The organism is Tundrisphaera macrotermitis (assembly GCF_051175315.1).
Taxonomy (GTDB): domain Bacteria; phylum Planctomycetota; class Planctomycetia; order Isosphaerales; family Isosphaeraceae; genus Tundrisphaera.
Map to the genome: position 1 here is coordinate 1205098 of NZ_CP195100.1, position 114572 is coordinate 1319669.

99 protein-coding genes and 4 tRNA genes (2 of these 103 only partly in view) are annotated in these 114572 nt (G+C 66.6%); 41 read left to right on the forward strand and 62 right to left on the reverse strand.

Annotation, left to right across the window (positions count from 1 at the left end):
• The 7 genes from TA3x_RS05165 to TA3x_RS05195 all read left to right on the forward strand — a co-directional run.
• Positions 1-132, forward strand: partial view of an MFS transporter gene (locus TA3x_RS05165; protein WP_435019039.1) — the final stretch only. Its footprint begins 1434 nt before the window's first position; only the last 132 of its 1566 coding nucleotides appear in the window; its start codon lies off the left edge, out of view; it ends in the stop codon at positions 130-132.
• Positions 133-232: 100 nt separating this feature from the next.
• On the forward strand, positions 233-727 hold the full coding sequence (locus TA3x_RS05170) for an EVE domain-containing protein (RefSeq protein ID WP_435019040.1): 495 nt from the start codon (positions 233-235) through the stop codon (positions 725-727).
• A gap of 7 nt (positions 728-734) precedes the next feature.
• A complete protein-coding gene (locus TA3x_RS05175) occupies positions 735-1118 on the forward strand; it encodes a VOC family protein (protein ID WP_435019041.1) in 384 nt (127 codons plus the stop codon).
• A 221-nt stretch (positions 1119-1339) separates the two neighbouring features.
• On the forward strand, positions 1340-1915 hold the full coding sequence (locus TA3x_RS05180; protein ID WP_435019042.1) for an RNA polymerase sigma factor: 576 nt from the start codon (positions 1340-1342) through the stop codon (positions 1913-1915).
• A gap of 4 nt (positions 1916-1919) precedes the next feature.
• Positions 1920-2822: a hypothetical protein gene (locus tag TA3x_RS05185; RefSeq protein ID WP_435019043.1), complete on the forward strand. Its 903-nt coding sequence runs from the start codon at positions 1920-1922 to the stop codon at positions 2820-2822.
• Positions 2823-3038: 216 nt separating this feature from the next.
• Positions 3039-4616 carry a TolC family protein gene (locus TA3x_RS05190; protein ID WP_435019044.1) on the forward strand — a complete coding sequence of 526 codons (1578 nt, stop codon included), beginning with the start codon at positions 3039-3041 and terminating at the stop codon, positions 4614-4616.
• A gap of 91 nt (positions 4617-4707) precedes the next feature.
• Positions 4708-6492, forward strand: a complete 1785-nt coding sequence (locus TA3x_RS05195) for a sigma-70 family RNA polymerase sigma factor (RefSeq protein ID WP_435019045.1) — start codon at positions 4708-4710, stop codon at positions 6490-6492.
• Between the two features lie 45 nt (positions 6493-6537).
• Here the strand turns inward: TA3x_RS05195 and TA3x_RS05200 are convergent, their stop codons facing one another.
• Entirely contained in the window at positions 6538-7524 is a 987-nt protein-coding gene (locus TA3x_RS05200) for a thioredoxin family protein (RefSeq protein ID WP_435019046.1), read from the reverse strand.
• 372 nt (positions 7525-7896) lie between these two features.
• Between TA3x_RS05200 and TA3x_RS05205 the strand changes: the two genes are divergently transcribed.
• The gene (locus tag TA3x_RS05205; RefSeq protein ID WP_435019047.1) at positions 7897-9459 is read left to right on the forward strand and encodes an efflux RND transporter periplasmic adaptor subunit; all 1563 of its coding nucleotides are present in this window, start codon (positions 7897-7899) and stop codon (positions 9457-9459) included.
• A gap of 54 nt (positions 9460-9513) precedes the next feature.
• Positions 9514-12720 carry an efflux RND transporter permease subunit gene (locus TA3x_RS05210; protein ID WP_435019048.1) on the forward strand — a complete coding sequence of 1069 codons (3207 nt, stop codon included), beginning with the start codon at positions 9514-9516 and terminating at the stop codon, positions 12718-12720.
• A 108-nt stretch (positions 12721-12828) separates the two neighbouring features.
• On the opposite strand, the gene TA3x_RS05215 is transcribed toward TA3x_RS05210, so the two are convergent.
• From TA3x_RS05215 to TA3x_RS05225, 3 genes are all read right to left on the reverse strand, one after another.
• Positions 12829-13446 (reverse strand): hypothetical protein, encoded by a 618-nt coding sequence (locus TA3x_RS05215; RefSeq protein WP_435019049.1) that lies wholly within the window; start codon positions 13444-13446, stop codon positions 12829-12831.
• 49 nt (positions 13447-13495) lie between these two features.
• Positions 13496-14557, reverse strand: a complete 1062-nt coding sequence (floA, locus tag TA3x_RS05220; protein ID WP_435019050.1) for a flotillin-like protein FloA — start codon at positions 14555-14557, stop codon at positions 13496-13498.
• Positions 14558-14630: 73 nt separating this feature from the next.
• Positions 14631-15158, reverse strand: a complete 528-nt coding sequence (locus tag TA3x_RS05225; RefSeq protein WP_435019051.1) for an NfeD family protein — start codon at positions 15156-15158, stop codon at positions 14631-14633.
• A gap of 326 nt (positions 15159-15484) precedes the next feature.
• On the opposite strand from TA3x_RS05225, the gene TA3x_RS05230 reads away from it, so the two are divergent.
• Positions 15485-15718 carry a hypothetical protein gene (locus TA3x_RS05230; protein ID WP_435019052.1) on the forward strand — a complete coding sequence of 78 codons (234 nt, stop codon included), beginning with the start codon at positions 15485-15487 and terminating at the stop codon, positions 15716-15718.
• Positions 15719-15759: 41 nt separating this feature from the next.
• On the opposite strand, the gene TA3x_RS05235 is transcribed toward TA3x_RS05230, so the two are convergent.
• Positions 15760-17961 carry an NfeD family protein gene (locus tag TA3x_RS05235; protein ID WP_435019053.1) on the reverse strand — a complete coding sequence of 734 codons (2202 nt, stop codon included), beginning with the start codon at positions 17959-17961 and terminating at the stop codon, positions 15760-15762.
• Positions 17962-18269: 308 nt separating this feature from the next.
• On the opposite strand from TA3x_RS05235, the gene dps reads away from it, so the two are divergent.
• Positions 18270-18782: a DNA starvation/stationary phase protection protein Dps gene (dps, locus tag TA3x_RS05240; RefSeq protein ID WP_435019054.1), complete on the forward strand. Its 513-nt coding sequence runs from the start codon at positions 18270-18272 to the stop codon at positions 18780-18782.
• 51 nt (positions 18783-18833) lie between these two features.
• On the opposite strand, the gene TA3x_RS05245 is transcribed toward dps, so the two are convergent.
• Positions 18834-20492, reverse strand: a complete 1659-nt coding sequence (locus TA3x_RS05245; RefSeq protein WP_435019055.1) for an ABC1 kinase family protein — start codon at positions 20490-20492, stop codon at positions 18834-18836.
• 223 nt (positions 20493-20715) lie between these two features.
• On the opposite strand from TA3x_RS05245, the gene TA3x_RS05250 reads away from it, so the two are divergent.
• Entirely contained in the window at positions 20716-21039 is a 324-nt protein-coding gene (locus TA3x_RS05250) for a hypothetical protein (protein ID WP_435019056.1), read from the forward strand.
• A gap of 80 nt (positions 21040-21119) precedes the next feature.
• Here the strand turns inward: TA3x_RS05250 and TA3x_RS05255 are convergent, their stop codons facing one another.
• Positions 21120-22073, reverse strand: coding sequence for an aldo/keto reductase (locus TA3x_RS05255; RefSeq protein ID WP_435019057.1), 954 nt, complete (start codon positions 22071-22073; stop codon positions 21120-21122).
• Between the two features lie 162 nt (positions 22074-22235).
• Between TA3x_RS05255 and TA3x_RS05260 the strand changes: the two genes are divergently transcribed.
• Both TA3x_RS05260 and TA3x_RS05265 read left to right on the forward strand, forming a co-directional pair.
• Complete coding sequence (locus TA3x_RS05260; protein WP_435019058.1) at positions 22236-22760, forward strand: RNA polymerase sigma factor; 525 nt, start codon at positions 22236-22238, stop codon at positions 22758-22760.
• A gap of 29 nt (positions 22761-22789) precedes the next feature.
• Positions 22790-24370 carry a LolA family protein gene (locus tag TA3x_RS05265; protein WP_435019059.1) on the forward strand — a complete coding sequence of 527 codons (1581 nt, stop codon included), beginning with the start codon at positions 22790-22792 and terminating at the stop codon, positions 24368-24370.
• Here the strand turns inward: TA3x_RS05265 and TA3x_RS05270 are convergent.
• The 6 genes from TA3x_RS05270 to TA3x_RS05295 all read right to left on the reverse strand — a co-directional run bounded on the left by TA3x_RS05270 (position 24325) and on the right by TA3x_RS05295 (position 28783).
• Positions 24325-24714 (reverse strand): hypothetical protein, encoded by a 390-nt coding sequence (locus TA3x_RS05270; RefSeq protein WP_435019060.1) that lies wholly within the window; start codon positions 24712-24714, stop codon positions 24325-24327. The genes TA3x_RS05265 and TA3x_RS05270 overlap by 46 nt on opposite strands.
• Before the next feature lie 3 nt (positions 24715-24717).
• Positions 24718-25923: a C45 family autoproteolytic acyltransferase/hydolase gene (locus TA3x_RS05275; protein WP_435019061.1), complete on the reverse strand. Its 1206-nt coding sequence runs from the start codon at positions 25921-25923 to the stop codon at positions 24718-24720.
• An 87-nt stretch (positions 25924-26010) separates the two neighbouring features.
• A complete protein-coding gene (locus TA3x_RS05280) occupies positions 26011-27135 on the reverse strand; it encodes an alpha/beta hydrolase family protein (protein WP_435019062.1) in 1125 nt (374 codons plus the stop codon).
• 171 nt (positions 27136-27306) lie between these two features.
• Positions 27307-27378, reverse strand: a tRNA-Met gene (locus TA3x_RS05285).
• A gap of 143 nt (positions 27379-27521) precedes the next feature.
• Positions 27522-27593: transfer RNA gene (locus TA3x_RS05290), tRNA-Met, on the reverse strand.
• Between the two features lie 77 nt (positions 27594-27670).
• Positions 27671-28783 (reverse strand): DNA topoisomerase IB, encoded by a 1113-nt coding sequence (locus tag TA3x_RS05295; RefSeq protein ID WP_435019063.1) that lies wholly within the window; start codon positions 28781-28783, stop codon positions 27671-27673.
• Between the two features lie 205 nt (positions 28784-28988).
• Between TA3x_RS05295 and TA3x_RS05300 the strand changes: the two genes are divergently transcribed.
• The 4 genes from TA3x_RS05300 to TA3x_RS05315 all read left to right on the forward strand — a co-directional run bounded on the left by TA3x_RS05300 (position 28989) and on the right by TA3x_RS05315 (position 33945).
• A complete protein-coding gene (locus TA3x_RS05300; protein WP_435019064.1) occupies positions 28989-30035 on the forward strand; it encodes a hypothetical protein in 1047 nt (348 codons plus the stop codon).
• Between the two features lie 54 nt (positions 30036-30089).
• Positions 30090-31379 (forward strand): alpha/beta fold hydrolase, encoded by a 1290-nt coding sequence (locus TA3x_RS05305; protein WP_435019065.1) that lies wholly within the window; start codon positions 30090-30092, stop codon positions 31377-31379.
• 137 nt (positions 31380-31516) lie between these two features.
• Positions 31517-33481 (forward strand): acetate--CoA ligase, encoded by a 1965-nt coding sequence (gene acs / locus TA3x_RS05310; RefSeq protein WP_435019066.1) that lies wholly within the window; start codon positions 31517-31519, stop codon positions 33479-33481.
• A gap of 26 nt (positions 33482-33507) precedes the next feature.
• Entirely contained in the window at positions 33508-33945 is a 438-nt protein-coding gene (locus TA3x_RS05315) for an SMI1/KNR4 family protein (protein ID WP_435019067.1), read from the forward strand.
• 117 nt (positions 33946-34062) lie between these two features.
• Here the strand turns inward: TA3x_RS05315 and rpmB are convergent, their stop codons facing one another.
• Both rpmB and rpmF read right to left on the reverse strand, forming a co-directional pair.
• The gene (rpmB, locus tag TA3x_RS05320) at positions 34063-34383 is read right to left on the reverse strand and encodes a 50S ribosomal protein L28 (protein WP_435019068.1); all 321 of its coding nucleotides are present in this window, start codon (positions 34381-34383) and stop codon (positions 34063-34065) included.
• A gap of 64 nt (positions 34384-34447) precedes the next feature.
• On the reverse strand, positions 34448-34654 hold the full coding sequence (gene rpmF / locus TA3x_RS05325; RefSeq protein WP_435019069.1) for a 50S ribosomal protein L32: 207 nt from the start codon (positions 34652-34654) through the stop codon (positions 34448-34450).
• A gap of 242 nt (positions 34655-34896) precedes the next feature.
• Between rpmF and proC the strand changes: the two genes are divergently transcribed.
• The 4 genes from proC to guaA all read left to right on the forward strand — a co-directional run bounded on the left by proC (position 34897) and on the right by guaA (position 38702).
• On the forward strand, positions 34897-35757 hold the full coding sequence (gene proC, locus TA3x_RS05330; protein WP_435019070.1) for a pyrroline-5-carboxylate reductase: 861 nt from the start codon (positions 34897-34899) through the stop codon (positions 35755-35757).
• The gene (locus TA3x_RS05335; protein WP_435019071.1) at positions 35754-36398 is read left to right on the forward strand and encodes a metallophosphoesterase family protein; all 645 of its coding nucleotides are present in this window, start codon (positions 35754-35756) and stop codon (positions 36396-36398) included. Before proC ends, TA3x_RS05335 begins: the two co-directional genes overlap by 4 nt.
• A gap of 44 nt (positions 36399-36442) precedes the next feature.
• The gene (locus tag TA3x_RS05340; RefSeq protein ID WP_435019072.1) at positions 36443-37021 is read left to right on the forward strand and encodes a hypothetical protein; all 579 of its coding nucleotides are present in this window, start codon (positions 36443-36445) and stop codon (positions 37019-37021) included.
• Positions 37022-37139: 118 nt separating this feature from the next.
• Positions 37140-38702, forward strand: coding sequence for a glutamine-hydrolyzing GMP synthase (gene guaA, locus TA3x_RS05345; protein ID WP_435019073.1), 1563 nt, complete (start codon positions 37140-37142; stop codon positions 38700-38702).
• 21 nt (positions 38703-38723) lie between these two features.
• Here the strand turns inward: guaA and TA3x_RS05350 are convergent, their stop codons facing one another.
• The gene (locus TA3x_RS05350; RefSeq protein ID WP_435019074.1) at positions 38724-39896 is read right to left on the reverse strand and encodes a hypothetical protein; all 1173 of its coding nucleotides are present in this window, start codon (positions 39894-39896) and stop codon (positions 38724-38726) included.
• Positions 39896-40819: a TIGR00730 family Rossman fold protein gene (locus TA3x_RS05355; RefSeq protein ID WP_435019075.1), complete on the reverse strand. Its 924-nt coding sequence runs from the start codon at positions 40817-40819 to the stop codon at positions 39896-39898. The genes TA3x_RS05350 and TA3x_RS05355 overlap by 1 nt, the downstream gene beginning before the upstream one ends.
• A 253-nt stretch (positions 40820-41072) precedes the next feature.
• On the opposite strand from TA3x_RS05355, the gene hemE reads away from it, so the two are divergent.
• The 4 genes from hemE (at position 41073) to TA3x_RS05375 (ending at position 45516) form a co-directional block, all read left to right on the forward strand.
• A complete protein-coding gene (gene hemE / locus TA3x_RS05360; RefSeq protein WP_435019076.1) occupies positions 41073-42134 on the forward strand; it encodes a uroporphyrinogen decarboxylase in 1062 nt (353 codons plus the stop codon).
• Positions 42135-42228: 94 nt separating this feature from the next.
• A complete protein-coding gene (locus TA3x_RS05365; RefSeq protein WP_435019077.1) occupies positions 42229-43266 on the forward strand; it encodes a DUF1559 domain-containing protein in 1038 nt (345 codons plus the stop codon).
• Positions 43267-43693: 427 nt separating this feature from the next.
• On the forward strand, positions 43694-45154 hold the full coding sequence (hemG, locus tag TA3x_RS05370; protein WP_435019078.1) for a protoporphyrinogen oxidase: 1461 nt from the start codon (positions 43694-43696) through the stop codon (positions 45152-45154).
• Positions 45155-45192: 38 nt separating this feature from the next.
• A complete protein-coding gene (locus TA3x_RS05375; RefSeq protein WP_435019079.1) occupies positions 45193-45516 on the forward strand; it encodes a hypothetical protein in 324 nt (107 codons plus the stop codon).
• A gap of 2 nt (positions 45517-45518) precedes the next feature.
• Here the strand turns inward: TA3x_RS05375 and TA3x_RS05380 are convergent, their stop codons facing one another.
• The 3 genes from TA3x_RS05380 to TA3x_RS05390 form a co-directional block, all read right to left on the reverse strand.
• Positions 45519-45737: a hypothetical protein gene (locus TA3x_RS05380; protein ID WP_435019080.1), complete on the reverse strand. Its 219-nt coding sequence runs from the start codon at positions 45735-45737 to the stop codon at positions 45519-45521.
• Positions 45728-46516, reverse strand: coding sequence for a M50 family metallopeptidase (locus tag TA3x_RS05385; protein ID WP_435019081.1), 789 nt, complete (start codon positions 46514-46516; stop codon positions 45728-45730). The genes TA3x_RS05380 and TA3x_RS05385 overlap by 10 nt, the downstream gene beginning before the upstream one ends.
• A 104-nt stretch (positions 46517-46620) precedes the next feature.
• Complete coding sequence (locus tag TA3x_RS05390; RefSeq protein ID WP_435019082.1) at positions 46621-47868, reverse strand: M24 family metallopeptidase; 1248 nt, start codon at positions 47866-47868, stop codon at positions 46621-46623.
• Between the two features lie 304 nt (positions 47869-48172).
• Between TA3x_RS05390 and TA3x_RS05395 the strand changes: the two genes are divergently transcribed.
• On the forward strand, positions 48173-48580 hold the full coding sequence (locus TA3x_RS05395; protein WP_435019083.1) for a response regulator: 408 nt from the start codon (positions 48173-48175) through the stop codon (positions 48578-48580).
• A gap of 7 nt (positions 48581-48587) precedes the next feature.
• On the opposite strand, the gene TA3x_RS05400 is transcribed toward TA3x_RS05395, so the two are convergent.
• Both TA3x_RS05400 and dxr read right to left on the reverse strand, forming a co-directional pair.
• A complete protein-coding gene (locus TA3x_RS05400) occupies positions 48588-50648 on the reverse strand; it encodes a site-2 protease family protein (RefSeq protein ID WP_435022297.1) in 2061 nt (686 codons plus the stop codon).
• Positions 50642-51808, reverse strand: coding sequence for a 1-deoxy-D-xylulose-5-phosphate reductoisomerase (gene dxr / locus TA3x_RS05405; protein ID WP_435019084.1), 1167 nt, complete (start codon positions 51806-51808; stop codon positions 50642-50644). Before dxr ends, TA3x_RS05400 begins: the two co-directional genes overlap by 7 nt.
• Before the next feature lie 478 nt (positions 51809-52286).
• On the opposite strand from dxr, the gene TA3x_RS05410 reads away from it, so the two are divergent.
• Positions 52287-52655 (forward strand): hypothetical protein, encoded by a 369-nt coding sequence (locus TA3x_RS05410; protein ID WP_435019085.1) that lies wholly within the window; start codon positions 52287-52289, stop codon positions 52653-52655.
• A gap of 257 nt (positions 52656-52912) precedes the next feature.
• On the opposite strand, the gene TA3x_RS05415 is transcribed toward TA3x_RS05410, so the two are convergent.
• The 17 genes from TA3x_RS05415 to TA3x_RS05495 form a co-directional block, all read right to left on the reverse strand.
• The gene (locus tag TA3x_RS05415; protein WP_435019086.1) at positions 52913-55840 is read right to left on the reverse strand and encodes a beta strand repeat-containing protein; all 2928 of its coding nucleotides are present in this window, start codon (positions 55838-55840) and stop codon (positions 52913-52915) included.
• A gap of 268 nt (positions 55841-56108) precedes the next feature.
• Complete coding sequence (locus TA3x_RS05420; RefSeq protein ID WP_435019087.1) at positions 56109-58241, reverse strand: DPP IV N-terminal domain-containing protein; 2133 nt, start codon at positions 58239-58241, stop codon at positions 56109-56111.
• A 40-nt stretch (positions 58242-58281) separates the two neighbouring features.
• Positions 58282-59712, reverse strand: coding sequence for a hypothetical protein (locus TA3x_RS05425; protein ID WP_435019088.1), 1431 nt, complete (start codon positions 59710-59712; stop codon positions 58282-58284).
• Between the two features lie 235 nt (positions 59713-59947).
• Positions 59948-61123, reverse strand: coding sequence for a ScyD/ScyE family protein (locus TA3x_RS05430; protein ID WP_435019089.1), 1176 nt, complete (start codon positions 61121-61123; stop codon positions 59948-59950).
• A gap of 370 nt (positions 61124-61493) precedes the next feature.
• Positions 61494-62783, reverse strand: coding sequence for a polysaccharide pyruvyl transferase family protein (locus TA3x_RS05435; RefSeq protein WP_435019090.1), 1290 nt, complete (start codon positions 62781-62783; stop codon positions 61494-61496).
• Positions 62784-63375: 592 nt separating this feature from the next.
• Entirely contained in the window at positions 63376-63558 is a 183-nt protein-coding gene (locus tag TA3x_RS05440; RefSeq protein ID WP_435019091.1) for a helix-turn-helix domain-containing protein, read from the reverse strand.
• Positions 63559-63590: 32 nt separating this feature from the next.
• Positions 63591-64043 carry a hypothetical protein gene (locus TA3x_RS05445; protein WP_435019092.1) on the reverse strand — a complete coding sequence of 151 codons (453 nt, stop codon included), beginning with the start codon at positions 64041-64043 and terminating at the stop codon, positions 63591-63593.
• Positions 64044-64081: 38 nt separating this feature from the next.
• Positions 64082-64492, reverse strand: a complete 411-nt coding sequence (locus TA3x_RS05450) for a pentapeptide repeat-containing protein (protein WP_435019093.1) — start codon at positions 64490-64492, stop codon at positions 64082-64084.
• An 11-nt stretch (positions 64493-64503) separates the two neighbouring features.
• A complete protein-coding gene (locus TA3x_RS05455) occupies positions 64504-65448 on the reverse strand; it encodes a hypothetical protein (protein WP_435019094.1) in 945 nt (314 codons plus the stop codon).
• A 47-nt stretch (positions 65449-65495) separates the two neighbouring features.
• Entirely contained in the window at positions 65496-65708 is a 213-nt protein-coding gene (locus TA3x_RS05460; RefSeq protein ID WP_435019095.1) for a hypothetical protein, read from the reverse strand.
• On the reverse strand, positions 65705-66121 hold the full coding sequence (locus tag TA3x_RS05465; protein WP_435019096.1) for a hypothetical protein: 417 nt from the start codon (positions 66119-66121) through the stop codon (positions 65705-65707). Before TA3x_RS05465 ends, TA3x_RS05460 begins: the two co-directional genes overlap by 4 nt.
• Before the next feature lie 106 nt (positions 66122-66227).
• A complete protein-coding gene (locus TA3x_RS05470) occupies positions 66228-67082 on the reverse strand; it encodes a hypothetical protein (protein WP_435019097.1) in 855 nt (284 codons plus the stop codon).
• The gene (locus TA3x_RS05475; RefSeq protein WP_435019098.1) at positions 67082-68674 is read right to left on the reverse strand and encodes a hypothetical protein; all 1593 of its coding nucleotides are present in this window, start codon (positions 68672-68674) and stop codon (positions 67082-67084) included. The genes TA3x_RS05470 and TA3x_RS05475 overlap by 1 nt, the downstream gene beginning before the upstream one ends.
• Positions 68675-68750: 76 nt before the next feature.
• On the reverse strand, positions 68751-69236 hold the full coding sequence (locus tag TA3x_RS05480) for a hypothetical protein (RefSeq protein ID WP_435019099.1): 486 nt from the start codon (positions 69234-69236) through the stop codon (positions 68751-68753).
• A 29-nt stretch (positions 69237-69265) separates the two neighbouring features.
• Positions 69266-69820: a hypothetical protein gene (locus TA3x_RS05485; RefSeq protein ID WP_435019100.1), complete on the reverse strand. Its 555-nt coding sequence runs from the start codon at positions 69818-69820 to the stop codon at positions 69266-69268.
• Positions 69817-71307: a hypothetical protein gene (locus TA3x_RS05490; RefSeq protein WP_435019101.1), complete on the reverse strand. Its 1491-nt coding sequence runs from the start codon at positions 71305-71307 to the stop codon at positions 69817-69819. The genes TA3x_RS05485 and TA3x_RS05490 overlap by 4 nt, the downstream gene beginning before the upstream one ends.
• Positions 71308-71453: 146 nt before the next feature.
• Positions 71454-72335 carry a hypothetical protein gene (locus TA3x_RS05495; protein ID WP_435019102.1) on the reverse strand — a complete coding sequence of 294 codons (882 nt, stop codon included), beginning with the start codon at positions 72333-72335 and terminating at the stop codon, positions 71454-71456.
• A 112-nt stretch (positions 72336-72447) separates the two neighbouring features.
• On the opposite strand from TA3x_RS05495, the gene TA3x_RS05500 reads away from it, so the two are divergent.
• Positions 72448-73296, forward strand: coding sequence for an IS5 family transposase (locus tag TA3x_RS05500; protein WP_435022289.1), 849 nt, complete (start codon positions 72448-72450; stop codon positions 73294-73296).
• 158 nt (positions 73297-73454) lie between these two features.
• Positions 73455-74228 carry a hypothetical protein gene (locus TA3x_RS05505; protein ID WP_435019103.1) on the forward strand — a complete coding sequence of 258 codons (774 nt, stop codon included), beginning with the start codon at positions 73455-73457 and terminating at the stop codon, positions 74226-74228.
• Between the two features lie 724 nt (positions 74229-74952).
• Here the strand turns inward: TA3x_RS05505 and TA3x_RS05510 are convergent.
• Genes TA3x_RS05510 through TA3x_RS05520 form a run of 3 tightly spaced genes read right to left on the reverse strand, consistent with a single transcriptional unit; the run spans position 74953 to position 77992 of the window.
• On the reverse strand, positions 74953-75954 hold the full coding sequence (locus tag TA3x_RS05510; RefSeq protein ID WP_435019104.1) for a DNA polymerase beta superfamily protein: 1002 nt from the start codon (positions 75952-75954) through the stop codon (positions 74953-74955).
• Positions 75951-77072, reverse strand: a complete 1122-nt coding sequence (locus TA3x_RS05515) for a T4 RnlA family RNA ligase (RefSeq protein WP_435019105.1) — start codon at positions 77070-77072, stop codon at positions 75951-75953. Before TA3x_RS05515 ends, TA3x_RS05510 begins: the two co-directional genes overlap by 4 nt.
• Positions 77069-77992, reverse strand: coding sequence for an AAA family ATPase (locus tag TA3x_RS05520; protein ID WP_435019106.1), 924 nt, complete (start codon positions 77990-77992; stop codon positions 77069-77071). Before TA3x_RS05520 ends, TA3x_RS05515 begins: the two co-directional genes overlap by 4 nt.
• Before the next feature lie 212 nt (positions 77993-78204).
• Here TA3x_RS05520 and TA3x_RS05525 point away from each other — a divergent pair, with 212 nt between their 5' ends.
• The 3 genes from TA3x_RS05525 to TA3x_RS05535 all read left to right on the forward strand — a co-directional run bounded on the left by TA3x_RS05525 (position 78205) and on the right by TA3x_RS05535 (position 80644).
• Positions 78205-78672 carry a hypothetical protein gene (locus TA3x_RS05525; protein ID WP_435019107.1) on the forward strand — a complete coding sequence of 156 codons (468 nt, stop codon included), beginning with the start codon at positions 78205-78207 and terminating at the stop codon, positions 78670-78672.
• A 637-nt stretch (positions 78673-79309) separates the two neighbouring features.
• Positions 79310-79705, forward strand: a complete 396-nt coding sequence (locus TA3x_RS05530; protein ID WP_435019108.1) for a hypothetical protein — start codon at positions 79310-79312, stop codon at positions 79703-79705.
• A 678-nt stretch (positions 79706-80383) separates the two neighbouring features.
• On the forward strand, positions 80384-80644 hold the full coding sequence (locus TA3x_RS05535) for a hypothetical protein (protein WP_435019109.1): 261 nt from the start codon (positions 80384-80386) through the stop codon (positions 80642-80644).
• Positions 80645-80709: 65 nt separating this feature from the next.
• On the opposite strand, the gene TA3x_RS05540 is transcribed toward TA3x_RS05535, so the two are convergent.
• Both TA3x_RS05540 and TA3x_RS05545 read right to left on the reverse strand, forming a co-directional pair.
• Positions 80710-81093: a hypothetical protein gene (locus tag TA3x_RS05540; protein WP_435019110.1), complete on the reverse strand. Its 384-nt coding sequence runs from the start codon at positions 81091-81093 to the stop codon at positions 80710-80712.
• A gap of 75 nt (positions 81094-81168) precedes the next feature.
• Positions 81169-85974, reverse strand: coding sequence for a hypothetical protein (locus TA3x_RS05545; RefSeq protein ID WP_435019111.1), 4806 nt, complete (start codon positions 85972-85974; stop codon positions 81169-81171).
• A 58-nt stretch (positions 85975-86032) separates the two neighbouring features.
• Between TA3x_RS05545 and TA3x_RS05550 the strand changes: the two genes are divergently transcribed.
• Positions 86033-86494: a hypothetical protein gene (locus TA3x_RS05550; protein ID WP_435019112.1), complete on the forward strand. Its 462-nt coding sequence runs from the start codon at positions 86033-86035 to the stop codon at positions 86492-86494.
• Here the strand turns inward: TA3x_RS05550 and TA3x_RS05555 are convergent.
• The 4 genes from TA3x_RS05555 to TA3x_RS05570 form a co-directional block, all read right to left on the reverse strand.
• A tRNA-Met gene (locus tag TA3x_RS05555) sits at positions 86495-86570 on the reverse strand.
• An 80-nt stretch (positions 86571-86650) separates the two neighbouring features.
• A complete protein-coding gene (locus tag TA3x_RS05560) occupies positions 86651-86860 on the reverse strand; it encodes a hypothetical protein (protein WP_435019113.1) in 210 nt (69 codons plus the stop codon).
• 15 nt (positions 86861-86875) lie between these two features.
• On the reverse strand, positions 86876-87904 hold the full coding sequence (locus tag TA3x_RS05565) for a tyrosine-type recombinase/integrase (protein ID WP_435019114.1): 1029 nt from the start codon (positions 87902-87904) through the stop codon (positions 86876-86878).
• Positions 87905-87968: 64 nt separating this feature from the next.
• Positions 87969-88043 (reverse strand) — tRNA-Pro (locus TA3x_RS05570).
• Between the two features lie 95 nt (positions 88044-88138).
• Here TA3x_RS05570 and pyrF point away from each other — a divergent pair.
• Positions 88139-89074, forward strand: coding sequence for an orotidine-5'-phosphate decarboxylase (gene pyrF / locus TA3x_RS05575; protein WP_435022299.1), 936 nt, complete (start codon positions 88139-88141; stop codon positions 89072-89074).
• Positions 89075-89092: 18 nt separating this feature from the next.
• Here the strand turns inward: pyrF and TA3x_RS05580 are convergent, their stop codons facing one another.
• The 7 genes from TA3x_RS05580 to TA3x_RS05610 all read right to left on the reverse strand — a co-directional run bounded on the left by TA3x_RS05580 (position 89093) and on the right by TA3x_RS05610 (position 97107).
• On the reverse strand, positions 89093-90238 hold the full coding sequence (locus TA3x_RS05580; RefSeq protein WP_435019115.1) for a glucose-6-phosphate dehydrogenase assembly protein OpcA: 1146 nt from the start codon (positions 90236-90238) through the stop codon (positions 89093-89095).
• Positions 90239-90295: 57 nt separating this feature from the next.
• Entirely contained in the window at positions 90296-91849 is a 1554-nt protein-coding gene (zwf, locus tag TA3x_RS05585; RefSeq protein ID WP_435019116.1) for a glucose-6-phosphate dehydrogenase, read from the reverse strand.
• A 113-nt stretch (positions 91850-91962) separates the two neighbouring features.
• Complete coding sequence (locus TA3x_RS05590; RefSeq protein ID WP_435019118.1) at positions 91963-93195, reverse strand: acyltransferase family protein; 1233 nt, start codon at positions 93193-93195, stop codon at positions 91963-91965.
• Positions 93196-93331: 136 nt separating this feature from the next.
• Positions 93332-93961 (reverse strand): hypothetical protein, encoded by a 630-nt coding sequence (locus TA3x_RS05595; protein WP_435019120.1) that lies wholly within the window; start codon positions 93959-93961, stop codon positions 93332-93334.
• Positions 93961-95166 carry a ferritin-like domain-containing protein gene (locus TA3x_RS05600; protein WP_435019122.1) on the reverse strand — a complete coding sequence of 402 codons (1206 nt, stop codon included), beginning with the start codon at positions 95164-95166 and terminating at the stop codon, positions 93961-93963. The genes TA3x_RS05595 and TA3x_RS05600 overlap by 1 nt, the downstream gene beginning before the upstream one ends.
• Before the next feature lie 805 nt (positions 95167-95971).
• Positions 95972-96586, reverse strand: a complete 615-nt coding sequence (gene wrbA, locus TA3x_RS05605) for an NAD(P)H:quinone oxidoreductase (protein ID WP_435019123.1) — start codon at positions 96584-96586, stop codon at positions 95972-95974.
• A gap of 38 nt (positions 96587-96624) precedes the next feature.
• Positions 96625-97107, reverse strand: coding sequence for a DoxX family protein (locus tag TA3x_RS05610; RefSeq protein WP_435019124.1), 483 nt, complete (start codon positions 97105-97107; stop codon positions 96625-96627).
• A 127-nt stretch (positions 97108-97234) separates the two neighbouring features.
• Between TA3x_RS05610 and TA3x_RS05615 the strand changes: the two genes are divergently transcribed.
• A complete protein-coding gene (locus tag TA3x_RS05615; protein WP_435019126.1) occupies positions 97235-97627 on the forward strand; it encodes a winged helix-turn-helix transcriptional regulator in 393 nt (130 codons plus the stop codon).
• On the opposite strand, the gene TA3x_RS05620 is transcribed toward TA3x_RS05615, so the two are convergent.
• Positions 97624-97932, reverse strand: coding sequence for a hypothetical protein (locus tag TA3x_RS05620; protein WP_435019128.1), 309 nt, complete (start codon positions 97930-97932; stop codon positions 97624-97626). The two genes, TA3x_RS05615 and TA3x_RS05620, sit on opposite strands and share 4 nt — an antisense overlap.
• Positions 97933-98454: 522 nt before the next feature.
• Between TA3x_RS05620 and TA3x_RS05625 the strand changes: the two genes are divergently transcribed.
• Complete coding sequence (locus TA3x_RS05625) at positions 98455-99861, forward strand: transposase (protein WP_435019130.1); 1407 nt, start codon at positions 98455-98457, stop codon at positions 99859-99861.
• Positions 99862-99879: 18 nt separating this feature from the next.
• Here TA3x_RS05625 and TA3x_RS05630 read toward each other — a convergent pair whose 3' ends face one another.
• From TA3x_RS05630 to TA3x_RS05645, 4 genes are all read right to left on the reverse strand, one after another.
• Complete coding sequence (locus TA3x_RS05630) at positions 99880-102885, reverse strand: hypothetical protein (RefSeq protein WP_435019132.1); 3006 nt, start codon at positions 102883-102885, stop codon at positions 99880-99882.
• A 138-nt stretch (positions 102886-103023) separates the two neighbouring features.
• Positions 103024-103584 (reverse strand): hypothetical protein, encoded by a 561-nt coding sequence (locus TA3x_RS05635; protein ID WP_435019134.1) that lies wholly within the window; start codon positions 103582-103584, stop codon positions 103024-103026.
• A 4-nt stretch (positions 103585-103588) separates the two neighbouring features.
• Complete coding sequence (locus TA3x_RS05640; protein ID WP_435019136.1) at positions 103589-104464, reverse strand: hypothetical protein; 876 nt, start codon at positions 104462-104464, stop codon at positions 103589-103591.
• 227 nt (positions 104465-104691) lie between these two features.
• Entirely contained in the window at positions 104692-104955 is a 264-nt protein-coding gene (locus tag TA3x_RS05645; protein WP_435019138.1) for a hypothetical protein, read from the reverse strand.
• A 182-nt stretch (positions 104956-105137) separates the two neighbouring features.
• Between TA3x_RS05645 and TA3x_RS05650 the strand changes: the two genes are divergently transcribed.
• The 4 genes from TA3x_RS05650 (at position 105138) to pckA (ending at position 112574) form a co-directional block, all read left to right on the forward strand.
• Positions 105138-106904 carry an NADH-ubiquinone oxidoreductase-F iron-sulfur binding region domain-containing protein gene (locus tag TA3x_RS05650; protein ID WP_435019140.1) on the forward strand — a complete coding sequence of 589 codons (1767 nt, stop codon included), beginning with the start codon at positions 105138-105140 and terminating at the stop codon, positions 106902-106904.
• A 51-nt stretch (positions 106905-106955) separates the two neighbouring features.
• Positions 106956-108416, forward strand: a complete 1461-nt coding sequence (locus tag TA3x_RS05655) for an arylsulfatase B (RefSeq protein ID WP_435019141.1) — start codon at positions 106956-106958, stop codon at positions 108414-108416.
• A gap of 140 nt (positions 108417-108556) precedes the next feature.
• Positions 108557-110833 (forward strand): cyclic nucleotide-binding domain-containing protein, encoded by a 2277-nt coding sequence (locus tag TA3x_RS05660; protein WP_435019143.1) that lies wholly within the window; start codon positions 108557-108559, stop codon positions 110831-110833.
• Between the two features lie 127 nt (positions 110834-110960).
• Entirely contained in the window at positions 110961-112574 is a 1614-nt protein-coding gene (pckA, locus tag TA3x_RS05665; RefSeq protein WP_435019145.1) for a phosphoenolpyruvate carboxykinase (ATP), read from the forward strand.
• A 19-nt stretch (positions 112575-112593) separates the two neighbouring features.
• On the opposite strand, the gene TA3x_RS05670 is transcribed toward pckA, so the two are convergent.
• Entirely contained in the window at positions 112594-113385 is a 792-nt protein-coding gene (locus TA3x_RS05670) for an SAM hydrolase/SAM-dependent halogenase family protein (protein ID WP_435019147.1), read from the reverse strand.
• Positions 113386-113473: 88 nt separating this feature from the next.
• Positions 113474-114572, reverse strand: the 3' portion of a protein-coding gene (locus tag TA3x_RS05675) for a PP2C family protein-serine/threonine phosphatase (RefSeq protein ID WP_435019149.1). 203 nt of this gene lie beyond the right edge of the window; only the last 1099 of its 1302 coding nucleotides appear in the window; its start codon lies beyond the right edge, outside the window; the stop codon is at positions 113474-113476.

Genomic DNA, 114572 nt, shown 5'->3' on the forward strand with positions numbered 1-114572 from the left:
GTCCTGCTCCAGATGTTCGCCCTGGCCGTGGTCGCCGTGTTCCTCGCCACCCGGCTGGCCCCCGGCCGCGCCACGACCCGCGTCGACGACGCCCCGGCCGAATCCCTCTCGCTGGCCGCCATCGAGCATTGAGGCCCGGGCCAGGATCCGGGTCCGGGTTGACGCCGCGGCCTCCGCGCGGAATCATCGCCGGGCGTCGCAAACCATCCCCGGGGCCGAGGCGATCCGGATCATGGCCTTCTGGCTGTTCAAGTCGGAGCCCGACTGCTTCTCGTTCGCCGATCTGGAGGCCGCCCCCGACCGGACCACGGGCTGGGACGGCATCCGCAACTACCAGGCGAGGAACTTCCTCCGCGACGACGTGAAGGTCGGCGACGGGGTGCTGTACTACCACTCCAACGCCAACCCGCCGGCCATCGCGGGGATCGCCGAGGTGGTCGTCGAGGGTCATCCGGACCCGACCGCCTTCGACCCCGAGGCCGACCACCCCGACCCCAAGAGCCGGATCGAGGACCCGACCTGGTTCCAGGTCTCGATCCGGGCCGTCCGCCCGATCGACCCGCCCCTGGCCCTGCCCCGGCTCCGCGAGGTCGCGGCGCTGGCCGGCATGGAGCTGCTCCGCAAGGGCTCGCGGCTCTCGATCCAGCCGGTCCGGCCCGAGGAATGGGACACCGTCCTCGCCTTGGCCGGAATCCCCTCCGAATCCGTCCCCATCCTCCGAGGCTGATCCGCCCATGGCCAAGATCGAGCATTTCGCGCTGTTCGCCGCCGACCCCGGGGCCCTGAAGGATTTCTACGTCGCCGCGCTCGGCCTGCGGGTCGCCGTGGACAACAGCGGGGCCACGCCCCCGGGCTATTTCCTCGCCGACGACCACGGCATGGCCCTGGAGATCATCGGCCGGCCGGCCGGGGTCCCGGGCGCGGATACCCGCTACATCTGCCACGTCGCCTTCGTGGTCGAGGATTTCGCCCCGGCCAAGGCGGCCCTGGAAAAGGTCGGCATGGTGTTCGAAACCGACAGCGTCGTCGACAACGCGACCATGACCACCGCCTTCTTCCGCGACCCCGAGGGGAATCGGGTCCAGATCGTCCGCCGGCCCGCCCCCCTGCTGGGCTGATCGACGCGGGGACGGATCGGCGACTTCTTGACGGGGCCGACGCGGGGCTTAGACTGGATGGCAGATCATCCCCACGCCGGCGAGTCGGCGTTGTTCGCGAGAATCGGCCCAATATTTTGGAATCTTCCACGAACCCTCGCACCCGGGCCGGCGTAAGCATGATGAAGCCGCTCGGATCGGACGTCGCGGAAGGCCCGGCGAGACCCTCGGACGAGGATCTCATGACCAGGTACCGGGATTCGGCCGATCCGAATGACTTCAACGAGCTGGTCCGCCGCTACGAACGCGAACTCTACCGCTACCTGGCCCGCTATCTCGGCAACCCCGCCCTGGCCGAGGACGTGTTCCAGAACACGTTCCTGCAGGTCCACCTCAAGCGGGGCCTGTACGAAGATGGCCGGCCCGTCCGACCCTGGCTCTACTCGATCGCGACCCATCAGGCCGTGGACACGTTGCGAAAGGTGGGCCGTCACCCGACGGTCAGCCTGGACCGCCGTGCCTCCTCGTCGGGCGAGTCGGACGCCGGGGCCCTGGTCGACCTCCTGGTCGGCGACGACGCGGCGCCCCTGGCCGAGTTGCAGGAGAAGGAGCGGAAGGAATGGGTCGCCCGGAGCGTCGATCGCCTGCCCGACACGTTGCGACAAACGCTGGTCCTGGCCTACTTCCAGGACCTGAAGTATCGCGAGATCGCCGAGATCCTGAATATCCCCGTCGGCACGGTCAAGTCACGCCTCCACGCCGCCCTGGCCAAGCTCCAGGAGATGGCGGGGTCGGCGCGGCGGGATGAGAATGAGTGATCCGATGAACCCCACCAATCAGCTCGACTACGCCCTGGGACGCATCGAGGGTCCCGATGGCCCCGAGGCCGAGGCGGAGATCGCCGGCGACCCCGACCTGGCCGCCCGACTTGAACGCCTCGGCGCGTCGCTCCGGCTCCTGCTCGACGACGGGCGGGACTTCGAACCTCCGTCAGATCTGGTCGGTCGGACCCTGAATCTTGTCGCCGAACGCCAGGCCCGCCGGGTGATCCTCGACTTCGTCCCGGCACGCATCCCCTTTCGTTGGACCGACGTCGCCGTCGCGGCCGGTATCCTGCTGGCCGGGGTGCTGACCCTGCTGCCGGCGGTCCGCCAGACCCGCGAGAAGATGAGCCAGGCCGGGTGCGGATTCAACCTCCAGCAGCTCGGCCTCGGCCTTTCCAACTACGCGATCCGGCACAACACCTACCCCGACGTCCGTTCCAAGGGGCCCGGCACGCCGGTCGGCCATTACGCGCTGGAACTGGTCAATGAGGACCTGCTCCGCGATCCCGACTCGCTCCGCTGCCCGTGCAGTGCCCGCCCCAGGACGGGGGGCACGCGGCCCGAGCCGGGCCTGATGGACTATGCCTACCACGTCGGCTATCGCCAGCCCTCGGGCCAGACCGGGCCGGTCTCGCCGCGATGCCCCTCGACGGTCCCCCTGCTGGCCGACAAGCCGAACCTCGACGCGGCCCTCCACGTCCTCGACGGCAACAGCCCGAACCATCGGGGCCGCGGCCAGAATGTCCTGTTCGCCGACATGCATGTCGAGTTCTTCCCGACGCGGAGGATCAGCCCGCTCGACGAGGACCTGTTCCTGAACCAGGAGCACCGCCCCGCCCCCGGGCTCTACCCCAACGACTCCACCCTGGTCTCGCCCAACGCCCCGGCCCCGGCCGAATAGGCTACGGCCCCCAGATTCTGGCCCTGCCAAACGATCTCCGTCCCGAACCCTCCCCGGTTCGATGGCGGGGATTTTTCCGTTTGCTCCGGTCCTCCGGCCCACCCGTCATCCTCCTTACGATCGGCCGTCCGGGCCGTGACGTCCACGGGCCGATGAAGGAGGGTGGGAGGCGGCGGAAGGATGTCCGCGCCAGAGGCCAGGACGGGGCGATCGACGATGAACACGCGACGAATCCTGCCGGGCGTGGCCCTCGGGCTGGCCGCGATGCTGGCCGGCCGCCGGGCCGAGGCCCAGTCCCCGACGATCCCGGAGGAGTCCCCCTTGCCGGGGGCGAATGGCTCCACGCTGGGCCGGACGCCGGGCTCGGGGTCATCGGCGGGCAACCTGCCCGGCGAGCAGCAGATCCTCGGCGGGCGGGCGGGCACCTCCACGCCCCGGGTCCCGACCGCGATCTCGACGCCGGGCGCCGGCCCGCAGGCGCCGGAGGGAACCTCCCCGACGATCCCGACCGTCCCGGCGCTCTCGGAAGTCCCGCTCTACGGGACCCTGGCGCTCCCGTCGGCCGCCGACGAGGGGCCGGAGAACGGCCTGACTTATGACCAGGCGCTCGACCGGATGCTCGGGCTCAACCTGGAGCTGACGGCGCGTCGGTTCGAGATCCCGCTGGCCCAGGCCGACATCCTCACGGCCAGCCTCCGCGCCAACCCGATCTTCTACGCCGATGCCCAGCTCGTCCCCTACGGCAACTACACCAAGGAACGTCCCGGCGGGCAGACCCAGTACGACGTGAACATCTCCTACCCGCTGGACGTGACCCACAAACGTCGGGCACGCACCGAGCAGGCGACCGCGGCGAAGCGGGTGGTCGAGGCCCAGTATCAGGATGCGGTGCGGATCCAGATCGCCAACCTCAGCACCGCCTACCTGGCCGCGCTGGAGGCCCGCGAGACCGTCCGGTATGCCGAGGCCGGGGTCCGAGGCCTGGAAGGGATCGTCGCGGCGACCCGCGAGCTGGCCGCGCAGGGCAAGGTCCGCACCAACGCCGACGTCGCCCGGCTGGAGGCCCAGCGTGCGGCCGCCGAACTGGGCGTGAATGACGCCCTGGATGGCTATCGGCGGGCCCGGGTGGCTCTCGCCGGCTACCTGGCCATGTCCCCCGCCGAGGCCGAGGGCCTGGAGCTGCGCGCCTCGCTCCGGGATCCCGCCCCACCCCCTCCGTCGGTCGAGCAGCTCACCGACATGGCCCTGCGATGCCGGCCCGACGTCGTGGCGTTCCGGCTGGGCGTCGCCTCCGCCGGGGCCGGGCTGAAGTTGCAGAAGGCCAACCGGCTCAACGACATCTACGTCCTGTATCAGCCCTACACCTACCAGAACAACGCCCCGATCAACGCCAAGAGCCCGACCTCGTGGGCGTTGGGCGTGACCGTCCCCCTGCCGATCTACAATCGCAACCAGGGGAACATCGAGCGGGCGAAGATCAACATCGACCAGACCCGCGTCCAGCTCGCGGCCGTCGAGTCCCAGGCCGTGATCGACGTCCGCCAGGCCGAGCGCGAGTATGCCCGGACCCGCGACGCCCTGGAACGCCTGGAGCGGAACGTCCTGCCCCCCTACCAGAAGGCGATGGAAGACACCCGCACGCTCTACGAGTCGGGCGAGGCCGACGTCACCGCCTACCTGACGATCCAGCGTGAGTACAACGATCAGGTCCGGCTCTATCGCGACACCGCCGTGCGACACCGCCGCGCCATGCTCGGGCTGAACACCGCCGTCGGCACGCGGATCATGCCCTGAGTTGCAGCCGGCCACGGATTTTCCGAAATCGTTGGAATCGGCCGGACGTTCTCCTGCACTATGGGTCGTGGCCCATCAGGAGACATGGCTCATGGCAGAAGGTCCAGCGGGCGTCGAAGTCCATCGGGGGATGGCGACGCTGTTCGCGGCGGGGATGGTCGGCGACCTCTCCGACGCACAGCTCGTGTCACGCTATCTGGGCGGTCGCGACGAGTCCGCGCGGGCGGCGTTCGCGGCCCTGGTGGATCGCCACGGGCCGATGGTCCTGCGGGCCTGCCGCCAGGCGCTGCGCGGGAATGCGCACGACGCGCAGGATGCCTTCCAGGCCACGTTCCTGATCCTGGCCCGCAAGGCTGGGTCCGTCCGCCACCGCGAATCGGTGGCCGGCTGGCTCCACGGCGTCGCGCTCCGGGTCGCCGCCCGTGCCCGATCGGCCGCCGATCGACGACGCCTTCGCGAACGCTCCGCGGCCTCGCGGATCGAGGCCAACCCTGCGCCTTCCGAGCCCGTCCCGGAACTACACGAGGAACTGGCCCGGCTCCCGGCGCGGTTCCGGGAGCCGATCGTCCTCTGCTACCTCGAAGGACTCAGCACCGAGGCGGCGGCCCTCCGGCTCGGCTGCCCCCGGGGGACGATCCTATCCCGCCTGTCGCGGGGGCGGGATCGGCTCAGGCAACGCCTCGCCCGGCGGGGCCTCGACCCCTCCGTCGTCGCGGTCGCCGCCTCGCGGATCCCGGACGCGGCGTTGCCCGCGCGGATCATCGAGGCGACCGCCCGGCTGTCGATCGGCTTCGCCCGGGGGCGGGCCGTCGATCTATCGCTCGTCTCAGGATCGTCACTCACACTCGCCCAGGGGATGCTCCACGCCATGAACCTCACCAAGCTCTTCTTCCTCGCCGCGGCTACCCTGGCGGGTGCCGTCACCCTGCAGGGGACGAGGTCGCTCGCCTTCCAGGACGGACGGACCGAGGCCGGGCCGGCCGGTCAATCGAAGGGCGATGCCGAGGCGGCCAGGCCGCTTGATGATCAACCCACGGCCCCCGGGCCCGCGAAGCTCGACCCGCCGCGCTTGCCGGCCGAGGATGTTTTGCCCCAACAGATCGTGAAGCTCCAGGCCGAACTCGCCGAGTCCAACCGCAACCAGGCCGCGATGCTCGAAGAACTCCGCGCCCTGCGTGCCCAGATGCAGAAGCTTGAGGAGGCCGGTCGGTCGGCGCCGGCGCGATCGGCTCCGCCCCGGCCCGGGGCCAATGGTCGGGAATTCATGATGATGGGAGGCATCGGCGGCGGGATGGCCCGGGGGCGGGGAGGCCGAGGCTTCGGCGGCGGCAACCCCGACGGATCCGACACGCCGATCTACACGCGGATCGGCAACGGGTCGAGGATCGTCGTGACCTCGGCGAAGGAGGGGAAGGCGATCCTCTACAATGCCGAGACCGGCGAGCGCCACGCGCTGGAGGTCGCCGACGAGAAGGATGGGGCGGCCGTCGAGGTCATCCCGGTGGTCGGGCCGGGCCTCGTCGCCTTGCAGGTCGCCGGCCCGAAGATCCGACGGATCGCCGCGGCCCTGCCGGACGATGGCGGATGGTATGTCCAGGATCTTCGCGAGCCGCTCGACGGCACCGCCGCCCCGATCGTCGGGCCGGGGATCGCCGCCTATAGCATCGGCTCCCGCGTCTATGCGTTCAGCGCGAAGGCGAAGCGATGGGACGTGGCCGAGCTCGCCGAGGGGTCGATGGCCGTCCCGATCGTCGGGCCGGGCTCGGTCACGCTGACGGAACCCGGGCACGTCTGGACGCTCGACGGCGAGTCCGGCAAGTGGTCCCACCTCGATTTGAACGCGATCCTCAAGGGTCCGGCACCGGCCCGCCCGTGAGGCGAGGGACGCCGACCGGCCCGGCCGGTCGGCGTCCCATTTCGATCAACGGCGAAGCACGGCGTCGGAGACGAGCAGGGCCTCCAGGTGCTTCGGGGCCGGCAGGGCCGCGACGCGGGCGACCGAGGCGGTCGAGAACCGGGAGGGCCGGCCCTGCGTAGCCTGGGCGCGGGCCAGGCAGTCGGGGCAGGCCTCGCGTTTGGCGACGTCGACGTAGGCGTAGCGTTCCGGATCCTTGACGAAGCGGTCGCGGCCGGCGCCGTCCTTGAACAGGAACAGGTGGCCGGCATACACCACGCCCCAGCGGGGGTCGCCGGGCAGGAAGTCGCCGCCGTCCACCTGGCTGACCGGGCAGCGACCGTCATTCACCGGGGCGAACGCGTCCGGGCGGCGGAGGAACTCGGCGCGGAGCTGCGGCGAGGCGAATCGGAAGGTCCGGCCGGAATGCTCGACGGTCAGGTCGGCGCGGCCCGGGACCAGCTTCCTGTCGTGGAGCAGCGTGACCGGGCAGAAGCCGGCCAGGCCGACCGCGTCATCTTTCAGGCCGCCGGCGCCGGGGCGTTGACCGGCCTGGCCGGGCAGGCGACCTTCGCGGTCGAGCGCTGCGGCCAGGAAGCCGGTGAATGCCTCGGGGTCGGAGTACCCCTCGAACTTCTCGACCACTTCCCCGTTGGGGCGGACGATCACCGTGGCGGGCAGCGACGACAGGCCGAGCGTCATCGCCAGGGCCTCGTGCTCGTCGGAGCGGAGCTTGATCGGCACGAATCGGTCGCGGGACTCGGCGATCACCGGGGCGTGGACGAAGGTGGCCCGGTCCATCCGCCGGCAGTTGATGCACCAGGGGCCGGTGAACTGGATCCAGAGCAGGAGGTCGCGCGTGCGGGCCTCGGCCTGGGCCTGGCCGAGGTCGGTGCGCCAGGCGATCTTGCGGGCCTCATCGGCGGCACGCGCCGGGCCGGGTCCGAGCGATCCGAACGCCAGCAGGAACGCGAGGCCGACGACGCGACGCGACCGGGGCGGGCGGTTTGTCATGGCGTGGTCTCCGAGATTCGGCGGCAGGGATGGGAGCGAGTGGGCTCGGGACTGAGGATTCGGAAATCAGGGCTCCATCCCTGGGGCGACCGGACGCCTGGGCGACCGTGCCAGACCATCGGCGGGTGCGGGCTCGGGGTTCGTTCCTTATCCATCGGCCCGGGGCCGCCCGGGCTTGAGCGATTCGGCCCGGCCGGCGTCTTTTCCACCGGCGTCCGCGCGGACGGATCGTCATTGCTTTCGCCGGGCCGGAATCCTATGGTTAGATTCGACGACCATCGTCGGCCCGGGATCGTGCGTGGGCGACACGCCGGCTCGCCGCCCGGCCGCCTCCGAGATGCCCCGGGATCGGCCCCACCGGGGCCTCGAACCATGAACTCGCATCGCCTCGCATCGACCCGTCCCGCCGCCTCGCGACGGGGTCCGCTCCTCCTGGCGATGATCGCCCTGGCCCTCCCCGCCGGCTGCCGCAAGGCCGGGCCACCGCCCACGCCGCCGCCCCCGGTGGTCGGCGTCGTCGAGGCGAAGCGGATGGACGTGCCGGTGGAGGCGACCACCACCGGCACCACGCGTGCGCTCGAGGAGGTCGCCATCCGGGCCCGGGTCCGGGGCTTCCTCACCGAGAAGCACTTCGACGAAGGGTCGATGGTCACCAAGGGGCAACTCCTGCTGGTGATCGACGAGGTCCCCTACCAGATCGCCCTCCAGTCGGCCAAGGCCCGCCTGGCGGAGGCCGAGGCGGCGCTCACCAAGGCCGAGCAGTCCAAGAACCGCGAGGTCACCTCCGCCCAGGTCGCGCTGGACACCGCCCTGCTCTTCCTGGCCCAGGTCGAGGAACGCCGGAGCCGGACCTTGCTGTCCCGGAACGCCGGCACCCGCGAGGACCTCGACAAGACCGAGGCCGACCGCAAGAAGGCCGAGGCCCAGGTCGAGGCGGATCGCGCCCAGGCCGAGCAGGCCAAGGCCGACTACGACGTGGGGATCCTCTCGGCCCGGGCCCAGATCGACGCCGCAAAGGCGGCCGTCCACGATGCCGAGGTCAACCTCAGCTATTGCCGGATGACCGCCCCCATCGAAGGCCGGATCGGCGAGGCCAAGGTCAAGGTCGGCAACCTCGTCGGGCCCGAGTCCTCGGCCGGCGGCAACCTCACCGAACTCTGCTCGATCCAGCAGCTCGACCCCATGGGCATCGACATCCGGGTCAGCTCCCGCTACCTGGAGCGGGCCACCCAGATCAGCAAGGTGGGGATGGACATCGAGGTGACCCGGCCGGGCATCGACGGGGAGGTCGTGGTCCCGGAGAAGGCCCGGCCCTTCTTCATCGACAACATCATCGACCAGACGACCTCGACCTTCCTGGTCCGCGCCAAGCTGGACAACCCCCGACTCGACCTCCTGCCCGGCGAATACGTCAAGCTCCGGATGGTCGTCGACCAGCTCAAGGACGTGGTGGTCGTGCCGGAGATCGCGGTGCGCGAGGGGGACGCCGGGCCGACCGTCTTCTTCGTCGACAAGGAGGGCAAGGCGGCCATCCAGTCGGTCGAGGCCGGCCAGGCCTTCCAGGGGCTGCGGGTCGTCTCCAAGGGTCTGGAGCCCGGCACACCGGTGATCGTCCAGGGGATCCAGCTCATCCGGCCCGGCGCCCCAGTCAAGGCCGAGCCCGCCGTCCTGCCCCGGCCGATCGCCTCGCCGGCCCCGCTCAGCCCGCCCGGAGCGGCCCCGGCCCAGGGTGCCGCGACGAAGGACGTCCCCAAGTCGGCCGCGCCCGGCAAGGCGGCCGCCAGCCCGGACGCCACAGGCGCCATCCGGCCCGCCGAGGAGTCAACCCCCGGCGTGCGGCCCGGAGGCCCGCGGTCGGCGATCCCGGCACCCGCCGACGCGACCCGCCCCGCCGACGCGCCCGGGGATCGTCCGGACGCCTCGCCCAAACACTGAGTCGCGTCGAGACGCCCGTCCCTTCCCTTCCACCCCGTCGCGGCGCCCTCCCCCATGGTTCGATTCTTCATCAAGCGGCCGATCTTCGCCACCGTCCTGGCGATCCTGATGGTCCTGATCGGCGGCATCTGCGCGTTCCTGCTGCCGATCGCCCAGTACCCGCAGATCGCGCCGCCGCAGGTCCAGATCACCACGACCTACACCGGGGCCGACGCCCTGACGGTGGCCGAGACCGCCACCACGCCGATCGAGCAGCAGATCAACGGCACCAAGGGGATGATCTACTTCTCCTCGGACAGCACGTCCAACGGCGTGGCCAACATCGTCGCCACGTTCGAGGTCGGCTACTCGCAGGACATCGCCGCCGTCGACATCCAGAACAAGGTGCAGACCGCCACGCCGCAGCTCCCGCCCGAGGTCAAGCAATACGGCGTGTCGATCAAGAAGACCTCCACCGACATGGTGTGCGTGGTCAACCTGATCTCGCCCGACGGCCGGTTCGACGCCAACTTCCTGGACAACTACGGCCAGATCTACGTGGCCGATACGCTCAAGCGGATCACCGGCGTCAGCGACATCAACGTGTTCGGCCGCAAGTACGCCATGAGGATCTGGACCGACCCCCGGCGGATGGCCGAGATGAGGATCTCGCCGACCGAGGTGATCACGGCGGTGCAGCAGGAGAACCTCCAGGCCGCCGCCGGAAAGATCGGCGGGATGCCGGTGCCCGAGGGGCAGGCGTTCGAGTATCCGATCACGGTCAAGGGGCGGCTCTCCAAGGTCGCCGAGTTCGAGGAGATCATCGTCCGCCGCAACGACGACGGCTCGTTCGTCCGGCTCCGCGACGTGGCCCGGGTCGAGCTGTCTTCGGAGAACTTCGAGACCGCCGGCTTCCTGGACGGCAAGCCCGCCGGCGCCATCCCGGTCTACCAGTACTCCGACGCCAACGCGCTGGACATCGTCGAGCGGGTGGTCCAGGAGATGGACCGGCTGGCCAAGAATTTCCCGCCCGGGCTGAAGTATGAGATCGCCTACAACACGACCAAGTACGTGGACGAGAATATCAGCGAGGTCGAGCACACGCTGATCGAGGCGTTCATCCTGGTCATGATCGTGGTGTTCGTCTTCCTCCAGGGGTGGCGGGCCACGATTATCCCGATGATGGCCATTCCGGTCTCCCTGATCGCAACGTTCGCCCTGATGGCGGCGTTCGGCTTCTCGCTGAACTCGCTCACCCTGTGCGGGCTGGTGCTGGCCATCGGCCTCGTCGTGGACGACGCGATCATCGTCGTGGAGAACGTGGAGAAGTTCCTGGAGCGGGGCTACAAGCCCCTGGCCGCCACCCGCGCCGCGATGGCCGAGATCACCACGCCGATCGTCACGATCACGCTGGTGCTGGCCGCCGTGTTCGTCCCGGTGGCGTTCATCCCGGGGCTGACCGGCCGGCTCTACAACCAGTTCGCCATGACGATCGTCTTCTCGTTCCTGTTCTCGGCGCTCAACTCGCTGACGTTCAGCCCGGCGATGTCGCGGCTGTTCCTCCGCCCCAAGCACGGCGAGACGAAGTTCTTCCTCTTCCGCTGGTTCAACCGGGGGATGCGGTACCTGGAGAACTCGTACGACGAGATCCTCGAATTCACGGCCCACCACTGGTGGACGATCATCATCCCGTCGCTCTGCCTGCTGGCGTTCACCGGCTGGATGATCATGGAGCGGCCCAAGGCGTTCATCCCGACCGAGGACCAGGGCTATTTGATCTGCGCGATCCAGACGCCCGACGGCACCAGCCGCGAGGTGACCTCCAAGGTCGTCCACCGCGCCGAGGAGATCGCCCGCAAGCTGGAGGGGGTGGAGCATACCGTCACGCTCGACGGCCTGAACCTGCTGAGCTCCACCAACCAGACCAACTCGGGCGTGGTCTTCACCCCGCTCAAGCCGTGGGAGGAACGCTCGGAGCCCCACCTCCGCGCCCCGGCGCTGGCCGCGAAGCTCCAGGGCCAGCTCTCCGCCGCGATCCGCGACGCGGTGGTCCTGGTTCTCCAGCCGCCGCCGATCCGCGGCCTCAGCTCCACCGGCGGGTTCGAGATGATGATCCAGGACCGCGAGGGCAAGGGCGTCCAGGCGCTCCAGCGTGTGGTCGACCAGTTCCAGGCCGAGGCCCGCAAGCGTCCCGAGTTGGCCGGCGTCTTCTCGACCTTCTCGGCCCGGGTGCCCCAGCTCAAGTTCGACCTGGACCGGGTCAAGGCCCGTCGCCTGGACGTCCCGGTCTCCGACGTCTTCGCGACCCTGCAGACCAGCCTGGGGTCGTATTACATCAACGACTTCAACCTCTACGGCAAGGTCTGGAAGGTCCTGATCCAGGCCGAGGGGGCCGTCCGCCGGACCCCCGACGACATCTCCAACCTCACCGTGCTGAACCGCAAGGGGGACAAGGTCCCGTTCAGCTCGCTGGGCGAGGTGAAATACAGCCTGGGGCCGATCGACGTCCCGCACTACAACCTCTACGCCGCCGCCAAGATCAACGGCGGGCCGTCCCCCGGCTCCAGCTCGGGCCAGGCGCTGGCCGCGATGGAGGACGTGGCGGCCAAGGTGCTGCCCGAGGGGTTCGGCTTCGAGTGGACCGGCACCACCTTCCAGGAGCAGAAGACCGGGAACCTGGCGACCTACATCTTCGCCCTCTCGGTCGTCTGCGTCTTCCTGTTCATGGCGGCCCTCTATGAGAGCTGGATCCGCCCCACCGTCATCATCCTGACGGTGCCCCTGGCCATGTTCGGCGCGATCGTCGGCCTCTGGCTGTTCAACCTGCCGCTGGACATCTTCGGCCAGATCGGCCTGGTCATGCTGATCGGCCTGGAGACCAAGAACGCCATCCTCATCGTGGAATTCGGCGTCGAATTACGCGAAAAGGGGATGAGCATCATCGACTCGGCCAAGGAGGCATCGCGCCAGAGGCTGCGGCCGATCCTCATGACTTCCTTCGCCTTCGTCATGGGCGTCCTGCCGATGGCCCGCGCCACCGGCGCCGGGGCCTACAGCCGGAACTCGCTGGGCATCGTGATCGCCTTCGGCATCGGGGTCAGCACGATCCTGGGCCGGTTCGTGATCCCGATCTACTATGTGCTCGGCGAACGCCTGATCGACTGGTACACACGCAACCACGTCGAGGAGGACGAGGACGAGGTGCCGCCCGGCGAGACAGGCCACGCCGGTCATGGGTCACCCAAGCCCGCCCCGACCGCAATGATCGCCCCGGACCACTGACGGCCGCGACGCGGATCGGCCCCGTCGTCGCGCGGGCCGATCGGGCGGCGGGCAGGACGGGCGGGGGCGGCGGGGGCGAACGCCCGCCGCCCCCGGATTCTCCCGCGATCAGATCCGCCGGTCGCCGCGAGGGCGGAGGGCGACCGGGGGCCGGAGCATCTCGCTCATCAGGAACGCCTCGCGCAGGCGGGCCGGGTCGGCCATCATGGCGGCCAGCTTCGAGGCCGAGACCAGGCCCGGGGCCATCGAAGATGGCGGGGTAGGCCGGCTCGCCACCGACGTCAGGCTCCGGTCGTCCATCGCCAGCGGCTGGATGTCGACCGCGGTCGCGAGTTGCTGGTTGACGTTCTGATTGACCCCGCTCACGAGCGGCGTGGTCGAGGTGCCTTCGAGCTTGCGGGGGCCGGACGCGGACGGCTTGACCCTCGCCGTGCGCCGCGTCCCGCCCGACTGGCCCTGACGACGGCGCGGAGGTGTGGCGGTCTCCGACGAGAGGATCACGATGTCATCCTCGCGGCCGAGCGTCATCCGGCCCGGGGCGGACTCGCCCGGGGGCGCCCCCCACCGCAGGGTCGGCTCGCCCGGCCTGTTCGGCCGGGACCGCTCGGGCATCGGCCGCCGCGCCGGGGTCGGCTTCGTTTCCCGATTCAGCAGCGAGGTAATGGCCCAGATCGCCAGGAAGCTGAACGGGACCAGGTACTGGATCAGCCCTTCGAGATTTCTCATGGACGACCTCCCCGGGTCCTGGGATCGGGAGATAGGCGGAGGACGCCGGTCACGAGGCGACCTGGTCGCGTCGGGTGTTGTTGGTGCCGGCGATCGTGGACCTCATCTCGGTATCGGCCTGGACGTTGCGGAGCTGGTAGTATTCGTTGACCCCGAGGTTCCCCTTGCGGAACGCATCGGCGATGGCCAGCGGCACCTCGGCCTCGGCCAGGATCACCTTGGCGCGATTCTCCTGGACCGAGGCGATCATCTCCTGCTCCATGGCCACGGCGAACGCCCGGCGTTCCTCGGCCTTGGCGCGGGCCACGCGGGTGTCGGCCTCGGCCTGGGCCGCCTGGAGGTTGGCGCCGATGTTGTCGCCCACGTCGATGTCGGCGATGTCGATGGACAGGATCTCGAAGGCGGTCCCGGCGTCCAAACCCTTCTCCAGCACCCGCTTGCTGATCGAGTCCGGGTTCTCCAGCACCTGCTTGTGCGAGGCGGCCGAGCCGATGGTGGTGACGATGCCCTCGCCCACGCGGGCGATGATCGTCTCCTCGGTGGCTCCGCCGACCAGGCGGTCGATGTTGGTGCGGACCGTCACGCGGGCCTTGGCCTTGAGCTGGATGCCGTCCTTGGCCACGGCGTCCACGGTCTGCCGCCCCTTGGTTGGGTCGGGGCAGTCGATCACCTTCGGGTTGACGCTGGTCTGCACCGCGTCCAGCACGTTCCGCCCGGCCAGGTCGATCGCGGCGGCCCTCTTGTAGGACAGGGGGATGTCGGCGCGGTTGGCGGCGATCAGGGCGCGGACCACGTTGGGCACGTTGCCGCCGGCCAGGTAGTGGGCCTCCAGGCTCCGGGTGGTCAGGCCGTCCTTCTCGCTCAGCCCGGCCTGGATGGCCATGATCTTGGATCGGACGATGATGTTCGGGTTCACCTTCCGCAGCGACATGCCCACCAGGTCGATCAGGCCGACCCGGGCCTCGGAGAACTTGGCCTGGATCCAGAGATTGAAGTACTTGGCCACCAGCACGATCAGCAGGAGCAACACCAGCACGATCACGGCGATGATCACCATGACCAGGAGCTGGGTGCTCGAAGTCTGGGCCTGGGCGAAGAGCGCGGGCATCATCGGGTCGGTTCCTCAAGGTGGACGACGGCCGGGCCGTCGGGGAGCGTCAGTGGGAGCGGGGCCCGGGCCCGGGCTAGGCCCGATCGTCCTCGGTTTCGGACAGGCCCAGGGCCTCTTCCGGGGCCGACCGGACGACCAGCCGGCCCGACCGCGCCTGCACGGCCAGGACCAGGGCCCCGCTGGGGATCAGACCTTCTTCGGAGACCCCGTCCAGTCGCCGGCCCTCAAAATCGACCATGCCCGACGGCCGGAGCGGCGTCAGGGCCCGGCCGAATTGGCCGATCAGGTGATCGAGCCTCGGCCCTTCGTGGGAGACGTCCAGGTCGTCGGCGTCGGGCGGGCGGAGGAACGCCCGCTTGGCCATCGGCGTCCGGGGCAGCAGGTGCAGCCCCAGCGCGAAGGCCGCCGGGACCAGGAGGACTTCCGCCAGCAGGAAGAAGAGCCCGGCCGTCATCGACTCGGTGAAGCCCAGCACCAGGCTCACGATCAGCAAGGCCGCGGCCACCACGCCGATCACCCCGCCCGTGGGCAGGAAGACCTCCGCGACCAGCAACGCCAGGCCGATCGTCAGCGTGATCAACGGCCAGATCAGTTGACTCATGGGGGAAGCGGACTCGTCGGGCCTCGCTCATCCGGTCGCGCCTCATCGCCGCGCCGGCCACCCATCAAGTGTATGCCAACCCACCCCCCCGACGCCAACCATCTCGCCGATCCGCCCCGTTTTTCGCCGGGGTCGAGCCCGGGAAGTGAGCACAACCGGATTCGCGTACGTCGATCTCGAACGCCGCCGGGCGATCAACCCCCGGCCCGCCGAGGTCCTCCACGATCTCCTGGGCAGCGGGGCCCGGTTCTGGGAAGATGGCGCGCGGCCCTCGGTCGGCCCCTCGCGAGGGACGAAGTTCCAGGACCTCACCGGGAGAATCTCCCATGCACCGAGAACCCCTGACCGTGCCCGGCCCGCCCTGCGAATGCTGGGATCGCGACGACCCCGACCCCCAGGGCCCTTGCGGCAAACCCTCGGTCGCCCGCTGGTACTGCGGGGTTGCGCCGAGGTCGGAGGGGGAGACGGCCGACCCCGTAGATCTGATCCCCTGGGCGGCCCTTGTGTGCGAGAAGCACGATCGGGAAATGCAGGCCGAAGCCCAACGGATGAGGGGCTGAAGTCGCGAAACCGGCGAAGGGGCCGATCGCCCGGCCGGGGCTCAGGCCATCGGCCGGACGATCACGCGGGTGCCCTGGACGTCGATGACCTCGACCAGCACGTCGCGTTCGAGGTAGAGGCCGTTGGCGGAGACTTCCACCAGCAGGTTGCCGAACCGGGCCTTGCCGGTGGGGCGGAGGACCGTGGTGGTCCGCCCGGTCTCGCCCATCAGGAAGGCGAACGACTCATAGCCGGAGTCTTCCGAGGGCTTGGCGTAGGGGTCGGACAGGCCCGATCCGTCGGCCATCTCGGGCTTGAGGATCATCCGGTTGAAGACCGGGATCGACGGGATATACCGCCCCACCAGGGCAATCCCGGAACCGACGCCGACCATCACGCCGAGGAACTGGAGCAGGGTCCCGGCCATCTGGCGGTACTCATACTCCTGGGTCGGCCAGACGAAGGTATGGCTCGCCATCACGATGCTGACCACGATCAAAACGAACCCACTGAGGCCGAACACCCCGAAGCCCGGGAACACGAACAACTCTAACCCCAGGCAGACCATCCCGACCAAAAATAGGAGGATCTCCAACTGGTCGGCGGTGCCGCTGAGGTAGCGGCTCCAGAAGAACAGGAGGAACGCCAGCGCCGACGTGATGGCCGGCAGTCCGACGCCCGGCATCTTGATCTCCAGGACCATCATGAAGATGCCCACGAACAGGAGCACCCAGCCCACGAACGGGTCGTTCAGGGTCGCCACCAGGCCGTCGACCCAGGTCGGGCCGTCGACGCGGATGGTCTTGCCCTTCAGGCCGAACAGGGCCTTGAACCCTTCGACGTCGGCCACTTCCTGGCCGATCCCCAGGCTCCCCGCCTCGGAGGAGGTGACCGTGAGGATCTGCCCGGCCTCCTTGACGGTCGAGGTGTTGACGAACCGTTCGGGTTCGAGCCGGGCCTGTTCGCTGGTCACCCAGGTGGGGGCCCCGGTCTTCGTGTCGGTGGCGTGGAGCAGGGCCAGCGCGGGGTCCACCATCGCGTGGGCGACGGCGGCGGGGTGCCCCTTCTGCTGGGCGAGGTCGGCGAACCGGCGGCCGAGGCTGGTGATCTGCTCGGGTTCGAGTTCGACGGGGCGGCTCCGCCCGCCGGGCAGGACCATGCGGACGTCGCCGATCTGGCCGCCCCTGCGGAGGACGATCTCATCGCAGGCCAGGGCGATGATCGCCGACATGCCCAGCGCCCGGTCATCGATGAAGGCGACCGTCTTCATGTCCTTGATGCCGGCGATCAGCCCGGCGATGTTGTCGGCCGGGGCCAGCAGGCCGCCCGGGCTGTTGATCTGGAAGAAGACGAGGTTGACCCCCTCGCGGCGGGCCTGGTCGACACGTCGGCGGAGGTAGGACTCCTTGCCCGAGTCGATCCGCCCCTCGATCTCGATCCAGACCGGCTTGGCCTCGGAAAGCAGGGTCGGGTCGTCGGCCAGCCCCTTGGAGGCGATCCGGTAGACGTTGGCGATCGCGGCCCGGTCTTCGGCGATCAGCCGGGACAGCCCTTCGTCGCGGGCCCGCTTGGCCGGCATCACCCCGCGCTGGCCCCCGTCCCAGGCGGGCCGGACGTCGCCGGGGCCGGCCTGGTGTTCCTTGAGGAACGTCGGGAGGTTCTCGGCCAAGACGTAGTGGATCTGGCGGTCGGCCGTCCGGACGGCCTTGAGATCGGCGTCGCGGTCGAGCATGCCGGCGAGCAGGTCCGGGTCGCGGACCTTGCGGCGGGCCAGGGTGCGGAGGAACTCGCGGTATTCGTTGTGGACCGGCTCCCCCTCCGGGGTGATCGGCCCGATCGAGGCGTTGGGCCCCATCACGATCTCGTCGCACGCCAGGGCCGCCAGGCAGGCATAGCCCTTGAGCGGCTCGGGGACGTAGGCGACGGCCGACCGGGCGCCAGCCAGACCGGTCGAGAGGAAGTTTGCCAGTTCCAGCGAGGTGCCGAACCCGCTGGTGCCGGGCGCCGAGCGGCCCGGGCGGATCTCGAAGACCAGGATCGGCTCGGCCCCCTCGCGTGCCGAGCGGGCGATCAGCTGCTTGGTCTGGGCCTTGAGCCGGTCCAGCGTGTCGCTGTCGATCGGCTCCTCGATCGTAAAGAACTGGCCCGGGACGGTGCCGCCCGCGGGCGGAGGGGCCTGGGCCGCGGCCCCGCGGGGGGCGAATCCGGCGACGAGCGTGATCAGCAGGGGGGCAAGGAGGTGGGCACGCGACGATCCGGTCATAGCGGGTGGACTCCCTCCATCGATCTGCCAGGCCCCCGCCGAGGCGGGCATCCCGGCCGCGTCTCCGACCGGGCGGACGGGACGGATCCGAAGGGGTGGATCGGTCGGGCCGAATCTCCCCGGCGCCTTCCCGTGTGGGTCGATTATAAGACGCCCGGAAACCTCCGTCAAACGCCCGACGCCGGCCGGCGCAGGCCATTTGCATTTGACGAAGCCACCTCCGGCACGAAAGATGAAAGCGATCTCCGCCGATGAAGCGCACGCGATGGGTCGCGGGCCTCGCACGAACGCCACCCAGGAGCCCTCGAATGGCCACCCAGCAAAAGACCGCCGAGCAGCAGTTCCCGACCCACATCGACATCGCCGCCGACAAGCGGACGGCCCTGGTCGAGATGCTCAACCAGCACCTGGCCGACTCCTTCGACCTGGCCAGCCAGGTCAAGCAGGCCCACTGGAACGTCAAGGGCAAGGACTTCTACCAGCTCCACCTCCTGTTCGACGTGATCGCCGGCGAGGTCTTCGAGTTCGTCGACCTGATCGCCGAGCGTGCCACGACCCTGGGCGGCTACGCCACCGGCACCGTCCGGATGGCCGCCGAACACTCGGCGCTGCCCGAATATCCCACCGCGGCCATCAACGGGATGGACCACGTGAAGGCCCTGGTCGACCGCTTCGGCCTCTACGCCGGCCGGATCCGCCAGGCGATCGACGACGCCGACGAGATCGGCGACCCGACCACCGCCGACCTCTACACCCAGATCTCGCGCAAGGTCGACGAGCGGCTCTGGTTCCTGGAAGCCCACATCCAGTCGAACGGCTGAGCCACCGCGGCGATGCGGCCCCGGCCACCGGCCGCCCCGCATCGCCGTGACTCATTGCACCTTGCGGAAGATGCTCAGCGTGAGCGCCACGCCCAGCACCATCGCGATGGTGTAGCCGGCATAGCCCAGGGTGTTGATGGCCCCGGACCCCGTCCGCACGATCAGCGACGAGGCGATGATCAGCCCGGCGATCACGATGCCCGCCGTCAGGGTGTGGCTGGCCCGGGTGAGCTGGCGGACCAGTTGCTCGAAGTGCTGGAGGTCGAACTTCACGGTCAGTTCGCCGCGGCGGATCGACTCCAGCGATTGCCCCAGCGCGTCGGGCAGGAGCGTGGCGATCCGTTGGATATCCTCCAGGGTCCGGCCGGTCCGGGCCAGGAGCCGTCGCGGGTGGAACCGCCGCGCGGTCAGCTCCCGGAACAGGGGGCGGATCTGGGCCGCGATGTCGAAGTGGGGGTCGAGCGTCCGGCCGACGCCCTCGATCGTCACCAGGGCCCGGATCAGGAGGATCAGGTCGGGCGGGATCTTGAGGTGGTGGGCCCGGATGAACGTGACCAGCTCGCGCAGGAGGACGCCGAGGTCGATCGCGTCCAGGGTCAGGTCGCTGTAGGTCGCCACCAGCTCCGACACGTCCCGGCGCAGGGCCCGGGGGGCGACGTGCTCGTTGCGGATCTCCAGCGCCTCCAATGCCCGCAGGACCTTGTCCGTGTCCTCCGAGGTCAGGCCGATCAGGAGGTCGACGATCTGCTCGCGGGTCGCCGCGTCGATCCGGCCGAACATCCCGTAGTCGAGCGGGACGATCACCCCGCCCGGCTGGACCCGGAGGTTGCCGGGGTGGGGGTCGGCGTGGAAGAAGCCGAACCGGAAGATCTGACGCAGGAGGATCTTCGCCCCCCGGATTGCGACGGTGGGTGGGTCGATCCCCAGCCGACGCAGGCCGTCCAGGTCGTCGACCCCGACGCCGCCGATCAGCTCCATCGCCAGGACGCGGGATGTGCAATACTCCCGGAACACCAGGGGGATGTGGGCGAACGGCTCGCGGGCGAACTGGCCCCGGCACCGCTCCATGGTCCTCCGCTCGACGGCCAGGTCCAGCTCCCGCTTCAGGGTCCGCTCGAACTCCTTCACCTGCTCGACCGGGGAATAGGCGGCCAGCGAGGGCATCCGCCGTTCCGCCAGCGCGGCCAGGTTCTTGAGGATATCCAGGTCGGCCTGGACCACCTTGTCGATCCCCGGACGGCGGATTTTCAGGGCGACGACCTGGCCGTCGTGGAGCGTGGCCCGGTGGACCTGCGAGATCGACGCCGACGCCAGGGGCTCGGGGTCGATCGCGGCGAAGACCTCAGCCGCCGGGCGGCCGAACTCCTCCAGGAGGATCGCCTCGACCTCCTCGAACGGGAACGGCTTGACGTTGTCGCGGAGCTGGGTCAGCTCGGCGGTGTAGGCCTCGGGCAGGAGATCGTGGCGGGTGCTGAGGATCTGGCCGAGCTTGACGAAGGTCGGCCCGAGGTCCTCGCAGATCATCCGCAGCCGCGCCGGGCGGTCGCGGGTCGGGGCTTCCTCGCCCAGCGCGGCCTTCTCGATCGGCCGGATCAGCCCTTCCAGGTGGAGGGCGACCACGATGTCGTGGTAGCCGTATCGGACCAGGGTCGCCAGGATCTGACGGTAGCGGGGCAGGTCTCGGAGGTGGCCGACGGTTTCGCGAAGCAACGGGACGCGGCCCCCGACCGGAATGGGATCGACGCTTTCCAACTTCTTCGAGCCGCCCAGCTTATACCGCCGAAACGCCCTCCCACAAGGGCACATGTCGCAGTGGTGATGCGAGGTTTCGCATCGACACGCGGCCGGCCGCCCTTGCGAGTCCGATCAGGATGCGATACAGTGATCCCCGTAATCGGTTCGAGGGAATGAAGTTGTGAGCGGGGAACACGCCATGACCATCGGGGAACAGGTGAGCGTTCGCACGCTCGATACGGCCGACGACCTGGACGAAACCCGGCTGGAGGCCATCGGATTCGTCTTCCACGGGAACTTCCCCGAGCCGGGCTCAAAGAAGGCCCCCAAGGCCGGCACCAACCTGCTCCACTTCGCCCGCTGCGCCAAGCTGGAGAAGGCCGGCGAGACCGAGTCCAAGATCTGGTTCCGCACCATCGGCACCGCCAAGCAGCACCTCGACGACAAGGTCGGCGCCGCTCGCTGGAAGTGGTGCAAGATCTGCGAACGCGAGATCACCCAGAAGATCATCAACGAACGTTGAACCCACCGCCGCCCCGGCGCGATGGCGAGGCCCCGGTCCCATCCTTCGGATCGGGGTCGCTGCATGCGCCGGGGTGCCGATCAGGCCGGGCCGCCGGCCCGATCCAGCGTGGCCAGGGATTCGGCGTCCAGTTCGAGCCGGGTGGCCGCGATCAGGTCGTCGAGTTGTTCGAGGCTGGTGGCGCTGGCGATCGGGGCGGTGATGCTCGGCCGGGCGATCAGCCAGGCGAGGGCGACGCGGGCCGGGGTCGAATCCAGCCGTGCCGCAACCCCATCCAGCGCCGCGAGGATCCCCATCCCGCGGGGATTCAAATACTTGGCGGCCCCCTTGCCGCGCGGGCTCTTGCCCAGGTCGGCCTCCGAACGGTACTTGCCGGTGAGGAAACCGGCGGCCAGCGAGTAATACGGGATCACGCCGAGGTCATTCTCGACGCAGACCGCTTCCAGCTCGTCCTCGAACAGGGCCCTCTCGGCCAGGTTGTAATGCGGCTGGAGGCACTGGTAGGCGGGCAGGTTGCTGGCCTTCGCTGCGTCGAGGGCCTGCCGGAGACGGGCGGCGGTGAAGTTTGAAGCCCCGATGGCGCGGACCTTCCCCTGGCGGATCAGGTCGGCATAGGCGCCCAGGGTCTCCTCGATCGGGGTCGACTCGTCGTCCTTGTGCGACTGGTAGAGGTCGATGTGATCGACCTGGAGCCGGCGGAGCGAATCCTCGACGGCCTTCATGATGTGCTCGCGGCCCAGCCCCTGGGCGTCCGGGCCCATCTCCATGCCGACCTTGGTGGCGATCACCACCCGGTCGCGCTTGCCGCTTTGCCGGAACCACTTGCCGATGATCGCCTCGGACTCGCCCCCCTGGTTGCCGGGCGCCCACCGGGAATAGACGTCGGCCGTATCGATGAAGTCGAACCCGGCATCGACGAAGGCGTCGAGGATCCGGAACGAGGTCGCCTCGTCGATCGTCCAGCCGAACACGTTCCCGCCCAGCATCAGGGGGGCCACCTGCAGCCCGCTCCCGCCGATCTTGCGCCTGGTCACGATCTCGACTCCTGATCCTCGGGATGCATCGTCTTCCACTCCAGGTTAGGTAGGCACCCCGAGCGAGGCAAGTCGGCCGGCCCGGCGAAATCCGGCCGCAAACCGGGGCCGGATCGCCTCTCCTTGGTGTGTGGGCCGGATGACGGGATCGGGGAGACGGCGATGACGACCGACGCGGAACTCGTTCGGGCGGTGCTGGACGGGGACCGCGATGCCTTCGCCCAACTGGCCACACGCCACCAGCGGCTGGCCTGGGCCACGGCCTGGCGCGTCCTGCGCGACGACCATGCGGCCTCGGACGCGGCCCAGGAGGCGCTCTTCCAGGCCTATCGCGGCCTGTCGGGCCTCCGCGATCCTTCCCAGTTCGGCGCCTGGCTGGCCCGGATCGCCCGCCGCGAGGCGGTCCGGGTCGGCAGGCGGCGAATGCCCGACTCGATGCCGAACGGCGATGGCCCACCGCAGCCCGAAGCCCGAAGTGTGTTCGACGATCGGGACGCAGGCCTGCTCGAAGCGGTCGGGCGGCTCAAGGAGCATGAACGGGTTGTGGTCGTCATGCACTACCTCGAAGGCCGGCCGGTCGCCGAGGTCGCCCTGACGCTCGGCCGGCCCGTGGGCACGATCACGAAGCGCCTATCCCGGGCCGTCCGGAACCTGCGCGAACGCCTGGGCGTCAAGGACCCGAGTTGAACCTCCACCCATCGGAGAAAGGAACGACCATGTGTCCCGATGAACTCGAAACGGAACTGGCCCGGCTCCGGGAACGTTGGCCGGTCGGTTCGATCGTCGATCCGGTGATGGAGCGAATCCGGGCCGAGCCGGCCCGGTCCCGGCCGCTCTGGTGGCGCCGTCGCGTCGTGGCCGCGCTCGCCGGGTCGGGCCTTCTGGCCGCCTCGGTCCTGGCCTGGATGATCGTCTCGACCACGCCCCGATCCGTCCGGGCGGCGGTCCAGGATGGGCTGGGCCGCGCGGCCTCCGCCCACCTGACCATCCTGGCCCACGACGAACAGGGACGGCCGTCCCGGTCGGACGTCTGGTATCGCCGGGGCGAGGGCATGCGTGCAAAAGGCCCGGGCCGGGTCCTGGTCGAAGACGGCCGATACGAGTGGACCTGGGATCCGGAGGTCGCCGAAGCCGACCGGGTCGTCTTCCGGCAGCCGAACACGTCGCCGTTCGTCAACGAGATCGGCAGGCTCCTCGATCTTGACGGCCTTCCCTCCGGCTGGGTTCGGCGCAGCGGCCCAGAGCATGACGCGGTGATCTCGGGAGTCGCCTGCCGGCGCTTCATCGTCGTCCCGCCGGATGGGGAGGACGGGTCTCCGGGGCCAAGCCGCACCCGGGTAATTTATTTCAAGGACGGAACCGGCCGGATCCGCCGGATCGAGATCCAGCAGAAAAGCGATGAGGCTTGGAAATCTGACCGTGAGATCACGATCGCCTACGATGAGCCGGTGGCTCGCGAGCAGGTTGAGGCGCGACTGCCGGAGGGCGTGCGGGTCGTCGATCGCAACCGGATTTTCGAGGAACGATACCCGCTGGATCGCGCCCTCTCCCGCGTCGAGGTCGGAGGGCTGATCCTGGCCGTCCACGACCTCCGGCCGATGGCGGGTCGCGAAGGCTTCTTCGTCGTCTCCTCGGTCCGGGGGACCGCCGAGCACGTGCGCCGGTTCCCGCCGCATCGCCGGATGATCAACACCGAGGCCAGCGTTTTGGAGGTCGCGTCCCAACCGGTGACCAACAGGATGTTGAGCGGGACGTATGACCTGATCGGCCTGGCCTCGGCGGCCCGCGAAGGGGTCGAGTATGCCTGGTGGATGATCGTGCCTCGCCGGCACTTCCGGGTCGAGGATGGCCGCAAGGTGTTTGTTCCCGAGCTGGGCTGGGTCCCGTCCCCGGGCGAACCCGGTCGTTTGGATGACTTCGAGGGCCAAGCTCGCATCCCCCTAAGGGCGACCTATGACGATCCCGCCCATCGCGGCCCGGACGGTCTGCCGCAGCAGGTCGAGCGATGGGCGACCACCCCGCTGCCGCCCGACGCCCGCCCCCTGTCCCTGGAGGAGGCGGCCACCCGGACCCGGGCCGACCTGCGGGTGATGCGGCACGCGGGCACTTCCGCGATGCTCGGGGTCGCGCCCGATGCTCGGGCTTTCCCGGGCCAGGGGCGGCCCCTGTCGGGCTTCGATCCCGATGCCACCACCGACGCCGACTATGCCGCCGCGGTCCGCCGGGGCCTCGAAGACATGCGGGCCCAGGATCAACTCGGCGATCCGGCGCCTTTCCCCGAGGAGGGGCCGCGCTGAGCGGCGGGTCGGCGCGTGACCAGGATCAGGGCGGCGATCCCTAGCGAGGGGACCACGCAGAACAGGGCGAAGGCCGCCCAGGCCCGCCAGTCGCTCCAGCGGGCGCGCTCGACCCAGACCACGGCCGCCCAGGAGGCGGTCAGTACGAAGTCGAGCATGGCGAGGTCGAAGACGCGATCGGTCCGGAGCAGCTCCCAGAGCCGGGGGCTGTCCAGGCCGATCGTGCGGTGGATCTCCCAGAGGAGCCAGCCCCCGACCGGCACGGCGATGGCCAGGATGGCCCAGGCCGTGGCCGGGTGTTCGCTCAGCCGGGGAGGAGCCGGGGCTTCGGCTTCGGTCGGCATCGGTCAGTCGGCCGCTTGGGCCGCCTCGGGCATCGGGAGGGCCGGGGCGGAGGGGTCGGCCGAGTGGCGGAGGAGTTCGTCGAGCCGGAAGGCGTGGTAGGGCTGGTTCGCGGCCGGCTCGCCGTCGGACGAGGCGTTGGCCACCCAGAACCGGGTGGTCGAGGTCTCGAACAGGACGCTGTGGAGGTTCGACTTCATCGCCACCGGGCGATCCATGAGCGAGCGAGCCGTCTCGGCGGTGAAGGTGCCGTGGCCGGCCTTCACCCGCTTGGCCAGCTCCTCGTAGCGGGTGCCGATCGACAGGAGGACCGAGTCGGGCACGGCGTGGGGCAGCCGGGGCTCGGCCTCGCCCATCTTCACCACCGTGAAGGCATTCCACGAGGCTTCGAGGCCGACCGCCTGCTTCGTTTCGCCGTCGGCCACGACGTAGAAGTACTGGCAGGTGCGGGGCTTGTCGCGGAACAGGGCCACCGCCGCGTCGAGGTCGCGGGCCTCCTCCAAAGCCATCCTGACCAGCAGGGCCATCGGCACGCCGTCCCAGTGGCCGAGGCCGCCGCCGCCCATCTCGCCGATCGAGATCCGCTCGGCGTTCATCCCGGTCACGCTGCCGATGAACCCGGCATAGGTCACGTTGACGAACGGGACCTTCCCCTCGGGCTCGGCCACGACCAGCACGGCGTGGTCCTGGAGCTTCCAGTCGCAGCCATAATCGAGGATCCGCCCGTGGTACATCGCCCCGTCGCGGGTGGCGGAGTTGGCCAGGGCGAACCCGGAGCAGTGGAACATCTCGGGGATGAAGTTGGCCGCGACGATCTCATCCAGGGCCACGCCCGAGCCTTCGGCGATCCCGGTCATCTCCTCGTAGAATCGCGCCGGGACGTGCTTCCGCTGCATCTCGGAGATCGAGAGGATCAGCCGCTTGGGGTCGAGCTTGACCTTGAGGCCCAGGACCTCGGGACTGGGGAACTGCTTGGCCTTCACGTCGAACAGGTAGCGGACCTGCGCGGTGATGTCGTCCCTGAGCAACGTCCCATGCTGGAGGCCCATCGCCCGGGGCGATCCCTTGAGGTGCAGGACCTTGTAGCCGTCCACCTCCTCCAGATATCCATCGCCGCAACGGGCAATCGTCCGGGTCTCGGCCCGGGAGGGGGCGGCGAGCGCCAGGAGGAGGGAAAGCGTTGCCAGCAGGCGCAGGGTCGATCGGGCCATCGGTCGGTTCTCCTGGTCGGGCCAAGGTCGTCCGGGGATAGTCTACCGTCGATCGGCGTCGGATCCGGGATTTTGTGGGATCTCGGATCACAAGCCCTGGCCGGGGGCCGAGTTCCCCCCGGGCGGGGTCGGCTTGAGCCAGGCGGTGAACCAGTCGAGGATGGCGCGATGCTGCTCGGGGGTCACGACGTGGCCGACCTTCGGGGCGACCATGATCTTGAGCCGGTCGTCGGCCCCGGCCGCATGGAACGCCTCCCGGGCCGAGGCAAAGGCAATTTCGGCCCCCTCGATCGGGCAGTTCGGGTCGTTCTCGCCGTTGACGATCAGGAGCGGCCGGCCGGCGAACAGGCGGACCAGGCTTGGCCCGTCGTAGACGTCGAGGATGCCGGGCAGGATCTTGGGCCAGAGGGCCAGGCAGGTGTCGCGGGTCACCTCGGGCTCGCCCCTCTCCCTCGCGACCGCCTCGTGGGCGGCCCTCACCGTGTTGGCGCGGGCCTTCCAGCGGTCGTGATCGAGGCCCCAGCGGAAACTCTGCATGGCGATGGCCGGCACCGCCACCTTGATCCGGTCGTCGGCGGAGGCGGCCAGCCAGGTCTCGATCCCCCCCTTGCTGATGCCCATCAGGCCGATCCGATCGGGGTCGACGTCGGGCCGGGCCTGGAGGTAGTCGACGGCCCGCCACACATCCCAGACGGTATCGTAATAGAGCGGGTGCGTGGCCGGCTCATCGGGCTTCGCCCGCCAGGCCCGGACGATCGCATCGTTATACGCCTCGGTCCCCGGCCTCCCCCCGGCCCGCTCGCCGTGATACCGGCCGTCCAGGGCCATGACCAGGAACCCCCGGCTGGCCAACTCTTCGAGCCAGGGCTTCATCCCCTCCTTGTTCCCCCCGGTGCCGTGGAGCGCGATCACCGCCGGCCTCCGCCCGCGATCGGCCCCATCGCGCGGCTTGACCACCAGCGCCGGGACGCGCTCGATCGACCCGTCGGGATGGGCCTCGGAGGCGAACGACACGCTCTGCCGGGCGAACTCCGATCCCGTCGCAGGGACATCCTCCTCCCGAGGATCGAGCGGGACCCGGGGCCGATCCAGATCCTTGAGGAACCGGGCCCGGATCTCCGCGGCAGGAGGCAGCGGAGGCGGTGCCTGAGCCCTCAGCGGGATCGGGATCAGGAGCAGTCCGAGGAGGATCGGGAAGGCGTGCGGTTTCAAAAGAATCGCCTCGCTGGCCCCGGGAGGTCCCGGGCTCACCTCAGTCTTGTCTCGATGGGCCCAGGGAAGGCTAGACGACCCGAGTCCTCGATTCCAGCGAAATCACGAGGATTCTAAGCCTTCGAAACGACGAAGGCCGCCCGACTGAAACGGGCGGCCTTCGCGATTGAGTTGCACCGGCAGGAGTCGAACCTGCTACCTCCAGGTTATGAGCCTGGCGAGCTACCGGTGCTCTACGGCGCGACTCCGAATCTACCCGAATGCCCCCGCCCTGTCCACCCCGATCGTGCGATAATGTCGCGGTCCCGATTATCGGAGGTCGAGGGGACGAATCGTTCGAAACGACGAAGGCCGCCCGACTGAAACGGGAGGCCTTCGCGATTGAGTTGCACCGGCAGGAGTCGAACCTGCTACCTCCAGGTTATGAGCCTGGCGAGCTACCGGTGCTCTACGGCGCGACTCCGAATCTACCCGAATGCCCCCGCCCTGTCCACCCCGATCGCAAGGATTGTCCGAAACTCGGATCGGACGAGCATCAGGCGTGCTTCTCCAAGCTGCGAGTGAGGCGTTGCTGGAGCAGGGCGAGGACGGCGGCCTCTTCGGGGCGGAGGTTGGCGAGGTTCTCGCCGATCTCGGCCTCGGCCCGGGTCTTCAGGGTCCGGAGCATCGAGCCGTCGAGATAGGCCTCGATCACCTCCGGGTGGACGTAGCATTTCCGGCAGACCGTCGGGGTGTTGCCCAGGCGGCCGGCGACATCCTCGATGGCGCGGAGGATGTTCTTCTTGGCCTGGGCCTCGGAGTCGAACACCTCGAACTCGCGGAGGGCCATCGCGGCCAGGACGGTGCCGGCCCAGGTGCGGAAGTCCTTGGCGGTGAATTCGAGGCCGGCGGCCTCGCGGAGGTAGGCGTTGACGTCCGCCGAGTCGATCGTGTGCCGCCCGCCGTCGTCGTCGAGGTACTGGAACAACTCCTGCCCGGGCAGGTCGCGGCACTTGCCGACGATCCGGGCGAGGCGGGGGTCGTCGAGGTCGATGTCGTGGCGGACGCCGCTCTTCCCCTTGAACCCGAACCGGACCGACTTCCGGCCGACCGTGACGTGGCGGTCGAGCATCGTGGTCAGGCCGAACGAGCGGTTGTTCCGGGCATACTCCTCGTTGCCGACCCGGATCAGGGTCGTTTCCAGGAGCCGGACCACCGCCGCGAGGACTTTCTCGCGGGGCAGGCCCGATCGGGAGAGGTCGGAGTCGACGCGCCTGCGGATCGTGGGCAGGGCGTCGGCGAAGGCCATCATCCGGCCGAACTTGGTCTCATCCCGGACGCTCCGCCAGTCGGGATGGTAGCGGTACTGCTTCCGGCCCCGGGCGTCGCGGCCGGTGGCCTGGAGATGGCCATCGGCCCGGGGGCAGATCCAGACCTCGGTCCAGGCGGGAGGGATTGCCAGCGAGCGGATCCGTCCCAGGGTTTCCCCGTCGCGGATCGCCTTGCCATCGGCCCCGCGATAGGACACGCCCCGGGCGGTCACCACCCGGGTCAGGCCCGGGGTTTCGTCCGAAACATACCGGAGCCCCGCCGCCCGCGCCGAGACCTCGGGCGCGACGCGGATCTCCGGCCCGGGTTTTGCGACTTTCTTGCTGATCTTTCTGGCCATGATCAGGCCATGTGCAAGCGTCGTGCCTCTCCCGATTCCGATCCGCGAAACCGCCCCGCCAGGCACCCCGCGGGCCTGAAGCCCGGGATCGATCGGCGGGGTCCACCCGGTCGCGAAGCCGCCCGCGCGAGTCCCAGTCCCCGACCTAGACTCCCTGCATCCGCACGCCCGTCCTTCGCCCCGTCCCGTAGCGGAGCTTTCCTCGATGACCCGTCGCGTCCTCTTCCTCGCCCTGATCTCGACCTGTGTCGGGCCTGCATCCGCCCCGATCGCCCGGGCGGACGATCCGCCCCCGGGGGTGAAGCCTCGGGAGGTGCATTGGCCCGGGGAGGGCGGGAAGAAGATCGAAGTGTCGGTCGGGATTTTCCTGGTGAGCTTCGCCCGGATCAACCTCCGGGAAGAGTCGTTCGACATGGCCGGCTATCTCGACACCAGCTGGGTCGACCCCAACCTGGCCCTCCCGCCGGGCGAGCGCCGGGGCCGGCTCCGTCGCTATGCCCACGGCGTGATCTGGGCGCCGGCGTTGGAGTTCGTCAACGCGGTCGAGCAAGTGAATGCCGAGCGGGACGCCGACCTCTATGTCGCGGATGATGGCCGGGTGACCCAGCGGGTCCGATTCAGCCACAAATTCCAGTCGCCATTCCGCCTGGAGCGATTCCCTTTCGATGCCCAGATCCTTTCGGTCGTGGTGGCGCCCTTCGACCCGTTCGCCAAGGACCTCAATCTCGTCGTGGATCCCGGACGGGTCGGCCAGTTGGAGGAGGCCTCGGCCCCGGACTGGCAGATCATGCGGGTCTCGGCCCGCGACGAGCTGCTGCCCGGAGGGGACCCGACCGACCGCCGATTCGTCTTCGAAGTCAGGATCCGCCGGCAGTGGAACTATTATTTCTACCGGGTCCTGTTCCCCATGACCTTCCTGGTGATCGCGACCTGGACGGTGTTCTGGTTCGAGCCGAACAACCTCCAGCCTCAGATCAGCACGGCCCTGGCGATCCTCCTCTCGTTCGTGACCTTCAACTACGCCGTCGACTTCTCGCTGCCCAAGGTCTCCTACCTGACATTCATCGACCGCTATGCCTTGACGTCGTTCGGCTTCGTCCTGGCGGTGACGTTCGCTGTCTCGGCGCTGCACGTGCTGATCCGGGAGAAAGGGCTCGATCTGGCACTGAGACTGCAACGCCGGGCCCGCTGGGCATTCCCCCTGGCCTACCTCCTGACGATCATCGGGCAGGCCATGCTGGCCTTCCGGTGACCCGGGGGGGACCGGCCTGCATCCCTACGCCATCACCAGACCGCGAGTGACGTCATGCCATTCATGCCCTTTCAGATCCTCGGAATCTGGTTCCGCGGGCTGCTCGCCGTCGCCATCCTCGCCGGCGGGATCTACGGGATCTGGTCCTGGTACGATCGCTCCCGGGTGTTCGAGGCCGACCCGATCCCCGCGAAGGCCGGCGAGCGAGCGGACCCGTCGACCGACGGCCAGCCGCGATTCGAATTCGTCCGGGTCGAGAAGCCGAGGCGGGTATTCCACTTCCGCCCGGACTGGGACCGCACCACGGCGCTGCTGGCGATCGGTTCGAGCCTTCTGGCCATCGGGCTGGCCGGGCGTTGGATCGGCGGCGGGGTCGCCCGTCTCGCCTCGGCGGCGAAATCGACCTCGAATCCCGGCCCCTACGGCGATCCTCGCGAGGAACGCACCGGGGAGAGCCACCGGATCCGCCGCCCGGACGGCTCCGAGCTGCACGTCGAGTGCTACGGGCCGCCCGACGCCCCGCCCATCGTCTTCTCACACGGTTGGGGCTCCAACAGCACCGAGTGGTACTACCAGAAAAAGGCCCTCTCCGATCGCTACCGCCTGATTGTCTGGGACGAGGCCGGGCTCGGCCTGTCGACCCAGCCCGCGAACCGCGACTACCGCCTGGAGAAGTTCGCCGCCGACCTCGAAGCGGTGCTGACCTTCGCCGGGGACCGGCCGGCGGTGCTGGTCGGCCACAGCATCGGCGGGATGACCGTGCTCACCTTCTGCCGTTTGTTTCCGGAGGCCCTGGGGCGGAAGGTCGCCGGGCTGGTGCTGGTCCATACCACCTATACCAACCCGGTCCGCACGACCTCGATGGCCACGCTCTATACGGCATTGGAGAAGCCGGTCCTGATCCCGCTGATGCATCTCACCATCCTGACCTGGCCGATCGTCTGGGCGTTGAACTGGTTGAGCTACCTGAACGGGTCGGTCAACCGATCGACCCGCAAGAGTTCGTTCGCCGGCACCCAGACCGAGGGGCAGGTCGACTTCGTGGCCCGGGGGCTCCCAAAACACCGGCCCGACGTCCTGGCGCGGGGGATGCTGGGGATGATCGCCTATGACGCCACCGCCGTCCTCCCCATGATCCGGGTCCCGACCCTGGTCGTGATCGGCGACAAGGACACGACCACCCTGCCGGAGGCCGGAGAACGAATCGCCCGGACCGCGCCCGCGGGGAAACTCGCCACCCTCGCCCCGGCACGGCACATGGGGCTGCTGGAACACCACGAGCGATTCAACGAGCTGCTGTCCGGATTCGTCGACAGCTGCCGGTCGGCCGGTCGCCCGGGTTGAGCGGGAGCGGACGGCCTGGGAGGGAGACCGGGGGGGTGCGGCGATTGACGCTGCCCGCCCGGCCCCCTAAGATCGGGGTTCCTCCCCGCTCAAGACCCTTGGCCCCTTGTATCCGACTCGACGCGGAGCCCACGCTCATGACGGTTGAATCCGGCGGCGGTTCGATCCAGTCCTTTCTCCACGAAGACCGAGTCTTCCCGCCCCCGGCCGGATTCGCCAGCGGTGCGCACATCAAGAGCCTCGAAGATTATCAGAAGCTCTGCGACCGCGCCCGCGACGACCCCGAGGGCTTCTGGGCCGAGATGGCCGGGATCCTCTCGTGGGACAAGCGGTGGGACAAGGTCTACAACTGGGATCTGCCCAAGGTCGAGTGGTTCGTGGGGGGCAAGCTCAACGCCTCCTACAACTGCGTCGATCGCCATTGCGAGGGGGCCGGCAAGGATAAGCCCGCCCTGATCTTCGAAGGGGAGCCTGGCGACCGCCGGGTCCTCACCTACGGCGAGTTGAAGGACGAGGTGTCCCGGTTCGCCAACGTCCTCAAGGCCCAGGGGGTCGAGAAGGGGGACAAGGTCGCCATCTACATGCCGATGATCCCCGAAGCGGTCATCGCCATGCTGGCCTGTGCCAGGATCGGCGCCCCGCACACGGTGGTCTTCGGCGGGTTCAGCGGCGAGGCCCTGGCCGGCCGGATCCAGGACTGCGAGGCCAAACTGCTGGTCACCGCCGACGGCGGCTACCGCCGCGGCAAGGTCGTCCCCCTCAAGCAGAACGCCGACGCCGCGGTGGCGAACTGCCCGTCGATCCGGGCCGTGATCGTGCACAAGAGGACCGGGCAGGACGTGCCGATGGTCGAGGGCCGCGACCACTGGTGGCATGAACTGGCCGAGAAGGAGTCGACCGACTGCCCGCCCGAGCCTTTGGACAGCGAGCACCCGCTCTACATCCTCTACACGTCCGGGTCGACGGGCAAGCCCAAGGGGATCCTCCACACCACCGGCGGATACCTGGTGGGCGCCGCCCTGACCACCAAGTGGGTGTTCGACCTCAGGCCCGACGACGTCTACTTCTGCACCGCCGACGTCGGCTGGGTGACCGGCCACACCTACCTGACCTATGGCCCGCTGTCCAACGGGACCTCGATCGTCCTTTATGAAGGGGCACCCAACTGGCCCGACGAGGGCCGGTTCTGGAAGATCATCGAGGAAAACAAGGCCACGATCCTCTACACCGCCCCGACCGCGATCCGGGCGTTCATGAAGTGGGGCGAGGAATTCCCCAACAAGTACGATCTGTCGAGCCTCCGCCTCCTGGGCAGCGTCGGCGAGCCGATCAACCCCGAGGCCTGGATGTGGTACTACCGGGTGATCGGCGGCGAGCGCTGCCCGATCGTCGACACCTGGTGGCAGACCGAGACCGGGTCGATCATGATCTCCCCCCTGCCCGGCGCCACCCCGACCCGGCCGGGATCGGCGACCCGCCCCCTGCCCGGCATCATCCCCGAGATCGTCACCAAGGACGGCAAGCCGGTCGGGGCCGACCAGGGCGGATTCCTGGTGATCAGCCGCCCCTGGCCGTCGATGCTCCGGACGATCTACGGCGACGACGACCGCTATCGCCAGCAGTACTGGTCCGATGTGCCCGGCGTCTATTTCACCGGCGACGGCGCCCGCCGGGACGCCGATGGGAACTTCTGGATCCTGGGCCGCGTCGACGACGTGCTCAATGTCTCCGGGCATCGGCTCTCGACCATGGAAGTGGAGAGTGCCCTGGTCAGCCACCCCTGGGTGGCCGAGGCCGCCGTCGTCGGCAAGCCGGACGACATGAAGGGCCAGGCCATCACCGCCTTCGTCACCCTGGATGTGGGCCACCAGCCCAGCGACGCCCTCAAGGACGAGTTGCGCAAGCATGTCGTCAAGGAAATTGGCGCCCTGGCCCGGCCCGATGACATCCGGTTCGCCGAAGCCCTGCCCAAGACCCGCAGCGGCAAGATCATGCGTCGCCTGCTCCGCGACGTCGCCGCCGGCCGGGAGTCCGCCGGCGACACGTCCACCCTGGAAGACCTGGCCGTCCTGGCCAAGCTCCGCGAAGACGACGACGCCTGATCGAACCCACGACCCGAGATCGACCGATGCCCACCCTCGTCGACCGACTCCTGGCCTTCTGGGCGTCGGTCGGCGTCTCGCCCCGGCCGGGCGCCTCTCCCGAGGCCCTGGCCGCGTTCGAGGATCGCCACGGCGTCGCGCTCTCGCCCGACCTCCGGGCCTACTTCTCGGCCGCCGACGGCATGGATCCCGACGTACGCGACGACCTGTTCTTCCGGTTCGTCCCGCTCGCCGAGTTCGCTCCTTCGGCCGAGCGGGGCGGGCCTCCGGGCTCATTCGTGCTGGCCGAACACCGCCTCGGAGGGTTCTCCTACGTCGTCCGGCTCGATCCCGAACCGGGCGAAGTGTCGCTCTGGGATGGCGACTGGGTCCGGCCGGTCGCCCCCTCCTTCCCCGACTTTCTCGGACTCTACCTGTCGAGCCCGGGGAAGCTGTTCCCGTCCGACGAGTCGGCCGGGGATTGAATCACGGGGCTCAGTTCTCGCCGGGACGCAATTCCGGGCGGAAACACGGCCAGGCCGCACCGCTGAGAGATCATGCGGGGCGGCCTGACTTGATTCGTGAACTGCGACCGCGATCGATCAGATCGGGTACAGGTGCTTCAACTCGGCGCGAGCCTTGGCGCTCCCCTTGGCCGCCTTGATGAGCGGGAAGGTCTGGAGCTTGCCGTCGACTTCGAGCGTGAGCTTCCCGGACCGGATCACCGAGGTGGCGACCTGGACGTGGGTGGTCGTGCCGTTGGGCAGCCAGACGTGGATCCGCTGCAAATTCGGCTTGAACATGCGCCGGCTCACGCCGGTGCACTTGATCCCGACGCCGCCGAGATACTTGGCCTTACCACGGGTGGTGATGTGGTTGCCGAACGAGGTCTTCTTGCCGCTGACTTCGCACTGACGTCCCATGGGACCAACTCCTTCGCGCCCGGGTCGGGGCGATTGGATCGAGGTGAGGCCGGCCCGGGTGGGGTCAGACCGATTCCTTGTTTCGCGGCACCGGCTTGTGGGCCTTGCTCCGCTGGATGTTGCCGCATTCCTCGACAAGGTGGCAGACCTTGTGCGGGGGCACCGCCAGCTTGCATTGGGGGCAGGTGTTCAACGCGGGCGCGACCAGGAAGTCGTGACTCCTCCGGTTGCCTTTGGCCGACTTCGATTTCCGTCTCTTGGGTACGCCCACGTCGCCTATCTCCCGAAATCAGTTCGACCCGAGTTTCGCCGATGCTGAAAGGGGATGATTATCCGCATTCCCGCCCCGGATGCAACCCTACTTCCCGCCCGGCTCGCGCCCTGGCGCGAAAATAGTCGAGGTTCCGGCGGCGCCAAAGGCTCCCCGGCTCGGCTTTTCCGTCGCATCGCGGGCCGCCCGGGTTACACTGGTTGGCGATCGATTGTCTGGCCAGGACGAGACGAGGGGCGACCATGAAAGCGGAAGAACAGCGGGATGCGGCCACGATGCTCGCCTCGAAGCGATGGGGCTTCATCGGCTCGGGGAAGATGGCCACGGCGCTGATCCGGGGGATGCTCCGGGTTGGCGTCCCGGCCGAGTCGATCTCCGCCAGCGACGTCCACCCCGAGGCCCGGGCCACACTGGCGAGCGAGACCGGGGTGGCGACCCGCGAGACCAACCGCGAGGTGGTCGGGCAGAGCGATGTGGTGATCCTGGCGGTCAAGCCCCAGGTGATGGCCGCCGTCACGTCCGAGGTCGGCCCGATGCTCTCCCCCGATCACCTCGTGATCTCGATCGCCGCCGGCATCGGCCTGGCGACGCTGGAGCAGGGCCTCGGGGGCGGCCGCCGGGTTGCCCGTGTCATGCCCAATACCCCCGCGTTGGTGGGCGCCGGGGCCTCGGCCTATTGCCTCGGCGCGAATGCCCGGCCGGAAGATGAAGCCACGGTGCGAGAGTTCGTCGAGGCGGCCGGGACGGCGTATTCCGTCCCCGAGACGCTGATGGACGCCGTCACTGGGCTCTCCGGCAGCGGCCCGGCCTTCGTTTACGCGATGATCGAGGCCCTGTCCGACGGAGGGGTCAACGTCGGCCTGCCGCGCGACATCGCCACCGGGCTCGCGTCGCAAACGGTGCTCGGGGCCGCCCGGATGGTGCTGGAGACCGGGCTGCACACCGGGGTGCTCAAGGACCAGGTGACCAGCCCCGGCGGCACGACCATCGCCGGCCTGCACGCCCTGGAACGCGGGTCGCTCCGCGCCACCCTGATGAACGCCGTCGAGGCGGCGACCCGGCGATCGGCCGAGCTGGCCAACGCCGCCAAGGGCCGGTCATGAAGCTCGGCCTCCTGTCGGACATCCATGGCGATGCCGTGGCGCTGGAGCTGGCCTGGGCCCACCTGACCGTCATGGGGGCCGAACGGATCGTCTGCGCCGGGGATCTGGTCGGATACGGCCCCCACCCCGACCGCGTGGTCGCCTTCGTCGCCGAGCACGGGATCGACTGCGTCCGGGGCAACCACGACCGCTGGGCCATCCAGCGTCCCCCCGGCGTCCCCGACCCGTTCAAGGGCGGGTTGCCCTCGCCGGAGACCCTCGCCGCCCTCCGCTGCCTGCCCCCCGATTTCCTCGTGAACGACGGCCCCCGCGTCGGCGTCATCACCCACGGCGCCCCTGGGGACGACATGACCTACATCACCCGCAAGTCGCACCCTCCGGCCGTCCTCCGCGGCCTCCTGCGGGGCATGACCGCGCAACTCCTCGTGGTCGGCCACACCCACAAGCCGATGTGGTTCCGCTGCGAGGAGGGGCTGGTCATCAACCCGGGCTCGGTCGTCTCCGCCCCGGTCGTCTCCACCTCGCGCTCGTTCGCCTTGCTCGACTGGGACGCCGAATCCGTCACCTTCCATGACGTCGAGAGCGGCGAGCCGATCGCCATCGAGCCGTGGGAGGATGACGGCTTCGAGAACGGTCGATGACGGGCCACCCGAAGCCCTCGATCCGGTTCAGCATGAGGGACGCGATGATCCTCGTAGTCTTCGCTGCGATCAGCCTGGGGATCGGACGATGGATCGTTAAATTTGGAATGAACCAGCCATTGTTGCTCCTCATCGAGCAGATTCGCACCGACCGCCCGTTGCACCTGCGCCATCACTTGAAGTTCGCCAGCGTCTGCCTACCCGTGTATCCGTTGCTTGCGACCTGGAGTTTGAGTCTGCTGGTGCTTCGCCTGCGGTCACCCCGTCCGCGAGGCCCTCGATTGTGGAGACAGCCCGGATTCACTGCATCGGTAGCGGCCGTTTTCATCGCGGGCATCAACGGATTGATCGGATTGGCTACGATGATCCATTATTTTGGGGTGACCGCCGCATCGAAGGTGTTGCTCTGCGGCGAGTCTTCGATCTGGCTTCGCTGCTTTTTGCCAAACGCGGAGGATGCGCCTCAGGTCGGGACCGCAATAGCCGCGGCCTGGTTCATCCTGGCCCTGAGCGGTCGATGGAAGGCGGAGCCGGGTTGGATCGATCGGTTGGGCCGGGTCGTGGGGGCCCTCTGGCTCATCGTTTCCTCCCTCCCTTTGCTCCGAGAGTTCTTCCCGGAGTGAAAGATCCGGTTGCCCCGCATGCTGATCGACAATCGAGACTTGCGGTTCCCCGCGACCGATCCTCCTGATACCATCGGTCTTTGGCCTTCACCGCATCCCCGTGAGGTCTCGCTCGTCCATGGATCGTCCCGACCCCGTCGACCGGCCCGTCCTCGTCCTGGATTTCGGCTCGCAGTATGTCCAGTTGATCGCCCGGAGGGTGCGCGAGCGGCACGCGTTCGCGCGGATCGTCCGGCACGACCTGACGGCCGAGCGAATCAAGGAATTGAACCCGCTGGCGATCATCCTGTCCGGCGGGCCGTCCAGCGTGTACGAGGCCGGCGCCCCCCGGTGCGACCCGAGGCTGTTCGAGCTGGGCGTGCCGGTGCTGGGGATCTGCTACGGGATGCAGCTGGCGATCGAGGCGTTGGGCGGGACGGTCCACCCGGCCAAGGCCCGCGAGTACGGCCGGGCGGAATGCCGGGTGATCGACGCGGGCGACCCGCTGTTCCACGGGGTGCCGGCCACGTCGACCGTCTGGATGAGCCACGGCGACCAGGTGCAGGACGCCGGCGACGTGTTCGTGCCGGTGGCGGCCACGAGCACCTGCCCGGTGGCGGCGGTGCGGCACAAGACGTTGCCCGTCTACGGGCTCCAGTTCCATCCCGAGGTCGCCCACACGCCGTATGGGGCGCTGGTCCTGGGGAACTTCCTCGACCGGGTGTGCAAGAGCCCAGGGTCGTGGACGATGGGGGCGTTCCTGGATCGCGCCGTGGAGCAGGTCCGGGCGGCGGTCGGGGCCGATGATCGGGTCGTCTGCGGACTGTCTGGCGGGGTCGACTCGGCGGTCTGCGCGGCGCTCCTGGCCAGGGCGCTGGGATCGCGCGTGGTCTGCGTGTTCGTCGACAACGGGCTGCTGCGGTCGGGCGAGCGGGCGGCCGTGGCCGAGGCCTTCGGCGCCCACTCATCGGCCGAGTTGCGGGTGATCGACGCCGAGGAGCGATTCCTCAACGCCTTGAAGGGTGTCACCGATCCTCAGGAGAAGCGGATCAAGATCGGCCACACCTTCATCGACGTCTTCCGCGACGAGGCGAAGTCGATCCCCGGCGCCACCTTCCTGGCCCAGGGGACGCTCTACCCCGACGTGATCGAGAGCGGCGGCGGCCCCGACGGCCCGGCGGCCACGATCAAGCACCACCACAACGTCGGCGGCCTGCCGGCCGAACTCGGGTTCACACTGATCGAGCCGCTCCGCGACCTGTTCAAGGACGAGGTCCGCCGCCTCGGCCTGGAACTGGGACTTCCCGAGAGCCTGATCTGGCGCCACCCGTTCCCCGGCCCCGGGCTGGCCGTCCGCTGCCTGGGCGAGGTGACGGCGGAGCGGCTCGACGTGCTCCGCCAGGCCGATGCCATCTTCCTGGAAGAACTCCGCTCGGCCGGGCTTTATCGCCAGATCGGTCAGGCGTTCGCCGTGCTGCTGCCCGTGCAGTCGGTGGGCGTGATGGGGGACGGCCGGACCTACGAGAACGTGATCGCCCTGCGGTCGGTGGACACCGACGACTTCATGACCGCCGACTGGACCCGCCTGCCCCACGACCTGCTGGCGCACGCGTCGACCCGGATCATCAACGCCGTCAAGGGCGTCAACCGGGTCGTCTACGACGTGACCAGCAAGCCGCCCGGAACGATTGAGTGGGAATGAGGTGAGCGGGCGGGGGCGGGGTCAGTCCCGCTCCCTCCGCCGGAGGATCGCGGCGGCATAGGCGACCAGGTCGCCGCGCTCGCGGGCGAAGCGGGCCAGCCGATCCGTGTGGCCGCTCCGCCAGCAGAGCTGGGAGACGCTCGGGCAGGCCAGGGCGGACTCGGGCAGGTGCCCCAGGGATTGCTCGGCCAGCTCGATCGCCTCGTCCATCCGGCCGAGCCGGACCAGGAGACGGACCAGGACCTGCGCGGCGATCGCCGGGTCATTGCCGTCGGGGTCGGCCGGCCCCACCTTGGAGCGGAACCGGGCGATGGCGCCCTCCACATCGCGACCGATCAGGGCGCCGAGGTAGGCCCCGAGGTCCTCGTGCGTGTTCTCGAAGGGCGGGTCCCCCTCGGACTCGTAGCGGCCGGATAGACGCTTGCCATACTCGGTCAGCTCGACCGCCAGGGCGATCGTGGCCGGGTCCTGGAGCAGGGTCGCCAGCCGGACCGTGGCCCCGAGGTGGGAGACGTCGATGTGGTAGGCGTCGTCGGCGAAAAGCCAGTCCCGGCCGGCGATCAGGTCGGGGATCGGCGCCCCTTCGGGCGGGGTGGGCTGTCCCCGGCGGATGATCTCGGCGCGGAGGTTGGCGGCGAGGTCGGCATGGAGCCGGCGCACCAGCCGATCGGCCGCCCCGGCCCGGATCGACTCGTCGGCGGGCAGGTGATCGAACGCGGTGATCGCCGAGCAGGTGCCATAGTGGTCCAGGATGAGGTCGAACCCCCGGGCGGGGTGGGCCCCCTGATTGAACGCGACGTCGACGATGGGGCCGAGGCGTTCATCCCCCTCGTCGGGCCGGTATGCCTCGATGGCCGCCACGACGGGCTCGTTCTCGGCGATCGCCCGGAAGTAGGGCCAGGCGGCGGCGATCTCGCCGGCGTCGAGGAGCCGCCCGCCGACCGTCCGCAGGGCCTCGACGTACCGCTCCTCGAACTGCGACCGCGCCGGCTCGGCGATGTCGGCCAGGGGGCCGTCCTGGACCAGCGGCAGGCCGAGGTCGTGGCGGGCCCGGAGCAGGAGGGCGTCCAGCAGGGCCCGGTACTCGCCGCGATCGGCCAGGGTCCGGGCGAGCCGGTCGAGCGCCTCGCCGGGGCCCGAGTCCTCCAGGGAGCGGTCCAGGGCGTCGAAATCGGCGGGATTGGTCTCGGCCATCATTCACCGTCGGACTTGGAGGGGTCGATCGCCGTGGCGGGGGCGCCGGGCGGGTCGGCGTCGAGCTTCGCCCCCTCGGACTTCTTCCACGACGACCAGCAGTGGGTCTTGTAGCAGTCGACCATGATGGTGCAGGCCTCCTCGATCGAGTCGGTGACGACCAGGAGGTTGAGGTCCTCGGGCGAGATCGCCCCCTCGGCCAGCAGCGTCCCCTTGATCCAGTCGAGCAGGCCCGACCAGTAGGCCGAGCCGAACAGGATGATCGGGAATCGCTTGATCTTCCGGGTCTGCACCAGCGTCAGGGCCTCGAACAGCTCATCCAGCGTGCCGAAGCCGCCCGGGAAGATGATGAAGCCGTTGGAGAACTTGACGAACATCGTCTTGCGGACGAAAAAATAGCGGAAATTGACGCCGATATCGAGGTAGCGGTTGAGGAACTGCTCGAACGGCAGCTCGATGTTCAGGCCGATCGAGGTGCCGCCCGCCTCGTGGGCCCCCTTGTTGGCGGCCTCCATGATCCCGGGCCCTCCGCCGGTGATCACGGCGAAGCCGGCATCGGCCAGGGCCTTGCCCATCGCCTCGGCCTGGGCATACATCGGGTGGCCGGGGGCGAACCGCGCCGAGCCGAAGACGGCGATGGCGGCCCCGACCTGGGAGAGGGCGTTGATCGCGTAGACGAACTCGCCCTGGATCCGCAGCACCCGCCAGGGTTCGGTGTGGGTGAAGGCCCCCAGCTCCGGCGATAGGGGCTGCAGGGCGGTCTTCACCGGGTTGTTGAGCAATTCCTCGTCCTCGGTCGTCTGCCGATCCGACGCGAACCGGGAAGGTTGGACGCGGCGGGGTTTGCCGAGCGTCGGGCCCGATCCCTGGACGGGCTCAGCCCCTCCCTGGCCATCCTGCTGGTCGAAATTGTCGCGATCCATGAACACTCGCCTCGCGGGACACTCGGCGGTCGGACATCCTCGCCCGGTGCCTCCCGAGCCGCCCCGACGACCTTTCCTATCCCGTTAATTCTATCCCGGAGGTCATGCCGGGCCTATCCCACCTGTGCGGATCGCTCCAATCCATCGAGGGATCCCCATTTTACCCCGCAACCAACTGGCCAAGATGCGAAGACTGCCTTAGATTGAACGACGTCGTGTCGAGCCGTTCGAATGCCGTCCCGGGTGCCCTCCTATGGCCAGTCTCGAATCCGGGAACTCCCTCCCGGATGCCCTGCGTGAGAGCGCTTTCCTCAAGGCGTGCCGGAACGAGCCCACCGACCGCACGCCGATCTGGCTGATGCGCCAGGCCGGCCGGTACATGCCCGAGTATCGCGAGGTCCGCTCCAAGGTCTCGTTCCTGGAGCTGTGCCACGACCCGGCGCTGGCCACCGAGGTGACGGTCTTCGCCGCCGAACGGCTGGGAGTGGACGCGGCGATCCTGTTCGCCGACATCCTGCTGATCCTCCAGCCGTTGGGCTTCGACCTCGAATTCGCCAAGGGGGAAGGCCCGGTCATCCACAACCCGATCCGCGAGGCGGCCGACGTCGATCGGGTCCGCCCGCTGGACCGGTCCCCCGGGTCGCTTGACTACGTGAACCAGGCGGTCCGCTCGATCCGGGCCGCGTTGAAGCCGGACATCCCGCTGATCGGGTTCGCCGGGGCCCCGTTCACGCTGGCCTGCTACGCGATCGCGGGGGGCTCGTCGCGGCACTACGAGGTGGCCAAGGCGTTCATGTACCGCGACCCGGGCGCCTGGGACGCCTTGATGGCGATCCTGGTCGACGCCACGATCCTCTACCTGAACGGGCAGGCCGCCGCCGGCGCCCAGGTGCTCCAGCTGTTCGATAGCTGGGTCGGCACGCTGTCGCCGGTCGACTACCGGCGGTTCGTCCAGCCCCACATGCGCCGGCTGATCGCCGGACTCGCGCCCGGGACGCCGGTCATCCACTTCGGCACCGACACCGCGACCCTGCTGGAACTTCAGCGCGACGCCGGGGGGGACGTGATCGGGCTGGACTGGCGGATCGACCTGCCGAGCGCCCGCGAACGGCTCGGGCCGGGGGTCGCCGTCCAGGGGAACCTCGACCCGTCGCTCCTGTTCGCGCCGATCCCGGAGATCCGGAAGCAGGCCCGACGCATCCTGGACGAGAACGCGGGTCGGCCGGGCCACATCTTCAACCTCGGGCATGGGATCATGCCCCACACGCCCGTCGATCACGTGATGGCCCTGATCGACTGCGTGCGAGGGAACTGAGGACCGGGCCGTCCCCGCGGCCTCCCATCGCGTCGAGGCCCGTCCCGGTGTTTCTTCCAGCCCTGGGCCTCATCCTCTCGGAGGAGGATTTCCGATGTCGGCCCCCCCTCGCCGCGGCCTCGGATTCACCCTGATCGAACTGCTGGTGGTGATCGCGATCATCGGGGCCCTGATCGCCCTGCTGCTGCCGGCGGTCCAGGCGGCGCGCGAGGCCGCCCGCCGCGCCCAGTGCACCAACAACCTCAAGCAGATGATGCTCGGACTCTCCAACTACGAGTCGGCCCTGGGCCGGTATCCGCCGGCCGTCTTCGCCAGGACCGTCACCAATCCGTACAGCGCGGTCACCTGCGATGACAAGAACCAGTTCAAGACCTCCTTGTTCCTGATGATCACCCCCTACATCGATCGGGCCATCGTCGCCAACGCCTACAACTTCAGCCTGCCCGCGATCGACGCCCGGACCGGCTCCAACTACACCACCCTGAGCGCCCGGATCGATACCTACCTCTGCCCGTCGGATACCCCGGCGGAGGTCCTTCGAAATGGCGAGTGGTATGCCCAGGGGTCGTATGCGGCCGTGATCGGCAACACGGATGTCCTGATCTACTCCTACACATCGGCCTACCCCGAATATTGCAACAGCATCGTCCCCGACGGCATGTTCGGCCGCAACCACACCTTCGCGATCGTCGACGTGGCCGACGGGCTCAGCCAGACGGTGTTCCTGGGCGATTTTTCGAGGTTCCCCAACGAGTTGCCCGGCACCGCTTCGGCCCCGAACAACAAGAATTTCTATACGGCGCCGGACCTGTACACCGACGCATTCGGGGCGACGAGCCGCCGCCCCCAGGGGATGGCCTACACGGTCCCCCGGATCAACGCCACGGCGGCTCTCCCGCCGGCGAGCATTTCGGCGATCATGGCGGCCGGGGGCGGGTCGTCCGGGTGGCGGAATTCCCCCGATGCCCAGGCGTACGGCCAGTTCGGCTTCCGCAGCAACCATCCGGGCGGGGCGAACTTCGCCTTCGGCGACGGCTCGGTCCGGTTCCTCAAGCAGACGATCGCGACCCGGACCTACCAGGCCCTGGGCACCCGGGCGGGCGGGGAGATCGTCGGGGCCGACGAATTCTGAGCATCCCGAGGCGTCGCCAGCCTCGACCCAAGTGGCAGGCACGGGGGCCGATCATGCGAATCCGTCACGTCCGTTGGCTCGGGGGGATCTTCGCCGCGGCCTGTCTGCTGGGATGCCAGGGGCAGCCCGATGCAACCCCGCCGGCCGCCGCCCCGGAGGCGCCCGCGCCGGAGACTCCCAGGCGATCGGGCCCGACGCGGAGCGACGATCGGCCCGGCACCTCCGACGCGGTCGCCCCCTTCGGCTGAGGCTCGGGGCGCGGCAGCCTCCGGTAACCCGGGCCTCGGGTGTTCCGCCGGTCCGAGGGCGATGGTACAGTCGTTGCTGGTGGATCCGGGGCGGAGGTCCTGGAATCGGCGACGGGGGACGGGACGCGGCCCGGCCTCCCCGCGGATGTCGGCCAAGGCCGGGGGATGGGAGCGTTATCGTGACGGATCGTGCGACGGCACGCGATCGCGTGGTCATCGTCGGGGCCGGGCTGACCGGCCTCGTCGCCGCCCATCGTTTCCGCACGAAGGCCCCGGCCAACCGCCCGGTCGAGGTCGCCGTGATCGAGGCCAAGGAGCGGATCGGCGGGTCGATCTGGACGCGGAAGGTCGGCGACTTCACGCTCGAAGGGGGCGCCGATTCGTTCATCACGAACAAGCCCTGGGGCGTCGACCTGTGCCGGGAACTCGGCCTGGAAGACCGCCTGATCGGCCCGAACGAGCGCGACCGCCGCTCGTTCGTGGTCCGCGACGGACGGCTCCTGCCGGTGCCCGAGGGGTTCGTCCTGATGGCCCCGGGCAAACTCGCCCCCCTGCTCTCCTCGCCGATCCTCTCGGCCCGGGGCAAGGCGCGACTGCTCATGGACCTGGCGATCCCCCGCAAGCGCGACGAGGGGGACGAGAGCCTGGCTTCGTTCGTCCGCCGCCGGCTCGGCCGCGAGGCGCTGGAGCGGCTGGTCCAGCCGCTGGTCGGGGGGATCTACACGGCCGACCCGACGACCCTGAGCCTCCGGGCCACCTTGCCCCAGTTCCCGGCGATGGAACGGGAGCACGGGAGCCTGATCCTGGCCGCCCGCCGGCAGGCGAAGGCCAGCCGCGCGGCCGAGCGTTCGGCATCCGGGGCCCGCTATGGCCTGTTCGCCTCGCTCGACGAGGGGATGGGGCTGCTGCCCCGGACCCTGGCCGAGACGCTGCCGCCCGGCATGGTCCGGACCGGGACCTCCGTCCGGAGGATCGTCAGATCCGAGGGGACGGGCTCCTGGCGCGTCGAGCTGCTGGACGGCCCGCCGATCGAGGCCGGGGCCGTCGTCCTGACCACCGAGGCCCATGCCTCGGCCCGGCTGCTCGACGGCTTCGACCCCGACCTGGCCCTCCAGCTCCGGTCGATCCCCTATGCGTCGTCGGCCATCGTGACGGTGGCCTACCCCCGCGACCGGATCAAGCATCCGCTCGACGGCTTCGGGGCCGTGGTCCCGGCGATCGAGGGGCGGTCGATCCTGGCGATCTCGTTCCTCAGCGTCAAGTTCCCGACCCGCGCGCCGGCCGGCACGGCCCTGCTCCGGGTGTTCGTCGGCGGGGCCATGCAGCCCGACCTGTTCGAGCTGGACGACGATGAGATGGCCAGCATGGTCCGCGACGAGCTGGCCGGCCTGCTGGGGGCCTCGGGCGACCCCCTGCTGATCGAGGTCAGCCGCCATCCCCGGGCGATGCCCCAGTACACCCTGGGCCACCTGGACCGGATCGATGCGATCCGCCAGCGGGTCGCCCTCCACCCCCGCCTCGTGCTGGCGGGGAACGCCTTCCACGGTGTCGGCATCCCGGATTGCATCCGGTCGGGCCAGTCGGCCGCCGACGCGATCCTCTCCGCGCTGGTCGATCCCGCGACGACGGCCGCCGCCTGAGCGGGGCGGTCGGCCCACCCTCCACCGAGGACACCGCGATGGCCTCCCGCCCCCCCATCGACGCCCGCGAGGTCACCCGCTTCGAGGCCCTGGTCACCGCGACCGACGCCGATCGGGCGGCCGAATTCCTGGGCCGGTGCGTGCCCGGCTCGGCCTGGATGGCCAGCATCCGCACGGCGCTCGTCGAGGCGACGGTGACGGCCCGGAACCCGCTGGGCACCTTCGACGAGAAGACCTGCACCTGCGTGAGCCTGCTACTGTCGCTGCCGGTGCCGATCGAGCCCGGCCTGCGGTTCCGCCTGATCGCCGACGACGGGGGGCAGCTCTCGGCCTCCGGCGTCGTCCGTCCCTGGGGCGTTTGACTTCAATCGGCCGCGGCGCGGTCCCAGCCCGCGTCGCGCGACAGGCCGACCTCGGCCAGCTCGGAATCGGAGAGGGCGCCGAGGCGGGAGAGCAGGAGGTCGCGCCCCCAGTCCTCGTTCTCGATCGCGTCGAGCGGCGGCAAATCGGCGTGGCCGAGGCGCCCCGCGAGGATCGCGTAGGCCTCGTCCACGCCCAGTTCCACGATCGGGATCAGTGCCACGTCCGGGCCCCGCTCGGTTCGACGACGCGGATCAGGATCGGCTCGATCCGCCCGCCGCGATTCCGCTGGGCCCAGCGGAAGCCGAACGGGGGCTCGGGCCAGGCCGATCGGGGCGGCACGCGCCTGCGCCCCGATTCCTCCTCCAGGACGCGGGCCCGCTCCATGCCGGCGGCGAGGTAGACGAAGGCCGCCAGGGCCGCCTGGATCCAGAAGAAGTGGAAGAGGAAGTAGAGGCCGGCGGCCATCGCCAGGGTCTGGCCGACGGACGCCGCCACCGCGGTGGCCCGCGCCCGCCCCAGACGCCCGCTCAGCAGGGCCCGGAAGATCCGCCCCCCGTCCATCGGGAAGATGGGCAGGAGATTGAACAGGCCCAGGCCCAGGTTCAGGTACAGGAGATTGACGAGCATCGGGTCCGGCGCCCCGCCGAACAGGACGCCGCCCAACGCCATGACGCACCACAGGCCGATCGCCAGGGCGAAGTTGACGGCCGGGCCGGCCAGGGCGATCAGCAGCTCCGGGCCCGCCGAGCGCGGCATTCGCTCCAGGGCGGCGACTCCGCCGATCGGGTAGAGGGTAATATGCGCCGTCCGGATCCCATAGCACCGGGCCATCAGGGCGTGCCCCATCTCATGGAGGAACACGCAGCCGAAGGCCGCGATGACGAGGAGGGCCGAATCGATCCCGCCCGAGGCCAGGACGTAGAGGGCGAGCATCACGAGGGTGGGGTTGAGGAAGATGTCGATCTCCTGGACCCGCCCCAGATACCATGATTTGAACATGACGAATGTCATCCTTTCCCGGGGAATCTCCCCGTATCCATTCGTCACCGCCCGCCCGGATGTTCGGTAAAATCGGCCGGGATGGACGGCTCCGCGGGCCGATCTCAGCGTTCGAGGATGCCCGGACGGGGGATCGTGAATCCTTTCACGGAGACCTCGAACTTGGGCCAGGACTGGGCCTCGGTCACCACCTCGAATCCGCGGGCATCCACCACGATCGTATCTTCGGACCGGGCGGCGCCGACGCTGGGGCTCCAGCACAGGGCCGAGTGGGGCCGGAGGATCGTCGCGCTGTCCGGGTGGAGCGAGCCCTCGCGGGCCGCGTAGCCGATCAGGAATCCCTGGTCGTCGAGTTCCCACTCGTGCGGATGTTCGAGCTTCTCGTAGATCCGCCGGGCCCGGCGGAACACCTCGGAGACCGGCTCGCCGGGCCGGGAGAAATAGATGCAGGTGGCATCGACCATCGCGGCCACCGCGTGCCTGGCGCGGAAGTCCGCGTCGACGCAGCCGAACGAGACGGTGCGCGTGGCCGATGCGCAGAGGCCATGCCTCCGCCCGGTGGCGGTGATCGTGGCCCGGTGGCGGATCTCCACCGCCTTGAAAGTCGGTTGGCGGAAGCGGGCCAGGCGATCGTCGCTGGCAACGCGGAGGTCGACCGGGACGACCCCTTCGCGGATCAGCCGATGGGCCAGGTGCCCCGCCACGTCGGCCTCGGTCTCCCCGGGCTGGAAATTCCGGCAGGTCGCCTCGATCGCCAGGGTCAGAGTCCGGCCGAGTGCGCGGAGGATCTGGCGTTCCCGGGGGCTGAGCGATCGGCGCAGGGCCAGGAGCCGATCGGCTTCGAACCGGAGTTCGGGCCAGGGGATGTCCGAGGCGACCGCCTTGTTGTGGGTCAATTCGGCGATGATGCGGGACGGGTCCTGATACCAGGGGCGTTCCTTGAGCTGGAAGCCGAGCCCGGCCACCTCCTCCTCGAAGACCCGGGCGCTCTGGACGTTGTCCGCCAGGACGGCCCGGGTGGTCCGGGTCGCGTAGACGAAGACCGCGGCCCCGTCCGAAGCGTACGTCTGGCCGAGTTCCCCGCCGGAGGTGAACCACGCGATCGAGTCGGCCCGCCCGAGCAGGACACCTTCCAGCCCATGTTCATCCAGGAAGTTGATGACCTGCTGATGCTTGGCGTCGACGTCGGCGCGGCGCCGGGCCAGCTCGCCGTCGACGTGGTCGACGGTCGGGTCGGCCACCGCCGGGAGGCTGGAATCGCCGGGGCGATCCTCGGCCGTGATCATCACCCGATCGGCGGGCAAGTCGAGCCGTTCCCCCAGCGCGGCCTGATCGCCCAGGACCGTCGCCATCCCATGCACCTGGAGTTCGGAGGACACTGAGTCACCTCCAAGCAACCGCGTTCGCAAGCTCGCGCGTCGGGAGGCCCTGGGGGGAGCGGGCCGGTCCTTCAACTGCCATCGTTCCAGATTATCGATCGGAACGCAATCCGTCCGGCTCCGCACGCTGCTCGCAGGAAAGGCGCCCCGAGAAAATCGGTCGCCTCGCAGATCCGGCCCTTGGTTTGCTGATACCCGGAAATGACTCAGCAACACCGGGTGGCAGCATGTACTCTCCCCGATGACGACCCTCGTTTCCTCGCGGAATTGGGACGTGATGGATCGGACGCCGAAGGTCTTACTGGTCGAGGACGCACCGCACCTGCGGTATGCATTCGGGCGCCTGCTTCGGATGCAAGGGTACGAGGTGCGCGAGGCCAACGATGGGAGGGAGGCGCTGGACTGCCTCCGGACCTATCGGCCCAACCTGGTCCTGACCGACCTCATGATGCCGGTGATGGGGGGCGTCGAGTTGATCGGGCACATCCGGGCCAATCACGACTTCGACGGCGTTCCCATCGTGGCGATCACCGCCGACGCGACCGAGCAGGCCGAGTACCAGGCCCGCAAGGCGGGGGCGATCGACTTCATCACCAAGCCGATCGACCTTCCCTTCCTCCTCGAACGGCTCGACTCGCTGTTCAAGGCGGACGAGCCGGGGCCCGGCCCGGGCCCCGGGAACTGAACCGGGCTCAGGAGAAGTATTCCCTCGCCAGCAGGTAGACATCCTGGAAGTTGATGAACAGGATCAGCCCGAGGACGAAGACGATCCCCGCGACCGTCCCGAAGCTGAGGGCCGCTTCCGGCAACGGCCGCCCCCGGACCTTCTCGGCTATCAGGAACATCATCTGGCCGCCGTCCAGGGGCGGGATCGGCAGGAAGTTGAGCACGGCGAGGTTCACGCTCAGCATGCCGAGGAACTGGATGAACGGGGTGATTCCCATGCTGGCGGACTGGTACGCGATCTGAGCAATCCTCGGCAGCCCGCCCATCGCCTTGGTCCCGACCCGTCGCTGGGCCAAGCCGCGGAACATGGCATAGATCCCCATGATGTTATCGTAGGTCTCCTCCGCCCCGGACCGGATCGAGGCGACCAGCCCCTGGGGCGGCAGTTGCAGCAGGAGCGGCTGGAAGTTCATCCCCCGGATCGGGTGGGCCCAGGTCGGGTCGACCTCGGGATTCACCGGGATCGGCTTCTTGGCGTCCCCGACCAGCAACTCGACCGACTTCCACCTGTCGACCTGAAGGGCCGAGAAGGCGGAAGCCCAGGCGGGATGTTCGGCGTCGAAGGTGATCGTCTCCGGCTTGGCCTGCGCCTTCTCACGCGTCTCGAAGGTGACGATCATGGCCCGGACCTCATCGCCGGCCTTGATGCCGGCGCGGGCCCCCGGGGAGCCTTCCTTGACCGCCTGGACCTTCGGGTCGACGCGGATGGCGACGCCCAGCCCGGGGATGTCCAGCGGTTCGGTCCCCGGCATGCCCCCCAGGGGGTCGGCCCAGGTCGGGGAGGCGTCGGGCGTGACGGTCACGTCTTCCTGCTTGCCGCCGCGATCGAGGCGGAGGACCACCGCCTGTCCGGCCCGGCCCCGGATCTCGTCGGGGAGCCGCATCGGGTCGCGATCTCCATTCCCATCGACGGCGAGGATCCGATCCCCGACCTTCAACCCCGCCTTCGCGGCCGGGGAGTTATCCCGGATCGACTCGATCGGGCCGATGGTCATCCGGAGCCCGAAGTCGAAGAAATGATGGACCGGGACGGTCACGCGGGCCTTCTTGGTGGGGGCCGCGGGATCGGGGGTGCCGTCCTCCCCGCCGTCCTTCGGCGGGGCGATCGGCCGTTCGACCTCGACGACGATCGGGACGTCCCGGAGGGCGTCGAGCTTGCGGACCAGGCTTTCGTGATCGGCGACGGCCTCCAGCGGGCCCCCTTCCGGGCCGACGGCGATGACGCGGTCATTGCCCTGGAACCCGACCGGCTCCTGGCCCGGGGCGGTCGCCACGCCAGGCGGAGGGGAGTAGGGGTCCTTGGGATAGAGTTTGAGCGAACTGGACTGGAGGACGCCGATGGTCGGCACGTCGCTGCCGGCGCCGCGACGGGGCTCGACCTCGATGGCGACCTCGTTCGGCACGCCGGGGCGTTTGAGATCGAAGCGGAGCTTCTGGCCGGTCCCGCTGAGCCGGACCCGATTCTGCATTTGAATGTAGCTGACGTCGCGGCGGCCGTCGATGGCGACGATCTCGTCGCCGGCCCGGAACCCGGCCACATAGGCGGGCGAGCCCGCGAGCACGCCGCCGACTTTGGCCGGCATCGTCGTGATGCCCTGGCTGAAGACGAAGGCGAAGCAGAGGACGCCGAGGATCAGGTTCATGATCACGCCGGCCGAGATGATCCCCATCCGGCCCCAGACCGACTTGTTCTGGTAGGCGCGCGGATCCTGGTTCTTCTCGCCGACCCCCTCGACGATCCCCTCGCCGAGCATCTTGACGTAGCCGCCCAGCGGCAGCGCGGCCAGGACATATTCCGTCTCGCCGATGCCGGGCGGGTCGCCTTCGACCGGGGCGCGGGTGCCGGTGCCGATCCGGAATCCGGCCCCCGGCCGGTACGAGGCCAGGGTCGGCCCGAACCCGATCGAGAAGGTTTCCACCTTCACGCCGTTCCACTTGGCCAGGAGGAAGTGGCCGAGTTCGTGGATGAAGATCACGAACCCGAGGCCCAGGGCGACCTTCGCCGCGTTGACGAGGGGCATCAGCATGTCCAACGGCTTATCTCCTGCCTGGCCCAGGCGTCGACCCGCCAGAGGGCTTCGAGGGTGGGTCGTGGGTCGAAGGGGTGGTGGTCGAGCACCGCGCGGCAGGACCGGGCGATGTCGAGGAAGCCGATCTCGCCCGCGAGGAACCGGGCCACCGCCGCCTCGTTGGCCGCGTTCAAGGCGGCCCCGGCCGTCCCGGCGCGTCGCATCACCTCGTAGCCGAGGTCGAGCGCGGGGAAGGTCTCGCGGTCCGGGGGCTCGAAGTGGTAGGCCTGCGGCCGGGTGAGGTCGAGCCGGGGGCACGGCCCCTCGACCCGGTCGGGATGCGTGAACGCCAGCTGGATCGGCAGCCGCATGTCGGGCGGGGAGAGTTGGGCGACGACGCTGCCGTCGACGAACTCGACCATCGAGTGGACCACGCTCTCGGGGTGGACCACGACCTCGATCTGCCCCGGTTCGAGCCCGAACAGCCAGCGGGCCTCGATCACCTCCAGCGCCTTGTTCATCAGGGTGGCCGAGTCGATCGAGATCTTCGGGCCCATCTGCCAGGTCGGGTGGCGGAGCGCCTGCTCGCGGGTGACCCCGGCCAGTTCCCGGGCGGTCTTCCCCCGGAACGGCCCGCCCGACGAGGTCAGGATCACCCGGTGGACCTCGCGCGGGCGGCCCGAGGCCATCGCCTGGAAGATGGCCGAGTGCTCGCTGTCCACCGGCAGCAGGGTCGCGCCGCGCCGTCGGGCCAGGTCCATCACCAGCGAGCCGGCGACGACCAGGGTTTCCTTGTTGGCCAGGGCGACGGTCTTGCCCGCGTCCACGGCCGCCCAGGTCCCCTCCAGGCCGGCGGCCCCGACGATGGCGGTCAGGACCCGGTCGGTGTCCGGGTCGCGGACCATCGTCTCGATCCCGTCGCGGCCGGCGAGCACCTCGACGCCCGAACCGCGCAGCCGGCGGCCGGCCTCGGCCGAGGCGTCCGGGTCGGTGAGCGAGACGAATCGTGGGCGGAAGCGGAGCGCCTGCTCCACCATCAGGTCGACCTGCGAGTGCGCGGCGAGCCCGAGCACCCGGAACCGGCCGCCTGCGTCATGTTCGACCACGCTCAGGGCGCTCCGGCCTACCGAGCCGGTCGAGCCCAGGATTACGAGATTTTGCGGCGCGCCGGGCGGCATCCGTGGGAACGACTCCTCGCGACCGTCGGCGGTGATCGATCAAAAACGGAAGGGGTTAATCTAAACGATTCGGCAAGATGCGGCAAGCCGCGGTATCCAACCCAGCACCTGCCCCGCAGGCCGCCGCGGACGACGCCCCCGGTTCGACGGACTCCTTCGAATCATCCGAGCATCGGGCCGAGAGGTGGGATGCCGAGGAGGTGGGGCAGATCTTCGGACCGTCCGGGTTCATGCGGGGGGGTGGTCGCAACGGCTTGCGGTCTTTCGTAGCCGAGGCTATTCGACTGGTTTCGCGATGATCCCTTCCGGCGGGTCGGGTGAAAAGCCTCGAAACTACGGCGTCACCCCATCCTTCAAGGAGTCGATTGCATTCGCATGCGATCGGTGCAATCTTTGGTCTCCGACGTCGGTCGCGTCACGATCGGCCCGATGGATGCCGGTCGGAGGGCTGGCCGTTCGGAATTGGAGGGAGGTCGCGATGGGCGAGGCGAAGAAGCGATACGAATACCCCACTGGCAACCTTGAGATGATGATCCGCGCAAAAGCCGGAGAGCCATTCGAGGTGGTGATGGCCGATATCGCCGCGAAGTGGAGGCCGGGCAACGAGCATCTCTGGGACGACTATGACGCGGAATCCCTCGTCGATACGGACGAGAAGCGGCAATACATGGTCAATCAGCTAATCTACTCGCGGATCCGCGTCTTCCGCGAACTCAAGTCCAGGGGGTTTGATACTCAGGGTGGCGACCCATTCGATCACGTCGACCGAACGCCCGAACTCCTCGATCAGTTGCGGGACCGCTTCCCCCACACGATCGGCAGTCGGTGGGGCAACGCCCCCGCCTGAATCGACGACGACGCGGATTCGGTCTTCTCGGAATCCATGCCGGTCCCCAGCCTCGGCATCCCTGGATGAACGATCGAGGCGGTCCCCGCGGCCGGATGCGCGTCGAGGCCGGGTCAACGGGCACAAGGCGGCTTCGGGTCGCTCCCGGCTCCCTTCCTGGCTGAGCCACAACCCTGCCACCCGGCCGGTCCGAGGAGGATCGCGGAGGCCGGCCACCCCGAACGACGTCGCCCGAGGTGGCCCCATCCTGCCCAGGCTCAGCCCAGGTTGGCCACACCTCGGGATTTCGCCAGGTTGACATCGCCGAGGCCATTGTTGCTGAACGTGTTGCCCTGGAGCACCGTCCCGGCGTCGTTGCCGGTGGCCTCCACCCCATATCGCTGGTTGGAGGCGATCAGGTCCCCGACCACGGCATTGCGGCGCGAGGCACGGATCGTCACCCCGTTGCCGCCGTTATTGGCGATCCGGACCTGGAATGCGGCCGCCGGCCCGCCGATGGTCGTGCCCGACGTGCCGGGGCCGAGCAGGACGCCGCCCAGCCCGTTGCCCAGCGGCACGGTGCCGTCGAAGTTCGTCCCGATGAAGGTATGGACGATCGCATTGTTGCGGGCCGAGCCGACGACCTCGACGCCATAGCGCTGGTTGGCCGAGATCGTGACCTGGGGCTCGATCGAGGGCTGGAACCCGCCGATCGCGTTGTCGTGGGCCCGACCGGAGAACTTGATGCCGCTCCCCCGGTTGGGGATGGCCGTCCCGATCGAGGTGTTCGTCCCGATCGCCGTCTCCGTGACCTGGACCCCGGTGGCGTTGCCGCCGATCTCGATCCCGTTGCCGAGGTTGCCCGAGACGATGCAGGTGCGGATCAGGTTATCGCCGCCGGTGGACGTGACCAGGATCCCGTTGCGGCGGTTCGGGGCCGCCCCGCCGAAGGCGAAGATCCCGGCGAACGTGTTGAACGAGACCAGTCCGCTGGCCTTGTCGCGGACCTCGATGCCGTTCTGGTTGTTGCCGGAGATCACGTTGCCCAGCGGGATCACGCCGCCCACCTGGGTTCGTTTCGATGTGCCCGAGACCAGGAGCCCGTTCCGCTTGTTGGCCACGACCGAGGCGTTGTTGGCCCCCACCCCCATGAAGTTGGCCTGGACGGTGGTGTCGTCGGAATTGGTGATCCGCAACCCGTTGCCGCCGTTGCCGCTGAGCACGTTGTAGAAGACGAACGGATCCTGCTGGAACGTGCAGCCGATGAGTTGGTTGCCATCTGCCCCGTCGATCGCCACGCCGTCGAGGCGATTGCCCAGGGCCGAGTTCCCCGAGGCGGCGGTGCCGACGAAGTTGCCGCTCAGGATGTTCTGAGTGGCCCCCTTGTTGAGGAGCACGCCATTGCCCCGGTTGCCCGAGATCAGGTTCCCCTGGGGCGGGCGGGCGAACACCCCGGCGGTGGGATTATTGCCCGCCGTGGCCTGCCCGCCGATCAGGTTCCGCCGGGCGCCCTGGGTGATGAGGATACCTTGCCCCCCGTTGCCCCGGGCGAGCGTGCCGGTCGCGTCGGTGCCGATGTTGTTCATGGCGACGCGGTTGTCGTCGCTCCCGTGGATCCCGATGCCGTTGCCGCGATTGCCCGAGATGACGTTGGAGAGTTGGAACCCGACGTTGACCGTGGCCTGGAACGAGAAGTTCCCCGAGGCGGCGAAGACGACACCGACCACGTTGTTGCCCGACACCGAATTCGAGCTGGCGATGCCGGTCGAGCCGGGGAAGTTGAGGTCGGTCCAGGTCGACGGGCCGAAGGTCCCGTCGGCGTTGCGGCGGACCGAGACGAACGAGCCCTGCGCCGGGTTGGCGGTGCCGCGCTGGACCGAGTCGGCGTTGAGGGTGTAGACCCCCTTCTCGACGCCGCTGATCCCCTCGAAGTGGGTGATGTAGTCCTGGCCGAGCAGGCCGTTGGGATACGCGAACGACGTCCAGTTGGAGTACAGGCCGGTCGCCGAGTCGTAGTCGACCAGGAACGCCCGGCTCAGGGTGCGGTCCCCATCCCCCAGGGTGCTATAGCCCCCGGCGATCGTGTAGTTGGTGCGGCCGTTGTGCCAGATCCCATAGGCGGTGGTGCTGGTCGAGCCCGGGTAGACGATGTCCGGGAGCAGCGTATCCTTCGCCACATCATAGAGGAACGCGTGCCCGGTCCCGATCGGGGCGTTGCCTTCCGGGCCGTCGCCGTTGCCGACGGCGAGGCCGCCCATCGTGGAGTGGACGTAGGTGTATTTGGCGCCGGGGTAGTCGATCGTGCGATAGCCCGAGGCCGAGTCCAGGGTGGCCGCCGTGCCCTCGAACAGGAACCCGTGGACCATCTGGTCCCCGTCCTTGTAGCTGCCGACCAGCCGCAGTCCGTTGCCATCGAGGTTGTCGGGGCCGTAGACGCTGGTGGAGGTAGCCCCCGGATAGTTGACGGCGAGGCTCGTCCCCCCGACGCCCGAGATCGGCCCGTCGTAGAGCAGGCCGTTGACTCCCGAGGTCCCGACGATGAGGAACTGGCCGGCCGCGTCGGACGCCCGGATCCCCTGCCAGGCCGTCACCGGCTGGATCGACACCGCGCCGGCGTTGGCGTAGGTGATGCTCGACACCGGGTCTTCCCGCCCGATCCGGTTGCCGTCCGATGAGGCATTGATCCGGATGCCATCCCCACGGTTGCCCGCGATCGATCGGCCGTCGGCGCGGAGGCCGATGTAGTTCCCCTCGACCGCGATCCGCGAGGCATCGAGCGTCACGCCCGCGCTGGACGCGTTCACCAGCGAAAGGGAGCGGAGGGCGGACCCATCGGAGGCTCCCGCGAACCGGAGGCCCCGGCCCCCGCGATAATCGACGGTCACGACCGGCGTGCCGGAGAAGCCCGGGGCCGAGCCGCCATCGATGGTCACGACATCGGTCAGAGGCGGCAATGCGGCCTTGCCGAGCCGGATCGTACCGGCCACGCCGAAGGCGATCGTGTCCGCTCCCGGGGACTGGTTGGCGTCGATGATGGCCTGGCGCAGGCTCCCCGCCCCGGCGGCCCCGAGGCTGGTCACCGAGAAGGTGGCCAGGAGCTGCCGACCTTCCAGCCGTTCGACGCCGGCCGCGCCGGGGCGCAGCGGGCGGGGGCGTCGCTTGGGTTCGTTTTTCCCCGGGACTCGGGTCGCGCGACGCGTCTCCATGTTGCACATCTTTCGTCGAAGGCCCACGTCCCGGGGGTCTCAGGGACGAAATCAGGTCGGCACGCTCGTCATCGGGCCGAGATCCGCCGCTCGCGGGAGGAAACGTCCGCTCGGCGGGCGAAGTTGGCGCGCGAGCCCGGCCTTCGGACTCCCCATCGCACCGACCCGTCAACTGGACCATAGGACGCAGGTCGGGCGAAGGTGTGGAACTGGCGAGGCTGGGGCAAGTTTCGCCGACCGACCGCGAGGCTCACGCCCTCGCCCGGAGTTAAGGAACGGGCGTGGGGGCCGGATCCGGCGTGCGTGCGCCGGCCAGGGCCTCGATGAAGAATTCCATCATCCGATCGCGCGAGATCGACGCGTGGCCGGCGTCGGGGCCGACCTGGACGTCGAAGCTCTTGCCCGCCCGCTGGAGGGCCTGGATCAACTGCAAGCTGTTGGACGGGTGGACGTTGTCGTCGGCCGTCCCGTAGAACAGCATCAGCCGTCCCTTGAGATCCGCCGCGTGCTTCACCGCGCTGCCGATATCGTATCCTTCCGGATTCTCCTGCGGGGTGCGTAGGTATCGTTCGGTGTAGATCGTGTCGTAGTGGCGATAATCGGTCACCGGGGACGACGCGCAACCGGCCTGGAACACGCCCGGATGGCGGAGGAGCGCCTGGATCGAGGCATAGCCGCCGTAGGAGGTCCCGAAAATCCCCACCCGGCCGGGGTCGAGGTACGGCCGGTCGTGGAGCGACTTGACCCCGGCGGCCTGGTCGTCGATCTCGACCTGGCCCAACTTCCGATAGATCGCGTCCAGGAACTTCTTACCCCGCCCCGATGCGCTCCGGGAGTCGAACGAGGCAACCAGGAAACCCAACTCGGTCAGGGGGTTGGGCAGGGCGAAGGTTTCCCGGGCCCCGTTGGTATTGGGGCCCGCGTAGACCGAAACCAACAGCGGATACTTCCGGTTCGGGTCGAAATCCGACGGCTTGTGGAGCAGGCCGAACAACTCCGTCTGGCCGTCGGCCGCGTTGTACCGGAGGAGTTCGACCTTCTTGAGCCCGAGCGAGTCGAACCGGCTGAGGTCACTCTCCGCCAGCGTGTCGAGGACGTTCCCCTCGGCGTCCAGCAGGCGTGTCGAGGGGGGGATCTCGTGCGTCTGGGCGACGTCGATGAGATGGGCTCCGTCCGGGGCGACGTTGACGGTGTGGTGGAACCGGGGATCGGTGAGCCGTCGGTCGTCCTGCCCGTCGAGCTTCACGCGATGGAGCTGGAGTTTCATCGGGTTGTCGCCGTCGTGGGCGAGATAGTCGAGGACCCCCGCCTTCTCGTCGATGCGGACGATCCGCTCAGCGTCGAACTCGTTGGCCGTGACGGCCGCCAGCCGCTTGCCGTCCTGGAGGTCGTGGAGGTCGTAGTTCTTCCAGCCGTTGCGGACGGTGGCCAGCAGGAAGCGGCGACCGTCCGCCAGGAAGCGGGTTTCGGGGTTGTTCTCGACCCAGCTGGCCGGCCATTCCTCGCGGGCCACGACGCGGGCCTTGCCGGTCTCCGGGTCGGCGGCCATCAGCTCCCACGCGTTCTGGAGGCGGTTGGTCCGGTGGAACAGGAGGGCCTTGCCGTCGGCCGACCAGGAGACGTTGAACGCGTAGTGCCCCAGCCCCTCGTCGTCGCCGGCCCGGCCGTCCCGCACGTCGACCGGGATCGTCCGCTTCCCCTTGAGGTCGCGGATGAGGATGTCGGCGATGGGATTCGGGCTGCCCGCCTTGGGGTACGGCTCCGTATCCAGGCGGTCCTGCACCTTGGTCTGGTCGAGCTGGAGGTAGTAATCGGCGACCTTGCTCTCATCGAACCGGTAGTAGGCGAGCTTCGTGCTGTCGGGCGACCACCAGAAGGCGGTGTTCTGGTCGAGTTCCTCGCCATAGACCCAGCTCGCCTTGCCGTTCTTGATCCGCCCCGGCTCGCTGCCGTCGGTGGTCACCGCCGCCTCGATCAGGCCGTTGGGGTCGGAGACCCAGAGGTTCCGGTCGCGGTAGAAGGCCTTGAGTCGGCCGTCGGGCGAGAGGGCCGATTCCGCCTGCCGGCCCCGCCCCACGCCCCCGCCCGGGCGTTGGCCCCGCTCCTGGGGCTCGGCCCCGCCCGTCTTGATCTCCTCGGCCCGGCGGTTCGCCAGGTCGTAGCGGAACGCCTTCCCATCCTTGCGATACTCGAAGGACTTGCCGCCTTCCTGCCAGGTCACCGCGAGGGCCCCGAGCTTGACCGCGCCGGGGATCTCCCGACTCCGCGTCGCGTAGCGCTGATAGCCCGGCATCGACTTGAGCCGGTCTTGCCCCTCGGCGTCCCGGGGTCCGAGGGCCAGCAGGCCGAGCAAGGCGGCGGGGGGAACGGACCGGAGCAGGCCGGCGCATCGTCGCAACATGGTCGGGCTCATCCCTTCGGGAAGGTCGTGGAATGGTCGCTCATCTCGGAGACTGGAGCGCCGCCCGGATCGCGCGGAGCATCCGGGCCTCGGAGCCGGGGGCGACCCAGCACCAGTCGCGGAGGTTGGTGTCGCCCTCCTGGAAGTGCCGATCCGTCGGGATGTATCCCGTCCCGGCCTCGCCATAGCCCATCGTCACGACGAACGAGTCGGGACGGGCCTGCTGGGCCTGGAGTTGGTACTCGACATAGGATTCGCCCGGCAGGAGCAGCAACTGGGCCTTGCCCAGGTCCAGGGCCGGGACGTCGATCGCGTGGCCGGCATCGACCCTTTTCCGCCAGGCCAGGCCCATCGCCGCCAGGCACCGGCCGAACGGCCTGGGGTCGGTCGTCAGCCGCGCCTCCAGGTCGGCGACCGTGAAGCCGGCGTCGTCCCTCGGCTCCAGCCGCAGCGGCTCGACGCGGAAATCGACCGGCCCGATCGGTGATCGCTCGGTCGCGGCCCAGGCCTCGACCATCGCCCGGTGGACCCGGTCGGCCAGGACCGCCCGGTTCTCGGGGGAGCCGTCGTTGTACTTGCCGGCGATGATGTTCCCGCCGCAACCGGACGTGTAGACCTGGAGGACGCCGGGCTGTTCCGCCTGGCGTTTGGAGCGGGCCAGGCCGACGAAATCGGCCGAGACGCCGCCCCGCCCGTAGTGGCTCATCGGGTGGGTCGCGTAGCAGCTCAGGGCCAGCAATGGGCGGTCGCCGTCCCAGAAGCTCAGGGTCCGGAGCCACGGGTCGATCAGCCCCTCGGGCTGGTCCCGGATCGCGGGATCGCGGGTGGCGCTCATGCGATCGAACGCGGGTTGGCCGTCCGCCCGGACGTACCTTCGATTCGAAGCGACCCCGGCGACCTTCGCGCGGCCGGTCCCGACGTGGGTCACCGGACGGGCCGACGCCAGCCCGTCGCGGACCGCCCGGGCCACGCCCCGCACGGCCCGCTCGTGGAACTCGGGGTCGCAGACGCTCCCGGGCGCCTTCCTCTCATCGAGCAACTTCTGGGCGGCGAGGTCGGCGAGCGGCGCGTCGTGCTGGTGGAGGGCGGTGATCAGGACGCGGCCGGGCTCGGTGCCGGCGGCCTCGGCCAGGGCCTCGCGCCAGCGATCGAAGGCGTCGTTGCGGATCTCGCACCAGTCGATCGCCGCCAGGACCACCGGCTTCCCGGCCCCCAGCAGGACGAACCCCCGGGCGCCGAGCGGGTCGACGACCTCGCGCGCCGGCTCGATCCCCCCGCCCATCAGGGCGTGCCCGGCGGGAGGGGTCACGTCGGCGGCGAAGGTCGCCAATCGAAGCGGCTCGGGGGCCGGCTCGGCGGCCAGCGTCCGTGTTGCCATCCAGAGGACGGCGAGCAGGGTCAGGGCCGCGCGGCGGCCGGAGCATCGCGGCCGGCGGGTCGCCGGGAAGGATCGCCTCGCATCGTCGGTCATCGGGGCACCCCAAATCGGGCCGGGCGATCCCCCCTGCCCCCGAGCATGGGCCCGGGGCGCGGGCGGTCTCCAAGCGGCTTGGGGTGGATTGTCGGGCCGGCCGGCACGCCGGTCAACCGGCTGTCGGGATGCGATCCGGACGCCACGCCCGGGGGCATGGTCGTCCGGTGGGCCTGGGGCCCCGGGCTCGAGAATGGGCCGGGGCTCCCGATCGGGTCGGTCCGAGGGATCGGGCTTACCGGCCGCGTCGGGCGACCCCGACAAGGCCGACGAGGCCGAGGCCGAGCAGGACGACCGTCGCGGGCTCGGGGACGGCGGAGAACCGCACGACCTGACCGGTCCCGGGCTCGGTGCCGCCGTTGGACACGTAGATGGTGTTGTCCGGCCCGACGACCAGCGCGGTCGGGAAGCTGAGTCCGGCGCTCGCGATCACGGTCCGTGCCCCGGTCTGCAGGTCGATGCGGGTGAGGAGGCCCGGGCCGGGGCCGGTCTGCGAGGCCAGCCCGTTGGTCGTGAGCTGCAGCGCGTAGAGCGCCCCGTCCGGGCCGAACGCCAGGTCCATCAGGTTGGTGAAGCCGGTCAGGAAGGTGGTCCGCTGGCCCGTCCCCAGGTCGACCCGATAGATGTTCGCCGCCCCCGGGGGGAACGGCCCGCCGGTCAGTTCGCCGAAATACGCGGCCCCGTCGGGCCCGATGGTGATCCCGGTGGGCACGGACTCGATGGTCGGAGGTCCGAACGGCAGGGGATTCGGGCGCGGGAGCACGGTCGTCAGGGTGGAGATGCTCCCCTGGCCGGACACGCGGAGGACGGCGTTCGCGCCGGCGTCCGTGACCAGGAAGCCGCCCCCGGGGGCGGCCACCAGCCCGAACAAGTTGGAATTGGATTCTCCCCCGTCCGGATTCTGCGAGGCCTCGAAGTTGGCGAGATTCGCGATGCCCACGATCGGCCCGCCGTCCAGGGGCAGCCGGACCAGCCGGCCGAAGCCGTCGCCGGCGGCCCCGAGTTGGGTCCGCAAGGCCGGATCGGCGCCCAGGCCGATGACGCCGAACAACTCGCCCGCGCTATTGAAGGCGATGTCCTGGAGCCCGGTCGCGCCGCCGCCGCCGTCGGGCGCGAGCGAGGGCAGGCCGGTCGCGACCCGCTCCTGCACCCCGTTGCGCAGCCGGCTCAGCGAACCCGAGTCGCCGTACGAGACCTTCTGCCCGTCCCCCGACGTGATGCTGGGCCCTTGGCCCCCGCGACCGGACTCTGCGACGTACAGGCTGCCGTCCGGACCCAGGGCCAGGCCCCGCGGGTTGTTCAACCCGCTCATCACCACGGTGCCCACCCACTCCGCCCGGGCCGTCGTCGGCGCGATCCAGAGGGAGATGCCGACGAGCCCGCCCACGATGCCGTTCCATCCGCGAATCATGCGATCCATCCCCACGACAATGAACGGCGGGAATCCGATTTCCCGCCCGAAGATCGAGCAAGGCCGTCCTGCCCTGCCGACGTTCGATCTCGCCTCGATTCCTGCCGACCCCTCCTCACCCGCGACCTCGTCCCCGCGATGAGGGGCGTTGAACACGCCCTCATCTCCGAGGTGAGGAACCAGCACGATCAGGGTTGGGGCCTTGAGGCGGGGCGACTCTACCGCAAGACCGCCGGGGAATCACCAGTCCGGTCCGATCCATGAGCGATTTCGGGATCATTGACCACGATCGGAAGTGATGATGATGCCGGATCGCCTCATTCGATCATCGCGGCTCGATGGCCGAAGTGCCGCCTCCGGCCTCCCGAGGTCACCCGGACGAGGCGGCGAGGACGCCCTTCACCACACCCATCGTGTCCGCCTGGCGACGATGGACGAAGTCCATGGCCCTGGCCACCTTCGCGAGCGCCGCGGGATAGTCGGCGTCGATCCCGAACAGGGTTTCCGCCATCCTGGTGGCGGGGGTGGAATCGAACTCCAGGAGCCATTCGGGCAGGCCGATGTCCTCGAACATCCAGCATTTCGGGCTGTGGAACGCCGAGTAGGTGTGGATGATCGGCGTCCCGTTGGCCAGCGCGATGATCAGCGAGTGGGGCTCGTGGCAGACCGCCGTGTGGGCGCGGGCGAAGACGGACGCGGCCTCGTCGGCGTTCCAGAAGTCGTCGCAGTTGACGACCTTCGCCTTGATCCCCTCGGGGAGCGGGTCGAACAGGAGCCGCTTGTTGTGGCCCATCTCCTTCTTGACCTCGGGGGCGATCAGAACCTTGTTACCCGTCCGCTCGACCCATGCGGTGATCAACTCCCGGTACACGGCGGCCCGACGCTCGTCGTCGGCCACCTGCTCCGGGGTGGGGTGGAGCGGGTTGAGCTTGGGAACCCTCGGGTCGTCGACGCCCGGGGCCTTGGCGGTGTTGGTGCGGAGCTGGATCGTGATGAACTTGCGGTCTTCCAGGCCGGCCTTCCGCATCAGGGCCAATCCCCGGGGCTCGTCGCGGACGTCGATGCCGAAGCAGCCGTCCGGGGCGAACTCCAGGATCGGCGATTTGATACCGGCCTTCTTCAGGATGTCCAGCGTGCGACTTTCGCGGCAGTAGACGAACGCGGCGTGGTCGAGCAGGTCGATGTGCTCCGCGGCCTGTGCCCCTTCCACGAAGGCGGGGAAATAGGACTGGCCGTAGAGCCCATACGGCTTGCCGATCCGCTTGCAGTGCTCCATGAAGGCGGTGTCGGTGCCCATGCCCGAATTGCGGATGCAGAGGTCGGCCCGGGAGAATGCGTCCTTGACGGAGCGCCCCCCGGCGTCGTCCTTCGCCAGGCTGCCCCGGACGATCTCGACCCGAGGGAACCTCCGACGCAGGAGGGCCTCGACCCGATCGTCCAGCGACGCCGCCCACAGGATCACCATCGCGTCCGGGAGGTGCTGCTCGATGATCCGCAGCGTGCCGGGCGTGTGTCCGATATCGCCGATGTTGATCGTCTGCCAGGCGGAGTAGAGCAGGATCGTCTTCGGCTTCGGCCCGGCCGCGCCGGCGAGGAACGTCGGGGCGGCGACGGCCGCCAGCGAGGCGCCGGTGCGTCCCAGGAAGGATCGTCGGTTCATGATCGGAAGGCCCGCGTTCGAGGAGGGGGGGCGAGCGGCAGGGCGGATCTCAATCCCACCCCGCCGCGGCACGGCCGAACGGGCATGATCGTCGAGCCCGGCCTCGAATGCCACCGCCTGCCGGCCCGGAACCATAAGTGGGCCACGCGACCACGAATCACCGTCGTCCACAACGACAGGAGGATCAGACTCGGGCCACTCCTCGGAGGATGCAGCCGGCCGAGGAGCAACACGGGATCTGCGAGAACTCAAAGAAAAAACTCCCTGGACGGCGGATGCCATCCAGGGAGCTCTTGGTTAGATCCAGTGACCTGCCCCGGATAGGCAGGAATCATCCTGAAAGAATCGGGGCGGCGGGATTTGAACCCACGACCTCTTGACCCCCAGCACAGCGGTCAAAGGCGTAAAACCGCTGAAAATATAGGGTACCGTTTCCACGGGTTGCACGCAATAGCCCCTTTTCGGACCCGTTAGCGTGCAATACCGTGCAAGCCGTGCAAGGCCCGGGATGCCGCCCGGCGCGTGAAAAAGGGAGGCCGGCATCCTGCCGCCTCCCCCTGCCCTGCGACGTTCTGCCCCCTGCCCCGCGTCCTCAGCCCACCGCCTCGTCATGGCACCGCCTCAAGAACTCCTCCAGGTCGGCATCCCTGATCCGGATGCATCCACGCTTGCCCCGGCCCGCGATCCGGACGCAGGCCAGCTTGCGTTGCTCGATGAGCCGGTAGACCAGCGACAGGCTGATCTCCAGCCGTTCCGCCGCCTCCTTGACCGTCATGATGTAGCCTCCCGGTCTGGTGAAGAGGTGGGTCAGGAGATCCCGTCATGCTCGCGGCATTGGGCCAGCATCGCGTCGATCGCTGTCAGCTCCGAGCCGGGGGTCTCCAGCAGGCGGATGATCCCGGCAACCCACCCGTCGCCCGCGTCCGCCCGGTAGGCCTCCATGTCGTCGGCGATCTCCTGGAGGGAGTCGATCGCGCTATATCCCCAGATCGCGGCCCCCACCCATGCTTCGGTGGCGAGCGACCCTCCCGGCTGGGTGAGCTCGAATGTGATGGACTTCCCCCGCCCGACCCGGTAGGCCATCCGGAACTCCGGCGGGCAGAGCTGCTCCTTGAGCACGTCCCGCCGATGCTTCAGGTGCCGCATGGCGGTCGCCAGGAAATCCGAAGCCAAGGCGATCTCGCGGCCTTTCGCCTCGCCGATGATGGCGAGCCGGACGCCGTGCTTCAGCATAACTTCCAATTTGTCTGATGCGATCATGGTAGCTTGCTCCGTTAGATGATGTTGAAGATTCCCGGTCACCCGACCTCCGGCCCGTCCTTCCCCCGGCCCGGCTCGCGCGAGGCGGCCCTCGCGTTCTGCCTGGCTCGCTCCAGCGGGTCGACGCCGGGGGAGGGCGGCATCGGCATCACCGCGCCCTCGAGGTACGCGCCACCGAGGTTGGCCAGCTGCAGGTTGGCGCCCCGGAAGTCGGCCCCTTGCGCCTCGACCCCCTGCATCCGGGCGCCGTAGAGGTTGGCGTTCTGGAAGTTGGCCCCCTTGATCGTGGCCCCGCGCAAGTCGGCGTAGCGCAGGTTGGAGCCATTCAGGTTGGCATTGCTCAGATCGGCGGCCCGCAGGTCGGCACCCTCCAGCGAGACCCCGGCCAGGCCGACGCCCCGCAGATCCGCCCCGCGCCAGTCCACGCGGGGCTGTTTTGCATCCGGCATGACGGCTCCTTTCAGCCGATCTCCGGCCCGTCCTTGCCCTTGCCGGGCTCTTTCGACGTTTCTTTCGCACGTTGGCGGGCGGTTTCCAGCGGATCGGCACGAACAAGAGCATCCTGACCACCGGCCGCCCGCACCCCGGGGAACGTGGCCTCGATCTCGACGACCGCGGCCTCCAGCTCTTTCGGGGTCACCTCGGGCTTCTTGGCCTCTTCCGCCAGGGGCCCGCGCCCGGCCTCCCACGCCGCTTCCATCGGGTCGGGCAGCCCGGCCGCGACCCGCTCGCGATGCGCGTCGAGCCCGGGCTGGCCGTCGCGCCGGAGCACCTCCTCTTCCCGCATGTCCGCCAGCAGCTCTTTCAGCTCGGCCGGATCAAGGAGCCGCAGGGACTCGGGCACATCATCATTCGCGATCTTGTGCTCGGCCGCCCGGATGGAGTAGTTGGCCAGCAGGTTGCTGGTCGGGTCGCCGGGCCTGGCTGCGATCTCGTCGATTTCCTTCGCCGCCTCGCGGTCGAAGCTCTCCCGGATGAACCTCTCCCGGAAGGCGGGCTCGGGATATTGCGCCTCGACGGCCGGGATGGCCATCATCCGCTCGCGGAAGCCGGGGAACCGGTCCTCCTCGATGCCCTTGTGGAGTTCCCGGAGTTCCTCCGTCGTGAAGAGCGGTGCGATCTCCGGCATTTTGGGGAACGGGTCGCGGGCGGCCTCGGCCATGATCCGGCCCTGCTCTTCCGGGGTCAGGCCGCGTTCCATGTAGCGGTCCCAGCCGACGTAGTCCTCGACCATGACCTGCCGGTCGGTCTCGGCGAGTTCGTGGAAGTGGAACCCCCGCCCATCCGGGGATTGTTCGTAGTTCCAGCCCGCGACCTGGACGGAGGATTCCACGTAGCGGGCGGACTTGATCCGCTGGAGTTCGGCGTCGAGGGCCTTTTGGTCGTCATCGTTTGTGAGCGGCATGGGTGCCCCTGGGTATCAGGAATGGAATATCATCGAGTCCCGCCGGATCAATTCTCGGAGACGATCGACCTGGCCCGGACGCGACGGGCGGTTTCCACGGCCTCGTAGGCGAGAAGGCTGGAATAGATGGCGTCGTACATCAGCTGCCATCGCTTCAGCCGTTGGGGCTTGGAGAGGTGCGACCAATGGGTGACGTCGCAATGATCCGCCCCATTGGCGGCAATTTGCTCGGCCAGGCTATCCTTCCGCGATTGCGTCATCGCTTGTTCTCCTCCGCGACGGCATCCTCGAGCCGCCGGATCTCGTCCATCAGGTCTTCATGCTCGGCCTCCGACCGGCGGACGACGTCCTGCCTGGCCATGGCCGCCTGCTGGCCCGCCGTGACCGTCGCGTCCCACTCCATCATCACGGCCAGCGGGTATCGGTGCTTCTTGATGTAGTTGAGCCTTGAGCGTGCCCGCTGGGCGTTGGCCTCGGCGCGCTCCGCCACGTCCCGCTCCAGCTTCATCCGGTCTTCCAGGCGTTCCAGCCGGTATCTTGCGTCCCGGAGCTGGCTCGAGGGGGAGCCCGACCATGGCAATGAAAACCGCTTGATGGACGGGAGGTTGGATGTCACGAACAGGCCGAGGATCAAGGCTGCGGCGACGGAGGCGAACTTCATATTTCGCGGCATGGGCGTCTCCTAATCAATTAGTGGAAGGGGCCGGCCGCGGGCTGCACCGGCAGCCGGCCCCGTTTCGGTCGATTCCGTCGCAGGGCATTCGAGCCGGTCTAATCGCTCAGCGACCGTGCTTGTCGCGTTCACGACGCGAGCGGGCGCCGATCCCCGCCAGCAAGAGCGAGGCGATGCCGATCGCCGCCGCCCAGGGGAGGATCCCCGGAGCCTCTTCCTTGATGAGATTGCTGGCCTCGCGGGCCACCGGGGCGACGGCGGGGGCGACGACGTGCTCGATGGCGCTGTCCGCCAGCTGCACCGTCCCGTTGACGAAGGGTTCGGGATCCTGGAGGAAGGCAGCCAGCACCGCCCCCGAGGCGAGGATCTTCTTGTTGCGCCACACCAGCGCCATGCAGCCGTCGCCAAACTTGCCGATGACCTCGAGCAGCTCGTGCGTCCGGCCGATCCTGGCCAGGTCCCCGCTCCTGGAAAGCATGGCCAAACGCCGCCCCTCCTGTGCGGAGAGCGAGGCGAAGGCCCGGACGGCGGGCTGGCCCGCGGATTCGATGACTTCCTCGGCGACGCCGGGGTGCTTCAGGAGCACGGCCGCCGCGTCGTCCCCATACCGCGAGAGCAGGGATCGAGTGTTTGCCTTGGCCAGCATGGGCGCCAGATCGTCGCCATGGCGGGCGAGCAGTCGCAATGCCTGGGGGGCATTCTCGGCAGCTTCGTCGGCAAGGTTCAAAGCCTTGGGCCCGACCTTGTTCACGGCCTCGATCGCGTCGTCGCCGTATCGGGTGGATGCGCGGGCGAGTCGGGCGGAGAGCTTTTCAGCCCCCTCTTCGGCAACCTCCTTGCCGAAGCGTTTTGCGATCGCCTCGAACACTTCAACTGCGGCCCTCCCCCGCGCGCTTTGCGCGGGGGCGTTGGAGGCCATCAACGATAACGAGATGGCCATCATTGCAGTGACTCGACGCATCAATCCTCCTTGCTGAAATGTGCAATGCAGGAGTTGGCGAACTTGAGGGCATCCGCGGAGGACGCCCTGACCAAAGGGCTTTGGCTGGCCTGGATGACCTGCTCGGCGGCCGGTCCTCGAACGAGTCGGAGCAGCGTGCGACGGCGACGGTCACCTCGTCTCGCCTCGCTCTCGCGAAGGAGATATTCCAGGCCGAGCCCGCACTCTCGTTCCATCAACGCTTTCGCTTCCGATGCGGCGGCCCGAACGGCAGGATCCGGGTGGTCGCAACTGAAGATCAGGAGCTGGGAGTAAACCTCCCTGTGGCGAAGTTCCCCGATGACGAGGAAGTCCCTGGCCTTGCCCAGTGCCTCGCGGACGCTCGCCGCGAGCTTCTCGCGCGGGTCGAATCCCGCCATCTTCGCCGCGCCCCCAATGGCGTTCCCGACCTCATTGCCGACGATGAAGCTGGTGGCTGCCTTCTTGAGCGAGGAATCGGACGCGGAATTGATCCGTTTTTCCACCTGGTTTGAAATGACGGCGGATGCGACCTCCTGGACGACCAGCGCACCGAGATCATGAGTGGCCGCCTCCGTCGAGCTCGCAAGCACGCTCTCCCATGCGTCTCCCAGGTCGATGAACCAGGGGGCAAAGAGGTCCATCGGGCCGAAGCCATCTCCGGCCAAGTCGAGTTGCAATTCGACGATGAGGCGAGCCTCTTCCGCCGTAATCTCCGATGCACACCTGGCCCTCGCGGATTGCGATGCCTTCTCAAGCTCCTCGGGGTCGATGAGCCGTCCCTGGAACTTCTCGCTCAAGAAGTCCGCGAACGGGTCGTAGTAGACCAAAGCGGGCGAAGGCATGATGGACTTGCCGAAGGTATCGTGGAGCTTCTGTTGCGCAGCCCTGCTCGCGTTCTCTGCGGCTGTAAGGGAGAATTTGGCTTTACCCTCGAGCGAGAGCGCATCATCCGCGAACGCCCGCGCGCCTTCCTTGGCTTTGTCGAAAATGCCGTCGATTCCCGCGATCTGGCGATCGATCGAGGCCGATGCCAACCGGTCGAGCAGATCAAGCCGGGCGGAAATCGAAGGCCAGCGATCCTCCGGCTCCGGCTCCTTGACGGGCGTCGAGACCAGGTCGAACCTCTCAATCATGGGCTGGTTGCTCACGACCACCGGCCGGATTTGTTCGCCATCTTCGTGTACTTTCGGGGCCGTCAGAGCGATGATCGCGCCAAGCGCGGCGAACCCGCCCAGTGTCCAATTCCGAAACCGCTTCTTTTGGGGGAGCATTTGACGCCCCCGTTCGACGGCGAGTGATACGGCCTCGCGGGACCAGCCCAGGACGTTTGGTGCGGCAATCCGAGCTCTCTCGCCCGCGGCCCTGGCGAGGGCCACCGCCTTCAGGGCCCCGGGCCTGGCACCTTCGCGTGCCCGCTCGATCAAGGGCGGGGTGGCGATGATGGCACGCCGGAGAGAATCCCGCCCGGCGCGTTCCGCCCGGATGATGTATGGCCTGGCGGAGGCCCACCACTCGGCCCCCGCGGCCGTCGCCTCGGCCCGGCACCTGGCGGCGGCCCGGCGGGCCAAGCGGACGACCTTCTTCGCGTTCACGGCATTCGCTCGATAATTCATCCGATGCACCTTTCAATGTAGTGGCCGGGGGATATCCCCCGGCCTGGTCAGGAACTCACTCCACCTCGATCTGGCGCGACTTCCCCTGCCCCTTGGAGGTCTCGCGGGCGGACTCGCGGGCCTGGTCCAGGGGGTCGATCGCCTGCTTCTGGACCGCCTGCCCCTTCACCATCGGGGTGGCCAGGGGCGGGCCGATCTCGCTGACGTCCGTGGCCTCTAGCGGAGACTGCGTCTCCGGCACCGCCATGCCCTTCACGGATGCTTCGAGGGCGTTGGAATCCACCCGGGGATGTTTCTCGTCGTAGACCTCCCTCGAAACGACATTGCCGATCGACGCAGGGTCGTCATGCCCCGCCGTCACGCCGGTCATGGGATTCGCGAAGAAGTTCTGGAGATCCTTCAGACCGGTTCGCCAGGCCGCCCAGAAGACGCTGCCGGTGCTCGGCGCGTTCTGGGCGGCGCTGACCAGGTGGTCGCCCAGCTTGTCGACGAAGTCGGGCTGGGTCTGGCCGGGCAGCATGTTCCGATTCTTCTCGACCATCGGCGGCCTCCTCGGCCTTAAGGGTGCGATCACTTCATGAACGACTGGAACTCGGCGGCCTCGATCTGGGCGTCGCGCTGCATCGCGACCTGCCGCTTGAACCTCGCCCGGATCGTCTCGATCTGGATCAGGTTGGCCAGGAGGGCTGCGAACAGGTACAGGCCGGCCCCAGGGCCGCAGGCGGCCGTGGCGAGCATGATCGCCAGGAACGCCACCGGGAGTTCCATCCGCCCGAAGATGGGCTTGCCGATCTCCTGGCTGTGGCGGATGGAGGGGCTCCAGAACGCCGCCGAGCTGTGGAGGAAGGCCATCGCGATCAGGGCGAGCCAGAGCAGGTAGGCGCTCTGATTCTGGGAGGCCGATTCGGGGGGCAGGAAGGCGACGAACACCGGGTAGGCGATGCCGACGCTGATCCCGGTGAACTTGCCGAAGGCCCTGGTCCCGGGAGATCCGAGCTGGTAATGGACGACACGGTGCCCGTCGGCCAGGATGTTCATGACGACCAGGCTATATATCACGGACTTCGTGCCATTGAGCAGCGATTCGTCCGGGGGTTGCGGCCCCTTGCGATCGGGCATGGTCACCTGCCTTTCGTTTCCCTTAGGTCGACCAGCACGGCGCAGTCATGGCCGTGCATGATGCATGTACCCACGTCCAACTTGCTGAACCGTTCCTTCCTGACGGCGGGCTCGTAGTGCTCGGCCCAACTGAATGTGCCGGTCTTCACGCCCAGCGCGATGTCGCGGATGTCAGTGGACTCCTGTCCATTACCGCCTCCACTGATCATCAATTCCTTGGTGTCACCACAAAGCTTCTGGCCGTAGTCACCAGTTTCGGGGCAACTGTTCTTGAAGAAGATCCGGGTGTTGTGCACTGAGCTGAGAGCGATCGCCTCCTGGTGTCCTTTCTGTGCGCCGCCCAGCTGGGTCTCGAGGAGGGGCAGGTTCTGGACGGCTATGATGCTGGCCAGTTTCTGGGCGCGACTGACCGCCTGCACACGGACATCGTGGGATGCGACGCATACATAAGCCCCCTCATCTCGAATCTTGTACATGACGGTGGGGATGTTGCGCGGGTCGCGCGCCATGCACATCTCGTCCATGGCGGCGATATGGAGGAACTGGTAGACCCGGCCACTGCCGTGCCATACCATCAACGGATAATCAAGTATCCAGGCAAGCCGTCCCTCCTCCACGGCCCTTGGGGTGATGGTCGAATCCGTGCACAAGGCCTCGTAGAACTCGTCGGAAATCAGCCCGGACAAGGTGTTCGTGGCCATCTGCTGGACGGCCGTCCTGGCGCGCGGGCCGACACCAGCCGCCTTGATGACCATGAAGTTCACGACGAGCGTGTAATCGCGGTCGGTCTCATCCCTGCGATTCTTTTTGGCCAGCTCCAGCATCTGGCCGCAGAAGCTGTCACGGTAGAACTTGGCGCTGGCGGCCTCCTTGAGCGACCCGGGGATGCTCATGATGACTTCGTAGAGGTCCGACAGATCCACGAACCCTTGGGCGAGGATCAGGAGCCTCGCCGACATCAGGGTCATTTCCTTGAAGAACCCCGACCAGAACTCGTCCTGCTGCTTGCCCCCGGTGCTGTCGTTCATCACCTCCGTCGCGACGCTCAGGTAGTGGGCCAAGAGCCGCGGTGAGGCGCCGGGCAGATACTGCGGGTCGCTGAAGAAGCGGCCTATGTTCAACCGCCACTCGCCCGAGGGGCACGAGCGGCGTAGCATGTCGAGGCGGTTTTCCTCCCGGAAAATCTTCTCGATGTCGGCGTAATCCGTACGCCGCACTGTGGTTATGACCATTGGCTGGCGTGACCTGGCCAATTCGCGAATCTTGGACAGCAGGAAGTGGCTCTTGCCCGAACCTGGCTGCCCGTACACTATCACGCCTTGCGTGGCCACGTCGGGCGGCAGGTAGACCGGGCCGATATGCAGGCCGCCAGGGACGGGTAGTGCCGGCTTGGCCTTGCGTAATGGACGCCAGCCGGTGGGCCGCACCTGGACCAGCAGCCAGAGCAGGATGGCCGCGAACAGCAGCCAACGCGGGTCGATGTCCGAAGGCATGGGACTGTCTCTTCGTCATGGGCGTAGGCTCCCCCGCCCCCGCTGGGCGGGGGATGTCTTGAGAAACGGCAGGCGCGAGCTTCCACGCAGAAGGCGGTTCGCGCCTGCCGTATCAGATGGTCAACTGGTTGGAGGGACGCCTTTCGTCAGGCGGTCACGGCGGCAGAATTGTCGCCGGGGCGATCCTTGGACCGGAGCATGGCGAGCACCACCTCCAGGCCGTGGGTCGCGTTCTCGTCGATGACCTTGGCCAGGTCCTTCAGCGCCTTGGCGAGCGCCTTGGGATCGATGTCGGCCCAGATGGCCAGGTTGGCGATTGGCGAATCCTTGGGGATCTTGACGTCCTCCTTCTGGCGGGCCTTGCGACCAACCTTGCCCTCCGCATTCAACCGCTTGATCAGCGCGGTGACCGCGTCGCGGGTGGGGAATTTGCCGTCCGCCCCAGGCGTGGTGGCGAACTCCATCACCTTATCTTGCACGGTGGAAGAGCGGAGGGCGGCGATGAGCGCACGGGTGGAATTCGCGAGCAGCTTGCCCTTCTGCTTGTGCTTCTCCGGCAAAAGGAGACTGGTCAACGCCCGCGAGATCGAGGCAGCGGAGATGTGCAGCCGGAACGCGGCCTCCTCCTGAGTGCAACCGGTCAGCTCCATCAGCCGCTCGGCCTTGGCCCCCCAATCTTCCGGTGTCATGGTCCTTCGGACGCCATTGTGGGTGGCACCGAAGTCGATCAGTTCGAGCTCGGACAGTTGGCGATCTAGCTCGATGCCGACAAGCTCCTTGACGTTGCCTGCCGAGATCGCGGCATAGCCGCGACCGTTCCCGTCATAGACGGTGCGGCGGCCCTTTTCATCACGCTTGGAGAAGAAGATCGGCACTTCGTTGATGCCCGCGAGCTGCAGGCTGAAGACGAGGGCGGGAAACGAACGGCGGGCGGTCACGTCCTCGCGCGATTCGGTGAAATCGAGCATGTCGATCGGCACGCGAATCAGGGGCTTCGGGTCGGGGGGCAGCGTCGGGGGTAGGATCAAGGATAGGTCCTCCGTTTAAGATTCTCGGAACCTGGGATTAGGGCGTGTCTGGCAATAGCCTCGGCCCATACGATTGGAGTGGACGGATCACCCCACCAGCACCCTCACGACCTTGGCTCAACTCCGACACGCCCTCTCCGACGAGCATTACGCCGCCATCGAGCCGCTCCTGCCCACCAACGCCCGGCCCGGCCACCCCTGGAAGGGGCACCGCCGGGTGATCGACGGCATCCTCTGGATCCTCCACACCGGCTCCCCCTGGCGTGACCTGCCCAGGCCAACCTACGGCCCATGGCAGACCGTCTACGAGCGGTTCAACCGCTGGGCCAAGGACGGGACCTGGGCCCGGCTGCTCGAGGCCCTGCATGTGCGGCTCGACGCCGCCGGCAAGATCGACTGGGACCTGTTCTGCATCGACGGCTCCTCGATCCGGGCGAGCCGCGACGCCGCCGGTGCCTCGCCGACCCACGGGACGGCCGCCGAGCCGGCCGACCACGCGTTGGGCCGCTCTCGCGGCGGCTTCGGTTCGAAGATCCACCTGATCTGCGACGGCAAGGGCCTCCCGATGGCGGTGACGGTGACCGCCGGCCAGCGGCACGAGGCGACCCAGTTCGAGGCGGTAATGGGCCGGGTACGCGTGCCCGGCCGGAGGGGCCGACCCCGGAGCCGGCCCAGGAAGTTGGCCGGCGACAAGGGCTATAGCTCGCGGAAGATCCGCCGATCCAACCGTCGCCGGGGGATCGCCTCGGTGATCCCGACCAAGTCCAATGAGAGGCGGGTCCGGGGGTTCGACAAGGCGTCGTATCGCCGTCGCAACGTGGTGGAGCGTTGCATCGGGTGGCTGAAGGATCGGCGGCGGGTTGCGACGCGGTTCGAGAAGCTGGCGGAGAACTTCGAGGCGATGGTCAAGCTGGCGATGCTTGAACGGTTGCTGAAGGCACTATTGCCAGACACGCCCTAACCCTGGCCGAGACCGACGCCGAGCTGCAGCGGCTGGCGATCCTGCGGAAGAACCACCACGACGAGCAGTACCTGGCACGGCGGAACCTGCGCGACCTGCCGGACGACATCCGGCGGCTGAACAAGCGGCTGGACGGCCTGACGCAAGACATGGCGACGATGGCCGCGAATGACGGCACGCCATCGCAGGAGGCGGTCGCCAAGCGGATGGGCCAGATGCCGGAGAAGGTGAGCGAGGCCTACCGCACCAGGCTCGGCACCTACCGGGGGCTGGAATGCGGGCTGATCCTGCACCCGCTCGGCGGCACGGAGGTCTATCTCGACGGGGCGACGCGGTGCCGCGAGACCCTGATGCGGGACAACCCCGGGCCGCGGGCGGTCTTGAACGCCCTGGCGCGGGTGGCCGACGATTACGAGGATTGCTGCCGCCGGAACCGGGCCGAAATCGCCCTCAAGGAAGGGCAGTTGCACGACTACGAGACCCGTCTGGGCAAGGCGTTCGAGCACGAGGCGTACCAGAGTCAGCTGGCCGACTTGCGGGACGAGCTGAAGCTGGCCCTGTCGGAGCACGCGCCAGAGGGCGGGCGGAGCACGAAGGAGATCGCGGAAGCGATCGGGAAGCTGCGGGAATCGGTCACGGTCGAGGCGGCGCCCGAGCGGGTGGCGCGAAAAGCCGCGAGGGCGGAAGTGCCGGTGACGGCTCGGATAAGGGCGAGGAGGGTGGAGCCGGTACCGCACGTGGCGGAATCGGAAGCGGTCACGCCCGCAGCCGAGGTGATTGCGCTTCCGGTACCCGCTCCGGTCGAAGAGCCACCGGCCGTGCCCCCTGCCGCGCCGGTCATGCCCGCAATGTATGTGGACCGGTCGCCGGAGCACGCCCAGCGGGTGTCGCAGCGGCGGCGGGCGGACGGGGCTCAGTTGCGGTTGTTTTGAGCACGCAGTCCTAGATTGGCGACCTAAGCTTACCTGGAGCTCGCTCTTTGAGAGGAGAACTAAAGTGGGATCTGCTGGCCGGATCTTTTTCAAGCGTGAGCAGTTGAGGAGGAGAGGTTGGTCGAACAGCATGATCAGCCTCTTCATGCCTACACCAGATGGTGTCCTGCCCACGGATTATCCGCATGCAAAAGCATCAACCTTCCGAATCTTCTTACGCGAACGCGTTAAATCCATAGAGGCGTCCCAAGAATTCCAGCAGAGCATAGCCGACCGATTGTCGAAAAGAAGGATAAGCAACTGCCACAATAGAAGCCCTTTAGAGTCACTCCTGGCGGACATCATCGTTCCAGTCGTCGAATGGGAGAGACTTATCGATTTAGCCTGCATCGATTACAATGAGTGGGCCCGACGCCACCCGCGGCTATGGAGGCGTCAGATAGATACTAAATGCGATTTTTCCACAATCTCGAGGATCACGGTCAACTATATCAGACATAATCTGACCGATTACGACGAGAAATTAAAGAAAAGCGTTACTGAGTTTGGGATTCATTCTTACGCACTGATCAAGGTGAGGGTTTTGGAGCAAATCGCCTCCAAATACCCTCGCTTGGTAGTTGAATGCCGGCGGCAGCTTCTAAGGATGGCGAATGCGTCGCGGTCATCGAAGCCTGAGTTGCAAAGCACGGCATCGTGAAGAGATTCGGCACTTTGCCACAGCTCAAACCTTGCTAGAATTCATACGGATTATTGTACCCCGATACGATTCCGCCACCAACCTCTCCGCAAACTCCCGATCCGGCGAATCCGGCAGCGTCGATAGCCGCTGGCACTCCACCAGCCGTTCCAACCCAGTCTCCAGCAACTCGGCCACCTGCTTGTACGGCAGCTCGCCCTTGCGGATCTGGAGCAGCAGCCCTGCCTCCGGGCGAGGGTAGCTGATCGAGTGCGTCAGGAGTAATTCCTCCGCCTCGCGGCAGACGCGGGTGGCGTGCATCATCGCCTTCCAGTCCACGCTTTCATTCTTCTCGGCGAGCAACGCCCGCTGGCCGTACTCGTCGAACAGGTGCTTGTAGACCTTATGGGCTTCCTTGACCGTGACGTGCTCCTGGACCTTGCGGTTGCAAACGTCGAGCATCCTGACTTTGAGTTCCGGCCGGGCACGCAGACAATCCTCGACGATCTGCATGTGTTGGAACTGGGGATTGGCCGCCAGCGCCTCGATGTCGGCCCAGTGGTCTTTGAGCTTGGCCTGCGGGCCGTTCGCCTCCATCAACCCCGCGAACAGGTCCATGGCCGCCCGGGAGGACGCGACGCGAGAGCCTTTCACACCATACTTGTTGGCCTGCTGGCGGCAGTAACCCGCGAAAGCCGATACGCCCCGGTGGAGGAAGCGGGACCTGTTCTCGCGGATGAGCTCCCATTCCGGGTTGGCTTCGATGATCCAGCGGTCGGGTGTGAACAGCATGGTCAGCGCGACGGTCTGCCCTTCGAGCAGCAGTTTCAGGTACTGCTGGAGAGAGAACGACTCGAAATCGACGTCATCCGCCGTGTTCTTCTGCGTGCCGTCGAGCTTCGTCCGCACGTTGATCGTATTCTTCGGCCGTTGGAGCAGGATGTCCAGCCCATCGGGCAGGTGGACGGCCTTGAAGTCCTGGTCGCTGGTGGGGACGTTGGTGCCGTAGACGTGGCTGCCGAACTGCATCCTGACGAGTGTTATCACGCGACCTCCTCCAACACCCGGTTCATCGCGTAGGACGGCTGGTATCCGGGCAAGACATTCCCTGTCGGCCGGATCGCGCGGAAGATCGTCTCCCGCGTGCGGCCAGACAGTAGGTCGCCACCGTTCTTGCGGTACGGGAAAACGAACCGTCTCGCCTCCTCAGGGATGGAATCCAGCCGCAATCCCACCTCCTTGTCCGAGAGGTCAGCAACCGCGTTGGCCGCCGCGCGAACTGAGCCAATCAGCACATCAAGCCGTTCCTGCAACGCCCCGATGATCGCGTCGAAATCCGCCCAGAACTCCTCCGGAAGCTGACGCCGAAGAGCCTCCAGGTCATCCCCTGCCTGCATGGCCTCCCACATCGCCAATGGCGTCACGCGAGACACCAGCCGGTGTATGCGGCAATACTCGTCACCCTTGACCTTCAGCCGCAGCCCGTCGTCGAACCGAAGGACGAACCCTTCCTCCGAGCCGGGCAGTTCCTTCGCCGTGGCGAGCAGCTCGGACATGGCGTTGAACGCAAACCGCCTGGCGATGTCCCAGCTCAGTTTGAGGGCGAGCATCGCCAGCTCGTTGTAGTCCAGTTCCGAGCCGTCCTCGCGGTAGGCACCGAGCAGCGTCAGGCCGGTCTTCTGGTAGTGGACAACGATCCGGTTCTCGGGGTAGATGGCCTCGGCCAGGTAGGTCGTGCCCGGCACCAGCGCCGACAGGTCGAACCGCGAGATCCATGCCTTCGCCCATTTCGCCTGGTCGGAGCCGAGGCTTCCCTTGGTGGCACATCGCCACTCGCCGCCGTGGTGGAAGATGATGATCAGGCTGCCGTCCATCTTCTCGTAGACCTCGAACGGCAAATCGGGGATGGAATCCGCCCGCTCGCCGACGTTGAAGAATTTCGGGAAGGGTGTGGCGACGACTCGCTTCTCGGCCGGGTCGAGGATGATCCCGCGCGCGAGCATCGTCATATCGTTCCAGTTCCGCTCGTACACGGCCGCTTTCGAGTAGCAAAACAGGCTCAGGCCGTCGCTGCCTATGTTCTCGTTCACGTCGCCCACGGCTTTGGCGAGTTTCAGGCATCTCCACAATTCATCGAATGTCAGTTTCCGCGCGGGATGGGTCATGACGCCCTCCGCAGGTCGGTCACGGCCACGTTGGGCTGCTTGTCGCCGGCCAGGATGTCCTTGATCTGGGAGCCGAAGGTCTGGGCGTGCTTCTGGAGCAAGGCCGGTGGCCGCCATCCGGCGTCGCGCTCCTTCTCCTCCATCGGGCGGTCGATCACCAGGTAGCGGACATCTCCCCCGCCTGCCAGCGTGACGCAGGCGAGCCGGTCCTTGCGCTTGAGATTGGTGGCGTCCACGACGGCGGGGATGCCGTGCGTGATGCGGGCCTTGACGACCGCATGGAGCGCGGCGAATACGTCATCGTCCCTGGACTGGTCGTGCGTGTCGCCGAGCAAGTCGGCGCGGAACTGGTCGCTGCTCACAACGTGGGATGGGTGGATGCCGAAGGTCCCGGCAGCCGGTGACGTGAGGAAGGTCGTCTTGCCAGCCCCGCTGGGCCCGACCATGAGCGTCAGCAGACCCTTCTTGGCCGTGACGGGGTTCTCCTCCCAGTCTCGGCACTGGAGGCAGGTCAGGCCGCGCTCGCGCCACATGGCGACCACGCTGGGGCGGTCGTCGACGACGAACTTGATCTGGTTCCCATTGGCCAGGAGTTGGTCGAGGATCTCCGACTTGATGATGAAGTCCTGGCGGTAGTCGCCGTCCTTCCGCATGTGGAGTTCATGAAATGGGACGGTATGACGATTGAGCCAGTCCTCCGTCAGGACGCGCGCTATATCGCTACGGCCGGAAACCAGGATGATTTTGTGATCCTGGTCGTGGAACAGATACGCCAGGTCGCGGATCGGCTCAATCAGCGCGTCCTGGCCGCACTCGGCGAAAAACGCATCCCAGTTATGGGAGCCGTTCCTGATGTGATGGAGACGATGCGATAGATCGGCGAGCGTGCCGTCGAGATCGAAGATTACTGCTTTGGTCACTGACCCTCACTACCAGCCCCTCTGTGTAACGGACGCAGATGTTTTGCAGACGACCGTGCATCCGTTACACACAAGAGCTGTGATGTGATTTTTCTTGATCGCCTGCATCCGGCGACCATAGCAGACTCCAAGTTTTGCGCAACCACTTTGTTGACCAAGCTCAATCGCGGGTTAAGCTTGGGGAAACGCACGCCTCTCCCCGGAGCACCCCCATGGCCAAGAAAAAGTCCAAGCCCGCAGAGCCGGTCGAGCCCGAAGAGATCAGCCAGGAGGTGCCGGAAACCGAGCCCGAGTTCAACACCGACGACGACATCGAGGCCGAGCTCGAAGAAGCCAAGTCCCCGGGGAAGGCCATGAACAAGTCGCAGGCAGCCCGTTCCGCCATCGACGCGGGCTACGAGAAGCCCGGCCCGGCCGTCGAGTACATCAAGGCCGAGTTCGGGATCGACATGAATCCGCAGCATTTCAGCGCCATCAAATCGAACTACAAGAAGAAGCAGGATGCTGAAGCACCTGCTGAAGCCCCGGCACCCAAGCGGGCGGCTTCCCCGGCTCCGGCGGCGAAAGCTGCTGCGGGTGCTGGCGATCCCGGCCTGCTGACCGATCTGGCGGCCGTCAAGCATTTGGTCGAGCGGCTCGGGGCGGAGCAGGTGAGGCAGATCGTCGGGCTGTTCGAGTAGCGGGAACGGCGGCTTCGAAATGACAAGCCGGCCAGCAACAGATCCCGGACGACGACCTCTCCCATCGTCGTCCGACACCCGTAACTGACCGGCTCGATCGATCGCCCGCCGCGTCGCGGGCCATGTAGGAAAGGGAGAGCGGGTGGGTCGTGCGAGGCAACCCGCTCTCCCCTTGGCGGTAGGCCACTCCGAGAAGGAATGGCCGTCGCCGTGGGGCTGGTCCCATTGTTCTGCGAGGTGAGGCTGGCCGATTGATGGCCGGCTCGTCACTCTTCGCCAGGAACATAGAGCACGAGCGATGCCAAAAGAGTTGGCTATCAATCTGCCAGTGCCTATTTTTGTGGCAAATCTTAGTTTGATGACCGCTTGCGGAAAGGCTCCTCTGGTGGAGGATTCCATTTAAAGTCGAGGAGGGGCGCGGCGCTGTCCGTTTTTGCGCACGCTCCGCTCGCGATTTAGGCAACCAGTCTTCTTCTATTCGATTTTGAATTCCTTGCTTTGCGTTTTGCCCAGCCTCGCGTGCCTCGCAACTGCCGACAAGCCTGACAGCCGGTATCAGCACCGATACAATCTCCTCCGACGTCGGGTGAGTCCTGTGTCGGGCCGCCCCCGTTTCATCCCGATCTCGGAGGCGATCATGAAGGCGATCCTCTCGATGGCGTTGGTCCTAGGTGCATGCGGTCTGGCACGCGCAGCGGACGATAAGGCGGTCGATCCGGTCGGGACGTGGAAGTGCGAATACGAGATCGGCGAGCAGAAGCGAACCTCCACCCTGATGGTCAAGAAGGAGGGGGACAAGTTCGTCGGGACCATGAGCTGGGCCGATCAGAAGGACGAGAAGCTCAAGGACCTGAATTTCAAGGACGGCAAGCTGACGTTCTCCGCCATTCGCAAGATCATGGACAACGAGATCCCCATCGACTACACCCTGACGATCGAGGGGGACAAGCTCAAGGGGAAAGGCTCCGCGGAATTCGGAGACGAGAAGCGGGAATGGGATATCGAGGGCAAGAAGGAAAAGACTGAGAAATAGCCGCCAGAGAGCCCGGGGCCTGATGGCTCCCGGGCTTCTTTCGTTTCAAGCCCCGAGCTCTTCCGAGCCGGTGACCGCCTTCCTGCCGAATGCCTGCTTATCCCCGAAATGTTCCTTCGCATGGCAGTTAGCGCAGAGGATGATGCACTTGTCGATCTCTTTCTGGATCGTCTCAACCTTCCAACCTCGAGCAGCCATTTCGGACACCGACGCCCGCTTGTCCCTGACGTGGTGGAACTGCAGGCACCGGAAATCGTCCTCCGGGCAACGGGCACACTTGGATTGCTTCTTAATTGACAGTAAAAACTCGCGGGCTCTCGCTCGGTACTGCGAGCCCTGAGGCCGAGGTTTCCACGGCCTTCGCGGCTTTGGCCGCCTCGGTTGCCAGTTGGGGTCGGAACGTTTTGCCTTTGAGGCGGATTGCGAGGCGAGCCACTTCTCGCGGTTATCCTCACGCCAACGACGGCCGCGTGTTCGGTGGCAGACGAGACAATACTTTCGTTGAGAGTTGAACTCTTCAATCGGCTTCGATTCGCCGCAATCCGGACACCGCTTCTCCATCCCCCATAGTTACTTTGGTATCTCAACTCGCGCAAGGGATAAGTAACACCGGAGCCGAGTCGCCATTCCTTTTCTGAACACCTGGACACAACCCGCCCGACCTGCGATCCTGGCCGCATGGACACCATGTGGGAAGGAACCATCCCCGGCACCTTCGAGGGATACGCCGGTGGCAGTATGTACGAGCTGTCCGACGGCACCCGCTGGCGGCAGGAATGCGCCTCGAGCGAGTATGTTTACCGCGAGCGGCCGAAAGCCCACCTGCTCTGGAACCAGAGCATCGGGAAGATGTTCCTCGACGTCGAGGGCACATCGTCGGTCGTCTGGGTTGCGAAGGAGCGGGGCGGGATGAGCCAGATGGGGTGCGGGGCGTTTTGACATGGAGGCGATTCAGCAGGTAGAAGCTGATCCAGCATGGCGAGGCGGTTCATGGAATCCTCACCTCATTTCTTGCCCCGCGATTGCATGACCTTCTTGTCTTCGGGTTTCCAATAAATCGGCGGAGCCGGATTAGGATCCATCATGCTCACAACTTCGAACTCCGTCTCCTGGTCGTAATACTGGTAGCTCAAGACGAACTGATGGTCCAATTCGCAGGCGAAGAGCAGGTTGATCATCGTTCCCCATCCGACAGAATCCGATCCTTCGCAAAGCGTCCCTTCATGTGTTATGTGCGTGTGGCACTGTCCGGCGTAGACGGAAACCTTGGCGGGGCGCACTTTGTCGCTGCCGCAGGTTGGACAGGCGACGACCTGCTGGGGATCGATCGATTTCCGATGCTTCTTCCTAAAGTCGCTTTGGGTTTTCTTATTGAACGGCTTGTACATATCCATAATGGCTCGCAGGTTAGGGACGGCTCGGATAGGAGCATTGTATGAGTAGGATCAAAGTTGGCAGGATAATTATTTTGAAATAATATCACCTCCCAAGTAGCGAAACGTCTGAGCCACGGTTTTGATAACATTACCCTTCAGATGATACATGCGGCGGAAGACCGTGATCCTGGGCTTGTGACGATCGTCATCCATGGTGCCATCCAAGTTCAAAAGCAATTTCTCCCCTACCAACAGCCAGACCAATGCCGATTTTGATTTGTCGAGGTAGTGGATTAACTCGGCGGAATCGATGAGGAAGCATGCGGGTCCCGGCTCCTCGTGCGATGGATCCAAACCAATAATTTTTCCGGCCGAATTCATGAACTGGAAACGTTTTTTTGCCCAACGGATACCCATCCGTCGCGCAAGCCAAGCGGAAGGAGTGTGACCCGGGATGGACTCCTTGCGGGAGCAGTCGAAATCGTTGCTCCCCTGGACATACCGCATGACAGTCTGCGCTGCCATGGCAGAAGAATTGCCCAAGTGACGCAATTGACACTCGACATCATCGCTCGATTCATCCGTGTCGGATATTGAGCGATCGTCGAAATCCTCGAAGCTAGGTGCCCATGGAAATTCCCCCAGAAATCTGTAATGATAATCGGGTTCGGAAATCTCCATGGATCCGCAATCATCCGAGCCCGCGAATCTCGCCAACTCCGCTACGTCCTTTTTCGCCACGACAAAAGCGTTGAGTGAGAACGTAAGATCTCGCCTTGGCCTGCCCAACTTCAACGATGCTGCCTCATCCGACTCACGCCATCTCATATATGTCTTGAGCGTGAACATAGCATCCGAAGTAGGCTTCCGCCTGACCTGCAGGATCGGGGTGAAGTCGGGGATTGTTGCCTCATCGGTCAGCCAATCCGCATCTTCTAATCCCGAGACATCGGCCACGGGGTCTGCCAGCGGGGCCCACCAGGTTAACGACGAGGTTTCCTCGTCTTTCTTCGACCTTACAAGGAATGAAGGATCGATGTCCCTGGTCGACGTTTGCCAAGGTCCATAATATTGGTAATTTGAGCCGTAATAACTGTGATGATACGGTTTATGATCAACGGTTCTTGCATAGAGTTCACAATATGCGATCCACTGATATTTTTTCCCAATCCTTTCTGCCTTCTGGGAATCTCGATAGTCATTGCGGTTCACTTCGTTATCGAACTTGCCGAAAAGCTCAGGGGTCCAACCCAGCTCGATCAGTCGCTCGGCGATCCATCGGCACGGGAAATCCGAATGGTTTTTTATCTCGTATCGCTCCTCTGCCTCCGCCAGAGCAATCTTGCGGCGTCTTTCGACATCAGCGTTCCTCTCGACCAAATCTAGCTCTTCCTTAGTAGCGGATGCGCGAATTCTCTCCCGTTCTTCGCGGAGTTCTGCCAGCCATTTCGAGTGCGAACCTATTTCATCCGACCCGCCAGACATCGATTCTTCTTCAGGCATTTCTTCGTCCGGTTTTTGCTCATCCGGATCGGTATAAAGAGGCGGGTTGGACTGGATAAATTCCATGAGGGTCACATCGGTGGTGAGTTTCAAAAGTCGCTCCGGGAGATCGACTTCCTCGTTCTCGATCTCTCGCACCGTCCTAAATGGATCGGGTTCGCTCGACCACCCATTAATACCGGAAGAAGAGTCCGAACCGATGACGTAACGGGCAAAATCCCCAAAGTCAGGGAAGAGAGACAAGGAGATTGCGTTGTAGCCCTGCCCCAGGGTTTGAATTTTGGTTTCGGTCCATGACGGCACGTCTTTCGTAACCTCGAGGCTCTGATAAGGCGGGCGGATCTTCGACGCGTCGACGTCGTTCATACCGCCGAACGCGATAGCGTACTCGACGATCCCCCGGGCGTAGTCCCTGGTGAGCAAATGTGTGGGCGGGCAGTCATCCGCAAAGACATGGTCATAGACGTATCGCGCGAGGAAGTTCGAGCCTTGCCGATCATTAGATCTCATCACGCAGCCGTAGGCGGCGCACATGAGCCGCTCGTGGACGTAAGGGTCGTCGACATCCAGGAATGAGTCCAGCAAGGTGGGCAGGAGATGCAGGCGGGAACGCAAGATCGAAACCAGTCCTTTAGTCGCCCGATCGCGAACATATCGATCCGACGTTGTGAAGCACCAAGCGAGAATAATACTCACGAGGCGGACTACATCGTCTTCTAATCCATCAGAGGGATCAACATGCTCGGCGTTGATCGGCCAAGCCCATTCCAGTAACCTCGGGATGGGGCCTGATTCCGTCCACTCGCGCTTCAGCCAGGAGCGATGGAGAAAAGTAGACCATCTCAGATCCCTCTCAGGCATTGCCATCCTGGAGAGCCTCCCATGAAGCCAGTCCGCGTTCATGGGATGATCAGGCTGGGCCGAGATTTGGATCAGCTTCTCAAGTACAGGGTCGGAGATTGCATGCCTCGACGACGCATGATCCCCTCGATCAAGCAGTTCTTCGATGAGCTTGATCGCCGGGAAATTCAGGTATTGGCCGTCTCGCCAGGGAAGCGCCTCGATGAAGGCGGCATTATAGGCATCCCCCATATCGATGCCAGGGAGCAGCTCAGATAACTCCCGACCAAGAAATTCAGGGGCAAGAACAACTAGGGCTGTCATGATGCCTGCATGCTGGTAGTGCTTTTCGTTACCACTAATAAATTTACCCAGAGACGAGTCGTCCGGAATATCCGCCTTAATACCGAATTCTTTGCCATGGCGTTCTAGCAGGCGACGGGCTATCTGAAAATCGGCAAGCCTTTCATATCCAAATCGAATAATGGGGACGGGGAGCTCTCCCGGGCTAGGATAGTAATAGTCATCCGCCAACAATCCCTCGGCGATCAAGCGCTTTAGGAGTGATTTCGAATACCCCGAATCGGATGGCGTCGGCCATATCTCATCAAGTATACTTTTCGCATAAGATTGCTCCAGCGCAATACCTCCACTATCAAACATGGCATCTGCGATGGCAGCCATCGCATTACTTACGACACGATCGGAGACTGGATAATCGAGCTCTGTAGGAGCAGAAAGCTTTTCCTCTACTGAGTCGATGTAGAATGAGAAGATACGCTGAATTCCATGGTGTCCGCGTGGAGGTCGCGTCAAGCCGCGTTCGTTGAGGCCCTTGCAGAATAACTTGAGAAAAAGTGGATTCTCAAATTCCGGGTTAAGCGGCGGGGTGTTCATCGATTCGATCCGGTAATGGCGACAGAAGCCGGTAAGCGCCTCGAACAAGCTGGAGCCGAATCCATCATGGTCGATGCGAGCTATACGGCTACGCCATAAATCTTTCCGAACGAGTACGTCGACGTAAGTCGAACGACAACTTAACGCGATGGCAACGCGAGGAAACCGGCCTACGACTTTCAACATAGACGGTAATTCCGTCCACCATTTGACTTCGGTGGCCTCATTGATCGCGTCAATGAATATTACGGCACGGGAATCCGCTGCCTCGGCAGCCGATTGAAGCGCACCGAGAAAGACATCACGGGTGCAATTCAAGCCCAATCTGTTTCGGATCTGGTCCCACGCATTCCCCTCACCCATTTGCTCGCCAAGGATCACAACTGCAGGGAGGCCTTCCTGAATTCGACGCCTGGCTATATCGCAGAAAAGGTGGGTTTTTCCGTTTCCAGCTTGGCCACACAGCAGCAATGCTGGCCGGGATGCAAAGTCGATCGAATGCCCCTCGTACCAGCGATTCATCTCATACAATGAGGTGCGGAACTCTTCGAGCGATCGCAACTCCTGATAAAAGCGATTCCCATCACGTCTAGAGCCATGGCGGACGTTGTCCGAGGTATCGATTGCGCCTTCATCCGTCAAAGCGGATTCAAGGCCCCAGTACACCTCGTTAAGCTTACTAATCATCTCCGGAAGATTTAGGATGGGCACAGGGACCGGGAGGCAGTCTTCGATCCCGTCCAGCAAGTCCATAATCGCTTGTCCGTCTCGCTGAAAGCACTCTACCAGCTCGCGCGAAGGAACACTCAAGGTTGCCTTCCCCAATCGGGAGCAAGTGTTCGTAAATTTCACTCTGTAATCAGCCCGTTTCGTGTTGACAATCCTCCTGAACTGCCGTGTATAGCTGAGCGACTCGAATCGAAGCGAGATTGGAAGCTCAATATTTAATTCGGGGCTATACCTTGGTTCTGCCGCGGCCATCACCTCATCTATGTGATCAAGGAACCATCTCTGTGACATCTCGAGCTGACTGAAAAAGAACCAGAGTTTTCCGGCATGCTCTTCCCTGCTTAGTCGCGTCAATAGTTCGTGTTCGCCCCAAAGCTCGAAATCCACGTCCATTCCGCGCGACTTGGCGGCATTTCTCCATAGCTTTACCCTTGCATTCCATTTTTGGCGAAGGGTCTTATGCCGCGAAATCCTTGAGTCGGGCAGGTCGATGGGGAGGCAGATTGTGTAATTCTTGAGGTTAGGATGTTTGTCTATAGCGTTCAGAACGGATTCATCCATCTGCACCCATTGCGAATCATCGATCAAGAAGAAATATTTGGCTTGCCATCCGCGCTCGGTCCCATCCGCGAATATGCGGTAGGCTTCGACACCGCCATCCGGTGTTCCGTTCCTAATGAATTGCGAGCCGGGTGCGGGACTCTCGTGGCTCGCAAGCTGGCAACAAAGCTCCTCAAAACCATTGTGGGCTGTGCCCCGAATGACCCGGATCGAATGGAAATCAACGGTGGCCATTCCAATTCCCTTGGCATCCAGGCCAAATCGAGGGATGATGATAAGCACCCAACCGCCGGCACTTGTATCCAAAAGTATACTATACCGAGCCAACGTCTGCGAAACCGAGGGATCAAATTTCTGGCTCATTGCGAGGATCTTTCCTTGAACGCTTGATTGATAGCATGTTTCGATTTAGTTTCAAGCCATGCCCGAACGCCCGCCCCCAGATCCCGCCTTACACGCCGTCGATTTTTCGCAACGCTACGCCGAGGACCTGGAGATCGCCACCGGGCAGGCGATGATCGACCTCGGCCTCACGCGCGACCAGATGGGCGCGAAGGACTGGACGCGCGGGGGCGAGCACCACACGTTCTACCCGGAAGAATCCTCGGGCGGCACCGTCTCGCCCGACGGGCGGATCATGCTCGATTCCGGGATCATGAACCCGGAGCTGATGGCGGACGGATACGACGAGGCCACGCAACAGCTTTGGAAACGCACGCGGCTGCCGGACCGGATCAAGGCGACCATCGCCCACGAGCTGGCCGAGCATGAGACGGGGAGTCATGAAGGGGCGTTGGAGTCCGCGCCGGACACGGAACTGCCGGTCGGCCCGCACGCCAAGCGGCTGCTGGAGAGCATGAGGGATGGGTGGAGGGGGAGATGATGGTAGCGGGGGCACGATTCGAACGTGCGACCTCCAGGTTATGAGCCTGGCGAGCTACCAACTGCTCTACCCCACATCATCTTGGATTGGTGCCGGGGTCCCTCGGTCCATGTCACCGAATCGGGTCGCGACTCATCCCCGGCAGCACGCATCCTATCACCCATTCACGAAAGCGCAAGCCAATTCCGTCGGGCGGTAGGCGCCCTCGTCCCCGCGCGCGAACGAGTGGAGCGGCTCCATCAATCCGGCCGCCACCAGCTCTCGGTAGAGCGGGCGAGTCTCTTCCGTGACCGCCACGTGCTCGCGGTTCATCCGGCGGCGGATCAGGATTTCGGCGGCGGGCGAGAGCGTGATCGTGTCGGGCATGGCGGCCTCCTTGCCTCAATTTTCCGTGGCGAGCCTCGCGGCGTCCCGCAGGTGCTGCTGCCGCTCGTTCAGGTGCGAGTAGGTCTGCTGGATCATCTTCAGGTCGCGGTGCCCCACGAGCTGGGCGACGGTGGCCACCGGCACCCCCTTCTCCAGCGCATCCGTGACGAAGGCGTGGCGGATGCCGTAGCAGACCGCCCCGGCCTCAAGTCCGAGTTTCGCCCGGAGCCGACGGAACCGGCACCGGATCGCATTCCGGTTCCAGGGCCTGCCGCCGCGATGCTGGCGGAAGATCGGCCCGTCCGGGTGGAGCTTCGCCCGCCGGGCGGAAAGCTCCTGCATCTCCTCGTTCAGGTAGATGATCCGGTCTTCACCGGTCGAGTCGGTCTTGTGGACCTGGAGCACCCAGGTGTCGCCCTTCACGTCCGCGGCGGTGACGCCGGCCACCTCCCCCGGCCTGGCCCCGGTGAGCCGGAGTGCACGGAGGAAATCCCGGAAGGCACGGTCGGGCACGGCTTCAAAGATCGCGGCCATCTCGGCGGCGGTGAGCGCCCGCCTCCGCCGCATCGCGGGGCGTTCGATGTCTTTCAGGGGATTCTTTTCGAGGTGGTGGTTCTTCACCGCCCACGACCAGACCGCCTTGATGGCGGTGATCGCCGCCCGCTTGGAAGACGGCCCGAACTGGCGTTTCGCCGCGACGGCGAGCTTCTTCCTCGCCGCCAGCCATCGGCTGACGTCGGACGGCGTGACCGCGGAGGCTTCGATCTTCCCACAGGTCTTGCGGAAGGAATCGAGCTGCCCGCGATACCACTCCTGGGTGGCCGGCTTGTGCTCTTCCCGCGACCATTCGAGGTAGAGGTAGCAGAGCACCGAGGCGGAAATGGCCTTCGGCGTCCCGACCCTTTGCCCGGCCATGAGCCGGTGGAAGGTTCGGAACGCCTCGGGTTTGTTGTCCTTGCCCTTGGCGAGCTTCTGCTGCTTGCCGTCGAGCTGGACGTACCAGGTGTCGTTGAACTTACGGTACCAGGGCTCGGGATGTCGCATAGCGTGCAACTTACCGTGCAAGGCCCGCCTTCGTCGTTTTCCCTAAGTCGTTATCTGGTATCAGTCGGGGCGGCGGGATTTGAACCCACGACCTCTTGACCCCCAGTCAAGCGCGCTAGCCAAACTGCGCTACGCCCCGTTTTCTGCGATCCCCTGGAGGGCGTTCCCTCGAAGGTGAGCCTAGTATAAGATGTCACGACGAACTGTCAATGCGGCCTGTTGGAGATTGCGCCTGTGCATTTTGCGGACTCGTTGGTGGCGGCTGTAAGGAGGGTCGGCAACTCGGTTTGCGTCGGGATCGACCCCAGGCCCGAGGATCTCCCGCCCGGCTTCCTGGAGGGATTCGCCGGGGATCGCGCCGGGGTGGCCGCGGCCCTGGAGGCATTCGGGCGGGAGCTGATCGAGGTCGTCGCGCCTCTGGTCCCGATCGTGAAGTTCCAGGCGGCCTTCTACGAAGCCTACGGCCCCGAAGGGGTCGCGGCGATGCATGCCTCCGCCAGGCTGGCGAAGGAACGGGGACTCCTGGTGATCATGGACGGCAAGCGGAACGACATCGGCTCCACCGCCGAGGCGTACGCCCGCGCCTATCTCGGCAAGGTGCCGATGGGCGGCCGGTTCGAACCGCCCTGGGACGTCGACGCGTTGACCATCAACCCCTACCTGGGAAGCGACGGTGTGACGCCGTTCGTCAAGGTGGCGGCCCGCGAGGGGAAAGGGCTGTTCTGCCTGGTCCGGACCAGCAATGCGTCGGCCCGGGAGTTTCAGGACCTCGCCGTCGGCGACCGCCCGCTCTATCGTGTCGTCGCCGAGAGGCTCCGGGAATGGGGCGAGGCGTACCGGGGTGAGTCGGGCCAGACCTTGCTCGGAGCGGTGGTCGGGGCGACCTATCCCTCGGAGCTGGCCGAGCTGCGCGAGGCCCTGCCGGGTGTCCCGTTCCTGGTCCCCGGCTACGGCACCCAGGGGGCGACCGCGGCCGACGTGGCCCCGGCCTTCGATTCCGAAGGGCTCGGGGCGATCGTCAACAGCTCGCGGGGGATCATCTTCGCCTACCAGAAGCCCGATGCGCGGGCCCGGTTCGGCGACGACTGGCGCGGGGCGGTCGCCGAGGCGACCCGGGCCATGATCGAAGATCTGGCCGCCCACACCACGACCGCCCGGCTCCGGGCCTGAGCGGTCGGGCGGGCCGGGTCAGGCCACGCCCAGGATCCAGAGGGCATGCGGCAACGCCCGGGCGAAGGGCTGGTCGACCCGGGACGATTCCAGGGCGGCCGTGATCCGGCCCGCGGCGTCGAGCTCGGGCGCGACCACCACCCGGGGCAGGGCGCAGGCGACCGGCGAGGTGATGTTCACGCGAACTTGCGGCGAGCCCGGAGCACGCCGGGTCAGGTGGTACGAGGTCTCGCCGTCCGGACCGGCCACGGTGAGCGAGATCTCCACGATCTGGCTCACCGTCGACTCGTCCCCCGCCTCGGCGCGGATGGTGACGGCCACCGGTCCGGACGGACCGGCGAAGCCGATGTCGAGCTGGCCGGGCCCGGCCTCGGACCGTTTGCCGGGCTTCCAGCCGAGCTGGCCGGCCAGCCAGGCCGCCAGCCAGGCCGCGATCCGGGGGACCCGGGCCGTCCCGGGGACCTGTGCCTTGATCTCCAGCGCGGTGATCCGTGACAGGCCGGATTGGCCTTCGGCCCCGTCGAAGAACTGGGCGACCAGCTCGCGCCACCGGCCGATGCCGAACCAGGCGGAGTCCCAGGCGTAGCGGCAGAGCGTCGGGTCGAGCCCGACCTTGAGGGCCGCCGGGTCGGCCTCCGGGTCCGGCAGTTGGAGGATCAGGCGGGAGCATTCGCCGGCCAGGTCGCGGAACAGGGGCTCGGCCGATCGGGGATCGTCGGCCCACCAGAGGACGAACGGGAGGTTGGCCTCCAGCAGAGGGCGGATCGCCCCCGGCAGCAGGTCCTCGGCCTCGGGCCCGGCGCGGAGGAGGATCCGCTCGCTGCACACCTGGGGCTCGCCGGGGGCGGACAGGTGGCAGAGCGCGGCGACCTCGGCGGCCACCTTGCGGCCGGGCTCGTCGGTCCGCCGGGCGATGATGGCGCGGCAGGGATAGCGGGCCACCACGGTGTCGAGCACCGATTCCAGTTCCTGGGCGCAGCCCGGCCCCGCCCCCACCACGACGTTGGCGAGGACGACCCGGGTGACGTTGGGATTCTCGGGCGTGGGGCCGCCCGCCTTCGCCGCGGCCGGCCCCCAGAGCCGGGTCAACTCGGATTCGATGTCGCCCGTCTCGACGGGGATCCCCTGTCCGCTCAGGAAGGCGTCAGAAGTCGCTTCGGCCATCGGAGTGCCGTCTCTCGGAAAAAGTTGGGGTCGGACCCGGCCCGAGGGCCCCGGGCGTCAGAGCCTCCGCCAGCCCGAATCGACGTCGGCGGCCAGCCTGTCGGCGGCCTCGGGACCCCAGGTGCCGGCCGCATAGGTCTCCGGCGGGGCGGCGTCGGGGGCGGCCCAGGCTTCCAGGATCGGATTGACGAACTTCCAGGCGGCCTCGACGGCATCGGTCCGGGTGTACAGCGAAGGATCGCCGAGCATCACGTCCAGCAGGAGCCGCTCGTACGCCTCGGGGGGCGGTGCGGCGAAGGCGGTCCCGTAGCGGAAGTCCATCCGCACTTCCTGGAGCCTGCGCCGCGAGCCGGGGATCTTGGCGTGGAAGGCGAGGCTGGCCCCTTCGTCGGGCTGGATTCGGAGGACCAGGAGATTCGCCCCGCCGGTCCCGTCGTCATCGACCTCGAACAGGGTCGTGGGCGGCCGGCGGAACCGGATGGCGATCTCGGTGGCCCGCTTGGGGAGTCGCTTGCCGGTGCGGAGCAGGAACGGGACGCCGGCCCACCGCCAGTTGTTCAGGGTGACGCGGAGGGCGACGTAGGTGTCGGTGGTGGAGTCGGGGGCGACCCCCTTCTCCTGCTTGTAGCCGGGGACGTCCCCCCCCTGGATCGACCCGGCCACGTACTGGGCCCGGACCACGTTGGCGGCCACTTCCTCGGGGGTCCAGATCGGCAGCGACTGGAGGACCTTGGCCCGTTCGTTCCGCACCGCGTCGGCGCCGAGGTCGACCGGGGGCTCCATCGCGACCAGGCAGAGGAGCTGCAACAGGTGGTTCTGCACCATGTCGCGGAGGGCCCCCGCCTTGTCGTAGTAGCCGCCGCGACCGCCGGCCATGCCGAGTTCCTCGGCGGCGGTGATCTGGACCGACTCGACCTGGCGGCGATCCCAGAGGGGCTCGAACATCCCGTTGCCGAACCGCAACGCCAGGATGTTCTGCACCGTCTCCTTGCCGAGGTAATGGTCGATGCGATAGACCTGGTCCTCGGACAGGACCCGCGACACGTCGCGATTCAAGGCCCGGGCGCTGGGCAGGTCGTGGCCGAACGGCTTCTCGATGACCACCCGGCTCCAGGGGGACGACTGGTCGGAGCCGTAGATGAGTCCGGCCTGGCCCAATTGGTCGACGATCACCGAGAAATATTCGGGCGACACGGCCAGGTAGTAGAGGCGGTTCCCCTTGGTGCCGTGGGTGGCGTCGACCTCGTCGAGCTTCTTCTTCAACGCCTGGTAAGCGGCGGGATCGTCGAAGTTCCCGGCGTTGTAGAAGATCCTCGGGGCGAACTCGTTCCACGAGGCGTCGAAGCCCGCGTCGCCGGGCTTCTTGAGGCTCTTGGTCAGCTCGTCGCGGAACTGGTCGTCGCTCCAGTCGCGGCGGGCGAAGCCGATGATGGCGACCTCGGCGGGCAGGTGGCCCCCCTGCTCCAGGTGGTACAGGGCCGGGACCAACTTGCGATGCGTCAGGTCCCCGGTGGCGCCGAACAGGACCACGGCGCACGGGTCCGGGACCCGGGTGCGGGGCAATCCTTGACGCAAGGGATTCGCTTCGGCGACGGCCGTGGTCTCGCTCATCCGCTCCAAACTCCCGGCAAAAGGTCGACGGCGCGGCCGATCGGGTCGAGGGTGGACCCCGACGGCCGCGACCCAGGAAGATTACGGGAGGCGACGCCCCGGAGCAAGGGCCGTCAGGCGCGGAGCCGCACCCCCGACATGTGGAGGACTCCGATCACCAGCCAGCAGGAAGCTAGGAACAGCAGGGCATAGGCCAGCGACGCATTCAGCGGCGACATCCATGACGGCGAGGAGAGCCAGTCCATGATCAGCTTGTGGAGGTTCACCGGCTTGCCGCCCGGCCCAGCCACCTTGATCAGCGTCGACAGCTTGGCGAACAAGCCCGCCAGGACGAACGCCGACAGCGGGTTGGCGCCGAACACCAGGAACGGCCCCGCCCATTTCCGATGCCCTTGCACGTCGATCAGCCAGTAGCAGGCGGCCAGGCCTTGCAGCGCCAGCCCTCCCGAGAGCAGGACATAGGAGCTGGTCCAAAGGGCCTTGTTGATCGGGTACACCGCACCCCACCACGTCCCGGCCAAAATCGCCGCCAATCCGGCGACGAAGAGGCCGGCGGCGATCTCGTATCGATCCCGGCCCGATCGCAGCCAGTGCCCGGCCAGCACACCGCTCAGGCAGGTGGCCACCGCCGGCAGGGTGCTCAGGAGTCCTTCGGGGTCGTAGTCCTTCTTGTAGAGGTGCCCGGGCATCAGGGCGCGATCGACGTAGGAGGTGATGTCGTGGCCGCGCCGGAGGTCCCCCGCCCCATACCCGGGCACGGGCACCAGGGTCAGCAGGGCCCAGTAGCCCAGGAGGATCGCGCCTGCCAGGATCATCTGCCCCTTCGGCCGGGTCCGGAGGAAGATCAGGGCGGTGACGAGGTAGACGACCGCGATGCGGGCCAGGACGCCGGGGATCCGCAGCCCCTTCCAGCCGTTGGCCAGCCACGCGAACACGTCCGGCAGGCGGATGGTGTCCAGGTTCCGATAGTCCTGGCCCTCGTGATAGAACGGGAACCGGCTCAGGAGGACGCCGACCCCGAAGATGATGATCGAGCGCCGGACGATCTTGCCCACGACCCCCGCCCGCTCCGACGGGTCGGCCAGGCGCCGCGACAGGGCGAAGGTGATCGACACGCCGACGATGAACAGGAAGAACGGGAAGACCAGGTCGGTCGGCGTCCAACCATCCCACTCGGCGTGCTTGAGCGGCGGATAGATGGCGGACCAGGAGCCCGGGTTGTTCACCAGGATCATCGCCGCAACGGTCAGCCCTCGAAAGACGTCCAGCGACGCCAGGCGGACGCGGGGCGGTGACGACGGGTGCTCCTGGTTCGGTGCCGACTCGGAAACGATCGCGCTGCTCATGAATCCCATCCCCTGCCCCGGCCGTACGATTGCGTCGTGCCGCTCAACCTAACGTTTGGGAGGGGCGAGGGAAAGCGTGCAGCAGACGATGGCGGCAAGGCCCAACGACCGTCCCGTCTCACATCGGGCTGACCCGTTAGGAGTTGGGAAATGGCTCGTGTTCAAAAGCAGCGTCGAGGTCATCAAAACTGCGGGCTTGCCACTCGGTCCGCAGTTCGGACAGCCGCTCTTGAGGAAGCCCGGGATTGTTCGGGTTGTCTTCTTCCGGCCGAGCTTCCGATTGAATAGCCCACGCCAGGCCGATGTTGCGAGCGACTTGGAGCCACCTGTCCGGATTGTCGGCCACGAGGGAGATCGCTCGGACGATGGGATACCAACGGTGATAGCCGATGGGCGGGATATCGGGACCACCGATGTCCATCTTGTGGACCTTGTCCCCAACGTCACGACGGTCGTCGAAGAGAACCCCCTGCCCGAAGTCAATGAAGCCGAGCGTCTCGTTGTCGAAGTCACCGCCGAAATGCCGGTCGATGATCTCCAGCTGTTGATTGGCGATCAGTTGCAGCGGGAACCGGATGCGGACCATGTCCGACTGGAATCCGTCGGGGAATGTGCCTTGGGCTCGGTGTTCTTTCCAACGCATGCGGGGGAAGTCCAGCCCCCCCATGTCCCGGTATGCCCTCCGGACCTCCGCCGAGGCTTCGAAGAGGAAGTGATTGTCGTATTCGTACCAGAAGGCAATCGCCATCTCCCGAGAATATTGCATCACGAATTCCCCGTAGGAAGGCTCGAAAGGGTATCGGCGATCGAACCGAATGGGTAAGTGTCCGGCAAATCACCACGGAGGCTCGCGGTCCAATCCTCCGCCTCGGTTAAAAGCATCCGCAAGACTCGCAGGGTGGCGGCCTCGGTCACCCCTGGGGCATACCCCATGCTGAGCGGGTCGAACGGGATTCCGACTCCGCGAGGGGCAAGATGGTTACCGAGAATGACTAGAGGCCCCGTCATGTGGTTCCTGGAGAGCGTGAGATAAATGGGCCGATTGAACCGATAGAACAGATCGAGAAGAATCAATATGATCCAATAGTGGAGATTCGACAGCCATGCTAGATCGCGATCCGCCGACCCGAGTATTTGATTCGGGTGGCCCTCGTACGCGCTAGGGTTCGTCGGCAATGCGAAGACAGGATAGTCTTCGTGTGACGGGTCCAATCCCCAGACTTGGGGTTTTCCCTCGAAGCCTTCATGAGTGCCCAGGAACACCCTCTTGAAGAATTTGAAATGGCCTTCCTCACCTTCATCCTTGATGCGTTTGAGCCTGGCGATCCAGGGTGTGAGGTCAGGGATTTCGGCCGGACGGGTCGGATTGAACTCCTCGACGAGCTTGATGATGGCTGCGTAGAGGCTGCCGAGATGATTCGGTCGGGTTCCTTCGTCGAGCGTCTGGTAAAGACGAGCCAGGAAATCCAATTGGACAGGGTCGCCAATGTTGACGGGGTCCATGCGGTCGAGGGCCGTCGAAGGGGCTTCGACATATACGTATTTTGCGAGGGTTTTCGGGCTCAGCGGTTCCAGATTCAGTTCGAATGGGTAGATGTCCGGCTCGTACGGGAAGTCTTGCCGAAGCAAATTCGGCGAGCCGCCGACGATGACCAGAAGTTGGTTGACCTGATTGAGATGCTTCATCTCCTCCACGGTGACGCCACTCAGATCGTTCGAGTTTCGGAAGAACGAGCCGGCGACCAAATCGTACTTCGGTTTCAACGAGAATACGGCATACAAGTATTGAACCAGCAGCGTGTGTTCGATTTCGGATGCTTCTTTGAGTAGGCGAATCAGCTCCAGATGCGGGTCTTTGAAGTCTCGGATGATCTGGTCGGCGTCCGCGACCGCCGGTGCGAGAGCCATCGCTCTCCGAGGCACGATGGCATCGGCTTCCCGAAACTGCATCAACTCGGCTTCGTCCGCCATCTGTGTGCGAACCAGAGGGCGACGCCTCGTCTTTGACTTTTGGATGCGAATCATGATGGTCGTTAGCCCTAACCAGGCCCCAGTTGAACGGGACCTGGCGGAGTGTCCGAGGGGGGAGTTCGTGTCAGGGCGAGAAGAGATTCTCTGCCGTGACCTCGGTTAGCGAAACTCAAGGCCCCGGCGTCGATGATGTCGCCGTCATGCTGGTGGATGAAAGTTTCCCCATCATTCAGATGCGGTCAGGCAGTGATGAGAGGAATCTGAATCGGAGCGATCCTTCCTCGGCGAAGAACGGTCCGCGAATCCGACCGGCCGGGATGACGTTGAAGCATCCGGGCTCGAAACTGTCGCCGGAATCCGCCCGGACCCGAGCCGTGTCGGGGAAGTGTGCCTGCACGGAGGCGTGGCAGTGGGCTTGGGAAGATCGCACCCTTCGCGAAGTTGGCCAACTCGTTCGTGGTCCCCGCCATGGGGTGCATCAAGAGAACCTTGTCGAACACTCCCTGCCAAGGTAGGGCGTTCCACGGATGCTGGTCAACCAGCCCGAGTTGGGAGGATCCCCCGGGAACGGCGTGATCATCCGCCCCGTCGAATCATCTGACACCTGCGACACCACCACGCCTATCTTGGTGCCCTGTGCACACGCGACAAATCTATGGATTCAGTCGGGCAGACGCAAATGAATTCCAGCCGAGGCAAAGTATTTTTAGCGACCCATTCACCAACGCTCTTGCGCCCCAGGATTGCCGGAGATCATTCCCTTGATCTCCGGCATGTCAATCCACGACTTCGATCGCCGTCGGGCCTATTTGGCGGACAATTTCCGGGCGATCTCGGCGACGTGCTTGCCCTGGAACCGGGCGATCGCCAGCTCGTTCTCGGTGGGCTGGCGCTTGCCGTCGGGGCCGGCCAGGGTGGTCGCCCCGTAGGGGGTGCCGCCGGAGACCTCGCCCATCTCGACGAGCCGGGGCTCGCTGTAGGGGACGCCGACGACCACCATCCCGTGATGGAACAGGGTGGTGTGGAAGCTGGTGATGGTCGTCTCCTGGCCTCCGTGCTGCGAGGCCGTCCCGGCGAACACGCTGCCGACCTTGCCCACCAGGGCGCCGGACAGCCAGAGCTGGGTGGTCCGGTCGAGGAAGTTCCTCATCTGGGCGCACATGTTGCCGAACCGGGTCGGCGTGCCGAACAGGATCGCGTCGGCCTCGGCCAGCTTCGCCGGCTCGATCACCGGGATGTGGGCGAACGCGGCGCGGGCCTGCTTGGCCCCGCTCTTCTCCAGGGCCTCGTCGGGGATCAGTTCGGGCACCTGGTAGATCTCGACCTCCGCCCCCTCCACCTGGCGGGCCCCCTCGGCGATCGCCTCCGCCATCTGATAGAGGTGGCCGTACATGCTGTAGAACACGACCTGGATCTTCATCGATCGGACTCCGTCTGGTTCGGGTGATGCGGGGCAGATCAGGCGAGTGTCGCGTCGGGGGTCGCGGCCTTCGGGGCACGCGGCTTCCCGAAGAGGATGTAGTCGAGCGACAACCGACCGGGGCCGACCAGCATCAGCGCCAGGGCGATCGCCAGGTAGCCGAGGGCCGGCTCGTAAGAGGGTTCTCCCGGCTTGCCCACGAACGGGTGGCCGGCCGGGATGTGGACCATGAAGGTCGCGACGGCCATCGTGCAGAGGATGCCGAACGCGGCGATCGGGGTCAGCAGGCCGAGGATCCAGGCCAGCCCGCCGCCGAACTCCGAGAAGGCCGCCAGGAACTGGAGGATGCCGGGCACCTTGGCATCCGGGCCCATCCAACCCATCGGGTTCTGGATCTTGCCCCAGCCGTGGAACATCATCGCCGAGCCCGCCACCAGCCGGAGCGCCAGCAGGCCCACCGCGCCCGGACCGCCCTGGAAACCGCCATACAGGAATCGCATCGTCGTCAGCCCTTTCGTCATCGCTCGGGACCCGCCCCCGCGAACCTCGCCGGCGGGCGGCTCCCACCAAGGGTAGGAGCCTGGTATCCTGGGGCAAGTAGGTTCCGGATGACTCGGTAGCCACCGAATGGATACCAGGGGATCACGCATGGCCGAGACCAACAAGCCGACCCTCGACCCGTCGCCGATCCTGTGCCCGGCCAGCGAGGTCTTCGATCTGGTGGCCCACAAGTGGACCGTCTCGATCATCCACCGGCTCGACATGGCCCGGGGGCCCATCCGGTTCCGGGAACTCCAGCGCCAGGTCGGGCCGATCACCCAGAAGGAACTGACCAAGCGGCTCCGCGAGATGGAACGCTCGGGCCTGGTGACGCGCACCGTCTTCGCCGAGGTCCCGCCCCGCGTCGAGTATCGGCTGACCGAATTGGGGGCCACCCTCCTGCCCGCACTGGCCCCGCTCGACGCCTGGGCGCACGAGTACGGCCCGATCGTCCACGAGAACCAGCGCCGCGCCGACGCCGCGTCGGGCCGATCGGCTTAAAGATACCGACCGGCCACGGCATCGATGCCCCACACGTCGCGGACCAGAGCGGGGACGGTTCGCTTCTTGCCCCGGGCGTCGGCCCAGGCCAAAGTCGCCCGGTCGCGGGCCGCGTCGGTGCAGAGCAGGCGCGGGTCGGGGGTGAGGCCCACCCGGCCGAGGTCGAGCCGGTCGGCGTCCCAGCAGGTCCGGATGGTCGGGTCGGGGTGGGTCCGCTCGTGGGTGTGGCCGGAACAGGCCCGGTGCAGGAGCTGGAACCGCCGGTCCGGAAGGCGGATCAGGCGGCCCCGGAGGGCTTTGCACAATAACCGCCCGCTGCACAAATACCCGGGCGCCTGCACAAAAACCGGATCGGGCGGTTTCCCGGCCGGTTAATTTTTCGGATTAGTATACGAAAAGCCACCCACGCCACGACGCATCAAGGATCGATGCCATCGTCTGATGCGTGGGGATAATCGGGCCGCGCGCCGACCTCATTGGTTGGCGTGGTGGCCGCTCCCCGCCCATGCGTTTGGGAGCATGAGATTGCATCCGAGAATTGCCGATCTCAACGATGCTGGACGGGCCGATTTCGGCGGAAAAGATTTGTCCGAATCGGTTGTTGCGCCTAGGTTAGCGTCGTGAGAAAACGCTACAACCCGGACCAATTAACCTTTGACTTCATGAGGGTTTTCGATGACAATCACTGTCCGAACGTACATCAAAAAACCCCATGCCACTGCGTCAACAGTGTCATGGGGGCTCGGCAACTCGGGCGGGTTAGGCCCGAATGGCGTCACAGCAACCCCATTCTATCCGACCCGCCCCGATCTGGGGAAGGGTCGTCCATGTCCATCGCCGACGCCACCGAACCGACCGGGCCCGCCGCTGCGCGATCCGAATCCTCACGCGACGCCGTCCGCAAGGAACGGGGCCGGGCCATCCTGGCTTTGGGCAACGTCCGCATGGACGGGAAGGACAACCGCTACCGGGTGACCTCCCAATTGGGGGACCGGCATTACCTCGTCTCGATCGAACGCAAGAAGGGGCCGGACTGGCGGTGCGAATGCCGGGATTTCGAGACACGCGAGAAGCCTTGCAAGCACATCCATGCCGTCTTGTTCGCGATCGAGCGGGAAAAGGGCGGGAATGAGGCCAAGGTCGCAGCAACGGCCCAGAAGCCCCGGACGTTCGCCCAGCAAGAGGCATTGGCGGCCCAATCCGTCCCGGCCCGCAAGACGTACAAGCAGGATTGGCCCGCCTACAACGCCGCCCAGACGACCGAGAAGCATCGGTTCCAGGAGTTGCTACGCGACCTCTGCGCGGGCGTCCAAGAGCCTCCCAGGAAGCAGGGGAGCAAGCCGGGCGGCAGGCCCCGTCTCTCGCGGGCCGACATGATCTTCGCCGCTGCCTTCAAGGTGTACTCGACCGTCTCGGGGCGCCGCTTCATGTGCGACCTGGCCGACGCCCACCAACGGGGGTACATCGACAAGGTTCCCCACTTCAACAGCGTGTTCAACGCCCTGGAAGACCCCGAGTTGACGCCGATTTTGGGCGACCTGATCCGCGAGTCCGCGTTGCCGCTCCGGTCGATCGAATCTGATTTCGCCATCGACTCGTCCGGGTTCACCACGTCCCGATTCATCCGGTGGTTCGACAAGAAATACGGCGTGGTCAAGGCGAAGCACGAATGGGTCAAGGTGTCCGTCATGACGGGCGTGCGGACGAACATCGTGACGGCCGTCCGCGTGGGCAACCAGACATCCCAGGACGCCCCCGAATTCATCCCGCTGCTTGAGCAGACAGCCAAGGGATTCGAGGTCAAGGAAGTCTCGGCCGACAAGGCGTATGCCTCATACGACAACTTCCACGCCGCCAACTGGCACGGAGCGACCGCCTACATCGCGTTCCCGGTCACGACGACGGGCCGCAGGGGCGGGAATTTCGCCAGGATGTTCCACCTGTACAACCTGAACCGAGACGACTACCTCGCCCACTATCACAAGCGGAGCAACGTCGAATCGACGTTCTCGATGGTCAAGGCGAAGTTCGGCGATGCCTTGAGGAGCAAGACGGACACGGCGATGGTGAACGAGGCGTTGTGCAAGGTGTTGTGCCACAACGTCTGTTGCTTGATTCAGAGCGCGACCGAACTGGGTGTTGAGACGAAGTTTTGGCAAGATGATACGAATACCCCTAAAGCGACGGAAGTCGAAGCGATCGACGAATGGGTCGCCGCGATGGCCTGGGTTTGAATCCGACCGGGCCAATCTTCACAAGGTACGCTTTCGGCGGTTGGCACTCGCGGCGCGGCGTGTCCCCTTCCCTCTATGGATCGATGGCTCCAGTGCCAATTTCATCCTAGTCAAATCAATGGGGCCTCCGGCCGCGAAATTGCTAGCATCTAAACCGATGACGTCGCGGAGAAAGGCAATATCAAGTTGGCTACGCATAATATCGGCGTCAATCTTATGAAGCGTCATGAGCGGAAGGTCGCTCATCGATGCAAAGACCTCTACAGATTTCTGTATTTGCTGGGCTGTCAATTTGCTAACGTCCAAGACAGGCATGGTTGCGGCGGCTTTGACTCCAATACTTCCCCGTCCAGTTTGTTGCTTATTGGAATGCCACCAATACAGGAGCATTCCTAACGTCGTGTTGCTCCACAAGACCATTGCCTTCTCATGATCGGGGGAGTCCAGAGTTACCGAGAACCATGCCCGACCGCCGAGAGTACGCCGCTCCGTATACTGCATACTCGTGGATTGCGAGTTGAACCTAAAATCTCTGTTAAGATGGCAATGGGAAGCCCTCGGCAATAGTGCAGCAATTTTCCGATCGATAGTCTGCTGCTCATCGACGGTACGTCCCTTCAATGGCAAACCTTCGCAATCGGCAGGGAAAGCCATCGTCCGTTCTCGTTCCATCGAGTGCGACCATAAAATCGGATATGTGGGCGCTGAGCCAGGGGCGGCCTCTATTATTTTAAATGGGCCACGTACCTTCCCCTTTGCGTCCTTACCTTCGATATCGGAGTGATAAGGTCCAATTTTCCCGATCATCCCCAGTCGTGTTACAGGTATCTTCGCCACGTCTGGCTTGATCATGCCTGGCATCCAGGCGCGGCTCTTGACAGCCAACTGATAGGCAGACTGAGCCAAAGACAGATCGGCCACCCGGGACAAGTTCCAGCCATCGGAAGGAGGAAGCGGCGCGTCGATTACTTGGCCGATGGCTTCCCCACCAATATGCAACGGGGAACCACCTACCGGACCATCTTCCAATTTCCTGAGGCTTGCACCGTCGATAGCTTGTCGGATCTGGCGGGCGATCTCGGCGCCAGAGATCGGATACTCGGGCCGCTTGTTCAGGCTGACGAAGGTTGCGCGACGACTACCCTTCGCGTCCTTCCGGCCGACTATCAAGCATTCGCCGGAGCCAGTGTCCGCCGAGAACGAGATATCAAAATCTTTGGCGGCCGAGATCGAGGCGACGATGAGGCCCGAATAATTCTTGGCCAATGCTTCACGCGACCATTTCCAGGCGTCGCCCGACACCAGGCTGAGCGGCATGACGAGCGCCAGTGTTCCCCCCTGCTTCAACTTACGATTTGCGAGCACCAAAAAGTAAGATGCCTCGCCGGCATTACCCCTCGCGCTAGTGCCCTTGATTAACTTCTTGGCAACCTTGCTCATCTTCTTCTGTTCGTTCGCCGTTGTCTTGAATGCGGCGAACATGGGATTAGACACACCAATCTTGGCTGATTCATGACCCGTATCGCGAGTAAAAGGCGGATTCATGATAATAAGATCGAATGAATCGTGTCCCAGCGACGCCCAAGTCCTTTCTTCGGACTCCCCTGAGCCTTCGATCCGCTTGGCCGTAATTTCATGGATGCTGAGTCTACCTTGGGGATCGAGAAGGTCAAGCGAGCCGAGAGAGATGCTACCGTTTCTCTGTAGGCCATAAGCCACTGTCAATATTTGGCTGCGGTTGTATGTAGTCGATGGGTGCGCCCCAGAGAGCATAGAGGCCGTTAAATGGGTTGCAGCAGGAAGGATATCGCACCCAACCAGGGAAAATGCCATCATATCCGAGTGTATAGACTCGGAGTTGCCGCCGGCAAGCTCATGCATTTGCCCAATGCGTTGGTATGCCGTAGAAAGTAGGGTGCCGGTGCCACATGCCAGATCGGCGATACACAGTTTTTTGATACCTTGTGCATCACCCCAAGTTCCGCCGGAAGGGGTCGCATCGGGACTAATCGCCAGTCCGGCCAAGAGTGTGGAGGATGCGGGGGTCGTGTAGTACGCAGCAAGAAACTTGCGGTCGATGATCAAGCGTTGGAATACAGCACCCGTAAGGTCATGGGATCGCATGAGATTGCTTTCGATCATCACAGACGATACCCCGGCCAATTGATCGATCAATTGGCCGATGTTCGTGGCGGGAATGATCTCAAATATGCGGCGTGCGATGTCAAAGATCGGCCAATAGTTGATTTCAAGAATTTTGTGCCACTCTTTGAGGATCGAGTCTCGCGACAATAAACCGTTGAGACCTCTCAGTTCCGCGAACGACTTAATTTCGGAAAGCTTCCCGTTTCCCCCGGCTAATGCCTCGTGAAAAACAAAAGCATTAGCCATGATCGTCATGGCCATCCGTCGGGTTTGTTCGCCCTCGGCCTGATAGAGCAAGTCTCCGATGCGGCTGATCGAGCCCGGATGATCTCTCGTCATGTCATGCAAGAGCCCAGCCGCAGCTCCGACGCCCTGGGTCAATATTTCGGCCGCTTCATCAATAACTTGCGGCGGCACTGATGCGGATTGAACTAAGATTGACAGATCGGAAACGCGTCCTCGGATCCAACCCGAGGTCGGGAATCGATCCTCTTTGAATGTCTCTTGCCCGGTGAATAGCGCGAATTCAATATCGTTGGCGTTGGCGAATTCTTGATCGAGCGAGTTTCCGGAACGACTTCGAAAGCGGACAGGCAACCTTACGGCAACTGCGGACAGGATTCTCCGGCCATTGGCTCGTAACCGAGACCCGAGCCGGTCTTTGGCCTCATCTTCTACTTTCGTGGCAGGATGCAATTCGACTTCGACAACAACAGGAGAGACATTCTTTTCCAAGATTAGGATATCAGGCCTCTTGCCGCTGCCCGACAGCATGCTCAGGCATTCGGAATTGACGATATCATCCTCATCCCAAGATCGCCGCGTCTTCCGCAATGCCTTGGCCAACGCGTCGTTGATCGTGTGCTCGTGCGTGGCCATTGATTGCGGTCTCGGTGTTGTATGGCTGGGTGCTCGTAAACCTAGGCAGGCGCAGTTCAGTGTTCCATGTAAAGCATGATCGCGCAAGTCAAATCCGAAATTTCCTGAGTCGACGGGCAATCAATCAGAATCGTCGATTCACTGCTCAGCGTGTCGAGCCGGGCTGCAATCATCGCCGATCCCCTGCTGGGGATTCGATCTTTCGACCAGTACAGCCCTTTGGGCGAATGTCCACCAGGCCGTCAAGACATGGTTGAGAATCTGGCACCCGCAGTAGATCGACTGGAACACCAGGAGACCGTAGAATATGGCCCTGGGGCGGTTACGGAGGGTGCCGATGTTTCCATCGAGGGTCCAAAGGGCGAGAATGTAGCCGATTTGAAGCAGGAGGCAGATGACGGTCCAAACGTGAGAAGTGATGAGTTTTCCTGCGATGCTCCGAACGGTTTCATGGTCACGCCAAGTCCCAATGGCCTCGATGTGGAAAAACAGTGCAGTGAGAGTAAAGCCGAACGTGATGCTGGTCACATCCAGTAAGTGGGTAAAATGCTCTCTTATTTTCATGATGAATGCTGGATGATAATCAAGCCAAATTCCGGCGACCAGCCCCGCAACGACTGCGGTCCATAACTCGCCGTCCTTCCAGAAGGCGCGACTCTTTGAAACGTTCTTCACGAGTACGGCGAGTTCGTAATACATCGATTTAATCCATATCATCCATCATGGCGGAAAGTTTCAACCATGCGTCGCGTTCATCGACTTGGCCGCTTGCATCAGACTCGAATACTAGACGCCGAACTCGCACGCTTACCCGAGTGTTCAAATTGACTTCTTGGCCATCGTTGACACCCGAAACCTTCGCCCCGTCGAGGGTGTGGTCGGCAAGCTTCTCTTTGATTACACCTATAATTCCTTTGGCGAAATCCAGACTCTTACCGAATTTTGAAAAGAGCGTGACCTCGGCCTTTCCGGCATTAGATTCTTCTGATAGCAAAGCTAATTCCGATTGGTGATCCAACCATCCCGGATTCGACTCGACTACTCGAACGGTAGCCTGGGTAATTCGGTCTAATCTATCTATTTCCTGTGCGAACTCCGAAGATGGTTCAGCTTCGAGGTTCACGGTCGCCGGAGTTCGAGCCGGACCGGAATTTGGTGCTGGGATGTACGTATTATCAATCATACTTTGAAGATATTCATGTATTTGCCGAGGCCGAATTGAACCTTGATGGCTTTCGATCAAAAGCACATAACGGCTCCCCTTCGACCCGCCCAATACGTGGGTCCAGTCGATTGGCGTCTGGTCAGGACCGATCGGATTCGGGGCTACTTCGAGGGCGTTTATATCAATCACATCCGGTTTGAACCCGGGTTTATAGCTTGCAAATCTCATCCTCAGGCGGCTGTTAAGATATTCGGCCGAATAGAGTAATCGCTCTCGTTCACCTAATTTGAAAGCGATAAGATCCGGGGAGACGACACCGGCCCGCAGATTAGCCAGGAGTTCGCCGTAGGACGTGCCCACCGGGAGCCCGGAAATCGTCAACTTGTGGACTTCTACCTTACGATTGATTGGCATGGATCAAACCCGTCGATTACCAGAGGATCGCCGCAACCGGCATCAAGGGTAAGCGATCGGCCTGCGACGTGAAAGGGTCGGAAAACCGCTCGGTGACGCCAGGACGGCCTCTTGCTCCTGGATCGCAACAATCCTGAACACGCGGGTTTAAGCCGGAGCATTTCCTCCCCTCAGGCCATCACACAAAAACCTGAACTTTTGCCCAGTAAAAACTGCACAAAAACTAGTTAATGTGCAAAGCCGCCCCGGAGCGTCTCGGCGAACCGGGCGGCGCGGGGGCCGTGGTCGGGGTCGGTCCACTCATTGACCCGTCGCGCGTCGTGCAGGACGGCGAACAGGCGGACCACCTCGACATCCGCCCCGGTCACCGCCGCCAGCCGCTCGCCGTTTTCCAGGACCCGGGCCCAGTGGGACACCCCATGATCGCCGGTCCAGGGGAGTTCGTAATCGGCCAGGACGGCCGCGAGGATCGGCAAGAGAGGGTCGTTCATGGGTCACCTCCTGGTTCGCATCAACCCGTGGGACTCGTCCAGTCGATTTCGGCCATCACTTAACTTGACGCGACGCGCGGGGCGACTTACCGTCTGGGTATCCTGCCCCGGATGATCTCCGGGCGAGGTCCGTCCCTGCGCGGGGCCGGGCCGATCCACCCGGTCCTCGACGAGCCCGATCGATGATCGTCCAGCGGTTGAGCGAGATCCAGCACCGGTTCGGCTTCCTGCCGGAACGCGAGTTGCGCGAGCTTTCGGCGACGACCGAGACGCCGCTCCACCGCCTCCACGAGGTCGCCAGCTTCTTCCCGCATTACCGGCTGACCGAGGGGCCGGCCGTGGACGTCCGGGTCTGCCGCGACATGGCCTGCCACCTCCGGGGCGCCCCGGCGCTGGAGCAGGCCCTCCGCCGGTTCGGCTCCGAGATCGGCGGCGACCAGATCGCCGTCGAGGGGGTCTCCTGCCTGGGCCAGTGCGACGGCGCCCCGGCCGTGACGATCAACGACCACGGCTTCTGGGGGCTGTCCACCGCGCAGATCCGGTCCAAGATCAACGCCGCGTTGTCGCGCGACCCGATCCGCCAGCAGAGGGCCGACCGCACCCACCTGGGCTGGATGATCGACCCGTACGATGGGGAGCCCCGCTACGACGCCATCCGCGCCCTGGTCGGCTCGTTCGAGGGCGGCCCGTCGCTGGAACAGCGCCGCGACCACGTGATCGATGCCCTCAAGGTCGCCAACCTCCGGGGGATGGGCGGGGCCGGTTTCCCGACCCACCTGAAGTGGAACACCGTCCGGGCCCAGCCGGGGCCGGAGAAGTACGTCGTCTGCAACGCGGACGAGAGCGAGCCCGGGACCTTCAAGGATCGCGAGCTGATCCGCCGCACCCCGCACTTGCTGGTCGAAGGGATGATCCTGGCCGGCCTGGTCTCCGGCGCCGGCCAGGGGTATATCTACGTCCGACACGAGTATGTCGAGGAGATCGAGGTCCTCGAAGAGGCGATCGCCAACGCGGTCCGGCTGGGGGTGTGCGGGCCGAACATCCTGGGCTCCGGGCTCGGCTTCGCCCTGGAGGTCTTCGTCAGCCCCGGCGGGTACATCTGCGGCGAGGAGACGGCGCTGCTGGAGGCGATGGAAGATCGCCGGGCCGAGCCGAGGAACAAGCCCCCCTTCCCCGTCTACTCGGGCCTTCGGGGCAAGCCGACGATCATCAACAACGTCGAAACCCTGTGCTGGACGCCGGGGATCGCCACCATCGGCGGCGAGTGGTATCGCGACGGCGGCGTCCGGGGCGCGACCGGGATGCGGTTCGTCTCGATCAGCGGCGACGTGGTCGAGCCGGGCGTGTACGAGGTCCCGTTCGGCCAGACCGTGCGCGAGCTGATCTACGGATGCGCCGGGGGGATGCTCGGCGAGCAGAGCCTCAAGGCGATCGCGACCTCCGGCCCGTCGGGCGGATTCCTGCCGGCCCGGCTCCGCGCCGAGGTCCTGGACTCGGCGCGATCGAAGCCCTGGGCCGCCGCCAACATCCCGCCCGGGGAGACGACCTACGACATCCTCGACCTGTCGCTCGACCTCAAGACGGTGGGCGACGTCGACAACATGCTGGGCGCGGCCTTCGTCGCGATCGGCAGCGACGCCTGCATGGTCGACTTCGCCCTGAACTGCGTCCGGTTCTATCGCAACGAGTCGTGCGGCAAGTGCGTCCCCTGCCGGGTCGGGTCGCAGAAGTTGGTCGACCTGTTGAGCGCGATCGTCGAGGGGCGCTACCCCCACGCCGACCTCTCCGTGGTCGACGAGCTGGCGCGGGCGATGTCGCTGACCTCGATCTGCGGCCTCGGCCAGATCGCCGCCAACCCGATGACGACCCTCATGAAACACTTCCCCGAAGAACTGGAAGCGCACCTCGTCCACCGCCAATGCCCGGCCGGCGTCTGCTTCCGGACCTGAGATTGGCCGCCTCGGCGACCCTCCCACGGCACCCCGCACCCGAGACCCGACATGATCCGATTCTCCCATCGATCCGAATCGCGCGGCCCGGGCCGCGTCGTCGCCCTCGTCGCGACGCTGCTGGTCAGCCTCGGCGCGGCCGCGCCGTCCGCGGACGCGCCCCGGCCCCACATCGTCATGATCCTGGCCGATGACCTGGGCTGGGCCGACGTCGGCTGGCATGGGCCGGACATCAAGACGCCGAACCTGGACGCCCTGGCCTCCGGCGGGGCCAAGCTGGAGCACTTCTACGTCCAGCCGCTCTGCTCGCCGACCCGCGCCGCCCTGATGACCGGCCGCTACCCGATGCGGCACGGGCTCCAGGTGGGCGTGGTCCGGCCCTGGGCCTCGCACGGGCTGCCGCTCGACGAGCGGACCCTGCCCTCCGCGCTCAAGCAGGCCGGGTACGAGACGGCGATCTGCGGCAAGTGGCACCTGGGCCATTCCCGGGTCGAGTACCTGCCCACCCGCCGCGGGTTTGACCACCAGTATGGCCACTACAACGGGGCCATCGACTACTTCACCCACGAGCGCGACGGCGGGTTCGACTGGCACCGCGACGACAAGGTGAACCGCGACGAGGGCTACAGCACCGACCTGCTCGCCAACGAGGCGGCGAAGCTGGTGGAAACCCACGACGTCTCACGGCCCTTGTTCCTCTACCTCCCGTTCAACGCCGTGCACTCCCCCCACCAGGTCCCGCCCCGGTACAAGGAGCCGTATGCGGCGCTGCCCGAGCCTCGCCGGACGTATGCGGGGATGACCGCGGCCATGGACGAGGCGATCGGCCGGGTCGTGGCGGCCCTGGACAAGAAGGGGATCCGGGAAAATACCCTGATCCTGTTCAGCAGCGACAACGGCGGGCCGGACGCGGGCCGGGTCTCCAGCAATGGGCCGCTGCACGGCGAGAAGGGAACGCTCTACGACGGCGGGGTCCGGGTCCCCGCGTTCGCCAACTGGCCGGGCAAGATCAAGCCGAACACGGTGGTCGACAATGCCCTCCACATGGTCGACATCTACCCGACCCTGCTGAAGCTCGCCGGCGCCCCGGCCGAGCAGACGCTGCCGATCGACGGCCGCGACGCCTGGCCGGCCATCTCGGGCGAGAAGGCCGCCGATCGCGGCCCGATCCTCATCAACGCCACGCCCGACAATGGGGCGATCCTCGCCGACGGCTGGAAGCTGATCGTCCGGAAGAACGGGGCGGCCCCGGCGGATGATGAGGAGGCACCGGCCGCGAAGAAGAAGGCCCAGGCCAAGAAGGCGGCCCCCCCGGCGCCCCCGGCGACCGAGCTGTTCCACGTGGCCGCCGACCCCAACGAGACCAAGAATCTGGCCGACAGCGAGCCGGCGAAGGTCGCGGAACTGCGGAAGCTCTACGAGGGATTCGCCAGCCAGGCCATCCCCCCCAGGAATTTGAGGGCGGCCCTTCCGGGCTTCAAGGTCCCCAAGGTCTGGGGCGAGTTCGATTGATCGGCCGAGCCAATCGGCTTCGTTCATCCCGGCGTTCATGACGCATCATACGGTCGGGTCGCCGTGGTTGTCTTGACGACCACGGCCACCCGGACGGGATTCTTGCCCTCCATCCGTCCTTCGTAGAGGATGCCCCCCGCATGAGCCAGGGCCCGGTCATGGTCTCGGTGACGATCGACGGCAAGGGGGTCGAGGTCCCCGCCGGCACGACGATCTATGATGCGGCCCAGAAGCTGGGGATCTCGATCCCGATCCTCTGCCATCGCGAGCACATGACCCCGGCGGGCGTCTGCCGCGTCTGCGCCGTGGACGTGGGGGAACGGGTGCTGGCCCCGGCCTGCTATCGCCAGATCACCCCCGACATGGCCGGGCGGAAGATCACCACCTCGGTCCCGCCCGGCAAGGCGCAGGACTCGGTGAAGACGCTGGTCGAACTGCTGATGGCCGACCATCCCTCCCCCTGCGCCAAGCATCGGGAGCACGGCGACTGCGAGCTGGAGGTCATGGCCGAGCGGTTCGCGGTCCACGGCTCGCGGTTCGCCCGGGCCGAGGCCCGGCCTCGCGACGACTCGTCGGTGGTGATCGCCGTCGATCATTCCGCCTGCATCCTCTGCGATCGCTGCATCCGCGGCTGCAACGAGATCCGCCACAACGAGGTGATCGGCCGGACCGGCAAGGGGTTCCTGGCGCGGATCGCCTTCGACCTCGACGACCCGATGGGCAACTCGACGTGCGTCTCGTGCGGCGAGTGCATGGTCTCCTGCCCGACCGGGGCCCTGACCAACCGCGCGGTCGTCAACCGGGTGCTCACCATCCCCGTGGCCGATGAGGTGGGCGACATCGGCCCGGTCCCCTCGGAGGAACTCGTCCGGCTCCCGCTGTTCGAGGGGATCTCGCACGCCTTCCTCCGGTTCAACGAGAACGCGGTGGTCCGCCGGGCCTACAGGCCGGGCGAGGTGATCTGCCGCGAGGGGGAATATGGGTCGACCGCCTTCTTCATCGAGAAGGGCCGGGTCAAGATCTTCATCAAGACCGGCTTCAACCACACCAAGACCGACGCCGGCTCCCCCACGCGTCGCGAACGCCCCGGCCTGTTCGGCCGGCTCACGACCCGGTTCGTGGGCCGCAAGGAAGATCATCGGGAGGGTGAAGGCGACGAGCGGTACATCCCGGTCGATGCCCCGGTCTCGCTCCGCTACGACAACCCGGTCGACACCCTGCACGCCGGCGACATCTTCGGCGAGATGACCTGCATGAACTCCTATCCCCGGTCGGCCACCTGCACGGCCGAAGGGGACCTGGTGGTCCTGGAGATGGACCGCAACGTCCTGTCCATCCTCCAGCGGGGCAAGAAATCCAAGGCCCTGCTGGACGAGCGGTATCGCCAGCGGTCGATCGACAACCACCTGCGGAGCGTGCCGATCTTCTCGACCGTGGCCCGCGACCCCGCCGCGTTCATCCGCCTGGTCGACCTGCTCCGCGAGCAGGTGACGCTGGAGCGGTTCAACAACGGCGAGACGATCTTCCGGCAGGGGGACCCCGCCGACGCCTTCTTCCTGATCCGCACCGGGTTCGTGAAGGTGGCCCGGTCCAACATGGGATCCGAGCACGTCCTCAGCTACCTGGGACCGGGCAACTACTTCGGCGAGATCGGCTTGCTCGCCGAATTGCCCGAGGTCCGGGCCATGGGCATCGAGAACGCGCGACGGACGGCGACCTGCTCGGCGCTCGACCACGTCGACCTGGTGCGGATCTCGGCCGATGCGTTCCAGGAGGTCCTCGACCAGTTCCCGGAGGTCCGCCGCCAGGTCGTCGAGATCGCCGGCAGGCGGCTCCGGGCGACCGAGGCGACGCTCCGCGAGGTCGAAAAGATCCCGCTCGGGGAGTTCCTCAACCAGGGCCTCATGAATGCCCAGAGCCTGCTGGTCCTGGACCTGGAGAAGTGCACCCGCTGCGACGAATGCACCAAGGCCTGCGCCGACACCCACGACGGCGTGACCCGGCTGATCCGCGAGGGGCTCCGGTTCGACAAGTTCCTGGTGGCCAGTTCGTGCCGGTCGTGCATGGACCCGTACTGCATGGTCGGCTGCCCGGTGAACTCGATCAAGCGGCTCGATTCCCGCGAGATCATCATCGAGGACCACTGCATCGGCTGCGGCAAGTGCGCCGAGAATTGCCCCTACGGCAACATCAACATGCATTCGCTGCCCGAGGCCCTGGAGGACGACCCGTCGGCCCCCGGCCAGAAGATCGCGGTGGTCCGCCAGAAGGCGACCATGTGCGACCTGTGCCGCGACGTGGACGGCCAGCCGAGCTGCGTCTATGCCTGCCCCCACGACGCCGCTCACCGGATGACCGGGCGGGAACTGCTGGACAACGTCCGCACCTCCCGGGCGCTCCGGATCGGCCTGCCCTGACGCGAAGCCGCTCCGCCCCCCCTTGTCCGATCGTCGCGGCCCGTGGTACTACCGAAGGGGGGGACGATCGACGCGGCCCGGCAACGGGGCCGGGGCCGGCGGCTTTGGCGTGAGCGGCGAGGGATTGATGAGCGGCGATCGGAACATCGGCCTGGGCGCGAGCGAATCGACGTTGGAGGACCAGGGCTGGACCGGCCTCGGGACCCAGAACTGGAACCTCGCGCCGGCCGTCCTGGCCGAATCGGCGGTGGTCCGCGGCGAGGGGAACCTCGCCGATTCCGGGGCCGTCGTCTTCCTGACGGGCACCTACACGGGCCGCTCCCCCAAGGACAAGTTCATCGTCCGCGAGCCGAGCTGCGAGGACGAGATCGACTGGGGCGAGGTCAACCAGCCCTTCGATCCCGCGCGGTTCGACGCCCTCCGGGACCGGGTCAAGGCCCACCTGCAAGGGCGTGAGGTCTGGGTGACCGACGCCTTCGGCGGGACCGACCCCGACCATCGCCTGCCGATCCGGGTGGTCTGCGAGCGGGCCTACCACGCCCTGTTCGCCCGCCAGCTGTTCGTCCGGGCCACCGCCGAGGAACTGGCGACGCACCGGCCGGAGTTCACGATCATCGCGGCCCCGGACTTCCGATCCGACCCGGCCCGCGACGGCACCCGGAGCGAGGTCTTCATCATCATCAACTTCGCCCAGAAGCTGGTGCTGATCGGCGGGACCCTGTACGCCGGGGAGATCAAGAAGTCGGTCTTCACCCTGCTCAATACCATCCTGCCCCGGTCCGGCGTGATGCCGATGCACTGCTCGGCGAACGTCGGGGCCGGCGGCGATGTCGCCCTGTTCTTCGGCCTCTCGGGCACCGGCAAGACCACGCTCTCCGCCGACCCGGCGCGGGGGCTGATCGGCGACGACGAGCACGGATGGAGCAGCGAGGGGGTGTTCAACTTCGAGGGCGGATGCTACGCCAAGTGCATCCGGCTCGACCGCCAGAGCGAGCCCGAGATCTTCGGGGCGATCGGCTTCGCCACCGTCCTGGAGAACGTGGTCCTCGACCCGATCACCCGCACGCCCGACTATGCCGACGCCTCGCTCACCGAGAACACCCGGGCGGCCTACCCGATCGACGCCATCCCCAACTACGTCCCCGGCGGGCGCGGCGGGCATCCCAAGCACCTGGTCTTCCTGACCTGCGACGCCTTCGGCGTCCTCCCCCCGCTGTCGCGCCTGACCCCCGAACAGGCGATGTACCACTTCCTGTCCGGCTACACCGCCAAGGTCGCGGGCACCGAGCGGGGCCTGGCCAACGAGCCCACGGCCACATTCAGCACCTGCTTCGGCGCCCCGTTCATGAGCCGGCCGCCCCGGGTCTACGCCTCGCTGCTCGGGTCCAAGATCCGCCTCCACGGCTCGGGGATCTGGCTGCTGAACACCGGATGGACCGGCGGGGGTTACGGCCAGGGGAGGCGGATCAGCCTGGCCCACACCCGGGCGCTGGTCGATGCGATCATGGGCGGCAAGCTCGCGTCCGCCCCGACCGCGATCGACCCGATCTTCGGCCTCGAATACCCCACGGCATGCCCCGGGGTCCCGCCCGAGATCCTCAACCCGCGCGGGACCTGGGCCGACCCGGCCGCCTATGATGCCGCGGCCCACCGCCTGGCCGGCCTGTTCCGCCAGAACTTCGCCAGGTTCGAAGGGGTGGAGCCGACGATCCTCGCGGCGGGGCCGAGATCGGCGGGATGATCGCGGCCCCCCTGCCCGCTCAACGGCCGAGGATCTCGACCTCGGATCCGATGGGCGGGCGGCCGAAATGCTCCCAGGCGTTGCCGCCCCGGAGGAACAGCTCGACCCAGCGGACCGGCTTGCCGTCCGCGTCGTCCCAGCCGCTGCTCCCCGGGGCGAAGGCGAGCTGCCCGTCCTCGACGTCGAAGCTACCGTCGCCGGCCCGGGCCTCGAACTCCTTTTCGCCGACCCGGACCCGGATCGTCTTGCCCTTTTTGGCCGAGGCGACCTTGCCCGGGATGGTGGTCTTGAGGTTGCCGTAGCCATCGACGTAGGCGAGGCGGGACTCGGGGACCTCGGCGATCTCGGACCGGGGGATCTCATCGGCCAGGGCCCCCGGGGAGCCCATCGCGATCGCCCCGGCCGCCTCGGGGAAGAGGTCGCGGGACCGGAACTGCGAGCCCTCGGCCGCGACCGACGCCCAGCGAAGCTCCTCGGCGTGATCGCGGATGAACGAGAAGGTATGGCCGGCGGCCACGCCGATCACCCGCACGCCGGTCGGGAGCCGGGCGAAGGCCAGCCGCTCCCCGGCGTTGGCCCCCCGCGCGGCCGGATCATCCTGACGCGGGGCGATGTTGTGGAAGATGATCGTGCCCGGAGGGGCCAAGTTCAGCCCGAGCTGGGCGATGCAGAAGCCCGCGGCCAGGGTCGAGAACGGGCCGACCGGCGTCATCACGACCTCGGCATCCGGGAGGTGGAGCTTGAGTCGTTGCACCACCTCGGCGAAGGCGAGATCGCCCGCCCCATAGTCGGCGACGATGTGGACCAGCATGGTTCAGGACAACCCCCAACCGGGACCGGGCGTACTCCATCGACGCCCCGGCGAACCGGTTGGGCAAATCACGAGCCGAGCGGGCCGATCAGGAGACGACCACTCCCAGCAGGGTCTGGTCATCGGCGGGCGGCGCATCGCCGGTGAAGGCGCGGACCTCGCGGAGGACGTCCTCGACTAGCTCCGACGCCTCCCCCCCGCAGACCTTCCCGAGGATGTCGTCGAGCCGCTTCTCCCCGAACAGTTGCCCGTCGGGGGAGTTGGCCTCGGTGATCCCGTCGGTGTAGAAGACCAGCCGATCGCCCGGGACGAGCGAGAGCGTGGTGTTCTCGTAGACCTCCTCGGCGAACAGGCCGAGCGGGAGGCCGCGGGCCCCTTCGAGGAGTTCGACCGAATCCGAGTCGCAATGCTTGAGCCGGGGCGGGTTGTGGCCCGCGCTGGAATAGGCCAGCTCGCGGCGCTCCGGGTCGTAGATCCCGTAGAACGCGGTGACGAACGACTCGTTGTCGGCCGTGTAGAGGGTGGCCAACTGCTGGTTGACCCGATCCAGCAGGGCGCTGGGCGGTCCGTGCGGGCCGGGGAACCCGTGGGCCAGGCTGTGCATCACGGCCATCAGCACGGCGGCGGGCGTCCCGTGGCCGCTGACGTCCGCGATCAGGATGCCCCACTTCCCCTCGGGCAGCGCGAAGAAGTCGTAGTAGTCGCCGCCCGCCCACCGCGACGTCTGGTAGGACGCGGCGATGTCCAGGGTGGGGATGGTCGGCACCTTCTTGGGCAGGAGCGAGCGCTGGATATCGGCCACGATCTTCAGCTCGCGCTCGACCACCGCGTAGGCGTCCTTGAGCTGCGCCGAGAGCACGAGGTTCTGGGTGGCGCGGCCGAACAGGCTGCTGATCTGCACCCAGTCGGGGAACTGCTCGGCAGGGAATGCGGCCGGGGCCTTGCGGAGGCTGATCACCATGTTGATCGCCTCGCCCCGGTCGAAGTGCGGAATCGCCATCAGCGACCGGAACCCGTCGAGGTACTCGAACGCCGGGTCGTCGGGCCCGACCTTCAGGTCGTCGATGATCCGGGGGCGGTCGCCATAGATCAGCTCGCCGAGCAATCCCCCCTTCAGGAGGGGGAGTCGGTCCTTCTCCCGCCAGGGGTCGACGGCCTCGGTCCAGCGGGTCGAGCGGGTGATCCGG

Excerpts from the sequence above, each read along its gene's own strand:
- TA3x_RS05170 (WP_435019040.1), top strand. The coding sequence starts at position 233 with ATGGCCTTCTGGCTGTTCAAGTCGGAGCCCGACTGCTTCTCGTTCGCC.
- TA3x_RS05175 (WP_435019041.1), top strand. The coding sequence starts at position 735 with ATGGCCAAGATCGAGCATTTCGCGCTGTTCGCCGCCGACCCCGGGGCC.
- TA3x_RS05180 (WP_435019042.1), top strand. The coding sequence starts at position 1,340 with ATGACCAGGTACCGGGATTCGGCCGATCCGAATGACTTCAACGAGCTG.
- TA3x_RS05185 (WP_435019043.1), top strand. The coding sequence starts at position 1,920 with ATGAACCCCACCAATCAGCTCGACTACGCCCTGGGACGCATCGAGGGT.
- TA3x_RS05190 (WP_435019044.1), top strand. The coding sequence starts at position 3,039 with ATGAACACGCGACGAATCCTGCCGGGCGTGGCCCTCGGGCTGGCCGCG.
- TA3x_RS05195 (WP_435019045.1), top strand. The coding sequence starts at position 4,708 with ATGGCAGAAGGTCCAGCGGGCGTCGAAGTCCATCGGGGGATGGCGACG.
- TA3x_RS05200 (WP_435019046.1), bottom strand. The coding sequence starts at position 7,524 with ATGACAAACCGCCCGCCCCGGTCGCGTCGCGTCGTCGGCCTCGCGTTC.
- TA3x_RS05205 (WP_435019047.1), top strand. The coding sequence starts at position 7,897 with ATGAACTCGCATCGCCTCGCATCGACCCGTCCCGCCGCCTCGCGACGG.
- TA3x_RS05210 (WP_435019048.1), top strand. The coding sequence starts at position 9,514 with ATGGTTCGATTCTTCATCAAGCGGCCGATCTTCGCCACCGTCCTGGCG.
- TA3x_RS05215 (WP_435019049.1), bottom strand. The coding sequence starts at position 13,446 with ATGAGAAATCTCGAAGGGCTGATCCAGTACCTGGTCCCGTTCAGCTTC.
- floA (WP_435019050.1), bottom strand. The coding sequence starts at position 14,557 with ATGATGCCCGCGCTCTTCGCCCAGGCCCAGACTTCGAGCACCCAGCTC.
- TA3x_RS05225 (WP_435019051.1), bottom strand. The coding sequence starts at position 15,158 with ATGAGTCAACTGATCTGGCCGTTGATCACGCTGACGATCGGCCTGGCG.
- TA3x_RS05230 (WP_435019052.1), top strand. The coding sequence starts at position 15,485 with ATGCACCGAGAACCCCTGACCGTGCCCGGCCCGCCCTGCGAATGCTGG.
- TA3x_RS05235 (WP_435019053.1), bottom strand. The coding sequence starts at position 17,961 with ATGACCGGATCGTCGCGTGCCCACCTCCTTGCCCCCCTGCTGATCACG.
- dps (WP_435019054.1), top strand. The coding sequence starts at position 18,270 with ATGGCCACCCAGCAAAAGACCGCCGAGCAGCAGTTCCCGACCCACATC.
- TA3x_RS05250 (WP_435019056.1), top strand. The coding sequence starts at position 20,716 with ATGACCATCGGGGAACAGGTGAGCGTTCGCACGCTCGATACGGCCGAC.
- TA3x_RS05260 (WP_435019058.1), top strand. The coding sequence starts at position 22,236 with ATGACGACCGACGCGGAACTCGTTCGGGCGGTGCTGGACGGGGACCGC.
- TA3x_RS05265 (WP_435019059.1), top strand. The coding sequence starts at position 22,790 with ATGTGTCCCGATGAACTCGAAACGGAACTGGCCCGGCTCCGGGAACGT.
- TA3x_RS05270 (WP_435019060.1), bottom strand. The coding sequence starts at position 24,714 with ATGCCGACCGAAGCCGAAGCCCCGGCTCCTCCCCGGCTGAGCGAACAC.
- TA3x_RS05275 (WP_435019061.1), bottom strand. The coding sequence starts at position 25,923 with ATGGCCCGATCGACCCTGCGCCTGCTGGCAACGCTTTCCCTCCTCCTG.
- TA3x_RS05295 (WP_435019063.1), bottom strand. The coding sequence starts at position 28,783 with ATGGCCAGAAAGATCAGCAAGAAAGTCGCAAAACCCGGGCCGGAGATC.
- TA3x_RS05300 (WP_435019064.1), top strand. The coding sequence starts at position 28,989 with ATGACCCGTCGCGTCCTCTTCCTCGCCCTGATCTCGACCTGTGTCGGG.
- TA3x_RS05305 (WP_435019065.1), top strand. The coding sequence starts at position 30,090 with ATGCCATTCATGCCCTTTCAGATCCTCGGAATCTGGTTCCGCGGGCTG.
- acs (WP_435019066.1), top strand. The coding sequence starts at position 31,517 with ATGACGGTTGAATCCGGCGGCGGTTCGATCCAGTCCTTTCTCCACGAA.
- TA3x_RS05315 (WP_435019067.1), top strand. The coding sequence starts at position 33,508 with ATGCCCACCCTCGTCGACCGACTCCTGGCCTTCTGGGCGTCGGTCGGC.
- rpmB (WP_435019068.1), bottom strand. The coding sequence starts at position 34,383 with ATGGGACGTCAGTGCGAAGTCAGCGGCAAGAAGACCTCGTTCGGCAAC.
- proC (WP_435019070.1), top strand. The coding sequence starts at position 34,897 with ATGAAAGCGGAAGAACAGCGGGATGCGGCCACGATGCTCGCCTCGAAG.
- TA3x_RS05335 (WP_435019071.1), top strand. The coding sequence starts at position 35,754 with ATGAAGCTCGGCCTCCTGTCGGACATCCATGGCGATGCCGTGGCGCTG.
- TA3x_RS05340 (WP_435019072.1), top strand. The coding sequence starts at position 36,443 with ATGATCCTCGTAGTCTTCGCTGCGATCAGCCTGGGGATCGGACGATGG.
- guaA (WP_435019073.1), top strand. The coding sequence starts at position 37,140 with ATGGATCGTCCCGACCCCGTCGACCGGCCCGTCCTCGTCCTGGATTTC.
- TA3x_RS05350 (WP_435019074.1), bottom strand. The coding sequence starts at position 39,896 with ATGGCCGAGACCAATCCCGCCGATTTCGACGCCCTGGACCGCTCCCTG.
- TA3x_RS05355 (WP_435019075.1), bottom strand. The coding sequence starts at position 40,819 with ATGGATCGCGACAATTTCGACCAGCAGGATGGCCAGGGAGGGGCTGAG.
- hemE (WP_435019076.1), top strand. The coding sequence starts at position 41,073 with ATGGCCAGTCTCGAATCCGGGAACTCCCTCCCGGATGCCCTGCGTGAG.
- TA3x_RS05365 (WP_435019077.1), top strand. The coding sequence starts at position 42,229 with ATGTCGGCCCCCCCTCGCCGCGGCCTCGGATTCACCCTGATCGAACTG.
- TA3x_RS05375 (WP_435019079.1), top strand. The coding sequence starts at position 45,193 with ATGGCCTCCCGCCCCCCCATCGACGCCCGCGAGGTCACCCGCTTCGAG.
- TA3x_RS05385 (WP_435019081.1), bottom strand. The coding sequence starts at position 46,516 with ATGTTCAAATCATGGTATCTGGGGCGGGTCCAGGAGATCGACATCTTC.
- TA3x_RS05390 (WP_435019082.1), bottom strand. The coding sequence starts at position 47,868 with ATGGCGACGGTCCTGGGCGATCAGGCCGCGCTGGGGGAACGGCTCGAC.
- TA3x_RS05395 (WP_435019083.1), top strand. The coding sequence starts at position 48,173 with ATGGATCGGACGCCGAAGGTCTTACTGGTCGAGGACGCACCGCACCTG.
- TA3x_RS05400 (WP_435022297.1), bottom strand. The coding sequence starts at position 50,648 with ATGCTGATGCCCCTCGTCAACGCGGCGAAGGTCGCCCTGGGCCTCGGG.
- dxr (WP_435019084.1), bottom strand. The coding sequence starts at position 51,808 with ATGCCGCCCGGCGCGCCGCAAAATCTCGTAATCCTGGGCTCGACCGGC.
- TA3x_RS05410 (WP_435019085.1), top strand. The coding sequence starts at position 52,287 with ATGGGCGAGGCGAAGAAGCGATACGAATACCCCACTGGCAACCTTGAG.
- TA3x_RS05415 (WP_435019086.1), bottom strand. The coding sequence starts at position 55,840 with ATGGAGACGCGTCGCGCGACCCGAGTCCCGGGGAAAAACGAACCCAAG.
- TA3x_RS05420 (WP_435019087.1), bottom strand. The coding sequence starts at position 58,241 with ATGTTGCGACGATGCGCCGGCCTGCTCCGGTCCGTTCCCCCCGCCGCC.
- TA3x_RS05425 (WP_435019088.1), bottom strand. The coding sequence starts at position 59,712 with ATGACCGACGATGCGAGGCGATCCTTCCCGGCGACCCGCCGGCCGCGA.
- TA3x_RS05430 (WP_435019089.1), bottom strand. The coding sequence starts at position 61,123 with ATGATTCGCGGATGGAACGGCATCGTGGGCGGGCTCGTCGGCATCTCC.
- TA3x_RS05435 (WP_435019090.1), bottom strand. The coding sequence starts at position 62,783 with ATGAACCGACGATCCTTCCTGGGACGCACCGGCGCCTCGCTGGCGGCC.
- TA3x_RS05440 (WP_435019091.1), bottom strand. The coding sequence starts at position 63,558 with ATGACGGTCAAGGAGGCGGCGGAACGGCTGGAGATCAGCCTGTCGCTG.
- TA3x_RS05445 (WP_435019092.1), bottom strand. The coding sequence starts at position 64,043 with ATGATCGCATCAGACAAATTGGAAGTTATGCTGAAGCACGGCGTCCGG.
- TA3x_RS05450 (WP_435019093.1), bottom strand. The coding sequence starts at position 64,492 with ATGCCGGATGCAAAACAGCCCCGCGTGGACTGGCGCGGGGCGGATCTG.
- TA3x_RS05455 (WP_435019094.1), bottom strand. The coding sequence starts at position 65,448 with ATGCCGCTCACAAACGATGACGACCAAAAGGCCCTCGACGCCGAACTC.
- TA3x_RS05460 (WP_435019095.1), bottom strand. The coding sequence starts at position 65,708 with ATGACGCAATCGCGGAAGGATAGCCTGGCCGAGCAAATTGCCGCCAAT.
- TA3x_RS05465 (WP_435019096.1), bottom strand. The coding sequence starts at position 66,121 with ATGCCGCGAAATATGAAGTTCGCCTCCGTCGCCGCAGCCTTGATCCTC.
- TA3x_RS05470 (WP_435019097.1), bottom strand. The coding sequence starts at position 67,082 with ATGCGTCGAGTCACTGCAATGATGGCCATCTCGTTATCGTTGATGGCC.
- TA3x_RS05480 (WP_435019099.1), bottom strand. The coding sequence starts at position 69,236 with ATGGTCGAGAAGAATCGGAACATGCTGCCCGGCCAGACCCAGCCCGAC.
- TA3x_RS05490 (WP_435019101.1), bottom strand. The coding sequence starts at position 71,307 with ATGCCTTCGGACATCGACCCGCGTTGGCTGCTGTTCGCGGCCATCCTG.
- TA3x_RS05505 (WP_435019103.1), top strand. The coding sequence starts at position 73,455 with ATGGCCGCGAATGACGGCACGCCATCGCAGGAGGCGGTCGCCAAGCGG.
- TA3x_RS05515 (WP_435019105.1), bottom strand. The coding sequence starts at position 77,072 with ATGACCCATCCCGCGCGGAAACTGACATTCGATGAATTGTGGAGATGC.
- TA3x_RS05525 (WP_435019107.1), top strand. The coding sequence starts at position 78,205 with ATGGCCAAGAAAAAGTCCAAGCCCGCAGAGCCGGTCGAGCCCGAAGAG.
- TA3x_RS05530 (WP_435019108.1), top strand. The coding sequence starts at position 79,310 with ATGAAGGCGATCCTCTCGATGGCGTTGGTCCTAGGTGCATGCGGTCTG.
- TA3x_RS05535 (WP_435019109.1), top strand. The coding sequence starts at position 80,384 with ATGGACACCATGTGGGAAGGAACCATCCCCGGCACCTTCGAGGGATAC.
- TA3x_RS05540 (WP_435019110.1), bottom strand. The coding sequence starts at position 81,093 with ATGTACAAGCCGTTCAATAAGAAAACCCAAAGCGACTTTAGGAAGAAG.
- TA3x_RS05545 (WP_435019111.1), bottom strand. The coding sequence starts at position 85,974 with ATGAGCCAGAAATTTGATCCCTCGGTTTCGCAGACGTTGGCTCGGTAT.
- TA3x_RS05550 (WP_435019112.1), top strand. The coding sequence starts at position 86,033 with ATGCCCGAACGCCCGCCCCCAGATCCCGCCTTACACGCCGTCGATTTT.
- TA3x_RS05560 (WP_435019113.1), bottom strand. The coding sequence starts at position 86,860 with ATGCCCGACACGATCACGCTCTCGCCCGCCGCCGAAATCCTGATCCGC.
- TA3x_RS05565 (WP_435019114.1), bottom strand. The coding sequence starts at position 87,904 with ATGCGACATCCCGAGCCCTGGTACCGTAAGTTCAACGACACCTGGTAC.
- TA3x_RS05580 (WP_435019115.1), bottom strand. The coding sequence starts at position 90,238 with ATGGCCGAAGCGACTTCTGACGCCTTCCTGAGCGGACAGGGGATCCCC.
- zwf (WP_435019116.1), bottom strand. The coding sequence starts at position 91,849 with ATGAGCGAGACCACGGCCGTCGCCGAAGCGAATCCCTTGCGTCAAGGA.
- TA3x_RS05590 (WP_435019118.1), bottom strand. The coding sequence starts at position 93,195 with ATGAGCAGCGCGATCGTTTCCGAGTCGGCACCGAACCAGGAGCACCCG.
- TA3x_RS05595 (WP_435019120.1), bottom strand. The coding sequence starts at position 93,961 with ATGCAATATTCTCGGGAGATGGCGATTGCCTTCTGGTACGAATACGAC.
- TA3x_RS05600 (WP_435019122.1), bottom strand. The coding sequence starts at position 95,166 with ATGGCGGACGAAGCCGAGTTGATGCAGTTTCGGGAAGCCGATGCCATC.
- wrbA (WP_435019123.1), bottom strand. The coding sequence starts at position 96,586 with ATGAAGATCCAGGTCGTGTTCTACAGCATGTACGGCCACCTCTATCAG.
- TA3x_RS05610 (WP_435019124.1), bottom strand. The coding sequence starts at position 97,107 with ATGACGAAAGGGCTGACGACGATGCGATTCCTGTATGGCGGTTTCCAG.
- TA3x_RS05615 (WP_435019126.1), top strand. The coding sequence starts at position 97,235 with ATGGCCGAGACCAACAAGCCGACCCTCGACCCGTCGCCGATCCTGTGC.
- TA3x_RS05625 (WP_435019130.1), top strand. The coding sequence starts at position 98,455 with ATGTCCATCGCCGACGCCACCGAACCGACCGGGCCCGCCGCTGCGCGA.
- TA3x_RS05630 (WP_435019132.1), bottom strand. The coding sequence starts at position 102,885 with ATGGCCACGCACGAGCACACGATCAACGACGCGTTGGCCAAGGCATTG.
- TA3x_RS05635 (WP_435019134.1), bottom strand. The coding sequence starts at position 103,584 with ATGTATTACGAACTCGCCGTACTCGTGAAGAACGTTTCAAAGAGTCGC.
- TA3x_RS05640 (WP_435019136.1), bottom strand. The coding sequence starts at position 104,464 with ATGCCAATCAATCGTAAGGTAGAAGTCCACAAGTTGACGATTTCCGGG.
- TA3x_RS05645 (WP_435019138.1), bottom strand. The coding sequence starts at position 104,955 with ATGAACGACCCTCTCTTGCCGATCCTCGCGGCCGTCCTGGCCGATTAC.
- TA3x_RS05650 (WP_435019140.1), top strand. The coding sequence starts at position 105,138 with ATGATCGTCCAGCGGTTGAGCGAGATCCAGCACCGGTTCGGCTTCCTG.
- TA3x_RS05655 (WP_435019141.1), top strand. The coding sequence starts at position 106,956 with ATGATCCGATTCTCCCATCGATCCGAATCGCGCGGCCCGGGCCGCGTC.
- TA3x_RS05660 (WP_435019143.1), top strand. The coding sequence starts at position 108,557 with ATGAGCCAGGGCCCGGTCATGGTCTCGGTGACGATCGACGGCAAGGGG.
- pckA (WP_435019145.1), top strand. The coding sequence starts at position 110,961 with ATGAGCGGCGATCGGAACATCGGCCTGGGCGCGAGCGAATCGACGTTG.
- TA3x_RS05670 (WP_435019147.1), bottom strand. The coding sequence starts at position 113,385 with ATGCTGGTCCACATCGTCGCCGACTATGGGGCGGGCGATCTCGCCTTC.